The following is a 115,343-nucleotide window of genomic DNA, read 5'->3' as shown; positions in this document are numbered from 1 at the left end:
GCGACTGCCCAATCGCATCGTCGAGTGTGCGGTATCCCAGCTGTGCCAAGTACTTTCGGACGTCTTCGGCGACGAACCGGAAGAAGTTGACGATGTGTTCTGCCTGTCCGGTGAACCGCGACCGCAGCACCGGATTCTGCGTGGCCACGCCCACCGGGCAGGTGTCGAGATGGCACACCCGCATCATGATGCATCCGGACACGATCAGCGGTGCCGTCGAGAAACCGTATTCCTCCGCGCCGAGCAGCGCCGCCATGATGACGTCGCGGCCCGTACGGAGCGCACCGTCGCACTGGACGGTGATCCGGTCGCGCAGGCCGTTGAGCATGAGGGTCTGCTGGGCGTCGGCGAGACCGATCTCCCACGGGGTGCCCGCGTGCTTGAGCGACGTGAGCGGAGAGGCGCCCGTTCCGCCGTCGTAGCCCGAGATGAGGACGACGTCGGCGTGCGCCTTGGAGACACCGGTGGCGACGGTCCCGACACCGACAGCGCTGACGAGCTTGACGTGGACACGCGCGTCGGAGTTGGCGTTCTTCAGGTCGTGGATCAACTGGGCGAGATCCTCGATCGAATAGATGTCGTGGTGCGGAGGCGGCGAGATCAGCGCGACACCGGGCGTCGAGTGCCTGGTCTTGGCGATCCACGGGTACACCTTGTACGCGGGAAGCTGTCCGCCCTCACCGGGCTTGGCACCCTGGGCCATCTTGATCTGGATGTCGGTGGCGTTGATCAGGTAATCGCTCGTGACGCCGAACCGACCAGACGCGACCTGCTTGACGGCGCTGCGTCGCTCCGGATCGTAGAGGCGGTCGGTGTCCTCGCCTCCCTCACCGGAGTTGGAGCGCCCGCCGATGCGGTTCATCGCGATCGCGATCGTCTCGTGGGCTTCTGCGGAGATCGAGCCGTAACTCATGGCGCCGGTGTTGAAGCGGGTCATGATCGACTCCACCGACTCGACCTCGTCGAGCGGCACGGGATCGCGACCGGAGAAGTCGAGTTCGAACAGTCCGCGCAGCGTACCGCCCTTACGCGACTGCTCGTCGACCTTCTCCGAGTACGCGGCGAAGACCTCGTCGCGGCCCGTCTTGGTGGCGTGTTGCAACAGGAACACCGTCTCCGGGGTGAACATGTGCAGTTCGCCCTCACGGCGGTACTGGTACTCGCCGCCCACCTCGAGACGTCGATACACCTGCTCGGTCGGATTGTGCGGGAAGGCGCGATGATGCCGGAGGCGCACCTCCTCGGCGAGTTCATCGAGGCCGACGCCCTCGATCCGCGACACCGTCCGCGTGAAGTACTCCTTCACCACGGCCGACGACAGCCCGACCGCTTCGAAGGCCTGCGACGCGGTATACGAACTGATCGTCGAGATGCCCATCTTGCTCATCACCTTGAGCACGCCCTTGCCGAGCGCCTCGATGTAGTTGCGCTTGGCCTTCGACGGTGTGACACCCGTCAGCTCACCCTCGGCGATCAGATCCTCGATCGACTCGAGTGCGAGATACGGATTGACCGCCGCCGCACCGAAACCGATGAGCAGCGCTATGTGGTGCACTTCGCGTGCATCGCCGGACTCGACGATCAACGCGATCTTCGTGCGTTCCTTGGTGCGGACGAGGTGATGATGCACCGCGGACGCCGCCAACAGCGACGGGATGGGAGCGTGCTCGCGGTCGGAGTGTCGATCGGACACGACAAGTGTGCTGTGTCCCTCGGCGATCGCCTGGCTGGCGCGGCGTCGAAGATCTTCGAGTGCTTCTGCCAGGCCCTCACCCCCACGCGCGACCTCATAGAGACCATGCAGAACCTTCGCCGACAGTCCGGGATTGTCGCCGTCGTCGTTGATGTGGACGAGCTTGGCGAGGTCGTCGTTGTCGATGACGGGCCAGTGCAGCAGGATCTGCCTGCACGACGCCGCCGTCGGGGCGAGGAGATTCTGCTCGGGGCCCATCACACGCGCCATCGAGGTGACGATCTCCTCGCGGATGGCGTCGAGCGGCGGGTTGGTCACCTGCGCGAACAGTTCGACGAAGTAGTCGTAGAGCAACCGGGACCGCTGCGACATGACGGCGACCGGAGTGTCGGTACCCATCGAGCCGAGTGGCTCATAGCCGGAGGCAGCCATCGGGGTCAGCAGTACACGCAGGTCCTCTTCGGTGTAGCCGAAGGACACCTGCCTGCGGACGACTGTGTCGTGGTTCGGCTTGTACACCGGTCGCGGCGGAAGCGTAGCGATGTCGAGGAGTCCCGCGTGCAGCCACTCGTCGTAGGGCTCCGACCGCATGAGGTCGCCCTTGATCTCCTCGTCCGGGATGATCCGGCCCTGCGCGGTGTCGACGAGGAACATCCGTCCCGGCTCGAGTCTGCCCTTGGAGACCACGTCGTCGACCGGGACGTCGAGCACACCGGCCTCCGAGGCGAGGATCACTCGACCGTCGCGCGTCTGCCACCAGCGTCCCGGGCGTAGTCCGTTGCGGTCGAGAACAGCGCCGACGACGGTTCCGTCGGTGAACGTCACACAGGCCGGGCCGTCCCATGCCTCCATCAGCGAGCCGTTGAACTGTAAGAACGCGCGGCGTTTGGGATCCATAGACGGCACGTTCTCCCATGCCTCGGGAACCATCAGCATTACCGCGTGCGGCACACTGCGCCCACCGAGATGCAGGAGTTCGAGCACCTCGTCGAGGGAGGCCGAGTCGGAGGCCTCGGGAGTACAGATCGGGAAGGCCCGCTTGAGGTCCCCGGGGATCAGATCGGTCTCGAGGAGCGCCTCACGCGCACGCATACGGTTGCGGTTTCCGCGCACGGTGTTGATCTCGCCGTTGTGCGCGACGAACCGGAACGGATGCGCGAGCGGCCAGGACGGGAAAGTATTCGTCGAGAAGCGCGAGTGGACGATCGCGATCGCGCTCAGGCATCTGTCGTCACGCAGATCTGGATAGTAGAGCGGCAACTGCATCGTCGTGAGCATGCCCTTGTAGACCATGGTCCGACTCGACAGCGAGGCGAAATACAACCCCGTACCGCTCTCGTCGACCTCGGGAGTGATGCGTTCGGCCTGCTTGCGGAACGGATAGATGTAGCGATCGAGGTCGATGCCGCCGAGCCGAGCCGCGCCGTCGGACGGATCGACGGTGACGAACAGTTGAGCCATGAAGGGCATGCATCCCACCGCGGTCTCGCCGATGTCGGCACCCTCGACGTCGACCGGCAGATCCCGCCACCCGAGGATCGTGATGCCCTCGGCGTCCGCGAGGGTCGCGATCCGATCCATCGCCTCGCGTCGAGCCGCCTGGTCCATCGGCATGAAGCATGTGCCGGCCGCGTAGGTGTTCGCCCCGGAGTCCGACGGTGCGGGTAGTGCGAAATCGACTGTTTCACGCAGTAGCTCGTCCGGCAGCTGGATCAGGATTCCGGCGCCGTCGCCGCTGTTCTGTTCGGCGCCCGCCGCGCCGCGGTGTTCGAGATTCTCGAGCGCCAACAGACCGTCGGCGACGATCGCATGCGACCGGCGGCCGTAGATGTCGGAGACCATCGCGACGCCGCACGAGTCCACTTCGGTCTCGGGGTCATACAGGCCTTGCTTGGCCGGAAGTGCAGAAAACAACATCACGAGCCTCCACTCGATTCGCGCGAATCAAATGCTGAAGTCCTCAGGGACAACACTGGCCCGTGGAGCAGCTGTCAGGAGACGACGCCGCGCAGCGACGCGTGCTCCGCGTGAAGTCTCACTCTATCCGACCTGCTCGCGCAACGTGGTTTTCGACGCCGCGCGGACGGTCACTACCCCTTCGGTTTCCAGGGCTTCGCGTCGGCGGACTCGCCGGTGCCCGGGATGATCTTCTCGTCCATCTCGATGTAGTCGTCGTCGGCCACCACGGGGTCCGGGCCACCGGCGTTGTCCATCTGCCCGTCGGCGAGAACGCCCTCGTCCTCGTCGACGCCGTCCGCGTCTGTCGGACCGTCGTCGACCGCCGAGTCCTCCGCCTCTTCGGCGATGCCCTCTTCGATGTCCTCGGCGTCGACCTCTGCCGTATCCCCTGGTGTGGTGTCGGAGTCCGAGTCGGATTCCTCGAGGATCTCCGACTCTGTGGTGACACCGTCGGGCCGCGCCGGATCGTCCTCGGGATTCCACGGCTTCGCGTCAGCCGATTCGCCGGTCCCCGGAATGATCTTGGACACGATCTCCTCGTTCTCGTCGAGAACCGGGTCGGGTCCGCCCGCGTTGATCTCCTGGCCGTCGGCGAGTTCGGCCTCGTCCTCGTCGACGCCGGACGGGCTGGTGTCGCCTTCGTCGTCGGCCGCGTCCTCGAGGTCCTCCGACACTCCCTCAGCGATCTCCTCCGGGTCGATTCCCTCTGCGGCGCTGCTCATCGAAACCCCTTCGTCGGTGTGATCGCCCGCCGTTTCGGTGGACTCCCCTCCATCTTCCACGGGTTCGTCCTCGACGTGGGTGGCATCGCCGGGTTCGGCCGCGTCGTCGGAGCCGGTCGCAGTGTCGTCAGTGCCGGCTGCAGTGTCGTCGGTGCCGGCTGCAGTGTCGTCGGTGCCGTCTTCGTCGTCGACGGTCTCTTCGCTGGCAGGCTCCTCGGCAACGATCTCTTCGGCAACGATCTCTTCGTCGGCAGGCTCCTCGGCAACCGCCACTTCGTCGACGGCCTCTTCGTCGGCAGGCTCCTCGGCAACCGATTCTTCGTCGGCGAAGTCCTCGGCGTCGCCGTCCTCCCGGTCGCCCTTCTTGTGTGCCACGGCCACACCGGCAAGAGCGGCACCGGCGGCAGCGGCGCCCACTGCGGGAACGGTGGCGCCCGGGGTGCCGTCCGAGTCGTCGCTCTCGTCCGGTCTGAGGTCGGAGGACGAGTCCTCGGGTTCGTCGTCGAAGAAGTGCTCGCCATCGTCTGTGGCGTCGTCATCGTCGTCGTCGTAGAAGTAGGTGCCCGTGTGGCCGAGCGCCTCGAGTTCGGCTGCGCGTTCCGGCCAGTAGATCTCGAGGCCCTGTTCCCGCCCCTTCGGCGCGAGGATGAAGTAGATCGCGCCGCACACGATGCCCAGTGCCGCGGTGAACACGTTGATTCGTACACCGGCGATGTGGGTGAAGGCGGGGTCGGAGCGCATCAGCTCGACAGCGAAACGCCCGATGCAGTACCCGACGACGTAGAGCGCGAACAGACGCCCGTGTCCGATGCGGAAGTACCGATCGACGAGAACGAGGACGACGACGATGAGCAGATTCCACAGCAGTTCGTACAGGAACGTGGGATGCACGATCGCGACGACATGACCGTTGGAGACACCGGTGATCAACCCGGGGTCGGCCTGTCCCGATGAGTCGACTCTCTCGTAGATCTTCAGGCCCCAGGGGACGTCGGTTGGCCGGCCGTAGAGCTCCTGGTTGAAGTAGTTGCCGAGCCGCCCGATGGCCTGCGCGAGCAGGATCGGTGGCGCAATGGCGTCAGCGAACGGTGGCAGTCTGATGCCCATTCGCCTGGTGCCGATCCATGCGCCGAGACCGCCGAACAACACAGCGCCCCAGATACCGAGGCCGCCGTCCCAGATCTTGAGTGCGTCGATCGGGGTCTTGCCGCCGTCACCGAAGTAGATCTGCCAGTCGGTGAGTACGTGATAGACACGCCCGCCGACCAGGCCGAAGGGCACCGCCCAAATCGCGACGTCGAGGACTTCGCCCGAGACCCCGCCTCGAGCGATCCAGCGGCGATTGCCCCACCAGACGGCCACGATGATGCCGACGATGATGCACAACGCGTAGGCGCGGAGTGGGAACGAACCGATGTACCAGACACCCTGCGGTGGGCTGGGAATGTAGGCGAGCATCGTCGTCGTCGGCGCTGTCACGCTGCCACCCTAACGGACGAGGCGCCCGAGGCGGTCAGAGGTCTGCCCGTGGCTCGCTGACACCGGCAGCCAGCTCTGTGACCAGATCCGCCAGGTGGTCGCTGCCCGCTTTGGCGGCAGTGACCAGCGCCGAACCGACGATCACACCGTCGGCGTAGCTCGCGATCTGCGACGCCTGTTCGCGGTTACGCACTCCGAGGCCGACTCCGAGGGGGATGTCGGAGTAGGCGCGCACACGCGCGCACAGCTCCGGAGCCGCATCAGACACCGCGTCACGCGCACCGGTGACGCCCATCGTGGACGCGACGTAGACGAAGCCGCGCGACGCATCGACCGTCAGCGCAATACGTTCAGTCGTCGACGACGGGGCCACGAGGTAGATCCGGTCGAGTTCGTATTCGTCGGACGCCTCATGCCAGGCGGCGCCCTCCTCGGGGATCAGGTTGGGCGTGATCATGCCCGCACCACCCGCTGCGGAGAGGTCGCGGGCGAACGTGTCGACCCCGTACTGCAGGACGGGATTCCAGTAGCTCATGACCACGGCGTTGCCGCCTGCGGACGTGATCGCGTCGACGGCACGGAACACGTCACGCACGCGTACGCCGTTCGTGAGTGCGAGGTCTGCGGCCTCCTGGATGGTCGGGCCGTCCATGACGGGATCCGAGTACGGCACGCCGACTTCGATGATGTCGCAGCCGGCGCGGACCATCGTCTCGAACGACTCGATGGACTTCTCGACGGTCGGGAAACCGACGGGTAGGTACCCGATCAGTGCGGCACGCCCTTCCGCACGGCACTTCGCGAACACCGGACCGAGCTTCGACGGGCCCGCGTGCAGCGGCGCGGTAGCGCTGGATGCATCCGTGGTCATTGCGTCTCCTCGCCGTTGATGCCGGTACTGACGCCGACCTCGTTCTCCGAGGGGGGCGGGTCGAAGAGATGGAACCAGCGTGCCGCGGTGTCGACGTCCTTGTCACCCCGTCCGGACAGGCTGACGAGGACGATCGCGCCTTCACCCAACTCCTCGCCAAGGGTGAGAGCGCCGGCGACGGCGTGCGCCGACTCGATGGCGGGGATGATGCCCTCACGACGGCTGAGCAGCGCGAGCGCGTCCATGGCCTCGGTGTCGGTGACCGGCCGGTATTCCGCGCGACCGGTGTCCTTGAGCAGCGCATGCTCCGGACCGACGCCGGGATAGTCCAATCCGGCTGAGATGGAATGCGATTCGATTGTCTGGCCGTCCTCGTCCTGCAACAGATACGAGTACGCGCCCTGGAACGCGCCGGGTGTCCCTCCGGTGAAGGTCGCGGCGTGACGTCCGGTCTCCACGCCGTCTCCCGCTGCCTCGAATCCGACGAGACGTACCTGCGTGTCGTCGAGAAACGGATGGAAGATGCCGATGGCGTTCGACCCGCCGCCGACGCATGCGGCGACGGCGTCGGGCAGACGACCGGCCGCGGTGAGCATCTGCGCGCGCGCCTCGAGTCCGACGATGCGCTGCAGATCCCGCACCATCATCGGGAACGGGTGTGGGCCCGCCGCGGTGCCGAAACAGTAATAGGTGTTGTGCGCGTTGGTGACCCAGTCACGCAGCGCCTCGTTGATCGCGTCCTTCAGTGTCGCAGAGCCGTTGTCGACGGCAACCACCTCTGCACCGAGCAGACGCATCCGGGCGACGTTGAGTGCCTGCCGGTCGGTGTCGACGCGCCCCATGTAGATGATGCACTCCATGCCGAAGAGCGCACATCCTGTCGCGGTCGCGACACCGTGCTGGCCCGCGCCGGTTTCGGCGATGATGCGGGTCTTGCCCATCCGCTTCGCGAGCAACAATTGCCCGAGCACGTTGTTGATCTTGTGCGAACCGGTGTGATTGAGGTCCTCACGCTTGAGGAAGATCCTTGCGCCACCGGCGTATTCGCTCAGACGTGTCGCCTCGTACAGCGGTGAGGGTCGGCCGACGTAGTCACGCTGCAGCCGGTCGAGCTCCGACAGGAACTCGTCGTCGGTGCGCATCTTCTCGTAGGCGGCGGTGACATCGTCGATGACCGACATCAACGCCTCGGGCACGTGTCGGCCGCCGTAGACGCCGAAGTGTCCGCCTGCGTCCGGCTCCGAGGAGGTACGCGTGCTGACGCCGACACTCGCGGTCGGAAGCTCGGCGCGCAGGTGGTCGTCAGATCGGGATTCGGTGGTCACGGAGCTCTCACAGACATCTCGTCGTCCGTGACACGCAAGTCGACGCTAGATCGAAAGCGATTGTCAGCGAACGGGTTTCGGACAGGACGGGTGGGTACCGGCGGTCACCAGTTCTGAGACCGCGGTGCGGGGGTCGCCACTGGTCACGAGTCCCTCGCCAACCAGGACGGCGTCGGCGCCGGCCCCGGCGAACGCCAGCAGATCCGCTGTACCGCGCACGCCGGACTCGGCGACGCGGATGGTCTCGGTCGGCAGACCCGGAGCGATACGGGCGAATGTGTCGCGGTCGACCTCGAGGGTCTTGAGGTTGCGGTTGTTGACACCGATCACCGAGGCGCCTGCTTCGAGTGCACGGTCGGCCTCTTCTTCGGTGTGCACCTCGACGAGTGCGGTCATACCCAGACTCTCGGTGCGATCGAGCAACGCGGCGAGCACATTCTGCTCGAGTGCCGCGACGATCAACAGGATGACGTCGGCGCCGTGCGCTCGTGCCTCGTGGATCTGATACGGGCCGACGATGAAGTCCTTGCGCAGCACGGGGATGTCGACGCGCGCGCGGACGGCATCGAGATCGGCGAGCGAACCACGGAACCGGCGTTCCTCGGTCAGCACACTGATGATGCGTGCACCACCCGCCTCGTAGGCGGCAGCGAGGTCTGCGGGATCAGCGATGTCGGCGAGTTCGCCCTTGGACGGACTCGCACGCTTGACCTCTGCGATGACCCCGATTCCGGTCTTGCGCAGCGCAGCCAGCGCATCGCGAGGAGCAGGCGCTGCGGCGGACGCCTTCTTGACGGCCGCGTAGTCGACGACCGCTTCACGTGCGGCGACGTCGGCTTTCACTCCCTCGAGAATCGAGTCGAGGACGGTGGGCGTGCTCACGACAGCTGGCTCCCTTTCTGTTCGTGTTATCAGGGTAGACGGCTGCCGTGGCAGCGGCGGGAGCGGGTGCGACGCGAGTGTCTCGACGGTCTGGTCATCGTTGATCCGTCGGGTCGATTCCGGTGTCGAGAGCGTCCCAGAGCATGCGCTCGTTGGGGGTGTCGGGCTGATCGGCCGCGGCGTCCGAGGCTGGTCGACCATCCGCGTCGGCGGGCTGCCCCGACGCGGCGGTCGAGGTCGACGGGTGCTCGCCGTCGGCCGTGTGCGCCGCCGTGCGTCGTTTGTGCTCTGCGAAGATCTGACGTTCGAGTTCTTCACGTCGCGCTGCGGGGGTCTTGTACTTCGACGACATCCCTGCACCCGAAGCGACGCGCATCAGCAGAACTCCCGCTGCGACGGCACACAGCGAACCAAGCAGGACGACGGCAGCGACCCAGCTGTTCGTGGTCACCAACTGCACGACGTACCTGTCGTTGAGTCCGGCGGCGGTGGCCGCATAGGTGTCGTTGGTGCCGCCCATGAGGAGGGAGATCGCCGGGAACGCGGCGAGGACGCCGGCTGCCGCGACGAGGAGTGCCACGATGCGCAGCCCCCACCCGCGCAATGACATCGCCGCCAGGATCGCCGCGAGCAGCACCAAGGCGAGCGGAGTGAGCCATGGACTCCAGTCGCTGCCCTTGACGTCGAATGTGCGTGCAGGCGAGAGTCCGTCGGCGCCGAGCACGTGCGCCCACGTCAACCGCGACGCACTCCAGAAGGCCAGCGCTGCCAGCGCGAGCAACACGGCTCCGAGGACCTTGGTGCGACGCTGCACCCGAGCCCGTTGCTTCTCGATGTCGGCAGGACTCTGATCGAGCGCAGTCTGCTCGGCCGGAAGCTGATCGGCTGCAGTCTGATCGGCCGAAGCCTGCTCAGCGCTGTTCGAGTCGGGTTCTTGGGTCGTCATTCGTCACTCTCCACGCCGGCACCCTGCACGCCTTCGCCCTCCACGCCGACCCGACGCATCGTCGTGGCAGCCGCTATCGCGTTGAGCACCGCGGTCGCCTTGTTGCGGGCCTCGTTGTACTCGTAGTCGGATTCGCTATCGGCCACGACCCCGCCACCCGACTGCACGTACGCGATGCCCTTTCGCATCAACGCGGTGCGGATCGCGATGGCGGTATCGGCGTTTCCCGCGAAGTCGAGGTAGCCCACGATGCCGCCGTAGAGGCCGCGGCGCGTCTTCTCATTGGCCTCGATCAGTTCCATCGCACGCACCTTGGGCGCGCCGGTGAGCGTCCCCGCCGGGAAGCACGCAGTCACCGCGTCGAGCGCCTGCTTGTCGTCGCGAAGCGTCCCCGACACCGTCGACACCAGGTGCATGACGTGGCTGTAGCGCTCGATGTGCCGGTAGTCGCTCACCTTGACCGTGCCCGGTGCACAGACGCGTCCGAGGTCGTTTCGGCCGAGGTCGACGAGCATCAGATGCTCTGCGTTCTCCTTCTCGTCCTCGGTGAGTTCCTTGCCGAGGAGCTGGTCTTCCTCCTCGGTGGCTCCGCGCCATCGGGTACCCGCGATCGGATGTGTCGTCGCGACGCGGTCGGTGACCGTGACCAGCGCCTCGGGACTCGATCCGACGATCGTGAACGGCTTGCGCGGACTGCCACCGTCGTCGGTGCCGACGCCGGGCATCCGTAGGAGATACATGTAGGGACTCGGATTGGAGGCCCGCAGGATGCGGTACACGTCGAGCGGATCGGCGTCGGTGTCGATCTCGAATCGCATCGACGGCACCACCTGGAATGCCTCACCCGCCTCGATCTCACGCACGAGTCCGGTCACGATCTCGCCGTACTCCTCGCGGCTGCGCTGCACCCGGAAGTCGGGTGTCGGCCTGTCGAACCGTGACACGGTCGATGGTGCAGGCGCAGCGAGGGCGCGGGTCATCGTGTCGAGGCGGGCGACGGCGTCGGCGTAGGCCTCTTCGACGCGTTCGGCACTGCCGTCCCAGTTCACCGCGTTGGCGATGAGCGTGATGGTGCCCTCGTGGTGATCGACCGCGGCGAGGTCGGTGGCGAGCAGCATCATCAGGTCGGGCAGGCCGAGATCGTCGACGGTGCTCTCGGGGAGTCGCTCGAGTCTGCGCACCATGTCGTAGGCCATGAATCCCACGAAACCGCCGGTCAGCGGGGGCATGTCGGGCAGCGGATCTGTCGCGAGCAACCGGAGTGACTCGGCCAGGACGGTGAGTGGATCGCCGTCGACAGGTGCACCGGCGGGCACCGTGCCCCACCACGCGGCCTTGCCGTCGACAACCGTGAGTGCGGATGGCGCACCGACACCGATGAACGACCACCGCGACCACGACCTACCGTTCTCCGCGGACTCGAGCAGGAAGGTACCCTCACGCTCCGCTGCGAGTTTCCGGTACGCCGACAGTGGGGTCTCGGAATCGGCGAGCACCTTGCGGGTCACCGGGACGACGCGATGGTCGGAGGCGAGGTCGAGGAATTCCGCGAGCGTGGTGGTGTCGGCGCTCGTGTCCGACTGCGCGTGGTGGTGCGGGTCGGCGTCGGTCGTCGCCGGGAGCGTGTGTTCGCCGCTCATCCCAGCGGCTCGCCGCCGACGCCCCACTGCGAACGCGGCACCTCGGTGATCGTGACCCAGACCGAATCCGGGTTCTTCCCGGTGGCCTTGGCGTACGCCTCGGTCACCGCAGCAATGGTCTCGCGCTTGACCCGATCGGACAGGCCGGGGGTCTGGGAGATCTGAATCAGTGGCATGACTGCGTCACCGCCTTCGGTCGATCGAGCCGCACGGCGTCGGGGCTGCGCAGTGTCTCGGTCTGCGCACCGCGACGGTGCGGTTCTGTGTGCGAGTTCATTTCCCCGACGATTGTCCCAGGCATCAACTCGACGCCGCGCCCGCCCCGTCTACGGCTTCGTCGTGGTCGTGATCGTGGTCGTCGTCGACGGCGAAGGGCAGCGACGCCGTGTCGAAACAGCTGTGATTGCCCGTGTGACATGCAGCGCCGACCTGATCGACCACCAGCAGCACGGTGTCGCCGTCGCAGTCGAGGCGCGCGTCGTGCACGTACTGGGTGTGTCCGCTGGTGTCGCCCTTCACCCAGTACTCCTGCCGCGACCGCGAGTAGTAGGTGGCGCGTCGGGTGGCGAGGGTGCGCTCGAGGGCCGTGTCGTCCATCCACGCGACCATCAGGACCTGCCCGGTCGAGCGTTCCTGTGCGACCGCTGCGAAGAGTCCGTCGTCGTTGCGTTTGAGCTGTGCAGTCAGTTCCGGCGGGAGAGCCATGTGATCACACCTGTCCTTCCGTGTCCCGCTCGGTGCGGACGACGATGCCTTCGGCAGCCATCGCACCCTTGACCTCGGGGATCGTGAGTTCGCCGAAGTGGAAGACCGACGCGGCCAGGACCGCATCTGCTCCCGCTTTCACCGCGGGAGCGAAGTCGCCGACCGCTCCGGCGCCACCGCTGGCGATCACCGGAACGTCGACCACGGCGCGGACGGCAGCCAACATCCGCAGATCGAAGCCCTGCTTGGTGCCGTCGGCGTCCATGGAGTTGAGCAGGATCTCGCCGACGCCGAGTTCCTGTCCGCGACGTGCCCATTCGACGGCGTCGATGCCGGTGCCCTTGCGCCCGCCGTGCGTGGTCACCTCCCACCCCGATGGGGTCTGCTCGGCGTCGCGTGGCACGGTGCGTGCGTCAACGGACAGGACGATGCACTGCGATCCGAAACGTCGACTCATCTCGGCGAGTACGTCGGGGCGATTGATCGCGGCGGTGTTCACGCTCACCTTGTCGGCACCGGCCCGCAGCAGGGCGTCGACGTCGTCGACGGTGCGGATTCCACCTCCGACGGTCAGCGGGATGAAGATCGCGTCGGCGGTGCGGTGCACCACGTCGATCATCGTGGCGCGACCAGAGCTCGACGCTGTGACGTCGAGGAATGTGAGTTCGTCTGCGCCCTCGGCGTCGTAGCGCGCGGCGAGTTCGACGGGGTCGCCCGCGTCGCGGAGGTTCTGGAAGTTGACGCCCTTGACGACACGCCCGTCGTCCACATCGAGGCAGGGAATCACTCGGGTCGCGAGGGTCATCGGGAAGTCCTCTCGTCGCCGACGACCTCGTCGATCACGGCCATCAGTTCACGGTGCACGTCGGGCATGGCGGTCACCAACGACGGCGACGTCACCGTCCACGGGTTGCCTGCGAGGTCGGTCGCCACTCCCCCGGCGGCGCGGACGAGTGCGGCACCGGCCGCGTTGTCCCAGGCGTGCGCGCCGAAAGCTATTGCCGCACCGAATATTCCAGCAGCAACATAGGCCATGTCGACGCCCGTGCTGCCGGTCATGCGCAACCGTGCCGCGCGCACGCTCAGCGCTTCGAGCAACTGCGCACGGCGTGCACCCGGGTACCGTCCGCCGTGGCTGACGTTGAACGGCCCGAACGCTACGGCGGTCTGTGCGAGTGCGCTCGCCGGAGGTGGCCCCGTCGGCACCCCGTTGCAGTACAGCGGCCCTCCGACATGGCCCGCGTACCGGGTCCCGGTCAATGGCAGCCAGGTGAGTCCGAGAGTCGCCTCTCCGTCGATGAGCAACCCGAGAAGAATGCCTGTCAGTGGCATTCCGGTCGAATAGTTGTAGGTGCCGTCCACGGGGTCGAGCACCCAGATGGCCCCGTCGGTGACGGGTGGGCCGCCGAATTCCTCGCCGTGCACGGCGATTCCGGTGCGTTCGGTGAGCTCTCGGCGGATGCGCTGTTCGAGGTCGAGATCGACCTGGGTCGCGAAGTCGGTCCCGCCCTTCGCAACGGCGCTCGGAGCGCCGAGTCCTGTCACGAACTCCGCGGACACGCCGTCGAGAATGCTGCCCGCCACCTCGAGAAGTGAGGGCAGATCACGTCCGGACGGCGTTGTCACAGGTTACCGACCGCCGCCAGTGCATCGGGAAGTGTGAAGCGTTCCGCGTAGAGCGCCTTACCGACGATCGCACCCTCGACACCCTTGTCGACCAGGCTGGCAATCGCGATCAGGTCGCCGAGCGCCGACACTCCGCCCGAGGCGACGACGGGAGCGTCGGTGGCCTTGGTGACCTCGGAGAGCAGGTCGAGGTTCGGTCCGCCGAGAGTGCCGTCCTTGCTGACATCGGTGACGACGTAGCGTGCACATCCGTCCCCGTCGAGTCGAGCGAGGACCTCCCACAGGTCGCCACCGTCGGTGACCCAGCCCCGACCGCGCAGACGGTAGGAATCGCCCTCGGCGATGACGTCGAGTCCCACGGCGATGCGGTCGCCGTAGGTGGCGATCGCACGCCTGCACCATTCGGGGTTCTCGAGTGCCGCGGTGCCCAGATTGACGCGGGTGCACCCCGTCGACAGTGCCGCCTCGAGCGACTCGTCGTCACGGATACCACCCGACAACTCGACCTTCACGTCGAGTTCCCCGACCACCCCGGCGAGCAGCTCCCGATTGTTGCCGCGGCCGAAGGCGGCGTCGAGATCGACGAGGTGGATCCACTCCGCGCCGTCACCCTGCCAGGCCAGCGCGGCCTCACGTGGCGAGCCGTAGGCGGTCTCGGTACCTGCCGCGCCGCGGACGAGCCGGACGGCCTGCCCGTCGGCAACGTCGACCGCTGGGAGTAGTTCGAGCGTCTTCCCCATGCCGTGGTGTCTTCTTTCTCTCATCTGTCGTCGTCGTGTGTCGTGTCTTGTCGTCGGCGTGCGCGTTCTATCGTGCGCGTCGTGGTGTGCTCGCCTAGTGCGACCTCTCGCCCGACAGCGGGTCAAGGATTCGAGATGCCCTCGTCCAGATCACGGACCCTGCGCTCGTAGGAGCCGATGATCCGCCGTGCTATCCAGCCGATCACCGCGATCATGGCGATCACCACGATCAGCGCTGCGACGAGACCTGCCACCGGTGACCAGTGTGCCAGCGCCAGGATGATGGGCGTACCGACCACCAGCACCAACACACCCGACCCCAACACGAGCGTCACGAATCGCCCGTAGGAGAAGTGCGGCCGTTGCGGTGTCCCGCCTGATCCGGTCATCCGATACTCCCCACCCAGTTTCGGAGCAACTCGGCACCCGCGTCCCCGGATTTCTCCGGATGGAACTGGGTGGCACTGAGCGCGCCGTTCTCGACCGCCGCCAGAAACCGACTCCCGTGCTGCGCCCAGGTCAGCATCGGGGCGGCCAGGGGCGATCCGACGTTGTCCATCTCCCAGGACTGTGCCGCGTACGAGTGCACGAAGTAGAAGCGGGTGTCCGCGTCGATCCCGGTGAAAAGCGTGGAGTCGGCGGGTGCCTCGACGGTGTTCCATCCCATGTGCGGCAGGACGGGGGCGTCGAGTCGCGACACCGTGCCCGGCCACTCGCCGCAACCGTCGGCTTCCACACCGAACTCGACGCCGCGCTCGAACAGGATCTGCATGCCGACGCAGATGCCGAGAACCGGACGTCCACCCGCGAGACGCCTGCCGATGATCCGATCGCCCTTCACCGCGCGCAGCCCTTCCATACATGCGGCGAACGCACCGACACCGGGCACGACGAGCCCCTCGGCCTCGAGCGCGGTCGTGAAGTCGCTCGTCACGGTGACGTCGGCGCCCGTGCGTTCCAGCGCACGCTGCGCCGAGCGGAGATTGCCCGACCCGTAGTCGAGAACGACGACGTTCCGCGCGCTCACTGGGCCGCTCCCTGGTTCGCCGCGATCACAGTGCTCCCTTGGTGGACGGCACTCCACTCACTCTCGGGTCGGCTTCGGTGGCAGCGCGCAGTGCGCGGGCGACGGCCTTGAACTCCGCCTCGGTGATGTGGTGTTGGTCGCGGCCGTACAGCACCCGGACGTGCAGCGCGATACGCGCATTGAGCGCAATGGATTCGAAGACGTGTCGATTGATGACCGTCGAATACGGGACACCCGGGTAGCCCCCGATCACCGCCGTCAGCATGTGTTCGGGTTCGCCGGTGTGCACACAGTAGGGCCGGCCGGAGACGTCGACGACGGCGTGGGCAAGTGTCTCGTCCATCGGGATGTACGAGTCACCGAAGCGTCGAATGCCCTTCTTGTCGCCGAGTGCCTGACCGAGCGCCTGCCCGAGCACGATCGCGGTGTCCTCGATGGTGTGGTGTCCCTCGACCTCGATGTCCCCCTTCGCCTCGACCGTGAGATCGAAGCTGCCGTGCGCACCGAATGCCGTCAGCATGTGGTCGAAGAACGGGATGCCCGTCGAGATGGCGGTCGTGCCGGTGCCGTCGAGATTGAGTTCGACGACGATCGACGACTCCTTCGTCGTGCGTTCGACGCGCGCGATCCGCGGTGCCGGGGTGGTCACTGTGTGTTCTCCAGATCTGTGGTGGCAAGTCTTCTGCTGACGTCGAGGAACGCGTCGTTCTCCTCGACCAAACCGATCGTGACACGCAGGTGCCCGGGAATTCCGACATCGCGGATCAACACGCCGTCGTCGAGGTACCGCTGCCACGAGGCCGGGGCGTCGGCGAAGCGTCCGAAGAGCACGAAGTTCGCGTCGGAGTCCACGACGTCGAAACCGGCTTTCTCCAGTTCGGCGACAACACGTTTGCGCTCGGCGATGATCTCGGCGACCCCGCCGAGTGTTTCTTCACTGTGGCGGAGGGCCGCACGCGCCGCGGCTTGTGTCAGCACCGAGAGGTGATACGGCAGACGCACCAACTGCAGCGCGTCGACGATCGCGGGAGACGCCGCGAGATACCCCAGCCGCCCGCCCGCGAAGGCGAACGCCTTGCTCATGGTCCGGCTGACCACGACCTTCGCCGGAAACTCGTCGATCAGCTCCACCGCACTGGGCTGTTCGGAGAACTCTCCGTATGCCTCGTCGACGATCACGATGCCCGGAGCGGCGTCGACGATTGCACGCAGTCCCTCGTTCGGGATCGACGCGCCGGTCGGGTTGTTGGGCGACGTCACGAAGACGACGTCGGGGCGTCGCGCGGTGATCTCCCCAACCGCGTGGTCGATATCGAGGGAGAAGTCGGCGTTCCGTTTCGCCTCGAGCCAGGTGGTGTCGGTGCCGTCGGAGATGATCGGGTGCATCGAGTAGCTGGGCACGAAGCCGACCGCGCTACGGCCAGGACCGCCGAAGGCCATCAGGAGCTGCTGCAGGATCTCGTTGGAACCGTTTGCCGCCCAAAGGTTCTCGACGCCGAGATACGTACCGGTCGCTGCCGTCAGGTACGCGGCGAGATCGGTACGCAGGGCGACGGCGTCGCGGTCGGGGTAACGGTGCAGATCAGCTGCAGCCGCCCTGGCGGCTTCGGCGACGTCGGCGATCAGCTCGGCCGAGGGCGGGTGTGGGTTCTCGTTGGTGTTGAGAACGACCGGAACCTTCAGTTGCGGTGCACCGTAAGCGGTTTTGCCACGCAGATTGTCGCGGATCGGGAGATCATCGACCGTCACCGAGGTGCCCGGGATCGACGCGCTGGGGGCGTTCGTGGGCGTCACTTCGTTGCCTCGACGCCGCCTGCGGCGAATCGACGGGTGATTGCATCACCGTGCGCCGGGAGATCCTCGGCCTGGGCGAGGGTGACGACCTGTGCGGAGACGTCTCGAAGGGCGTCCTCGTCGTAGTCGATGACGTGCACGCCGCGAAGGAAGGTCTGCACCGACAGTCCCGATGCGAAGCGCGCCGAACCCGACGTCGGCAGAACGTGATTCGAGCCGGCGCAGTAGTCGCCGAGACTGACCGGCGCGAAATCACCGACGAAGATGGCACCGGCGTTGTGCACGCGGTCGGCCACACGCGCCGCATCGCGGGTCTGTATCTCGAGGTGTTCGGCCGCGTAGGCGTCGACCACGGCGAGACCTGCGTCGATGTCGTCGACCAACACGACGCCCGACTGCTTGCCGCTGAGTGCGGTGGTGACGCGTTCGCGGTGTTTGGTTTCGGACACCTGGCGATCGAGCTCTGCGTCGACGGCGTCGGCGAGTTCGACGCTGTCGGTCACCAGCACCGAGGCCGCGAGAACGTCGTGCTCGGCCTGACTGATGAGGTCGGCTGCGACGAAGGACGCGTTGGCAGTGTTGTCGGCGAGTATGGCGATCTCGGTGGGACCAGCCTCGGCGTCGATGCCGACGAGTCCGCGGCACAGGCGCTTGGCTGCCGTGACATAGATGTTTCCGGGACCGGTGATGAGGTCGACGGGGTCGAGAACGGCACCGTCTGTGTCGACGCCACCGTAGGTCAGCAGCGCCACACCCTGCGCGCCGCCGACCGCCCACACCTCGTCGACGCCGAGAAGAGCACACGCCGCAAGGATGGTCGGGTGTGGCCATCCCCCGAAGTCCTTCTGCGGAGGCGATGCGACGACGAGTGAGCCGACACCGGCTTCCTGGGCGGGCACGACGTTCATGATCACCGAGGACGGATAGACCGCGTTGCCGCCGGGGACATAAAGGCCGACACGACGAACAGGAATCCACTTCTCGCTGACCGCTCCCCCGTCGACGACCTGTGTGCGGGTCGTCGTGCGCCGCTGATCGGCGTGCACGAGGCGGGCGCGAGTGATCGATTCGCGGAGCGCGTCGGCGACGGCGGGATCGAGCTGTTCGAGGGCATCGGAGATCACGGCCGCGGGGACCCGAACGCTCGACGGACGCACGCCGTCGAACTTCTCGCCATACTCCAGTGCCGCCTCGACGCCGCGGTCGGCGATCGCATGCACCACCGGCGCCACCGTGTCCAGAACGGCGTTGACGTCGGTGCCCCCACGGGGCAACGCGCGACGCAGCTCAGCGAGCGTCGGCGAGCTACCGCGTAGGTCGGTTCGGGCGAGCATGGGTGTCTCCTGATCGGTCGGGTTTACCTGTCAAGGATATGTGTCGGCACCACTGCTTTCCGAATGCGGTCCGCCCGGCCTCGGGTGACGCGACCCTCGCAGGGCCACCGCGCAGTCCCTCTCACAGCGCTCGAATCCCGGAGGAGCAGCCGGGCTGCCGGTTTTCGAGCCTCCCCACTGGCGTGGATCCCCGAGCGACCCTACCGCTGCGGGCGGGCCGCATACGACAACAAAACGACTACTCAGGACTCCGCGCTCGAACGCGCCGACACCGCCGTGCACCACGCCGAAAGCCCACAGCGGACAACAGATTTCACGTCTGCTCAGCCAGCCACTGACCCACCGCCGCCATCACGCTGACGCATGAGGTCTTTTCAGCTGATGACCTACTCGACCGGCCGGCGTGCGGTCATGTCGGCAACTGTCGCACCGATGAGAACGAGACCGAATCCAGCCAACGCTACAACCAGCCACGTCGGAAGCGGTACGAGGAAAATGATCACGAGCACCGCGATGGCAACAAAGAGCAAACGAGCCGCGGCGCCGAGCGGATGCGTTCGCATACCCACCAGGCTAACGCCGAGATCGACGGGATGGAGAGATTGACGGGATGACGAACGCACGCCCGCCGGTCACACCAGGTCGGTTCCATCCAGCTCCTGGTAGCGCGTCACCGATGTCCGCACAGGTTGCGGCGGAACATGTCGGTGGCGTCGACTAGTGTCGAACACACATTCGATCAAGGCGATCCAGAGGGTGGGGGTGACACGACATGAGTAGCGCGCACGACAGCGGCAACGACGGTTCGGGCGTCGATGAAACGTCGTGTGCACCAGCCCTGTTGGATGCTGGCGGGTTGGTTCTGCGGTGGTGGGGTCGGCGGATGCTCGGGTGGCGGATGTGTTGTCGCGGTTGGCGTCGGTGGTTGATGAGTTGGCCGGCTGTGATGTGTCGCAGCTCTCGGATGCGGGTGTGGTGGAAGCGGCCGCGGTGGCCGAGCGGTTGGCGCGGCGGACGGCTGCGGCGGTGACTGATCGGCTGGTGGTGGAGGCGTCGGATCGCAATCTGCCGCGCTCGCTCGGGTACCGCGATGTGCGGGACTTTCTCGCCCACCGGCTGGGTGTCGGCGACCCGGCGGCGCGACATCGACTCATCGCAGCAACCGGCTCGTTCACCTCGATTGTGGGTGAGAAAGGCGATCCGCAGTGTCCGACGTTGGCGCGTCACTGGGGGCAGGGGCTGATCGCACCCGCTCGCGCGCGGGCGGTGCTCGAAGTACTCGATCAGATCCCGCATCAGATCCCGGCCGACGTGCGCGCGGCAGCGGAAGCGCAGATGGCTGGCTATGGCGTCGACTTCACGCCGAAGGAGATCACCAATCTGGGTACCCGGTTGATGGCGCATCTGGATCCCGATGGGACGGTCACCGACGACACCGACCGCAAACGGCGTCGCCGGTTGTGGGTGAACCGGCAGGGCGCGGACCTGATGTCGCGGTTGACTGCTGATCTCGATCCGGCGACCCGCGCCCGCCTGGATGTGGTGTTAGATGCGTGGGCGAAACCCGGCATGAACAATCCCGACGACGACACCTCCCCGGTCGGGCCGGTGGGAGATGCTGACGCCGAACTGGTGGCGCAGGCCGCCGCGCGTGATCAGCGGTCGCAAGCCCAACGCAACCATGACGCCGTATCAGCGTTGCTGTCGCAGGTTGTCGATGCCGGTGTGCTCGGCCGCTCGCATCGGGGACTGCCGATCCAGGTCATCGCCACCACCACACTGGCCGAATTGGAGGCGCACGCCGGGGTGGCGCGGACCGCGTCGGGCACCCTGCTACCGATCCCCGATCTGATCTCGATGGCCACCCACTCGACGAGCGGGGGGCAACCATTCCTGGCGGTATTCGCCGAGCACACCAGCGTGCCCTTGTATTTGGGGCGGTCGAAACGGTTAGCCTCGCCAGGTCAGCGGTTGGCGTTGTTCGCTGCCGAGGGTGGCGGCGTGTGTTCAGCACCCGGCTGTACCCAGCCGGCATCGCGGGTCGCGATCCACCACGCCGCCAAGGACTGGGCCCAGGGTGGGTGCACCGACATCGACCAACTGGCACCGGCCTGCGACATGCACAATTCACGGGTGGGTCCGCGCCCTGGTCAGTACACGACCCGCATCATCACCGACGGCCCCGATACCGGGCGTGTCGCGTGGCGGCTGAACGCCGCCCCCGGCATGCCGCCCAATCCCGAACACATCAACCGGGCTGCGGATGTGGCCGCCGACTTCCGCGATTATCTCGCCACCACGAGCACCGACCACGTGACAGACGACACGATGGCGTCAGTCACCCGACTCGTCCCCCGCGACACACGCGGCGCACCGCCAACCAGCGTGATCGACCACCGACTACACACCCTGCTGGGCGCCATGACTGCGCCGGATCACCACGACCGCGACATACGCGACCGTGACAAACGCGTCGACATCACCTGGCACCCGCCCGGCCACCCCGACCACGGCCACGAACCCGACCCACTCGCAGCCTGAGCGCCACCGGGCCGAGCAGGCGAGAACCACCAGCACCGGCTCACCCCGCCACCACACCAGGTCGCGGGGCAGGAGTCGTGGCAGTCCAGGAGCGGGGCGGGCCAGGAGCGGCGGGCCAGGAGCGGGGCAGGCCAGGAGCGGGGCAGGCCAGGAGCGGGGCAGGCCGGGAGCCGATTGTTGAGCAGGAGCGGATGGTGAGAAGGCGAGGCGCACCGACCGATCGCTTCGAATCCTGAGCCAGGAAGAGACGCGCGGTACTGTGTGCCGCATCATCCGCCGAACCACGAGGAACAGGACCATCCGCAGATGGGCGACGCTCGCTCCGATCACCCCGTGAACACCGATCACCCGCTGGACCCCGATTTCTCCGACGACCCGATCACCGCACTCGAGAACGGTTTCGCGGACCTCATGCGCCAGGGTCGCATCCGACTCCGTACGCGCGCTCGTGCGGTCGATCCCCGGCTCGACCCGTCGACATATCCGCTGATCGCGATGCTCGCGCATGCGAACGGATCGCTCCCCGTCTCCACCCTCGTCTCACAACTCGGCCTCGAGAAGTCGACGGTGAGCAGGCAGATCGACGCCATCGTCCGGCTCGGCCTCGCCGAGCGACATGCCGACCCGCACGACGCACGCGCACGCCAGGTGTCACTCACGCCCGCCGGTCGCCAGCGCGTCGAACGTGTCACCGCGGCCGCTGTCGCCGACTGGCGTGCGCGGCTGTCCGAATGGGACCCCGACGAGATCCGAACGCTGACCTCGCTACTCAACCGCCTGCTCGTCGAGGACGCAGAGTTCGACACCGATTCCGACTAGGACTCCTCTCCACGCCCACCGCACCCTGCCGGCAACCATCACCACAACGGCCGATCACCACACCGGCCAATCATTACAGCGGCACATCACCACGCGGGCATGTTCACTGCGGGCCGATCACCACAGCGAGCAGCGTCACAGCGAAGATCTTCGCGAACCCGGGAATACTCGAGATAGTTGCGCGTTACAACTATCGATGGCTATAGTTGCGATATTCAACTAACTGGTGTGGATGTCGCTTCTGTGCCAGCCGGTCGGTCGGCTATCTCAGCCCTATCCCGAACTCTTTCCCGCGCGGTGGACCGCGCGGGATCAGCCACTACCGCAGGAGGTTCTCCCATGTCGCGATCCGCTACGCGGAACTCGGCGCAGGCCGCTACGCGGGAGGTCACTCCCGCAGCGGATGCACCGATGACGCACCGACAGAAACTCGAAGCACTCATCGGTCTGCTCCTGGGCATGTTCGTCGCATTCCTCTCCTCGACGATCGTGTCCAACGCACTCCCCGTCATCATCACGGATCTGCACGGAACGCAGGGCCAGTACACCTGGGTGGTGACCGCCACACTGTTGGCGTCCACCGCCACAACACCCCTCTGGGGCAAACTCTCCGACCTGATCAGCAAGAAGATCCTGGTCCAGGCGTCGCTCACTCTGTTCACGCTCGGTTCGGTCCTCGCAGGACTCTCCCAGTCCGTGGGCATGCTCATCGGATTCCGTGTCATCCAGGGTCTTGGTCTCGGCGGACTGCAGGCGCTGGTCGTCATCGTGATCGCCTCGATGTTCAGCCCGCGTGAGCGCGGCCGCTACCAGGGCCCGATCGCCGCGGTGATGTCGATCGCGACCGTCGCGGGACCGCTGATCGGCGGCGTCATCGTCGACACCAGTTGGCTCGGCTGGCGCTGGACCTTCTACGTCTGCGTCCCGCTCGCTGTCATCGCGCTGCTCGTGATCCAGCGGACACTCAACCTCCCGACAGTCCGCAAGAACGTTCACATCGACTACCTCGGCGCCTTCCTGATCGCCGCGGGTGTGAGCACCTTGCTCATCTGGGTCACCCTCGCCGGCGACAGCTTCGGCTGGACCTCGGGAATGTCATTCGGCCTCGTCGCTCTCGGAGTGGTCCTGATCGCAGCCGCACTGTTCGTCGAGTCGCGTGCCAAGGACCCGATCATCCCGCTGCGCCTCTTCCGCGACCGCACCATCGCCTTGGCCACCCTGGCCAGCGTCTCGGTGGGTGTCGCACTCTTCGGCGGTGCAGTGTTCCTCGGTCAGTATTTCCAGATCGCGCGCGGCCACTCCCCGACGGCTGCCGGCCTGCTGATGCTGCCGATGATCCTGGGCTCGATGATCGCAGCCACCGTGTCCGGCGCCCTGATCACCCGCTTCGGTCGCTGGAAGGCATACCTGGTCGCCGGTGCGGCGATGATGACACTGGGCTTCGGCCTGCTGTCGACCATCGACGCCCACACCGACATGGTCGTCATCGGAGCGTTCCTGTTCATCCTCGGCCTCGGCATGGGTATGACGATGCAGAACCTCGTGTTGGCAGTTCAGAACAACGTTTCCCCCGACGATCTCGGATCGGCGACCTCGACGGTCACCTTCTTCCGATCACTCGGCGGCGCCGCAGGCGTGTCGGTACTCGGCGCAGTACTGGCAACCCACGTGACCGATCTGATCGCGAAGGGGCTCAACGCCCTCGGCATCAACCCGTCGCAGACCGGCGGCACGGCGGCCGGACTGTCGAACCTCAACGACCTGCCCAAGCCGATCGCCGACATCGTGCGCGGCGCATACGGCGACGGCACGGCACGCATCTTCCTCATCGCGGGGATCATGGCCGCCATCAGCTTCGTCGCGATCCTCTTCATCAAGGAGGTCGCACTCAAGACGCAGAGCTTCGACGACCAGCGCGCCGCAGCCGTCCGCGAGGAGATCGTTGAGACCGCCGCTCCGGCAGCCGCAGGCATCCAGTCGGTCGACCTCGACGAGGAGTTCGCCGATCTCGTCGAGCGCACCGATGTTGCGGAGCCGACCGTCGCCGTCCACGGAGACACCGGCGCCGGCCACGGTCGTCACGAACGATCCGAGTGATCCTGGCAGCGTGACCACGGCGCGGTACCGACCGAAGCCGTTGGCCGAAAACACAATTCAATAGCAGGCGTCGAACACGACGCGCTGAACACACTGTGGCCCACAGGCTTCGACCTGTGGGCCACAGTGCTGTGCGGGTGTCGGCTCAGAGCGGGATGTCGAGACCGAGATCGAGCGCGGTCACCGAATGCGTCAGCGCCCCAACAGCCAGATAGTCGACGCCGGTGCGGGCGTAGTCGGCGGCCTGGTCGATCGTGAGACCGCCGGATGATTCGAGCTTGGTCTGCGGCGATCGGTTGTTCCGTCGGGACACCGCCATCTGGGTGGCCCAGAGCTCGAAGTTGTCGAGTAGCACGAGTTGGGGTGCGAGTGCCAGCACTTCGTCGAGCTGTTCGAGCGAGTCCACTTCCACCTCGACCGGCAGGTCGGGGGCGGCCGCACGTACCGCGGTCAGTGCCGCGCTCACGGAGCCTGCCGCCGCGACGTGGTTGTCCTTGATCAACGCGGCGTCACCGAGTCCCATGCGGTGGTTCACACCGCCACCTGCGCGCACAGCGTATTTCTGCAGATACCGCATCCCGGGCAGTGTCTTGCGTGAATCGCGAATCCTCGCGTCGGTGCCTGCCACCGCGTCGACCCAGCGCGCTGTCGCGGTGGCGATCCCCGACAGGTGACACACCAGATTGAGCGCTGTCCGCTCGGCCGTGAGCAAGGCTGCAGTGGGCGCGCGCAGAGCGAGGACGACGTCGCCAGGGGCAATCCGCGTGCCGTCGGCCACCGATGCTGTCACCTCGTAGGCTCCCGCGCCGACCACCTCGTCGAGGACTGCCAGCACCGCAGGGAGTCCCGCGATCACGCCGTCGGCGCGGCTGACGATCGCGGCGTCGACCGTGGCGTTCGGCGCAACCGTTGCGGCGCTCGTGACGTCGGGGCCGTAGCGGAGATCCTCGTCGAGCGCGGTCCTGATCAGGGTGCGCACCTCGTCGGTGACGACGAGGTCGAGTTGCTCGGCCGCCTCCTGCTGGCCGACGAACGCGCTCACCGAGTCACTCACCCGACCCGGGATTGCCGATCGCGATCATCCGCTCGACACTCTGACGTGCACGCTCGGCGACGTCGTCGGCGACGAACACCTCATCGCGGCCCTCACGGAGCGCGCGCAGCAATGCCGCGGGCGTGATCATCTTCATGTAGGGGCACGACGCGCGGTCGTTGACGGCCTGGAAGTCGACCCCGGGCGCGGCCTTGCGCAGCTGGTGCAGCATGCCGATCTCGGTGGCGACGAGAACCTGCGCGGCCCCTGTCTGGCGTGCGGCGTCGATCATTCCGCCCGTCGACAGGATCTTGACGCGGTCGTTGGGGACCGCACCCTCGCCCGCGAGGTAGAGCGCCGATGTCGCACAACCACATTCAGGGTGGATGAACAGATCGGCGTCTGGGTGCGAGTTCGCCTGTTCGGTCAGCTCGTCACCGTTGATGCCGGCGTGCACGTGGCACTCGCCTGCCCAGATGTGGATGTTGTCGCGGCCGGTCTCACGCTTGACGTGCGCACCGAGGAACTGGTCCGGAAGGAACAGCACGTCGCGCTCGGGATCGATGGAGGCCACCACATCCACCGCATTCGACGACGTGCAGCAGATGTCGGTCAGGCCCTTCACCTCTGCTGTGGTGTTGACGTACGAGACCACGACCGCGTCGGGAAACTCCTGCTTCCACTCTCGCAGTTCGTCCGCGGTGATCGAGTCGGCGAGTGAGCACCCAGCCCTCGCGTCGGGGATCAACACCCGCTTCTCGGGACTCAGGATCTTGGCCGTTTCGGCCATGAAGTGGACACCGCAGAACACGATCTCGTCGGAGTCGACCTCGGCCGCGATCCGCGACAACGCAAGGGAGTCCCCGACATGGTCTGCAACATCTTGAATCGCCGGTAATTCATAGTTATGTGCGAGTAGTGTGGCGTTGCGCGCACGCGCTAGTCGACGAACCTCTTCTGCCCACGCCGCGGTCGGCTCCACGCCGGTGAACCCACTGGGGCCGTCTGTCCACACCGCGTCGAACAGACCAGGTTCGGGGACCGCTACCGGACGGTCGCTCGTGATGCTCATGGGGGTGACTCCTTCAAGCTGCGACCGGAGAACGCTGTTCGTACTCCGAGACAGGTTTTCGACTGTTGGTCGAAAACATCTGAATCGTAGCACTCCGTCCGGTGGGTACCGTCGGTACTCCGATTCGAGTAGCGCACTACGCGTTCCTGGGGTCGCCTGCGGCAATAGCGTCGAAGAGGTCAGCGACAACACCGCCACTGCTCGACAAGAATCACAGGAGATAGACCGATGACCTCCACGATTGGCCCCCGCGCCGGTGAAGACTCCGCCTCCGCATCCAACCTCCCACTCGCGATCGCACCGTCGATACCCGTGCGCAGATCATCGTTCTCCACCCCGCTTGAAGCAGTCCGACGGCGCCAGGAGGCACTCGAGCGTCTCGCCGCACGCCGCATCGTGACCGCGCCCCCCGCGACCGAACGCCCCGTCGTCCATCCCCACCTGCGCTCCGTCGCGCCCGCTCCGGCCCAGCCCGACAATGCGCCCGCTGGTACCGACAGCGGTCATCCGCGGGTGTTGCTCACCAGCCGGGAGGTCGAGGTGCTGCGTACCTGGCTGCTCACCGACTCCAAGTCGGTGGCCGCATCGAGATTGGTGATCTCCGTGGGGACGGTGAACACCCATCTGGCGCGCATCCGGGCGAAGTATGCAGACGCCGGTCGACCCGCACGCACGAAGGCGTCGTTGGTCGCCCGCGCGATCCAGGACGGACTGATCAGGCTCGACGAACTCTGATTCGTGTGCCCGGCTCGGCGCTCCGCCGTGGCAGAGCGGAGGGAGCCCTAGAATCGAGCGCATGCCCGCGCCGATGTCAGACCGCTCCGATGTCGCCGAGTCGGAGCAGCATCGCAAGGACGACGACACCGCGCGCGTGGAAGTGCTCAGCGCGGTCTTCCAGGTCCGACGTCCGACTCCCGATGCCGAGCCCGTGCTGTGCGTGCTGCTGTGGCGGCAGGACGAGAATCAGCCGTTAGCACTTCCGGGCGGCGGTGTGGTCACCGACGAATCCCTGTCGGAGACCGCCCGCCGTCAACTCGCCGAGACGATGGACATCCGCAAGGTCGCCCACCTCGAGCAGTTGTCGGTGTTCTCGGCGCCGGATCGGGTGCCCGGTGGTCGCACGATCGCCTCGACCTATCTCGGGCTGGTGCCCGCCGATGCCCCCGCACGGCTACCCGACTCCGCGTCGTGGCATCCGGTGGATTCGCTCGGCGAGCTGGCACACGATCACGCGGACATCATCGCGTCGGGGCGTCGACGACTGGCGGGAAAACTCTCGTACACGAATATCGCGTTCGCACTCGCCCCGGCCCGGTTCCCGATGTCGGAACTCTCCGAAATCTATTGCGCCGCATTGGGTTACCCTGTCGACACGACTAACCTACTGAGGATTCTGAGTCGACGTGGCGTCGTCGTCGCCACCGGAACCGTCGGACGGACCGGGCGCACGGGCGGCCGTCCACCTGCGCTGTACGCCTTCGCCGACAACGAGTTGCGGGTCACCGACGAGTTCGCGACCCTCAAACCCCCGCCGTGAGTGGCTGCTGCGGCAGGTCGTCGACTCCGTCACCGACGCCGAGATCGGCGTCGCTGGTGGCGAGCGCACACACCAGGTAGACAAGACTCAGGGCCAACGGTGCGCAGATGAGCAGAATCCACGGCGCCGAGAATCCGTTGCGCGTCGCACCGTCGAGTACGAGATCAGGAACCAGACGAAACGTCTGCCCCATCGACACCTCATGCGGGTCCGGGAAGTGCAGTTCGGCGACCCATGTGCCGATCGCGCCCGCGATTGCGGTGCCGACCACCGTCGTCACGAACGTGACCGCATAACCGATCAGTCCGCGCCAGTACCGGGACGCGAACCAGGCCAGCAAGGCCGCGATCGCCCCATACGCCAGCATCCAGGACGCGAAGGCCGCAACGCCCGCGAACTCCTCACCGAGCTGTTCGGCGGGCACCGCCGCACCGTCCGGCGTGACGGTCCCGGTCACAGCGGGGGTCGTGACCGCCCACACCGCGCCGAACACGGCACCGAGTAACAGCACGACGGCTCCGACGGCGACGAGCGGCGCGACCGAATGGCGGCGCGGACGTGACGTCCTAGCGAATCCCGGAGCAACCGATGCGCTGCTCGCCGTCATCGTCGTCCCACGTGTGACGAATCGACGTCGCCGTGGCGGGAGCAACGGGCGTCCCAGCCGTCGGGACGCACCTGTACGACCATTCGCCGACCGCACTGACCACAGAACCGCGGGGGCTCGAGACCGAGTCGAGCCGCCGCGGGCACCGCGTCGGACGACTGGAGGTCGAGCTCGATGCCCGTGTACACGCCGTACCGGCACGGTTCGTCGAGCGGACCGGGAATGTCGATGGCGTGTGCCACGTGGGGGTCGACCGTGGGTGTCGGGGTCATCGGCATCCTCTCACCGTGTGGTTCATCGAGTTCGAGTATGCACGCCACTCACCCGGGCGTACTCGAGTGTGGCCATCAGATGCTGTCGTTGAGCGCCTTGATGGGCATCGACAGATCGTGCAGGAGGTCGAGGTCGTCCTCGGCCGGCCTGCCGAGCGTGGTCAGGTAGTTGCCGACGATGACCGCGTTGATGCCACCGAGAATGCCCTGCTTGGCACCGAGGTCGCCGAGTGTGATCTCGCGCCCGCCCGCGAAACGCAGAATCGTCCTGGGCAACGCGAGCCGGAACGCAGCGACGGCCTTGAGCGCCTCACTCGCCGGCAGCACGTCGAGGTCACCGAACGGAGTCCCCGGGCGCGGGTTGAGGAAGTTGAGCGGGACCTCGTCGGGTTCGAGGGCTGCGAGGTCGGCAGCGAACTCAGCCCGTTGCTCCAGCGACTCGCCCATACCGAGAATTCCGCCACAGCAGACCTCCATACCCGCGTCGCGCACCATGCGCAGCGTGTCCCAACGCTCTTCCCACGTGTGCGTCGTGACGACGTTCGGAAAGTGGCTACGGGCGGTTTCGAGGTTGTGGTTGTAGCGGTGAACGCCCATGTCCCGCAACTGGTCCACCTGCTCCTGGGTGAGCATGCCGAGGCTGCACGCGATCTGGATGTCGACCTCGTTGCGAATGGCCTCGATTCCCGCGGCGACCTGGGACAGCAGCCGCTTGTCTGGGCCACGTACCGCCGCGACGATGCAGAACTCGGTCGCGCCGGTCTTCGCGGTCTGTTTCGCGGCCTCCACCAACGAGGGGATGTCGATCCACGCGCTGCGTACCGGCGACGCGAACAATCCCGACTGCGAGCAGAAGTGGCAGTCCTCCGGGCAGCCGCCGGTCTTGAGCGAGATGATCCCCTCGACCTCGACCTCCGGTCCGCACCATCGCATCCGGACATCGTGCGCGAGCTGCAGCAGCTCGGTGAGTCGATCGTCGGACAGTCGCAACACCTCGAGGACCTGGTCGCGGTCGAGTGGCTCACCGCGCTCGAGAACCCGGGTACGCGCAATCGCGAGGATGTCGGCGGTGGCAGCGGGTGCCTGGTCAGCAGTGGATGCCTGGTCGGCAGGGGGTGTGATCGTGGGATCGACGGGGGCCTGTGTCATGCGTGAACTCCTTCGATGGGCTGATCGGCCGTGCGGGTCTCGGCCGTGGGACGAGCGACGAGATTCGCGAGGAAGCCTGGGTCGAACCAGGTGGGTGCGGCGGTGCGGAACCGGTGAGCAGCGAGGCTCCCCACCCCTTGGGGGATGACTCCGACAAGCGGAACGCCCGTCAGACGGGGCAGGTCGTCCCGATTGCAGCGCATGGCGAGGTCGGGATCGTCGGGCCACGAACCGATGACGAGACCTGCCGGACGAATTCCCCTGGCGCGCAATGCCTCGACGGTCAGCTCCGCATGGTTGAGGGCACCCAGACCGGCAGGCGTGACCACGAGTGCAGCAGCGCCAAGGGCATCGGCGACGTCGAGTGCGGTCAGGTCGGTGCCCAGCCGCACCATGACACCTCCCGCACCCTCGACGAGGGTCAGGTCGTGTGTCCCGGTGAGCTCGGTCACGGAGTCGACGACGGTCGCGAGTTCGAGCTGCGCGAGTCCGGCTCGCGTCGCCGCGGTCTCCGGGGCGAGCGGCGCGGGATACCGGGCGCACTCGGTGACGTCGACCTCGCCGACCAAGGCGGCGATGGCCGCGAGGTCGCCCGGCTCTCCCGCGTCGACACCCGTCTGTGCGGGTTTGCACACCGCCACGCTCTTCCCGCCCGCACTGCAGGCCGCTGCGAGCGCCGCGGTGACGATCGTCTTGCCGACGTCCGTCGACGTTCCGGTGACCAGCAGTACATCGCCGCCCGTCGACGAGTTCATCGGACACCTCCCCCGTGCACGACGGAACGCGTCGCAAGTGCTTCTCCGACGACCTGCGCCGCATGGTCCACAGTGGCGTCGTCGAGATCGGCACGAACGGTCAGACGCAGTCGCGACGTGCCTGCCGGTACCGACGGCGGGCGGAAGCAGCCGACGAGTACACCCCGGTCCCGACACCGCGCAGCGGCCTCCACCGCGGGCTGCGGATCACCGACGATGCGCGAGATGACCGCGGCAGCCGGGACGGGCGCGTCGAGGCTGTGGGCCATCCGTATGGCGTTGTGGCGCAGCCGCTCCGGCAGTTCCGGCTGTGCGCGCAACACGCCGAGAGCCGCGCGAGCCGCGCCGACCGCCGCTGGATTGAGTCCGGTGTCGAAGATGAACGTGCGCGCGACGTCGACCAGGTGCTCACGGATCTCACCCGAGCCGAGCACGACGCCACCCTGCGCACCAAGGGATTTGGAGCACACCGCGGTCACCACCAGGTCGCGCGCCCCCGAGAGCTTCGATTCGGCGACGACACCGCGTCCGCCGGGGCCGCGCACCCCGAGCGCATGCGCTTCGTCGACGAGCAGCACAGCATTGTGCTCACGGGCCGTGCGATAGAGCTGCCCGACCGGCGCAGGCTCGCCATCGACGGAGTAGACGGAGTCGGTGACAACCAACGCACGCGATTCGGCGCGGTTACGTAACGCCGCCGCGACGGCGTCGACGTCGCCCCGATCGACCACGACCACCCGCGCCCGGGACAGTCGACAGCCGTCGATCAGCGAGGCGTGGGTGCCCGTGTCGGACACGATGAGGTCACCGCGCCCGGCAAGCGCGGTGATGGCACCGACATTCGCGAGATAACCGGAGGAAAAGCAGAGCGCAGCGTCGAAACCGAGGAAATCAGCGATCTCTTCCTCGAAATCGATGTGCAGGCGCGTGGTCCCCGCGACCAGGCGCGAGGCCGTCGAACCTGCACCGAAGGAGTCCAGAGCCGCGTGGGCGCCCGCGATCACCGCCGGATGTGTGGACAGTCCGAGGTAGTCGTTGGATGCGAGGTTGAGAAGGGGGGCGTCGACGTCGCGGACGTGCGGAACGCGATGCAGCCCTGCCGCATAGCGCGCGGCGGCGGCCTCGCCCAGCCAGTCCAGCGCCGAGGCGTCGTCTGCGACCGGGTGACGTGTCGCGCGCACCACGTCCCCGGCGCAGAATGCGCGAGGCCCGGCGACGGTCTCCCGGGTCATCGGCCGCCTCCCACGCCTGCCAGTTGCGGACACAGGGCTTCGACGGCCGCGACGATTCCCGCGCAGATGGTCTCGACGTCGGCGTCGGTACACACCAGCGGCGGCATGGTGTAGACGAGGTTGCGGAACGGACGCACCCAGACACCTGCGGCGACAGCGGCATCCGTGGCCACGGCGACGTCGACCTCGTCGTCGAGTTCGACGACGCCGATCGCACCGCACGTGCGGACGTCACGCACGCCTGCGACGTCGATCAGCGGAGCGAGACCTCGCGCCAGCGCATCGGAGATGTCGGCAACGCGACGTCGCCACGGGCTTTGGAGCAGTAGTTCCGTGGATGCGACCGCGACCGCGCATGCGAGCGGATTGGCCATGAACGTGGGGCCGTGAGCGAGGCCGCCCGCCTCCCCCACGCTGATCGTCTCCGCGATCGCGGTGGTGCACAGTGTCGCAGCCAGCGTCATGTATCCGCCGGTCAACGCCTTGCCGACGCACATGATGTCCGGCGAGACGGACGCGTGGTCGGCCGCGAAGAGTTCGCCGGTACGCCCGAAGCCGGTGGCGATCTCGTCGAAGATCAACAGCACGTTCTGTTCGTCGCAGATGCGACGGAGCTCGCCGAGATATGCGGGATCGTGGAATCGCATTCCGCCTGCACCCTGGACCAGCGGTTCGACGATGACGGCCGCCAATGCGTCGCGCTGCCCGACGACCGCGGCCTCGACGGCGTCGACGTACGCGGGATCGAAGTCGGCCGGTGGCCTCGGCACGAACACCTGGTCGGCGAGAACCCCTCGCCACATCGCGTGCATACCCCCGTCGGGGTCGCAGACGCTCATCGGGGTGAACGTGTCGCCGTGGTACCCGCCGCGCCAGGTCAACAGTCGGGTACGGCCGGGCTCACCGCGGCTGCGCCAGTACTGGAGTGCCATCTTGACCGCGACCTCGACGGAGACCGACCCCGAATCGCAGAAGAAGACCTTCTGTAATGGTTCCGGTGTGATGTCGGCGAGTAGTTGCGCGAGTCTGGCAGCCGGTTCATGGGTCAGGCCGCCGAACATGACGTGACTCATGGAGTCGAGTTGTTCGCGTACCGCCGCGTCGAGTACCGGATGACGATAGCCGTGGATGGCTGCCCACCATGAGCTCATACCGTCGACGACGGAGGTTCCGTCGCCCAGCGTCAGCCGCACCCCCTCGGCACCGCGGACGACTCGAGGCGTCGTCGACGACGGCATCGCACCGTAGGGATGCCAGATGTGCGCGGCGTCGATGCGGCTGATCTCGGCTGCGTCCATGTGGTGCGATCCTCCTCGCCGGGTCCGGAGCGTCCTGGACACCGTCCAGGATTTCCTGAACACTGTACAGGGTGCGGGGCGATGCCACGGAGCGGTTCCGCAGCCCCGATACCCTGTCGTCGTGAGCAACAACCGCGCCGACGTCCTGCGCGCCGCGCGCGGCATCCTGACCGAGCACAGCCTGGCCGACCTCTCGATGCGCAGACTGGCGAGCGAGGTCGGCGTCCGCCCCAACGCGCTGTACTGGCATTTCCCCAACAAGCAGTCGCTGCTCGCTGCGCTCGCCGACGACATTCTCGGCGACATCGGCCCGACGGATTCCGATCAGTCGTGGGATGGGCGACTCGGCGCCATCGCAGTCGGGATGCGGGCGGCACTGCTCGCCGTCCCCGACAGTGCCGAGGTCGTCTCGTCGGCCTGGGCGAGCGGACTGGCGACGCGCACGGTCGCCGACGACCTGACCGACGTCGCAATCTCCGGAGGTCTCACCGCACGCGATGCCCGCGGTGTCGCGACGGCGATCTGCCAGCTGATCATCGGACTCACCATCGAGGAGCAAACCCGCGCCCAGATGGAGCGGCTGGGGGTCATCGGACCGTCGGGACGCGACTTCGCAGCAGAATTCGACGACGCGCTCGGTGTGTTGCTCGACGGCGCCAGGCAGCGGGCGCACGTGGACGACGCCCGATGCAGCTGACTGGGCCCGGTGCAGTGCACCGTGTGTCGGACAGGTCGGAATGGGTTTTTCGCAGGCTGGGCGGGTAACCTCCTACCCGGAGTACGGCGTGCGCCGTCCACCTCGAAGTGTGGATCGGTCGGCGACGCCGACTCATCCAGCCCCCCGACACGGAAGCAAGCACGACCGACGTGGCAGCCCCAACCCAAGTGGTGACGACCCCTGCTCGGAACGAGCCCGTCCCGCCCCTCCCCGCGTACCGCACCGACCTCGACGGACTACGCGGGATCGCGATCATGCTGGTCGCCTGCTTCCACATCTGGTTCGGACGGGTCTCGGGCGGCGTCGACGTCTTCCTGGCACTCTCGGGCTACTTCTTCATCGGCTCGTTGTTGCGCCACGCGATCAACAGTCAGGCGTCACACGTCACCTTCATCGAGGCGCTAAATCCGTGGCCACGACTGAAGCGTCTGCTCCGTCGGCTGCTGCCGGCCCTGTTCACCGTTCTCGTGGCGGTTGCGGTGCTCACCGTCATCGTGTTGCCGCAGACCCGCTGGCTCAACATCGGCAGAGAGTTGCGCGCGTCGGCGCTGTACTACCAGAACTGGTACCTGGCGCTGAATTCACAGGACTATCTCGCGGCGAGTTCGGCGAACAGCCCGCTGCAGCACATCTGGTCGATGTCGGTCCAGGGACAGTTCTTCGTCGGCACCCTTTTCATGGCCGTGATCGCGACGGGGGTCATCAAACTCCTCTCGTCGATCATCAGGCCGATCGCACGGCCGCAGACGATCCGCGTCATCGTCGGGATCTCACTGCTGGCGATCGCCGCCGTGTCGTTCTACTGGGCGCACATGCGGATGGGCGTCAACCAACAGTGGAACTACTACGACACGCTTTCTCGTCTGTGGGAGCCGTTGGCCGGCGGCCTGCTGGCGATCTGGTTGCCACGCTGGCGCGTGCCGCGCTGGTTGCGCAACGGTGCGGCGCTGATCGCACTTGCCCTCATCGTGACGTGTGGGTGGTGGATCGACGGCGTCGATTCCTACCCGGGCCCGTGGGCGCTGGTGCCGGTCGGATCGACGCTCGTCATCATCTGGGCGGGCGCCACAGCACTCGAGCGGCCCCGCGCCCACGAGGTCATCGATCAATCGCAGCCCGCGGTCAGCCGTGCTCTCGCCGGCCGGGTCCCGGTGTGGCTCGGCACTATCGCCTACTCGTTGTACCTGTGGCACTGGCCGCTGCTGATCTTCTACCTGACGTGGCGCGACAAGAACCACGCCAATGTGATCGAGGGCATCGGTCTCCTCGCGGTGTCCATCGGTCTGGCGTGGCTGACCAAGCGCTACATCGAAGACCCGCTGCGCGGCGGCGACCGGTCGACACTCGCGCGCGGCGATCGACGAGGTCGCTCTCGACTGCTGAGTTACACGTCGGTCGTGGCCACCGTGTTGGTGGTGGCATCGATCGGGGTGGCCGTCGGCGTCAACCTCTGGGATCGCCATGTCGCCAACACCGTCGTCAACACCGCGAATCTCGATCCACACTCCTACCCCGGCGCGCGGGCACTGCTCAACGGCTGGCCGGTACCGGCACTCGACCCGCAGCCGACACCGCTCGCCGTGCTGGGCGACTTCCCCGAGACCTCGACGCAGGGATTCATGAGTTCGTTCGAGGATCCCGCGATCCACGTCGGCGTCTACGGCGACCCCAACGCCACCCGCACCATCGCCCTCGCGGGCGGCTCCCATGCCGAATTCTGGATCACCGCGCTCGACGAATTGGGCAAACGCAACCACTTCAAGGTCACCACCTACCTCAAGATGGGCTGTCCGCTCTCGACCGAACTCGTACCCAAGCAACGCGGCGTGCCCTATCCGCAATGCCACGACTGGGTGCAACGGGTAATGGCCAAGGTGATCGCGGACAAGCCCGATGCCGTGTTCACCAACTCGACCCGCCCGCGGGACTTCCAGGCGGGCGACTGGATGCCCGACGACTACAAGCCGATCTTCACCCAGTTCATGGACGCGGGCATCCCCGTGCTCGGAATGCGCGACACGCCGTGGCCGATGGGCCCGACGGGCGCGCTCGACACCCCGACGTGTCTGTCCAACGGTGGAACCGCCTCCGAGTGCGGCTCCGAACGAGCGCGCGTCCTCTCACCCACCGACCCCGCGCAGCCATTCGCCGCCGACAAGCCACTGTTCCACCCGCTCGACGTCTCGAACGGCATCTGCACACCGACGGAATGCCCAGCGATCGTCGGCAACATCATCGTGTACAAGGACTGGCATCATCTCAGCGCGACCTACGTGCGCAGCCTGACAGACGAGGTCGGACGCCAGCTCGCCGCCGCACTGCCCTGGACGGGAGCGTCACACCCCTAGGGCTCCGAGATGAAGACAGCCCGCATCGCCGCTAGGGTCAACACATGACTGCGAAAAGGTGGGCATGACGGTTCCGCCGAGCGACGACGCCAGCAACGAAACCGCGTCGCGCGACACATCTGCCACAGCGGCCACACCGCCTCACGAGCCCGCCCCCGGTGTCGATGCGCACAGTGTGGGACGAAGCGCCGATTCGACGACGGCGGCGCCGCCGAGCCAATCGTCCGGTCCGACAGCCGGGTCGCTGCCCCCCGATTCCGAGGAGCAGGCCGACGCTCTCGTGATTCCCGAACCGGAACCGATTCCCGTCTGGCCCGGCACCCCATACCCACTCGGCGCGACGTATGACGGTGTGGGAACCAACTTCTCACTGTTCTCCGAGGTGGCCGAGGCAGTGGACCTGTGCCTGATCGATCGTGACGGGCACGAACGCCGCATCCGCCTCGACGAGGTCGACGGTTATTGCTGGCATTGTTATCTGCCGAACATCGGGCCCGGGCAGTTCTACGGCTACCGCATCCACGGCCCCTACGAGCCGGTGAACGGGCTGCGCTGCGATCCGTCCAAGCTGCTGCTCGACCCGTACGGCAAAGCGTTCCACGGCGACTTCGACGGAGATCCGTCGCTGTTCTCGTACGCGATGGCAGCACCCGAATCGGAGGAGCCTGCGGACTCCGATGAGGCCGCACACGATGAGTCCCGTGCCGACACCCCCGCCGCCGACGCTCCCCCGGTCGTCCCGGCCGAACAGTCGTTGCGCGCCACCGGTGATCCGTCGTCGGACGATTACGAGACCTCCTCGACCACCGTCGCGCGCGCCCACAATCCCGCTTCGGCAGCGGCGGACCCACAGGCCGACGTCGACGCCTCGGCATCGAACGGTGCCGACACCGAATCCGAGGCCGGGGGCGCCGTCGGAGACGCGTCGGTCGACACCGAGGAAGCCGCCGAGGAAGCCGCAGAACCCGCGGTGGTGACAGAACCTGATGAGACGGCCGACGCCGTCGTCGAGGACGCCGACACCGAGACCCTCGAGAAGCCGGACGACGACGACACCGAATCGTCGCCGTCCATGCCGCAACTCGATTCACTCGGCCACACGATGCTCTCCGTGGTCATCAACCCGTACTTCGACTGGCAACACGATCGCTCTCCGCGACGGCCGTACCACCAGACGGTGATCTACGAGGCACATGTGAAGGGCATGACCGCCACCCACCCCGACATCCCGGAGTCGCTGCGCGGCACCTACGCGGGCCTCGCCCACCCGGTGATCATCGAACACCTCAAGGCGCTCGGCATCACCGCGATCGAACTCATGCCGGTGCACCAGTTCATGCAGGACTTCGTGTTGCGCGACAAAGGGTTACGCAACTACTGGGGTTACAACACGTTCGGGTTCTTCGCCCCTCATCTCGAGTATGCGTCGAACCCGGACCAACCGGCCGGCGCAGTGACCGAATTCAAGGCGATGGTCCGCGAGTTCCACAACGCAGGCATCGAGGTGATCCTCGACGTGGTGTACAACCACACCGCGGAGGGCAATCATCTCGGGCCGACCATCTGCTTCCGCGGTATCGACAACGGCGCCTACTACCGTCTCGTCGACGGGCAGCCCGAGATGTACATGGACTACACCGGAACCGGCAACAGCCTCAACGGACGCCACCCACACACGCTGCAGTTGATCATGGATTCACTGCGGTACTGGGTGCTCGAGATGCACGTCGACGGATTCCGGTTCGATCTCGCCTCGACGCTGGCCCGCGAACTCCACGACGTCGACCGGCTGTCCGCGTTCTTCGATCTGGTGCAGCAGGATCCGGTCGTGAGTCAGGTCAAACTCATCGCCGAGCCGTGGGACATCGGTGAGGGCGGATATCAGGTCGGCAACTTTCCTCCGCTGTGGACCGAGTGGAACGGCAAGTACCGCGACACCGTTCGCGACTACTGGCGCGGCGAGCCCGCGACACTCGGCGAGTTCGCCTCACGCCTGACCGGTTCGTCTGATCTGTACGAATCCACGGGCCGTCGACCGTCGGCGAGCATCAACTTCGTCATCGCACACGACGGTTTCACGTTGCGGGACCTGGTGTCCTACAACGAGAAACACAACATGGCCAACGGCGAGGACAACCGCGACGGCGAGAGCCACAACAGGTCGTGGAACTGCGGCGTGGAGGGTCCGACCGACGATCCCGAGGTCAACGAACTGCGCGCGCGCCAACAGCGCAACATCCTCGCCACGATGTTCCTGTCCCAGGGCACGCCGATGCTCGCGCATGGCGACGAGATCGGCCGCACCCAGCAGGGCAACAACAACGTGTACTGCCAGGATTCGCCGCTCTCGTGGATGGATTGGTCCCTGGCGGACAAGAACTCCGATCTGTTGGAGTTCACCCGCAAGGCCATCGAGCTGCGTGCCAAACATCCGGTGTTCCAGCGTCGACGCTTCTTCGCGGGAAAGCCGATCCGGTGGGGGCAGGACATGCTCGACATCGTCTGGCTGACCCCGTCCGGTGAGGCGATGACGACAGCCGACTGGGACAGCGGATTCGGCAAGAGCCTCGCGGTCTTCCTCAACGGCAACGGCATTGCCGAGAAGGACGAACGCGGCGAGGTGATCTCCGACGACAGTTTCATGATCTGTTTCAACGCCCACTACGAGGACATCGACTTCACGCTGGCGTCCGAGCGACTCGGCAACGAATGGGAGGGCGTGCTCGACACCAGACACCCGCAGGGCGACTCCGACATCGAGTCCGCGCCGTGCGGCAGCAGTGTCACGATCGGTGCGCGTTCACTCCTCGTCCTCCGTAAGTTGACATGACGACAAGCGATCGCCGTCACCCGATCGCGACCTACCGGGTACAACTGACACCGGATTTCGGCTTCGCCGACACTGTCGGCATTCTCGATCACCTCGTGGCGCTGGGCGTCAGCCACCTCTACCTGTCACCCATCGGCACCGCCATGCCGGGCTCGAGACACGGCTACGACTGGGTGCCGCCGCCTCAGGTGGCCCCGACGCTCGGCGGCATCGACGGCCTCCGTGCGCTGCGAGCCGCCGCGACCGAACGCGGACTGGGCATCGTCATCGACATCGTGCCCAATCACACGGGCGTGGCGGAGGTCCTGCGCAATCCGTGGTTCGCCGACCTCTTGCGACGCGGCCCCGGGTCGCGTCACGCCTCGTACTTCGACGTCGACTTCTCATCGGAGAACGGCTGTGCCGGGAAGATCGCCATTCCAGTCGTGGCCTCCGACGGCGATCTGTCGCCGCTGACCGTCGACTCGCACGGCATATTGCGCTACTACGACCACGAATTCCCCACGGCCCCGGGAACGCTCGGCGGTACTGCACAGGATGTGCATGCGCGCCAACACTATCGACTCGTGCCGTGGGACAGCGGACTCATCGGCTATCGTCGTTTCTTCACCGTCAACGAGCTCGCGGGGCTGCGACAGGAAGACGAGCAGGTCTACCGCGCGACGCACTCGTGGATCAACGAACTCCTCGACGAGGAACTCATCGACGGGGTGCGCGTCGACCACCCCGACGGGCTGTGGCAGCCGATGGCCTACCTCGACGACCTGCGGAACGACCTCGGGTCCGAGTCACTGCTCTACATCGAGAAGATCCTCGCCGCCGACGAACCGCTCGAACCGACACTCCCGGTCGACGGCACGACCGGCTATGACCAGATGCGGATCATCGACGCCGTCTTCACCGCACCGTCGGGTGTCGTCGAACTCGACGAAATCCATCTGCGGGTCACCGGGCAACCCGGGGATTCCCACTGGCTGCACGCACAGGAGCGTGAACGGAAGCTGGCGACGTTGCACGCGAAGTTCGCGGCCGAACACCGCCGACTCGTCCGCGCGATCACCCATTCGGACCCGAGCGCAGACGCCGCCGGGGTGGCCGAGGCGACGGCCGAACTGATCGCCGGACTGCCCGTCTACCGCGCCGACTACCCGTCGCTGCGCCCGCTCTTGATCGAGACCGCGGCCGAGATATCCCTTCGCCGGCCCGATCTGGCCGCGGCCGTCGACACGATCATCAGTGCGACCGCACACCCGGGAGCCGCGAGCTCACGTCTCGCCCAGACCGGCGGCGCCGTAACCGCGAAGAGCGTCGAGGACAGTCTCTTCTACCGGACGGCGCGGCTGGTCTCGTCGCTCGAGGTGGGCAGCGATCCGGCCGACCCCACGCTGAGCCTACAGAACTTCCACGCACACAACGAGATTCGCGCTGCGCAGTGGCCGCGGGCGATGACCGCGACGAGCACACACGACACGAAACGCAGCGAAGACGTGCGTGCTCGCGTCGCGCTGATCGCACAGGTGCCGGAACGGTGGTCGCTCCTCGTCGACGAACTGTGGTCGAACTGGCCCCCACCCGACGATCTGACCGGCTACTTCCTGTTGCAGAACATCGTCGGTGTCTGGCCGGTCGGCGACCCGCCCGGCACCGGTGTGGTGACCGATCAGCTCCGGCAACGCCTCTACGACTACGCACGCAAGGCCACGAGGGAGGCCGAGCTGCACACGTCGTGGACCGACGTGAACTCGGAGTTCGAGTCACAGGTCGATACCTGGATCGACGAGATCACCACCGGCGCCGCAGCCGAATCGATATCGCGTTTCGTGTCGAGGATCGCCTCGGCGTGGGAGCAGGAGGCCTTGGCGCGCAAGGCGATCGCGTTGCTCGGACCCGGTGTTCCCGACATCTACCAGGGCACCGAATGGTGGGACGACTCGCTCGTCGATCCCGACAACCGACGCCCCGTGGACTTCGACCGCTCGCTTGATCACCCCAAGGCCAGACTCGTCCGGGCCGCGCTCGGCGTGCGTGCGTCGCTGCCCACCGCGTTCGAGCCTGGTAGCAGCTATCTTCCGCTCTACGCCGACGGACCCGGAGCCGACCACGCCATCGCGTTCGGGCGCGGCGTCGGCGATGTCGCCGACGTGATCGTCGTGACCGCTCGCTTCACCCACAGCCTCATCGGGGACGCGGCGCTCACCTTCCTCGACCTGCCGACGGGGACGTGGCGTGACGTGCTGACGGGTGCCACCTACCGCGACGTCACCGACCTCGGTGAACTGCGCGCCACCAATCCGGTCGCGATACTCGTGCGCTCGACCGCCGACACCCCAACCACCCGGCCGACGAGAGCGTGATCGGCTGCTCGCGGCTCACCCGCCGGGCGCAGGGGTCGGGGCAGCGGGTGTCGGGGCAGCGGGAGTAGGGGCCGGAGCCGGGTTCGCAGCCCCGCCCTGCGTGTCGGCGGCGGGCCCGTTCGTACCCTGCTGCTGACCCAGTCCTGCTTGTGCGCCACTGAGTTTGGACACTTTCCAGGAACCGTCTTCCTTCATCAGGTCCAGCCAGACGAGCATCAGTTCCTTGCCGCCGCTCGGTGCGATCGTGCTCGTGCCTGACACCTCGACCAAAACGGCCGTCGAGGCGCGGTCAGTGTCGAAGGACTCGACGGACACGGATTTCACGGTCGGGGTGGCCTTGACGTTGAGGTCACGCAGCGCCTTGGTGCCGTCGGTCTGTTCGCGCTCGAGGTTCGTGCGGAATTCGCCGGTGCTCAGCGGGCCAAGCAGGGTCTTCATGTCGCCGACCGCGTCCGAGTTCATCGTGCTGACGAGCTTGACGGTGAACACCGACGACGCCGCCTTGGCGTCGTCGAACGCCGCCAACCGCTGCTGATCGCGGTGATAGCCCCACCCGAGCAACCCCACGGCGACGATCAGTGCCACGACCACCAGGCCCGCGAGCACCCTGAGGACTCCGCCGGTGCTGATCGTGAACGACACCTCACGAGATGCTCTGCGCTCCTTCGCGGCAGGGGCGCGGTCGGCCTCCTCCCGTGCCGCCGACGCCCCATCGGAGGTGGAGTCGTCACGCCCATCGTCGACGCCTTCGGATTTTCCGGTCCGATCCACATCCCCGGTCGAACGTGCGGCCGCGCGAGCGCTCTTCGTCCGGGGCTTGCGCGTCGAGGCATCCCTCGACGCCACCGTCTCGGTGCTGCCCGGACTCGAGCCGTCTGCAGTTACCCCTTCTGGAGTCGGGCTGCCGTCAGCGGCGGTGGCGGACGCTTCGGTGTTGTTGTCGGCTGTCATGTGTTCCCAGTTCATTGTGCTCACCTGCCATCGGCGGCAGGCGCGATGTGCGACGTCACGCACTGGCTCGACAGAGGATCGGGCCGGTGCGGATCGCCCTAACCCAGCGGTACCGTTCGCGCGTTGGGGTCTGCTCCGAGGGCGGGCCCCGCGGTGTCATCCCCGGGGGGTCGGGGCGCGTTGGCCGAGCCGCGGATCTGCTGGTTCTTGTCTTCGGTGACACAGTACAGATTGGTGGGAATCACCGTTTCGAGTACCTTCGTCGGCCTGATCGGGGTCACCGCGTAGTTGCAGTAAGGCCTCGGGAAGATGGCCGCCATCACCCACCACGCGCCGTCGTGGAACATGTCCTTACTGGTGTAGGAGGCGTCGCGGATCGACGGCAACGATGTCGCCAGTGCCGGTGCCCGCAGCGCACCCTGGCGCGCGATGTCTGCGACCTGTTGGAGCACGCCGGTCAGCGGATCCCGGATCTGGCTCAGCGAGCCGCTCAGGCTGGTGAACTGTGCGGGCGCTTTGCCGAGCAGGGTGTTGAGCTCGGCGTTCGCGGCGACCGCGGAATTGATCACCGCGCTCGCACCCGACACCGTGGTCCCGAAATCGGGTTGGATGTTCGCTGTGGTGGCGAGAATCGTCCCGGTCTGTTGGATGAGTTTCGTGGTCTCGGGCAGGACGCGACGCAGGTCCGCGAAGATCGTGCCCGCGGCGTCGAAGAACGTGCGGAGCTGATTGGCCTGACCCGCCTCGGGGGTGAGCGCGACGTCGAGACTCGACACGGTTGCACGCAACTTCACCGGGTCGATCTGGCTGATCACGTTCAGAGAGGACTCGAGCAGCGCCGGGAACGGAGCGGTGACGTGGGTCTGGTTCACCTCGATGGTGTCACCGTCGGTGAAATACGGCCCGCTGCTCGTCGACGGCGTGAAATCGACGTATTGTTCTCCAGCTGCCGACAATCCGAGCGCCGAGACCAGTGCGTTCCGGTTGATCCTGACGTCGTCGTCGATCGAGAGGTGCGCCTGCACCGACGTCGGTTGCACCTGTAGCGAATCGACCTCGCCGATCTTCACCCCTCGCAGGGTCACGCGCGAACTGTCCTGCAGTCCACCGGATATCGGGAAGTTGACGGTCAGGTGGTAGGTACCCTGCCACGGCCGCCAGCTGAGGGCCCCGAAACCGATGTAGGCCAACCCCAGCAACATCACGACCACGAGCCCGATGTTGCCGAACGTACTCGCGTGTTTGCGCAGCCAGCCCATCATCCGCAGCATCCCTTCGTACCGCTCAGTTGGGCGAGTATTCGTGTGAGCGTCTGCTGCAGCGATTGCCCACCGGACTCGAGATCTTGCAGTTCCGGCAGACGGCTCGCCGAGTCGAATCCGAATCCCGTTGTGAGCCAGTACAACTTGGCCGAACTCGCAACAGAGTTGCCCTGGATGGTCTTGGCGAACTTCGGTGTCAGCTCGTGCAGGTTGTCGGAGACGGGTCCGAGAATCGGTGGTACGTCACGTAGTTCGGCGGTGAGCGTTCTCAGATGCCCGATCAGCGACACGAGGCCGTCGGAATCGTTCCGGACGAAATCGTTGGTGGCATCGGTGACCTTGGTGGTCTTGTCGAGGGTCGACAGGATCAGACTCATCTGATCGTCCACCGTGTCGATGGCCGGCCCGAGCTTGTTGATCGCCGCCATGATCTGGGGGCGTCCCGCCGACAGGTCGGCGGTCAACCGGGACGTGTTTCGCAGTGAGCGGTCGACCTCGGCGGAATTGGTGTTCAGCCGTGTGATCGCCGTGGTGAACTCTTTGATCGCGCCCTGGAGATTGCCCGGGCTACTCGGGCCCCCTGCCACGGCCGCGCTGAGTTCGGTGACGATCTGTTGCAACGAACCGAGCGAGCCGCCGTCGACCACCGCCGCCGCGGAGACGAGGATGTCTTCGACCGTCGCCGCGGCCGACGTCGGTCCCGTCAACACCGCGCCGTCGGCAACCGACGGGCCCGATATGTTGGCGGGCGGCATGAGTGCCACGAAGACGTCGCCGAGTGGTGTCGCCTGGCGCAGTTCTGCTCCGGTCCCCACCGGGATCTGCGCGTCGCGGGCGACTTTCATCGTCACCACGGCGGTGTAGTCGTGCACGGTGATGTCGCTGACCTCGCCGACATCTGTTCCGTTCAGTTTGACCTTGGCCCTGCTCGGAAGATTCAGTGCGTTGTCGAAACGGGCGGTCAGCGTTTTGCCGTCACCCACGCCCCCGGGTGCGGGCAACGGCAGTTGTTCCACGGTCAGTCCGGGCATCGCGCCACAACCACAGAGGCCGACCGTCGCCGCGACCAGCAGAGCGAGGAGCGCGGGGACGGTACGCCTGCTGCCGCCGGCAACGCGTGGTCGGCGGATCGGCCCTGGGTACCGGGCGACGCGCGGACGCGGCGTCGGCAGTCGCGGAGGGCCCAACGTGATCGTGAACTGCCTCATTTGCTCATCTCCAGCAGACTCGAGAACACACCGAGATCCGGCCCGAAGTCCTTGAGTTGTCCCGTGCGACAACCGTTCTTCTGCAGGTTGATCGCCTGGCAGAACGCATTCAGCGCCTCACCGTCGAGCAGCGACTTGTCGAGCAGCACCTGGATCCGCCATGCGCGTTGCTCGGGCGACACGGTGTTGGCGAGGTTCTGGAACAGTAGCGGTGCCACGTCGATCGTCTCGACCACCTGTCGTGAATAGTCGTTCAGATTGTTCACCAGGGCGCTCAGCCTTCCGGTCGAGTCACTGATGGTCGTCGAGTTGTTCTTCAGGAACTCCGAGGTGTTGAGCAACGTCTGGTTGAGATCGTCGAGTGTGGCCGTCAGGCCCGGGGCCTGCTGGCCCAGCATCTGCGCCACCTGACTGATCGATGACGAGAACTGTGTCATCTTCGGGTAGTTGGCGGTCAGCGCACCCGTGATCTTCTGTGTGTTCTTGATGACCTGGGTCAGTTGATCGCCATTGCCCGCGAATACGTTGGTCGCGGAACCGAGTTGGTTGATGGCCTCTCGGATTCGTTCCCCGTTTCCCGTCGTCGTGCCCGAGGTGATGTCCACCAGGTCGGCGATCGGGCCCTGCCCGTCCTTGTCGGTACTCAACGACGTCACGAGTCGATCCACGGCGTCGAAGAGATCACCCACCGCCACCGGACTGCGGCCCTCGTTCTTCATAATCGCGCCGTCGGTGAGTTTCGGACCACCCGAATACGCCGGCGTGAGTTCGATGTGGCGGGTGGTGACGATGGAGGTGTTCACGATTGCAGGGGTCGCATCGACGGGAACTGGGACGTTCTTGTCGATCGTGAAGGTGACCTTGACGCGACTGCCCTGCTGCTGCACGGAGGTCACCTGTCCGACGGGCATTCCGAGGACGGCGACATCGTTGTCCTTGTACAGACCGGCGACGTTCGGGAAGAAGGCTGTCACCTCGATCTGGGAGCCGAAAGCCACCTTCCAACTCGCGGGAACGAGCGAGCATCCCGAGAGCAGTGCGACGACCATGATGGTCAGCGCGAGAACGATGGTCGGCCGACGCCACCGCGGGCCCGTGACCGTGTGTCGCCTGGTCCGCACGCTCAGCATCCGTCCACCACCCGGGCGGTGCACAACCAGTTGTCGGGGAACAGCCCCCACGGCAGGTAGCCCGTCGAATGCGGACCGTCGGCCATGATGTTGTTCAACATCCGCGAGGTGACCGGCAGGATCTGCAGGAGCTTGCGCAGGTTCTCCTGGTTCTTCTGCAAACCCTGGCTGATCGTGTCGAGATTGGCCATGATCGGCGCGAAGCTGTCCCGGTTCTCCGCGGCGACGGCTCGCGACTGATCGACCAGTGCCGCCACGCCGTCGAGGAGTTTGGTCACCAACGCCTCACGCGCGGCGATCTTCTGTGCGAGTTGACCACCCTGCCCGACGATGATCGCCAACTGTGTCTGCGTGTCGTTGACCACCGATGTCACGGTGTTCGTGTCGGCGAGCAACTGCGTGATCTGGTCCTTACGGTTGGTGACGATCTTCGACATCTCGACCAGCGAATCGATGGTCGGACGGGCAAGAGCCGGTGCGTCGGACAGCTGCGCGTTGAGTGAGGTGATGCTCTGCGCGAGCGCGGTGTCGTCGACGCCCGCGATCACGGGCGTCCCCACTTCGAGAGTCTTCTGCAGGTCGTAGGGCACGGCCGTCTTCGCAATCCGGCCGTCGGGCGCGGGCTGCGACGAATCACCCAGTGACACATCGACGTAGCGCTGTCCGAGTAACGTCGACATCTTGATCTCGGCGGCTCCGTTGGACGTGACGTCGACGTCGTTGTCGACCTTCATGGTGACCTTGACGTGATCACGCTGCAGCGACGTATCCGACACCTCACCGACATCGATGCCGGCGACGCGGACCTTGTCGCCCGGCCGGATACCACCTGCCTGCGCGAAATCGGCTGTGTAGGACTTCTTCCCGATGTGTGCCTGACCGATCCCGGTGACCACGAGAATGAGACCGACGATCACCACGGCACCGATCACGCCATACCACGTGCGTCGGTGACGGTTGAAGCCTCGCCGCATGCGCCCGCTCATCGGCATACCGGAGAGTGTTTGGTGCCGCCGATCTTGTTCAGAATCCCTGGCGGTAGGAGCACATTGCCGATCGAGATGTCGAGATCACACGCGTACACGTTCAGGTACGCCCCCTCCTGCATCGCCTTGGGTAGTAATGCGAGGAACTTCGGCAGATCGACCACTGTCCGATCGAGCGATGCTCCCGCAGCGATCAAGCCGTTCGTCGCGTATCTGGTGTTGTTCGCGGCGGCCGCGAGGTCGGTGCGCGACCGGCCGAGGACATCGGCGAATCCCGCCGCGGTACGCCCGACGTTGTCGACGGACCTGCCGAGGGCGGCCGAATTCGCGTTGAGCTTCTCGATGAGTGACGCGACGCTGGTGACCACACCGCTGAGCTGACGCTTCTGCACGGACAGGTCACGCATGACGCCGCTGAGGTTGTCGATGATGGCACCGATCACCACGTCGCGGTTGGCCATGTCCGAGGCGAGCTTGCCGATCTGGGCCACCGTCGTGTTCAGCGACACGGTGTCGCCCTGGAACGCCTGGACCAGCCCGTTCGACAGCGCGTTGACCTGTTCGGGCTGCAGGGTGTCGAATACCGGCTGGAAGCCGGCAAGCAACTTGGTCACGTCGAACGAATCCTGGGACGGCTGTTGCAGGGTCGAACCCGGCGCCAGCGGCGACTCCTTGGAATCGTCCTTGCGCGACAAGGCGAGATACCGCTGCCCGACCAGATTCTGATACCTGATCGCCGCCTGCGTCGTGGTGAACACCGGCTGATCCTGTTGCACCTCGAACGTCACCTTCGCGCGGCCATGGTCGAGGTCGATGGACTGCACGCGCCCGACGCGGACTCCTGCCATGCGGACGTCGTCACCTGCCAGGAGCCCCGACGCGTCGTTGAAATACGCCGAGAAGTCGCGTGTGGGACCGGACACGGAGCGTTCCAACGTCGAATAGATGACGTAGGTCAGCAGTAACGCGACGACCGCGAAAACGGTGAAGCCTATCAACGGCTTTCGGATCGAACCCTCGACAGCACTCATCGTCCTCCCCCCGTGCGGTTGTCCTGTGCGGGTTCGAGCGAGACCGACTGCACGAGCGGACCGAGCATCAGTGTGTCGGCGGCACGGGGCGCACGATCGAGCGCGGCTGTCAGTGTCGCGTTGTCGGCATCGGTGGTCACGGCCCCCGCGGCCGACGGCGTCGGATCAGTCTTCACATGAGTCGACGCCGGGGAGACGAGCAACGGACCCGAACTGGTCGGGCCGGTGCCGGTTCCCGGACCCACACACCCCGGTCCGCGCGCCTGTCCGTACGGCCCGCCGTTGTAGACCGGACAGTTGGCCCGCGTGTACTGGTTGAACGCCCCGAAGCTGAGTCCGATGTTGACCTGCACAAGCCCGTTGAGCCCGGTGAACACCGTCACGGCTCTGGCGGCCAGTTCATTCAGAGCGGTCAGGGCCTGCGGCAGTGCCTCGGGTTCGAGGGTTACCGCGCCGATAGTGGTGTCGAGGTCGGGAACCAGACGCTTGGCCACGTCTCCGTTACGCGCGAACAGCGCCTGTGCCTGGTCGACCGTGCTCGACGCCGCGGTCAGCAGGGCGGTCAAGTCGCGTTGGTGCGATGCGATGGTCATCGCCGGGATCACGCTGCGCCCCAACGTGTTCAACAGCTCCGGGGCCGATTGCGCCAGCCCGGTCACCGAATCGTTGAAGTTGTCGAACCCGGAAGGCGCACCGTCGGGGAACTGTGCGTTGATGCTCTCGAAATAGGTCTTGAGTTCGCCGGAGAACATCCCGAAGACGGCACCGCCGCCCCGGAGCGCATCCGCGATGGTGCCGAGCACCGTCGCCAGTTGCTCGGGAGGAACAGCGGTCAGCAGTGTCCTGAGATCGTTCTGCGCGTCCTGCAGTTTGATCGTGGCGAGGGATCTGTCGGCGGGAATGGTGGCTCCGTCGGAGATGTGTTCGGCTACGGGCTGACCGGGAGCGACGAGTTCGACCGAGTTCACGCCGAACAGATTCGACGGAACGGTCCGAGCGGTCACGTTCGCCGGAATACCCTCCGCCTGACCGGGATCGAGGTCGATGTCGACCACCTTGAGTTGTTTGCCGCCGGCTCCGGTCTCCGTCGACAACGCCATGGCCTTGACCTCACCCACGATCAGACCGTTGTAGCGCACGTCGGCACTGTCGACGAGACCATCGCCGATGTCCTCCATCTGCGCGCGCACCGGCACCACGGAATCGAACGCACCCTGATAGCGCATGAACAGCACGACGAACATGATGGCGAGGACGACGACGAAGATCAGGCCGCGCAGAACGTACTGGCGCAGTGAGGGATTGCGCCCATCGGTGGCGACGTTCATCGGTCCCCCCTCATCCGGATATCCGAACGCCGGACGACATGCCCCAGAAGACGAGCGTCATGATCAGGTTCGCGAACACGATGACGATGATCGCGAGGCGGATCGCGTGGCCTGCCGCGACCCCGACGCCCTCGGGTCCACCCGAGGCGAAGTAGCCGTAGTAGCACTGGATGAACGTGGTCAGCAGCACGAACACGATCACCTTGACGAAGGAGAACAGCACATCCTGCGAACGGATGAACGAGTCGAAATACGAGAGGTAGTCGCCTGCGCCCTTGCCGCTCTGAAGCTGGAACATGACCTGACAGGCAATGTAATTCGCGGCAAGCGATACCGCGTAGAGCGGAACGATCGCGATCACGGCGGCGAGCATGCGGGTGGTGACCAGATAGGGCATTGGCCGGATAGCGATCGATTCGAGCGCGTCGATCTCCTCGCTGATCCGCATCGATCCCAGCTGTGCGGTGAACCGGCAACCCGATTGCGCGGTGAAGGCAGTCGCTGCCAGCAGCGGGCCGATCTCGCGAGTGGTCGCGAACGCGGAGAGTCCGCCGGTCACAGGCGCCATACCCAGCAGATTCAACGCGGTGTAGCCCTCGATGCCCACCGTCGCCCCGCCCATGATGCCGAGGATCAGCATGACCCCGACCGTCCCGCCGCCGACGACGATCGCACCGTTACCCCAGGCGACGTCGGAGAGCAGGCGCCACACCTCCTTGCGGTAGTGGACGAATGTCAGCGGCACTGCGCCGATCGATCTGACCAGGAAGGTGACCAGATGTCCCATCTGCGCCAACGCATCACGTGGCGCGGTGACGATGACCTTGCCCGCGCCCAGCGGACGCAGGACGGGCGGCACATACCGGGATGCGGTCACCTCACACCACCTTCGTCGGAACGAGGAGAGTGAACATCTGCGTGAGGATGACGTTCACCGTGAACAACAGAAGCACCGAATTGACCACCGCCGCATTGACCGAATTGGCCACACCCGCCGGACCGCCTTTGGTCGACAGCCCTCGATCGCAGGCGACGATGGCGACGATGGCGCCGAAGATGACCGATTTGATCAGAGCGAACGACAGGTCGGAGACAGAGGCGAAGGAAGCGAACGTTCCCGTGTAGCTGCCCGGGGTCCCACCCTGGAAGTACACGTTGAACACGTAGCCGGTGATGAAGCCGACGAAGCACACGAAGCCGCACAGCAGGAAACTCACGACCATCGTCGCGAGGAGTCGGGGCGAGATCAGTCGTTCGATCGGATTGACACCCATCACCCGCATGGCGTCGATCTCGTCGCGGATGGTGCGCGAGCCCAGGTCGGCGGCGATGGCCGAACCGACGGCACCGGCGAGGAGCAGAGAGGTCACCAGTGGTGCGCCCTGCCGGATGACGCCGAGGCCGGTGGCCGCGCCGGAAAACGACGTGGCGCCGATCTGACCGGCGATGTTACTGACCTGGATCGAGACGATGACGCCGATCGGGATGGCCACGAGCAGCGTGGGCAACACGGACGTGCTGGCCATGAAGGCGCACTGTCGAATGAACTCGGCGAACGGGAACCGTCGCTTGACGATGTCGACGATCAGGGTTCGGAATACCTCGACGAACAGGCCGAGTTGGCGGCCGAACGTGTCGAACGACGCCACCACGTGCTCGCGGAACCACACGGCCAGCCCATTGTGCCGGGACCTGATCGTCACGTTCTGTTCTGGCGTCTCACTCGGCCGCGCCGTGGTCTCACTCATGACCGGCTCCCGATGACAACCACCCCTGCCCGTGTCGTACGCGCCCTTCCAGGCGCCAACCTGCCGACGGTCACGTCATCGTCGGCACAACGCCAACACACTTCCGTCTCGCTCCAGCCACTTATCTAACTGCGCGGTAATATACATCGCCGCATGCATCTCGTGTGCGATGGGTCACATGGTGGCGAGTCGGCGCCACATCGTGTCCCGTTCTACGGTTGGGCCATGCAGACCAGCCCCGGATCGCGCGGCCCGTGCAACGCAGACACCATAACGACAGGCGCGCGGGAGCCGGAGGAAAACGTTCACACCGGTGCACCATCGAGACGTTTCGAACCGCCCCGTCTCATGGCCGACGTCCGAGTGTGGGCTCCCACTGCGCGCTCGGTCATTCTCGTGACCGACTCCCCAGACGACCCCGACACAGAACACTCGGAAGCCACCGAGAAGACGGAAACCACTGACACCACTGAGACCACCGGCGGAATCCCGATGATCCGGGTCAACGACGCGCCAGGGTGGTGGATGGTCGACGCCACAACGATCGAGGAAGCACCGGAGACCACCGGGCTCGGCGGCGCCTCCGCGGCGACGCGCCGATACGGTTTCCGGATCCTCGCAGACGATGCCGGTACGCAGACGCAGTCCGGCGCGTTGTCGGACACCGCCGACGCGCCGGTGCGGCCGGACCCGCGTTCGGTTCGCCAGCCCGACGGGGTGCACGGTCTGTCGGCGCTCCACACCGTGGACGGCTCGGTCTGGACGGACGACGAGTGGCAGGGCCGTTCGGTATCGGGCGCGGTCATCTACGAACTGCACATCGGTACGTTCACCCCCGAGGGCACTCTCGACACCGCGATCACCAGACTCGACCACCTCGTCGAACTCGGAGTCGACTTCGTCGAACTGATGCCGGTCAATGCCTTCAACGGAGACGTCGGCTGGGGATACGACGGCGTCGACTGGTACGCGGTCCAGGAGTCCTACGGCGGCCCCGACGCGCTCGCCCGATTCGTCGACGCATGCCACTCCCGCGGGCTCGGTGTCGTTCTCGACGTCGTCTACAACCATCTCGGGCCGTCGGGAAACTACCTGCCAGATTTCGGTCCCTATCTCAGCGACGGCGCGACATCGTGGGGAGCGGGACTCAATCTCGCGGGCCCCGATTCGGACACCGTCCGCGACTACATCGTCGAGAACGCACTGCGCTGGTTTCGTGACTTCCACGTCGACGCACTACGCCTCGACGCGGTTCACGCCCTCAACGACCACCGCGCGGTACACATCCTCGAAGAGCTCGCGACCGAAACCGACGCACTCGCAGCCGAACTCGGCAGACCGCTCTCACTTATCGCCGAGAGCGACCTCAACGACCCGCGGCTGATCACCTCGCGCGATCGTGGCGGGTACGGACTGACCGCGCAGTGGGACGACGACATCCATCACGCCATCCACACGCTCGTGTCCGGCGAACGTCAGGGTTATTACGCCGACTTCGGCAGCTATGCCGCCCTGGCAAAGGTGCTGCGCGGTGGCTTCTTTCACGACGGCACGTATTCGTCATTCCGTCGCCGCCATCACGGTAGACCGATACCGACCGACGAGATCCCCGCCTCCGCCCTGCTCGCCTACACCTGTAACCACGATCAGATCGGCAACCGCGCCATCGGCGACCGCCCGTCGGCGTACCTCGACCCGGGACAACTGGCCATCAAGGCGGCCCTGGTGTTGCTGTCCCCCTTCACGCCGATGCTGTTCATGGGCGAGGAGTGGGCGGCGAGTACCCCGTTCCAGTTCTTCACCTCGCATCCCGAACCCGAACTCGGCCGCGCCACCGCCGAAGGGCGCAAGGCGGAGTTCGCCGAACACGGATGGGACAGCGCGGAGATCCCCGATCCGCAGTCGCCACAGACATTCGCCGACTCGAAGCTCGATTGGAGCGAACCCGCCAGCGGCACGCACGCACGGGTGCTCGAGTTCTACCGCGCTCTCGTCGCACTGCGGAAGTCGGTCGACGACTTCGCCGATCCGTCGTTCGACTCAGTCGACGTCACCTACGACGAGGAGGCAGGGTGGTTTGCGATGCATCGCGGCGACCACACCGTGCTGGTCATCATCGGAGCCGACGCCGTCGACGTGCCCATCCGGATCGATCCCGCGCTGAGCTGGACCGACGTCGCAGTAACAGAGTCGGGCGTGCGCAGCCCGGGCCACAACGTGGTGATCGGGCGGCGACTGCCGGGACCCGAGTGATGGTCGACCGCTACGGGCCCCGCCGGCTCAGGTCAGATAGTTGTACGCCGACGACCCCGGCTCGAGCCGTTCACAGTTGAGCCGTGTGTGCGACATCCGCTCCATGAGCTCACCGAGCCCCTCCGGCGCGCCGAGCTCGATACCGACGAGGGCGGCACCGGTCTCGCGGTTGTTGCGTTTGACGTATTCGAACAGCGTGATGTCGTCGTCGGGGCCGAGGACCTCGTCGAGGAAACGACGCAGCGCGCCCGGCTCCTGCGGAAAGTCGACGAGGAAGTAGTGCTTGAGTCCTTTGTGGACGAGTGATCGCTCGATGATCTCGTTGTACCGCGACACGTCGTTGTTGCCGCCCGAGATCAGGCAGACCACGTCGGCATCTGCGGGCAGCGCCAGTCGCGACAGGCCGGTGACCGCCAGCGCACCCGCAGGCTCGGCGATGATCCCCTCGTTCTGATAGAGATCGAGCATCGTCGAACAGATTGCGCCCTCGTCGACGTGCGTGATGTGCGTGGTACCCGGGGTCACGACGAGCGGATCGTCGACGGAGAGCACCGGTGCGTGCGACGATCCACCTTGCTTCGCGACCTGCCGGCGCACCTCGGGATGATCGGCAACGGTCGCCCCCATCGACGCGAGCACCCGGTGGCCGAGTGCGCCGATGCGCTTGACCGCGGCACCGTCGACGAAGGGATCGATCTGCTCGAGCGTGACCGGTCCGCCCGCCACCAGTGCCGCCGACAGCGACGCCGCGCCGTGTGGTTCGACGCCGATGATGGCGACGTCGTCGGATCTCGACCGGAGATAGGTCGCGATGCCCGCGAGACAACCGCCCCCGCCGACCGGGAGGACGACGACGTCGGGCACTCTGCCGAGTTGCTCGACGATCTCGACAGCGCTGGTGCCCTGTCCCGCTGCGGTACGCGGATCGTCGAAGGCGTGAATCCAGGCGGCACCGGTGCGCATCACATCGTCCTGCGCAGCGGCCGCGGCGGCGTCGTAGGTGTCGCCGACCGCGAGGAGCTCGACGAAATCACCGCCGTGCCAACGAATACGGTCACGTTTCTGCTTGGGTGTCGTGGTCGGGACGTAGATACGTCCCGGAACCCCCATCGTTCGGCAGGCATACGCGACGCCCTGGGCGTGGTTGCCGGCACTCGCGGCGACGACGCCTGCCGCGAGCTCGTCGTCGGAGAGCAGCGACATGGTGTTGTAGGCACCACGGATCTTGTAGGACCGAACCGTCTGCAGGTCTTCACGCTTGACGTGGACCCGGCTTCCGTACTCCGCGGAGATCCGCGGAACCGCTTCCAGCGGGGTGCGTGTCACCGCGGGCGAAATCCGCTCGACCGCCGCCTGGATCGCGTCGGCGGAGAGCTCCTGCTCCTGCGACGTGGCCTGCGAATTGTCGACTCCGAGGTGTTGCGTACTCACGCAGTCCATGGTCTCACCTCCCGAAATCCCTCGTCGGGCGACCCGACGCACGTAGCATCAGTGACGCCAACCCCATTTCGTCGCACCCCGTTCGAGCAACAGGTCGAGCAGCAGTGTCGGCAGTACCGTCGTCCAGCATCGAGGCGGCATCGGACACTCATGCGACGTCAGACACCGTAGGAGGTCGGCATGTTCCGACACCTCGTTCGAAGGACCACCGCACTCTCCGCCTGCGCCATCGCCGCCGCGTCGGTGATCGCGACCACCAGCGTGGGTTCCGGCCCAGCCGACGCCGCGCCTGCCTGCGCGGGCGGCGCCGCACCGGCACGGCTCGTCGGAACGGTACCCGGGGCCGCGTTGGAGGGGTTGACGGTCGATGCGAGCGGCCGGCTCTACACCACCGACCTGGTCAGCGGACGTGTGTTCCGCCTCGATCGACCCGGCGCGGGCGCTGTGCCGGTCGCGAAGGTGCCCTCCGGCGGTGCGGGCGCCCTGGCCTGGACGCCGGACGGCACACTGCTGGTCGGTTACGGCTCCGATCCCAGAGTTCTTCTCGGTGACGCCATCCGTCCAGGCGCGATCGCGCGCCTCGACGTCAACACTCTCGCGCTGCGTCCCTGGGTGAGCGGACTCTCGGCAGCCGACGGGATGGACGTGTCCGCTCGTGGGAATGTGTACGCCACCAACGACTTCGGAAACCTGGTCGGCAAGATCACACCCACCGGTACCGTGACGCCGGGCTGGGCGTCGATACGCAGTGCCAACGGTGCGGTCCTCGACCGCGACGACGGCTTCCTGTACGTGTCGCGCACGTTCACCGATCCAGGCGTCAGCCGCATCTCGACCAGCAACCCGCGCGTCGTGCAGAGTCTGCTCACGCTCGGCGGCGGCGATGCTCTCGCGGCACCGGACGGCTTGACGCTCGACGCCGCGGATCGTCCGGTGGTGCCGTTCAATGCGAGCGGACAAATCGTGCGGATCACCTCGCCGGGACGCTACTGCGTGCTCACGAGCGGGCTACCGCTGTCGAGCGTGGTGTCGTATGGCCGATCGGCCCGTGGTTTCTCGGCCGGACACCTCTACCGCGCGGGCTTCGACGGACGGATCTACGAGATCCCGAGCGGCTACTCCGCCGGGTCGGTTGCGGCGTTCCCCGGCCGCTGACCGCGTGTGAGACTCGCGGAGGCGAACCACACCGCAACGCCCGTCGCGGCCGACGACCATGCGGTGATCTCGGGTGACCGGGTCACGAGGAGGACGACGAGCGCCGCGACGGTGGCGGCCACCACCGCGTACACCTTGTGGACGGGCCAGTTGACCCCGGCGATCTCGATCGTGTGTGCGTCATCAGCCGCGCGTCCGCGACCCCGCTGGGAGCCGTCGGACTCGATCAGGACTGTCATCGGACACCTCATTCGCTCGACCTATGACACGAGTATAGACACATCGGTGAGAAAATGTTCGGCGGGCCGAAACTTTGGATTCGTGAGTGCTTCGACCAGGTATTTCTTCGGTGTTCGAGGTCAGCGGCCGTCGCGCAGGGTGTCGAAGAGTTCGTGGTAGGGGCCCACGAGATAGACCGTGTCGTCGGCGGCCAGCCGATCGTCGCGTCGGGGGTGAACGATGGTGGTTCCACCCCGCACGATCGCGATGATGCGGGTTCTCGTCGGTAGTTCCTCCATGGCCAGGCCATCGAGCGCGCTTCGCTCACGGATGAACAGCCCGCCGACCATGAACGATCGCTGGCCCACCGAGAACGTGGAGATCACCTGTAGTCCCAGTGCCGCGCCGATGAACCAGGGTGCGGCGAGCTCGACGGTCGAGCGGACGTTCTGAAAACCGAACCGATGGGCGACAGCAGAACCGAGCGCGTGGTCGTAGACACGCATCACCACAGGCACGCCGGGTCTACCCTGCGCGCGCGTCCACCGGCGGCCGAGCAGTTCGCGCAGGATGATGCCGGTCTCGATGTTGACCATGTCGTCGTGGGTCAGCACCGCGACTGCACGTGCTCGTTCGATACCGGCGTCGGAGAGTGTTCGACGCAACGTCGCGTCGCCGAAGACGACCGGGATGTCGAGTTCCGCGGCCGCATCGAGATAGCGGTTGTCGTCGTTGCGCTCGATCACGGCGACGTCGTATCCCAAAGCCGTGAGGTCGTTCGCCACGCGGATGCCGAACGAACCGAGTCCCACCACGACGACGTGCCCGGAGAACTCGCGAACCCTGCGACGGCCCGCTGAGGCCGAGAGTCGTTGCGAAAGCAGAAGATCGGCGATGAACGCCATGAGGATGGCGGTCGTCGTGATGCCGGCGAACATCAGCGCTATGGAGAACAGCCGTAACCAGGTCGGCTGCCCGACGAAACTGAAATCGCCATATCCGACCGTCGCGATCGTCTCGGTGGAGAAGTACAGGGCATCGACGAAGCTCATGCCCGGTCGGTGATAGGTGAAGCGCAACAGCACGGTCGCCCCGAGCAGCAGGGCGAGCGACACCCCGAGAGCCCGGAACAGGTTGGGGTTGACGTCGTCGCGAAAAGCCCGGAGCCCGCCGAGAACTCGCCGCGGTAACGGTCGATGGTGCCTGCGGCGCCCGCTCGGCGCGTCGCGATCGACGATGATGTGCTGCTCGGCGAGCTGGCCGGGTGTGCCGATCATCGTCACCCAATCGCCCTCGTCGACGTCGAGGTCGCGGCCGGGTGACGGGACGACCTCGCCCGGCGCGGAACTGTTCTCGCCACGCAACACTGCCACGGGGGCGAGATCGCCGTAGAGCTCGCGCAGGGTCGCGGCCCGTGGTGCATATGCGCCGGAGACCACGAACTCGTTGTCCGCGACAGCAATCGGATGCGTCGTCCTACCAAGGCACGCCTCGACCACGGACGGTGCCGCGAGTTCGGCGACGTCGAGGACGGCACCCGGACCGTTGCCGAGAGCCACCGCGTCGCGGAGCACCGCGTTCGAGAGGTTGGCCACCACGCGCACCGTTCCGCTGAGGCGCCTGGTGAGCAGAGCGATCTTCAGGTTGACCGCATCATCGGAACCCGGACACACCACGGCGGCGGCATCCTCGACGTCGAGATGGGCGAGCTCGGCCGGGTCGTGCAGCGGCACGATGATCGCCCCCGCGCTGCGGAGCTCGTCGCTGATGCGCTCGGTGAGGGCGTCATCGCCGTGCACGATGAAGTGGCCGGGCATTGATGGAGCGTACCCGCGCGGGTCAGCTCAGGCAGCTCGGTCCGAGCAGCGCCTTCAAGTCCCCCATGAGTGCCGAACTAGGTGTCACACGCAACGCCTCGGTCAACTTGAGCACCGTCGAGCGTTCGTCGCTGACCAGGGTCACGTGTACGTCTGCCGGACCCGGATGTCGGGTCAGTACCTGTTTGAGAGCCTGAACACGATCAGGGGTGCACGCCCGCGCCGCCAGGGTCAGCGCCACCGGCTTCGTCGCGCCGGCAGCGTTGAGGTCGGGAACGGCGAGATCGTTGGCGCTGATCATCATCGAATCGTCACGCATGTTGACCCGTGCCTTCACCAGGACGATGTTGTCGGCGACGATGTCCATCCCGTAGGTCTGGAACGCCCGGGGGAAGAAGTAGACCTCGACACCACCGACCATGTCCTCGAGCGTGACCGCCGCCCACGGCTCACCCTTCTTGTTCACCCTCCGCGTCACCGACGAGATGATGCCGCCGATGGTGATCTGCGCACCGTCGGAGATGTTGCCCTCGAGCAGCTGCGTGATCGAGGTGTCGGTCTGGGCCGCGATTGCGTGCTCGACGCCGCTGAGCGGGTGCCCGGAGACGTAGAGTCCCAGCATCTCTCGTTCGAGTGCGAGTTTGTGCTTGGAATCCCACTCCTGATCGGGCACCTTGACCGCGAACACCTCGGCCATCGTGTCGTCGGCTCCGCCGGCGTCGCCGAAGAGGTCGAACTGACCGATCGCCTCGGCCTTCTTGGTGCCGATGACCGACTCGACCGCCTCGACGTGGATCAGGAACAGTCCCTTGCGCGGATGGTCGAGCGAGTCGAAAGCGCCTGCCTTGACCAAAGATTCGGTGACCTTTTTGTTGCAGGCCGTGACGTCGATCTTGTTCAGGTAGTCGGAGAAGCTCGTGAACTTCCCCTTCTCCTCGCGCGCGGCGAGGATCGAGGACACCACGCCAGAACCGACGTTGCGGATTGCGGCGAGACCGAAGCGGATGTCGGCGCCGACCGCGGCGAAGTTGTGCTGCGACTCGTTGACGTCGGGTGGGAGGACGGTGATGCCGAGTTTGCGGCAGTCGGCGAGGTAGATGGCCGCCTTGTCCTTGTCGTCGCCGACGGAGGTGAGCAGACCTGCCATGTACTCGGCCGGATAGTTGGCCTTGAGGTAGGCGGTCCAGAAGGAGACGAGACCGTAGCCCGCCGCGTGCGACTTGTTGAACGCGTAGCCGGCGAACGGGAGCACCGTGTCCCACAACGCGGTGATCGCGCCTTGGGAGAACCCGTTGTTGCGCATCCCCTCGGCGAAACCGTCGTAGGCCTCGTCGAGGATCTCCTTCTTCTTCTTACCCATTGCGCGACGCAACAGATCTGCCTGTCCGAGGGAGTACCCGGCGACCTTCTGCGCGATCTGCATGATCTGCTCTTGGTAGACGATCAGACCGTAGGTCTCGGCGAGGATCTCCTTGAGTGGTTCCTCGAGTTCGGGGTGGATCGGCTTGATGTCCTGCAGGCCGTTCTTGCGCTTGGCGTAGTCGGTGTGCGCGTTGACACCCATCGGCCCGGGTCGGTAGAGCGCGAGCACCGCGACGATGTCCTCGAAACCGGTGGGCTGCATCATCTTCAGCAGTTCACGCATGGCCGCGCCGTCGAGCTGGAACACGCCGAGAGTGTCGCCCTTGGCGAGCAGCTCGTAGGTCTTCTCGTCTTCGAGAGGCAGGGTGTCGAGGTCGAGGTCGATGCCGCGGTTGAGGGTGATGTTCTCGAGCGCGTCGCCGATGACGGTCAGGTTGCGCAGACCGAGGAAGTCCATCTTCAACAGGCCGATGGCCTCACACGACGGGTAATCCCATCCGGTGATGATCGCGCCGTCCTGTGCGCGCTTCCACACCGGGATGGCGTCGGTCAGCGGCTCCGACGACATGATCACCGCGCAGGCATGCACGCCCGCATTGCGGATCAGTCCCTCGAGCCCGAGAGCGGTGTCGTAGATCTTCTTGACGTCGGGGTCGGTCTCGATCAGTGTGCGGACCTCGGTGGCCTCGCCGAACCGTTCGTGCTCGGGGTTGGTGATGCCCCAGACGGGGATGTCCTTCGCCATGATCGGCGGGGGCAGCGCCTTGGTGATCCGGTCGGCGATGGCGAACCCCGGCTGCCCGAACTGGACTCGCGCGGAGTCCTTGATGGCGGCCTTCGTCTTGATGGTGCCGAAGGTGATCACCTGGGCGACCTTGTCGCTCCCCCATCGTTCCGTGGCGTAGCGCACCATCTCACCGCGACGGCGGTCGTCGAAGTCGATGTCGATATCGGGCATCGACACACGCTCGGGGTTGAGGAATCGCTCGAACAGGAGTCCGTGCGGGATCGGGTCGATGTTGGTGATCCCGAGCGCCCACGCCACCAACGAGCCTGCGGCCGAACCACGACCGGGTCCGACGCGGATCCCCACCTCGTGTGCGTGCTTGATGAGGTCGCCGACCACGAGGAAGTACGCGGGGAAACCCATCTGGATGATGACGTCGAGTTCGTAGTTGGCCCGTCGCTGGTAGTCCTCGGGCACCTCGGTGCCGGGGAAACGCCGCTCGGACAAGCCCTTGGCGACCTCCTTACGGAGCCACGTCTGCTGCGATTCTCCCTCCGGGACGGGAAAGATCGGCATCCGGTCGCGATGGGTGAAGACATCGGCGTAGGACTGCACCCGCTCGCCGATCTCCAGAGTGTTGTCACAGGCGCCGGGGACGATCGAATCCCATTGGGCGCGCATCTCGTCGGCCGACTTCAGGTAGTAGCCGTCGCCGTCGAACTTGAAGCGGGTCGGGTCGGAGAGCGTCTTTCCGGTCTGCACACACAGCAGCGCCTCGTGGCTCGAGGCGTGGTCTTTGGTCACGTAGTGGCAGTCGTTGGTGACGATCGGCTTGATGCCGAGTCGACGGCCGATGTCGAGCAATCCGTCACGGACTCGACGCTCGATCTCGAGACCGTGCTCCATCAACTCGAGGTAGAAATTCTCCTTGCCGAAGATCTCCTGCCACTTGGCTGCGGCTTCGAGCGCCTCACGCTCGTGCCCGAGCCGCAGGCGGGTCTGCACCTCACCCGACGGGCAGCCGGTGGTCGCGATGATTCCTTCTGCGTGTTCGGCGATGACCTCGGCATCCATGCGGGCCCACTTGCCCAGCTGTCCCTCGATGGATGCGAGCGAGGAGAGCTTGAACAGATTGCGCAGCCCGGTGGCGTTCTCTGCCACCATCGTCATGTGCGTGTACGCGCCCGAACCCGAGACGTCGTCGTCCTTCTGGTCGCGGGTACCCCACTGGATGCGCTTGGTGTTGAACCGCGACTCCGGGGCGATGTACGCCTCGATGCCGATGATCGGCTTGATCTCGTTCTTGATCGCAGTGTTGTAGAACTCGCTGGCACCGAACATGTTGCCGTGGTCGGTCATACCGATCGCGGTCATCCCCAGCCGCTTGGCCTCCGCGAACAGAGGTGACACCTTGGCGGCACCGTCGAGCATCGAGTACTCGGTGTGGTTGTGCAGGTGGACAAACGAACCGGCCACGGATGCCTCTCACCTCGAACGAACGTCACGTGTCGACGTCGTGTGTGCTTGTGTGCTTGTGATCGCTGTGTGCGTGTGATCGCTGTGTGCGTTCACTGCGTCTTGATCGATCCCAACCACTGTAGGACTCTGCTCTGACACGGAGCCCGACGCCGCGCCAGGGTGTGACAGATGAGGCGCGGATCCCGACGTGTCGGCGGCGTGTCGCCGTTTCTCACGTCTCGCGTAGAACGTCGAGCGCGTGCTGGAGGTCGGCCGGATACGGACTCGTGAACTCCACCCACCGACCGTCGGCGGGGTGACTGAACCCGAGCGAACGTGCGTGCAACCACTGCCGCTCCAAGCCGAGTCGCGCGGCCAACACCGGGTCGGCGCCATAGGTCATGTCCCCGCAACAGGGATGGTGCAGGGCCGAGAAATGCACGCGGATCTGGTGCGTCCTGCCTGTCTCGAGATGGATGTCGAGCAGTGAGGCCGCCGCGAACATCTCGAGAGTGTCGTAGTGGGTGATGCTCGGCTTGCCGTTGGCGGTCACCGCGAACTTCCAGTCGGCACCGCGGTGTCGCCCGATGGCCGCGTCGATGGTTCCCGTCGGTGGATCGAGATGTCCCTGGACGAGCGCGTGGTAGCCCTTCTCGACCTCGCGATCACGGAACGCGCGCTTGAGCAGCGTGTAGCCGTGCTCGGACGCAGCGACCACCATCAAGCCAGATGTCCCCACGTCCAGGCGCGACACGATGCCCTGCCGTTCTGCGGCACCCGACGTCGAGATCCTGAATCCGGCTGCGTCCAGCGCGCCGACGACTGTCGGGCCGCTCCAACCAAGGGACGGATGAGCCGCCACCCCGACCGGTTTGTCCACCACGATGATGTCGGAGTCGTGGTAGATGACCGTGAGGTCCTCCACAGGCGTCGGTTCGACGCGCAACGGTTCGTCGGGTTCTGGCAGCAGTACGTCGAGCCAACTGCCTGCCGCGAGCTTGTGTGACTTGCCGACTGCGACGCCGTCGACGGTCACGTCGCCGGCGTCGGCCAGGTTCGCCACGACGGTTCGGGACAGCCCGAGGATGCGGGACACGCCCGCGTCGAGGCGCATGCCTGCGATCCCGTCGGGAACGGGCATGGATCGCGACTCACGCATCACGTTCCTCCGGGCTCGACGGGGCGCTGTCGGCGGCACCACGATCGCGCTCGTCGTGCGCCGTGTCGGCTCGTCGGGCTGCGAAACCCGAGCGCGAGCCGTCGTAGTCGAATCCGAGCAGCGACAAGACGACGAGCAACACCGCGCCGCAGACGACCGCCGAATCGGCGACGTTGAACACCGGCCACCAGCCGACCGAGATGAAGTCGACGACGTGACCACGCAGGGGTGCCGGATCGCGGAAGATCCTGTCGATCAGGTTGCCGATGGCTCCGCCGAGCACCAACCCCAGACCCAGCACCCACCATCCCGACCGGAGCCTGCCGCTGAACCGGATGATCACGACGACGACCGCGAGCGCGATCAGCGTCAACACCCAGGTGTAGCCGGACGCCATCGAGAAAGCCGCACCACTGTTGCGCACGAGCCGCAATGTGACGGCATCTCCGATGACATGCACGGGACGCTCCGGGTCCAACAATGCGACGACCAGCGATTTCGTTGCCACGTCGAGTGCGATCACACACAGGGCGATCGCGGCGAGTACACCGAGCACAGCGGAAGAGGTCTGCAGCTTTCCGCGGTGGCCGATGTCGCTGGTCTCCTCCGAGTCGGTCGGGTTGCGCTTCGGGTCGGGTCCGTCATCCACCTCACCATCATCCCTGACACGTGCAATACGCTGACTGGCGTGTCCGATCCGAGCCGTCGATCCACCGTTGCCCACCGTCCCGGTCACCGCCGGATCTCACTCGGATCGGCCGCCACCGCACTGGTGTGCGGCCTTGTGATCTCGGCATGTGGCGGCGACCCGGAGCCCGACGGCCCGTCGTCGGGCGCGGACTCCGGGTGCACCACCACGTCGACCTCCGGCCGACAGGACGCCAACCTGATCCCCATCCCGCCCGCCGCGGTCACCGTCACCTCGACGGGGGCACAACCCCATCGCGTCGTGGGCGGAGCCCCGGACCGGACACAGCCGCAGCATTCGACGCTGTCCACGACGTCGTCGGTCGCCTCTACCGAGACCACGACCGAGCAGACCGTCGACATCCCGATCACGGCCACGTTCCACTGCACCGACAACACCGACCTCGAGATGCGGCTCAACGCACCCACCTCGCCCGACCCGACGTTGAACGACCAGTTACGCGCGGCGAAAGGAGCGCAGGCAGGCCTCGCGCTCGGCCCAGGTGCCGCCCCGGTGTCGCTGCGGTTGATCCCGACCGAGGAGTCGGGCTCCGAGGCCCGCAGCGCCATCGAACAGTCCCTGATCCAGACGTTCCAGAACTCGATCCCACTGCCAACGGAGCCGATCGGCGTCGGCGCGACCTGGCGAACCGAACGAACCATCACCGCAGCGGCCACGCTCACCCAGACGATCACGGCGACGCTGAGGGCATGGGACGGCAATCGCGTGACGATCGATTTCACGACCGACGAGTCGCCGGTCAACTCGGTGTACGCGATCCCCGGTTCCGACACCACGCTCACGATCGCCCGCTACTCCTACACCGGCTCGGGCACTCTCGTCACGGACGCCACGCGCGGCCTGCCGGTCAGCGGTTCCGGCACCTACACCGGTGCCCGTGAACTCGTGGGCGCAGACCCCGCCACGCCACTGGTGCAGAAGATCGGGTTCTCGTTCACCTGGAAGTAGGAACCCCACACGCACGAACGCCCCGTCCGGTCGGACGGGGCGTTCGTGATGACGTGGGGACCACGGGCCGGTGCGGCCGCGGTCGTCAGGTCACTGGGTGCACATGGCGCTCTTGATGTTGTTGCCGGAGAGGATCGGGCACACCGAGTCGCTGGCGAGCTTCCACCGTCCGTCGTCGTAGACGATCTGGGCGTCGAGCTTGGTCGGCGGGTTGTCGGGCAACTTCACCTGGACCTTCACCGTCGCCTTGTTCGGTCCGGCCGGGATGACCGGCGGGAAGATCTGATAGGTGACGTCCTTGTTCTCCTGACGGGCCCGGACCAGCTTGTCGAAGAGCTGCGGGTCCTTCTCGGATCCCTGGACGAGTTCGGTCTTCTCCGAGTTGGGGACGTTCGGATCGAGTGCCTTGTTCAGCATGGCGTTCAGCGTTGCGACACTCGGGCGGACATTCGGGTTGGTGACGCCCGCGTCTGCGCCCGACGCGCCTGCCTCGGAGGTCGCGGCCGCGCTGGTCGTCGTCGCAACGGTGGGGGCGTCGTCGGAATCGTCGCTGCCACACGCCGCAACGGATGTGGCAACTGCCGCAGCCATGATGGCGGCACCTACGAACTTCGGGAACTTCAAGGATCTTCCTCACATTCAACGTCGACGATGAGCGTGCCCGGCGGGGAGTCGCGCTGTCCTGCGCGGTCCGCGGCAGCCGTGTCACCGGCCGCCCCAGCACCCCCGTGGCCAAAAGCTCACACCACTATGCCAAACACATCGACTCCGCCCAACGACCCACACCCTTAAGAATCGGTCCGGTCGCCGGCCATCCGTGCGACGCGCGAGCAGTGCCGACGGGTCAAACGGTTGACGTCCGACATCGGTTCCGGGGACGCTGTCTGCCATGACCGACTCCCGAATCGTGCTGATCACCACCGGCGGCACGGTCGCCGCGCGCCGAACAGAACATGGTGCGGTTCCCGTCCTGTCGGCGTCGGATCTCCTGGCCGACACGTCGCTCGTCGCCGCACCCGTGGTGGACGCGGTCGATCTGATGTCCGTCGACAGCTCGGCCATCACGGTCAGCCAACAGACGCAGGTGGTGCGCGCCGTGGCGGCAGCCCTGACCGACCCGGACGTCGACGGTGTGGTCGTGACGCACGGCACGGACACCATGGAGGAGACGGCGTTTCTCGTCGACGTGTCCGTCGACGACCCGCGGCCCATCGTGTTCACCGGCGCCCAGTTTCCCGCGGACACCCCCGAGGCGGACGGGCCTGCCAACATCGCGGCGGCCATCGACTATGCCGCTACTCCGTCGAACCGTGGCCTCGGTGTCGTGCTCGCGCTCGGAGGGCGCATCGTCGGGGTCCGTGGCGCGTTCAAGGCATCGACGACCGCGACGGAGGCCTTCGACACGGTGCACGAGGCGCTCGGACGTCCACTGATCTCCGGGCCGCTGCCCGAACGACTCGCCCGGGTCGATACGTTCGCCCTGTATCCCGGTGTCGCCGCGGGCATCATCGCCGCGGCCGTCGCGCAACGTGCCGCGGGCATCGTGTTGGCCGCGACCGGCTCGGGCAACACCCACCCCGACATCACCGCCGAAGTCGTCGCTGCACGACGCGCGGGGGTCGTCGTGGTCGTCACCACGCGCGTCCCGCACGGGCCGGTCGTCCCCACCTACGGGGGCGGGGGCGGAGCGGTCGACCTCGAACGCGCGGGCGCAGTCGTCTCCCAATGGCTGCGCGCCCCGCAGGCGCGAATGGCGCTCATCGCCCTGTTGTCGACAGGCCACGACGCCGACGACGTCGCCGAATTCTTCCGTCGCTCCGATCCGGCCGCCGCCTGAGGGCCGTCGATACGCTCGGTCGGTCCGCTTGGCCTGTCGGCGCCCAATCGGCTGGTCGCCCGGGCGATTGGTGCCCCCAGTCGATCGGTGTGCCCAGTCGATCAGTGCGCTCGGTCGCTCGGATCGGGCCAGGCGAGACTGTCCAACGGATCGCCGCGCCGTAACGAGGTGTCGGCGGCGGCGAAAGTGCGCGCGATGCCCGGGCCGGTTGCACGCGTCTCGAATCGCACGGTGACCACGCCGTGTCCGCTCCCCTGCACCCATCCGTGGCCGAACTCCCGGTGGATGACGTCGGCACCGGTGGTCCATCCCGTCGACGTCTGACCCGTGCCGGACTGCACCGAGTCGAGCCCGTCGGTCCCTGAGCCCGACTGCTCCTCCCCCGTCGGATCGAGCGTCGTCGCCCCCTGGGGGTCCGTGCCCTCCAAGGGGTCGCTGCCGGGGAGTGAATCGATCCGCTGAACCGGGTCCGTCTCGGCAGGCGGGCCCATATCCGGGTCGCCGAACAACGCGTACTGCTCGACGGCCGACAGGCCCGAGAAGCCCACTCCGACGAGGCGAATGGGGCCGACGCTCTGTGGATCGAGGGCGAGTCGCTGCGCTATCGATGTCAGGGTGTCGAGGTCGGTGGTCGCTGCGGGAAGCGTCGATGAACGCGTCAGGATCGACATGTCGGATCGTTTGAGTTTGAGGACGACGGTGCGTGCCCCGCGCCCGTCGGTGAGCAGTCTGCGGTGCGCGTCGGCGGCCGACCTGTCGATCGCGGGCCGCAGCCCCGATAGGTCGACGATGTCACGCGCGAAGGTCGACTCCGCACTGATCTGTTTGGCCGCGGCACGTTCGGTGACCGGTCGGTCGTCGTATCCCCGTGCGAGCTGGTGCAGGGCAGGACCGATGGCCGAACCGAGTACCGAGGCGACCTCGATGTCCGACATCGCGGCGAGATCTCCGATCGTGTCGATACCCAGCCGCGCCAGTCGCTCTCCCGATACCGGTCCTATCCCCCACAGCTTGCGTACCGGCAGTGCGTGGAGGAAGTCGAGTTCTCTGCTGGGCGGAATCACCATCACCCCATCGGGTTTGGCCATCCCGGAGGCGATCTTCGCGATTTGTTTGCCGCTGCCGAAGCCGACGGATGCCGCCAGGCCGACGCTCTGCGCGATCCGTGCGCGGATCTCTTCGGCGAAGGCCTCGGCGTCGGCAGCACTCGCGCCGACGAGGTCGGCGGGTTCGGCGAACGCCTCGTCGAACGAGAGCATTTCGATGACCGGCACCGCCTCGCGGACAATGGCGAAGATCCTGCCGCTCACCACCCGGTAGAGCGACCCGCGCGGCGGCAGGACAACGGCTCCCGCACCGACGAGACGACGCGTTTGATGCATGGGCATCGCCGAATGCGCTCCGAACCGCCGCGCTGCGTAGCTGGCTCCCGCCACGACCCCTCGCCCGCCGGTACCACCGACGAGCACCGGGCGCCCCGCGAGCGTCGGCCGCGTCAACTGCTCTACCGAGGCGAAGAACGCGTCCATGTCCAGGTGCATCACCCATCGGGTGCTGCGTTCCTCGCCTGGCGACGGGTTGGACACTGCTGGCACAGCACCTAGCCTATTGCTGGCACAGCACCAAGCCTATTGCCGGCACAGCATCAAAGCCTATCGCCGGCACGGCACCAAGCCCATCGCCGGCACGGCATCAAGCCCATTGCTGGATGCTGTGTCGTGTTCGACGGCTCATGAGACGGCGAACACAGGGATCGATGCGGCGTGCGTGCGCAGTTGGTCGTCGGACGGGTCGGTGGTCATGCCGTCGGGGAGGAATCGCCCGACCTCCCAGCCCCACCGATCCAGATATGCACGGATGATCGGAGCACGTTCGGCGACTGCGACCTCGGCCAGCGTGACGCTCCGGTCGTGACGACCGCGTCGCAGGTGTGCCGTTCCCGCGGCTTTCGCGTTACGGACCCACTGGGTGTTGCCGCGCACCGCGACGAGGTACTCACCTCCGTCGAGGCTGATCGGGTTGACCGGTATGCGTTGTGGCGTACCGGATGTGCGCCCCACGACGGTCAGAGTCTGTGCACCGGCAAGGTTGACCCCGCGGTCGGCGAGCCAGCGGACGACAGCGTTGAACAGTCGGTCGGACCGACCGGGCGCGACGTGATGCGATGTGGGTTCCATGGTTACTCCTCGGTGGACGCGATGAGGATCGCAGATTTCGAGAGCACCGCTCTCGAAAACGAGTATGCGCGCTGCTCGAGCGGAATTCAAGAGCGCTGCTCTCGAATCTGACACAATGGCCATGTGAAAACCGGAAAGACGCGCGCAGACAACCGCGCGGCCATGGAGTCGGAGATCGCACGGCTCGGCCGGGAGCACCTGCGCACCCACGGCGCCGCCGGACTGTCACTACGGGCCATCGCCCGCGACCTCGGCGTTGTCTCGTCGGCGGTCTATCGCTACGTTCCCAGCCGCGACGAGTTGCTGACACTGCTGCTCGTGCAGGGATATTCGGATCTAGCCGATTCCGTCGACTACGCCGCCGACGAACCGCTCGAGAGCGATACCGACCGGGTCGGAGGTGACCGGTTAGGAGGTGACCGGGGCGACCGGGGCGAGGGGCCAGAGCCCGCAGGCGACTCCCCTGTGCCATCACGACAGAGATTGCGGCGCATGGCATTGGCGATGCGCGCGTGGGCCATCGCCGATCCTGCCCGATGGGCACTGCTGTACGGCAGCCCCGTGCCCGGCTACGCGGCGCCCGCCGAACGCACGGTCGGGCCCGGGACGCGCGTCATCGCACGCCTGCTGACCGAGTTCGACGCCGCGTGGCGCCGTGGTGAGCTCCGCGAGGGCGCACCGGCGAGCGTCGATGCCGACGCGCAACTGACGGCGGACTTCGACGCCGTGCGCCGCGAATTCGGCTCCGCACTACCGGATTCGGTGATGGTAGGAGCCATCACGCTGTGGGCCACCATGATCGGCGGCATCAGCCTCGAGGTGTTCGGGCAGTACGGCGCCGACACGTTCGCTCGCCCCGACGTCCTGTTCGCGGCGCAGATCGACGCCGTGCTGTCGACGTTGTTCGTCGGGTAGCTCAGCCCGCCTTGCGGATGTCGGCCGTGACGCCGTCACCCAGTTCCGTCGCGCCCGGCGCGGCGTCGTCGGCGCATTCGACGACGAACGACGTGGCGAGCACTTCACCGGCGATCATGTCTGCGTGCAGTCGAGCCCACTCGAGTCGTCCACGGGGCACCACGAACCGCACCTCGATTCGATCGGAGACGTCGAGTCCCAGACCGCGCCGCGCCTCCTGGAGTTCGCGAACGCGGTCCTTGGCCCACCCCTCGGCTTCGAGATCCTCGGTCACATTCGTGTCGAGGACGACGAGCCCGCCGCCTCCGGGAAGTTCGGCGGTCGAGTCCGGCTCCTCTGCGACGAGTTTCCTGCTGTACTCGCCGGGCAGGAGGTCGATGCCGCCGACGGACACGACCTCGGTGCCGTCGTCGGTGGTCCGAACAGTCCAGTTGCCCGCTTTGACGGCCTTGATGACGCGCTGTACGTCCTTGCCCAGACGTGGACCGGCAGCACGCGCGTTGACCGCGAGCTCATAGTGGCCGTAGCGGTCTGCCGCGGTCGACAACTCCACCGACTTCACATTCATCTCGTCGGCGATCAGGTCCGTGTACGGCGCGAGTCGCTCAGCGTTCGGCGAGGCGACGGTCAACTGCGGCAACGGAAGACGCACGCGCAGCTTGTTGGCCTTGCGCACGCTCGACGCTGTGGAACAGACGGCCTGCACGTCGTCCATGGCGGCAACCAGGTCCGGATCGCCCGGCAACTCGTCGCTCGTCGGCCAGTCGGTCAGGTGCACAGATCGCCCTCCGGTCAATCCCCGCCAGATCGCCTCGGTCGCCAACGGGAGCAGGGGCGCGGCAAGACGACTCGCCACCTCGAGCACGGTGTAGAGAGTGTCGAAAGCGTCCGCATCCTCGTCCTGCCCAGCCCAGAAACGTGCGCGCGATCGACGCACGTACCAGTTGGTCAGCGACTCGACGAACTCACGGAATGCCTCACATGCCCCGGATACGTCGTAGACGTCGAGCGCCTCGGTCATCGCGTCGCGGGTGACCGCGAGCTTCGCGAGGATGTAGCGGTCGAGCACATTCGACGAATCGGTGCGCCACGTGGCGGGTCGATCCGCGTAGAGCTGCAGGAAGCTGTACGCGTTCCACAGCGGCAGAAGCGCCTGCCGCACACCTTCGCGGATTCCCTTCTCGGTGACCACGAGGTTGCCGCCACGCAGGATGGGCGATGCCATGAGGAACCATCGCATCGCATCGCTGCCGTCGCGGTCGAACACCTCGTTGACATCGGGATAGTTGCGCTTGGACTTCGACATCTTCTGCCCGTCGTCACCGAGCACGATGCCGTGTGCGGCAACTGTCTTGAACGCCGGACGGTCGAAGAGTGCTGTCGCGAGCACGTGCAGATTGTAGAACCACCCGCGGGTCTGGCCGTTGTACTCGACGATGAAGTCACCCGGATTGTGCGCGGACTCCGTGTCGGTTCCGTCGAACCAATCAGCGTTCTCGAACGGATAGTGGACCTGCGCATACGGCATCGATCCGGACTCGAACCAGCAATCGAGAACCTCCGGTACCCGACGCATCGTCGAATTGCCGGTCGGGTCATCGGGATTCGGCCGGGTCAGCTCGTCGATGTAGGGCCGGTGCAGGTTGTCCGGCCGCACCCCGAAATCGCGTTCGAGTTCGTCGAGCGAGCCGTACACGTCGGTGCGCGGGTGCTCCGGATCGTCGGATACCCAGACGGGTATCGGCGCGCCCCAGTAGCGGTTCCGGCTGATGTTCCAGTCACGTGCACCCTCGAGCCACTTGCCGAACTGCCCGTCGCGGATGTGCGCAGGCGACCAGGTGATCTGCTTGTTCAATTCGATCATGCGATCCTTGATCGGGTCGACCGCCACGAACCACGACGGAACCGCCATGTAGATCAAGGGTTTTCCCGATCGCCACGAGTGGGGATAGGAGTGTTCGATCGTCTCGTGCCGCAGTATGCGCCCGACCTCCTTGAGGTCCTTGATGATCACCGGATTGGCGTCGAAGACCATCAGCCCCTCATACGGCGGCACCATCGACGTGAATCGCCCACCGGCGTCGAGTGGCTGCACCACGTCGATGCCGTTGGCGGTTGCCAACTCCATGTCCTCCTCACCGAAAGCGGGTGCGAGATGGACGATTCCGGTTCCGCTGTCGGTCGTGACGTACTCGCCGAGCAACACGCGGTGCGCATTCGGGTGGCCGAGGAAGAAATCGAACGGAGGCGTGTAGGCGAGCCCCTCGAGCTGACGTCCGTGGTAGCTACCGAGCACCTGCGGGTCGACGATCTCCTTGGCGTAACCGGCCAGCAACGGCTCGGCGAGGAGATACTCCTGCCCGTCGGCGGCACGAACATGGACGTAGGTGACGTCCGGATTCACAGCGATCGCGAGGTTCGACGGCAGCGTCCACGGTGTCGTCGTCCAGATGAGCGCGTTGACGCCGTCGAGTTCGGACAATGGGCTGTCGGACCCCACGACGAGCGGCATCCGAACCGTGACCGCGGGATCCTGGCGCATGCGGTAGGCGTCGTCGAGCTTGGATTCCTGGTTGCTCAGCGGGGTCTGCTCGTACCAGGAATACGGCAACACGCGGTAGCCCTGGTAGATGAGCCCCTTGTCCCAGAGTCGCTTGAACGCCCACATGACCGACTCCATGAAGTCGATGTCGAGCGTCTTGTAATCGTTGTCGAAATCGACCCACCGGGCCTGTCGTGTGACGTAGTCGCGCCACTCGCCGGTATACCGCAGCACCGAATCACGGCAGAAGTCGTTGAACTTCTCGACGCCCATCTTCTCGATCTCCGACTTGTCGGTGATCCCGAGCTGACGTTCGGCTTCGAGTTCTGCGGGCAGACCGTGGGTGTCCCAACCGAAACGGCGCTCTACCTTCTTGCCCCGCATCGTCTGGTACCGGGGTACCAGATCTTTCACGTACCCGGTCAACAGGTGGCCGTAGTGCGGCAGACCGTTGGCGAACGGCGGACCGTCGTAGAACACGAACTCGGGTGCGTCGGCGCGGTTGGCGATCGATGCCGCGAACGTGTCGTCGTTCTTCCAGTAGTCGAGGACGTTGATCTCGACGTCGGGAAATGAGGGTGCGCCACTGCGCATGCCGTCGGTCATGTCGACCACGGGGTACACCCGTGTGCTGGATTCTGTCTGGTCGCTCACGCTGGCTCCTCGTGCCTGGCTCGCACGTCCACGCCTGGACGTATCCATCTGCTCGGCACGGGGACGCACGAATGGTGCGCGGTACCACCCCGCTTGCGTCGGTTCGACCGACGCCTCTCGTGGTCCTCTCGGATCGGTGGTCGTCTGACGACAACACACGTTTCAGAATCCGAATGGACCGGCGGCTGTCACGGGCCGCGCCCGCCCGGTTCTACTGAGAAACCAGCCCCGACGACGCGTCGGGTGGTGTCTGTTCTTCCAGGTGCTCCCCGGTGATGGCCGGATCGTCGCGACCTCAGTGTAGCGGTCGAACCGACTGTGTCGAAAGCCGAAGCGAACACCGAGGGCGTCATTCGAGGGAGGACGTCAGTCGAGTGGAGGACGCCAGTTGGGATCAAGAGGATCGAATCATGCCGTTCCGCTACCCGTTTCACGCTCGGGCGTGTCCCATTGGCGATCGGACGGCTGCTGCTCCTCGCGATTCACCTGCTGCCCCTCGGATGGTGCCTGCGGAGCCCTCCCCGGGTACTGGCCGGGCGACTGTTGGCCGCGGCCCTGATCCGTCGTTCCCGGGCCGGCTGGCCACTGCCGGGGTGGTTGCCCGCCGGCAGGCCCCTGCTGCGGGTAGGCCCGCTGCTGACCGGGAGGTACGTGCCGCGGCGCCTGCGGGGGCGGCATCTGCGGCGCGCCCGACTGGGACTGAGGGGATTGGGACTGGGGGGACTGGGACTGGGGTGGACGAGACCCCGGCGGCTGCGCACCGAATCCACCCGTCACGGGATCATTGCCGACTGCACGCAGGTAATCGGTGTAATCACCCTCCCGCGCACCGGGGGCCGGATCTGCCGAGGCGCCGCGTCCCGAGGCACCGTGTCCGCTGTCTCCGACAGCACCAGCACTACCGGGCGCGGAGTCGGGCCGCTCCCCCGGATGCTGCCCGCCGGGCTTGATCACGCCTTCCCACGACGACGGGGGGCCCTCGCGCCGCGCGGGAGGGGATTCGCGCCGCGCGGGGCCTGTGGGCACCGATCCGCCCGAATCGGGCCCTGAGGAAGGTCGGGAGCCACGGACTGCATCACCATCGCGATCACCGCCGACGTCTCGGTCGTGGGCCGGGTCGTCACGTTCGACTGCAGCAACACCGCCCTCGACCCCGGCGTCGGAGTCGTCGCCGACCGCCGGGCGCCCGTCGAACTCGGCGTCGACGCTCGAACTGTCGTCCCTGCGCCCTGAGCCGATGATGTCGACGATCAGAAAAGCCAAGCCGATCAAGCAGACGACGATGCACGCCACCGCCAGCCACACCGTGCCGGTGATCAACCCGACGATGAGCAGTACGAAGCCAACGAGGGTGGCTGCGAGCGCCAGACTCAGCACGTCATCTGCCTAATGACCGTCCGCCGGCACCGATCAGCTCTGCGAGTAGCTGCTGAAGCCGCCGTTACCGGGATCCGACGAGAACGACTGGTCGGAGCGCCCGTTCTCGACAGGTGCGGCACTGCCGCGCTGCTGCAGCTCTTCGAGCTGGGACTCGAGATAGGTCTTGAGGCGTGTGCGGTACTCACGCTCGAACGTCTTGAGCTGCTCGATACGTCCCTCGAGGACGCCGCGCTGCTGATTGATCGTGCCCATGATCTCGCTGTGCTTGCGCTCGGCGTCGCTCTGCAGCGCGTCGGCACGTTCCTGCGCCTGACGCAGCTGAGCCTCCGATCGCGTCTGCGAGTCGGCGAGGATCGCTTCGGACCGCTGACGCGAATCGTTCAGCAGGGCGTCGGACTTCGTCTGCGCCTCGGACACCATGGCGTCCGCACGCGAGCGGGCATCCGCGAGCAACGTGTCGGCTTCTTGTCGAGCCGAACCCGTCAGACGATCGGCGGTGTCCTGTGCGAGAGCGAGAACCCGAGCAGCTCGGATGTTCGCGTCGTCGTCGGACAGGGCATCATCGGTCGTCGGCGCCGACTCCGACGAGGAGGCTGCATCAGCAGTGCCGCTGCCGGCCTTCGCGTCGGCGAGCTCGCCCTCGAGCTCTTCGACGCGCTGCTTGAGGTCGCTGTTCTCTTCGATCAGGCGAGCGAGCTCAGCTTCGACGAAGTCGAGGAACTGATCGACCTCGTCCTCGTTGTAGCCGCGCTTACCGATCGGCGGTTTGCTGAACGCGACGTTGTGCACATCAGCTGGTGTCAGCCGCATGTCGGTTCCCCTCATTGTCGTTAGAGCGTTGGGTCGGCTCGAGCTTGGTGTCGTTCGAGCTTGGTCTTCAGTTGGGCGGATAAGTCACAGCCTAGGTGTACAGACTGTCACTCAATATTCATACCAGTCAAAATCCGTAACTGGCGTCTCATCCTGTCACATCTGAACCGCTTGTCGCATATGTTCGATGCCGTCCTGCAATGCAACAGTCACTCGATGATGACACTCAACGGTAGAACATCGGCTCGACGAGCGGCAGTCAGATCATGACGTCGGGTCATGTTCAAGCGACGTTCACCGAGCACCCGAGCCCCGATCGGCTGGTCAGAGGAGTGCGCTCGCCAGCGCCGACGCCGCGGCGTTGTTGGCCAGTCCGCGCATGACCGACATGAGGATGAGTACGACGATCATCACGATCATCAACGAGAGATCGAGTCGAACCGGACCGAGCGGAATCGGAGGCAGGATGCGCCGAAGGGCTTTGATCGGCGGGTCGGTGACGGTGAACACCGCTTCGATGATCACGACCGCGATCCCCGTCGGCCGCCACTCACGCGCGAAGGTGCGAACCAACTCGATGACAAGGCGCGCAAGCAGCAGCAGCCAGTAGATGAACAGCACGTAGTAGAGGACTTCGAACAGAATCGCCACGAGTCAAGAGTGCCTGATATGTCGGGCACGCCGCACATCCGGTCCGAAGTGACCGGGCTGCGAGCGCGCTGAATGGGTACCGACCGACATTCGGCGGGCGCACCGTGTGGGTCCGCCCGCCGAATGACACGGGTCAGCTGTGGTTGTAGAAACCTGTCGCGGCGATCTTCTTGCGGTCCTCCGCTGACACGTCGATGTCGGCGGGCGAGAGCAGGAACACCTTGGTCGCGACCTTGTCGAACGAGCCCCGCAGCGCGAACGCCAGGCCTGCCGCGAAATCCACGAGCCGCTTCGCATCGTCGTTGCTCATGTCGACGAGGTCCATGATGACCGGGTTACCGTCGCGGAACCGCTCGCCGATCGTCCGTGCCTCGCCGTAGTCGGCGGGACGCAGTGTGGTGATCTTGTGCAGCGGCCCGTCGGCGAACACCTGCTCGAGATCGGGCGCCGCGGACGCCGACGACGGAGCCGCGGAACGCAGCGGAACCGAACTCGAGCGCTGCAGCGGCTCGAGTCGGGGCACCACCCGCGGCCTCTCGACGGGGTCGGAGTGACGCGGACCCGCGTAGGTGTAGTCACCCTGGTAGCCCTGCTCGTACCCCGGAGCGGAATCGAAGCCGGGGCCGAAACGCCGCTCCTCGTAAGCCATGTCGGCGCCATCGCGGTAACCCGATTCGGCGTAGGGATCGCCGTAACCGTCACGCATCGGCGCGTCGCCGTAGTAGTCGTCGCGGTACGCGCGCTCTCGTGATGCCGAGCGGACCGGACCGGGTCCCGGCTCATCGAAATAGTCGTCCTCGTACTCGCTCGGAGGCACCATGCCGAAATATGCCTTGAACTTCTGCATCGTGGTCATTGGGGGCCTCTCTGTCATCCGACACCTGCGGCGGGTTCACGGGTGTTGTCAGTGTGGAGTTTGTTCTCGTTGGTTCGCGTGTGACCAATGTGATTAGTGAGAGACTATCGGCCGCGGGCCCATGATTGCGGTTCCGACACGCACGCATGTCGATCCGTGTGCCACAGCGCTCTCGAGGTCAGCGGACATACCTGCAGAGAGTCCCGTCGCCTGCGGATACCGCGACCGAAATCGTTCATGCGCCTGCGCGGTTCGCGCCATCCAGTCGTCGACCTCACCGTCGAGTGGCGCGATGACCATCAGGCCTCGCAACGCGAGCGCGTCGCTCGCCTCGACCCGATCGGCGAGTTCCGGTAGCTCGGATTCGAGCGCACCTCCCCGTGTCGGGTCACCGTCGAGGCTCAGTTGCAGGTAGACCCCGACGGGCGCGACCCGTTCACCGTCGTCGAGCGCGGCCGCACTCGACGATGCCAGGTGGTCGATCAGCTTGGCACGATCCACCGAGTGCACCGCGCGTGCCCACCGCGCGATCGATCGCGCTTTCTTGGTCTGCACAGAGCCGATCATGTCGAACGCGATGTCGTCGGTACCGCGACCTTCTGCTGCGCTCGTTGCGCGCACCTCGCCGACCTTGCGGCTCGCCTCAGGCTCGCGGGACTCGCCGAACTCCCTCTCCCCCAACGTGATCAGCCGCTGCACGTCGTCTGCCGGAAAGAACTTGGTCACGACGAGCAGTGTCACATCTCCTGCTGGTCGCGCGGCAGCCCGCACCGCGGCGTCGAGTCGCGCGCGGACGGCGGAGAGTGACTCGGCGAGTTGCGCCGTGCGTTCGTCGGTGGCGGAGCTCACGGCGCTGAGCTCCCTGTGGTTCCCGGATCCCCTGTCGGTCCCGGATCCCCTGTCGAGAACGGATCCCCCGATGCCGCCGAATCCGCTTGTGCGTCAGAGTCGTCGGACTCGGTGGGAGCATCCGGATCGATCCAGATGACGGACGCCAGTCGGCCGGTGGGCGCGCCTCGCCGATGGCTGAACAGATGCGGATCCTCGATCGTGCAGCGCGGGTCCTCCGCGACGGCAGCCACGCCTGCAGCCAGCAATTGACGCCGCAGACCAGCCCGCAGATCGAGTCCGGTGGTGCGTTTGTCGGTGAGGCATGCACTGCCCGGCAGATGCTCTTCGACGTCGCGCTGCATCTCGGGTGGGACCTCGTACTGTCGTCCGCACGCTGCCGGACCGAGGAAGGCGCCGATCCGCTCCGGGCGTGCGCCCAGCGACATCATCACCCGCAGCGTCTCCGGGATGATGCCGATGCGGGCACCGACCCGTCCCGCATGCACTCCGGCGATCACGCCCGCCTCGTCGTCACTGAGGAGAAGCGGTACGCAGTCGGCGCTGAGGACCGCGAGTGCCAGGCCCGGGGTTGTGGTCACCAACGCATCGGTGGCCTCCACGGGGTGGCCGACGGGACCATCGACCACGGCGACGTTGCGGCTGTGGATCTGTTCCATCCACACGAGGTGATCGGGCGCCACGCCGAGCTGCGAAGCGAGGCGAGCCCTGTTGGCCGCTACCGCGTCCGGATCGTCACCGACATGATCTCCCAGATTGAACGTGTCGTACGGCGCCCGGGAGACACCCCCGTCCCTGGTGGTCACCACACGGCGCACCCGGGGTCTGCTCGACCCGCTCACGTCGTCAGCGCTTCATGAAGGACGGCACGTCGACGTCGTCGTCGTCGAGCGTGACGCTGTTACGTCGCGGCGGAGACGCCGGACGATCGGCGAACGGGTCGCCACCCTCCTGGGGCATCTGTCCGAACAGCGGATCGTTCTTCTCCGCCGGATTCACTGCGCCCGCCTGCCCGGCACCGACGGCCGTCTTCCCGGTCGCCGCCGGTGCGTCGGTGCGCTTGCGCGGGGTTCCGCCGTCGAATCCGGCGGCGATCACCGTCACGCGCACCTCGTCGCCGAGGTTGTCGTCGATGACCGTGCCGAAGATGATGTTGGCGTCCTCGTGCGCGGCCTCCTGGACCTGGGTCGCGGCGTTGTGGATCTCGAACAGACCCAGATCACTGCCGCCGGCGATCGACATCAGCACACCGCGCGCACCCTCCATCGACGACTCGAGCAGCGGTGAGTTGATCGCCGCCTCGGCAGCCTTACGCGCACGCTCCTCGCCACGTGCGGAGCCGATACCCATCAACGCCGAGCCGGCATCGCTCATGACGCCCTTGACGTCGGCGAAGTCGACATTGATCAGACCGGGGGTGGTGATGAGATCGGTGATGCCCTGAACACCGTTGAGCAGCACCTCGTCGGCACTGCGGAACGCGTCCATGAGGCTGACCTGCGCGTCGCCCAGCTGCAGCAGACGGTCGTTGGGGATGACGATGAGCGTGTCGCACGACTCGCGCAGAGCCGTGATACCCGCCTCGGCCTGTCCCCCACGACGCTTGCCCTCGAAGCCGAAGGGCCGGGTCACGACACCGACGGTCAGCGCGCCCAACTTGCGCGCGATCGACGCCACCACCGGGGCGCCGCCCGTGCCGGTCCCGCCTCCCTCGCCCGCGGTCACGAACACCATGTCCGCACCCTTGAGCAGTTCTTCGATCTCGTCGCGGGCATCCTCGGCCGCGCGACGGCCGACCTCGGGATCGGCACCTGCGCCGAGTCCCCGCGTCGAGTCACGTCCGACATCGAGCTTGACGTCGGCATCGCTCATCAACAACGCCTGGGCGTCGGTGTTGATGGCGATGAACTCAACGCCTTTGAGTCCCTGCTCGATCATCCGGTTGACGGCATTGACGCCGCCGCCGCCGATGCCGACGACCTTGATCACGGCCAGGTAGTTGTGCGGTGGCGTCATGGCGCTCGCCTTCCTTGTCGATACAAAACCCTAAACCTGAACCATAGATTTAGAGTTATGTCAAGTGGTGTGTTGTCGAGAACGCTAGGCATCGCCGGGCCACTGGGCCAGCAAGCGGCGCGGCGTGTCGTGAAGTTGCGTGGAAATCACTCGATCACCGCGTCCTCGCAGGCGGACGCGCACACACCATTCAGCGGTAGGCCGGGAAGTCCGGGCTAGACACGTTGTATTCGGACGCCTTGCGCGGCAGCAGATACCCGAGCGTCCGGGCCTTCTCGTCGCCGCGGGTCGAATCGCCCCACACCACCTTGCGGTTGCCCTCGAGCGTGAACTCGATGTCGACGGGCGAGGACGCGTCGACCGCTCTCACCTGCTCGGAGATGTCGTCGGGCAGACCTGCGGTGGCCTTCATGGCGGCCACCGTCGTCGGATCGGACGGTCCGGGGTTGGGTGTGGTGAAGACCGGCAGCGCCGCGTACTCGCCCGGCAGTCCCTTGGTGGTGTAGGTCAGATACGAGACGCCGGTGCGGTCGAGGACGTGCACCTCGTCGCCGTCGACGACACGGGCCGTCGCCCGCCGCTCGACGACGGTGATCCGCAGCGACGACGGGTACTCGCGCTTGACCCGCGCGGATTCGATCGACGGTATGGCCGCGATCCGCTGCGCGACGACGCGCGTGTCGACCTGGAGCAGCGGCGTGCCTGACGCAACGCCCGCTGCGTGGAGTATCTCACCGGTCTGTACACCCTTGGCACCCTCGACCGTGGTCGTCCGCACCGACATCAGCGGGGTGAAGAACGCCACGAGCACGAGCCCGACGACAACGATCACGGCGACCGCCACCCCGAGGAGCATGCGCGCTCCCCGAGGTTCCGGCAGGAACCGGGTCACCGGGAGTCCTCGCCCCCGTCGGACGCATGTCGCCGCGTGCCCGGCCCCTCGAGCGCTGCGAGTATCTCGGGGCCCTGCATGGTGATGTCACCGGCGCCGAGGGTGAGCACGATGTCACCTCGTCGCGCGATGCCTGCGACGATGTCGGCGAGACTCGATAGATCGGGAACGAATCGATGGGGCCGGGTCAGCTGGTCGGTGATGCTTCGGCCGCTCACGCCGGGAATCGGCGCCTCTCGCGCCCCGTAGACGTCCGCGACTATCACCTCGTCCGCGGCGTCGAGCGCCGCTGCGAATTCGTCGGCGAATTCGGCTGTACGCGAATAGAGATGGGGCTGGAACACGGCGATCACCCGGCCATCACGGGCGCCGACCTCACGAGCATCGCCCTCACGAGCATCGCCGTCACCAGCGACCAGACCCCGGGCGGCCGCCAACACGGCCGCGACCTCGGTGGGGTGATGAGCGTAGTCGTCGTAGACGGCGACACCCGCAGCACGCCCCTTGTATTCGAAACGACGTCGGACCCCACCGAATGCCTCGACGCCTGCGATCACGTCCGCCAGTTCGCCGCCTGCGCGCACGGCACCGAGGACCGCGCCGAGACTGTTGCGCGCCATGTGGATTCCCGGAGTCGTCAGTGTCATGCCGACTTCGACGGGTGAGTCGACGATCGGCTCGGCGAACCGCACCGTCGCGGCCCCACCGCTACCGTGCGGCGTCCACGACACCAGTGTCGCGGCAGGTGTGACGCCGGGAATTGTGATCTTGTCCGCGTCGGTGCCGTAACCGAGCACCGTGACCCCCCGGGCAGTCAGTTCGGCCGCGCGCCGACGAGCGAGCGCGACTGTCCCCGGGTCGTCGAGACACACGATGAGGGTGCCGCCGGAACGGAGCTTCTCGGTGAACTCGTCGAAGACCGCGACGTAGGCCTCGACGCTGCCGAAGAAGTCGAGGTGGTCGACCTCGATGTTGGTGATCACGACGATGTCCGGCGCGTATTCGAGCAGCGACCCATCGCTCTCGTCGGCTTCGGCGACGAAGATGTCGTCGCTCCCGTGATGGGCGTTGGTTCCCGATTCGTTGAGTTCGCCGCCGATGGCGAACGACGGATCGAGCCCCGCGTGCTGCAGCGCGACGACGGACATCGAGGTCGTCGAGGTCTTCCCGTGTGTTCCGGCGACGAGCAGTGTTCGGTGGCCGGCCATCAGTCCCGCGAGAACATGCGGCCGCAACAGGACCGGGATACCGCGTTGACCCGCCGCGACGAGTTCTGGATTCGTCTTGGGTATGGCGGCATGCGTCGTGACCACGACGGTCGGACCGCCGGGCAGCAGGTCGAGTGCTGCGGCGTCGTGTCCGATCGTGATCTGAGCCCCCCGCGCGCGCAGAGCGATGATGCCGCGGCTGGTCTTGGCATCCGACCCGGACACCTGGCCGCCACGCGACAACAGGATGCGCGCGAGACCCGACATTCCGGCGCCGCCGATACCGACCATGTGGACTCGCTGGAGTTGTTCTGGCAGAGGTGCGGCTCCCGGCTCACCGTGTGCTGAGGTCACGTCCTCGATTGTCACCGCTTGGGCGCCGATCCCGTCGAACGAAACGCCGCCCCGCCGCCAACCTCACGGCCGTCGACCTCACTGCGGTCAGCCCCACCGCCGTCGACCCCGCTGGTCGCGACGGCGCCGCCGGCTGCATCGTCGCGGTCGGTGTTGTCAGCGGACTCGATGTCGGGGCCGGACTCGATGTCGGGATCGGCTGTGCGGTCGTCAGGTGAGGAAGTGGCGCGCGGCGTCTCGGCGCCTCGCGCGGTGCGTGCCCTGCGCCCGAGTCGATGCGACGAGGCCAAATCGAGAGCGGCGCGAGCCACGGCGTTGGCGGCGTCGCCATGTCCGGTCCCTGCCGCCGACACCGACATCGCGGCGAGCCGGGCCGGATCGCCGAGCAGTGCGGGGACCTCACTCGCGACCCAGTCGGCCGTGACCTCGTCGTCGGCCACGAGGACACCGCCGCCCGCCTCGACAACCGGCAACGCGTTGAGCCGCTGTTCGCCGTTCCCGTGTGGCAGCGGCACATAAATCGCGGGGAGACCCGTCGCGGACACCTCGGCCACGGTCATCGCGCCCGAGCGGCACATCACCAGATCCGCGGCCGCGTAGGCGAGATCCATCCGTTTGAGATAGCCGACCGCCCGGTACGGCGGGGCGTCGTCGGGTGAGACGGGGTCGATGGTGTTCTTGGGGCCGTACGCGTGCAGCACTCCTATACCGGCGCGTCCCAGCGCATCGGCCGCCCCGGCGACTGCGTCGTTGAGTCGTTGCGCACCCTGCGAACCGCCGAACACGAGCAGCGTCGGCGCATCCTCGTCGAGTCCGAAGTAGTGGCGCGCCTTGGCCCGCAGGCTCGTGCGATCGAGGTCGGCGATCACGCCTCGCACCGGGATACCGACGACCTCGGCGTCGTCGAGTCCCGATCCGTCGACCGCGGCCATCACGGTGTCGGCGAACCGCGCGCCGACCTTGTTCGCGATACCTGCGCTGGCGTTCGCCTCGTGGATCACGATCGGCAGCCGTCGACTCGGCCGCAGATACGCGCGCGCAGCGAGATAAGCGGGCATGGACACATACCCACCGAATCCGACGACGACATCGGCCTTCACGTCGGCCAGTACCTTGCGGGTTGCGAGCACCGACCTCAGCAGCCGTGCCGGGGTCTTCGCGAGTTCGAGTCCGGGCTTGCGCGGCAGCGGAACCGGCGGGATGAGGGCGAGGTCGTATCCGCGCTCGGGTACGAGCGTCGTCTCGAGACCGCGAGACGTGCCGAGAGCGGTGATCCGAGCCGTCGGGTCGAGTCGGTGGACCGCATCGGCGACGGCGAGCGCCGGTTCGATGTGCCCCGCGGTTCCTCCGCCGGCGACCACGACCGACAACCGTGGTGTGCTGCCGGCTGCAGAACGTTGGTCCGTCGGCGTAACCCGTTGTTCGTCCGGATCCATTCGGTCTGCACTCCATTCACATCTGTGTTGTCTCAGGACTGTTCCGGGTCGGGCACATCTGTCGTCGACCCGGTTCAGACCGGGCTCGCAGCGCGACACCTCGCCCCGTCGTCGCCGCGCAGCACTGCGCACGTCGTCGCCTCGGGACGGTTCCCGGGCGCCCGGGATCGTCTAGCGACCCCTGCCCGTCCACCGCGGCCCCCCCGACATCTTGTCAGCTCTGCCCGCGTAACCCGAATAGCGGCCCGAGGAGACGTGCGGTGTTCCGGCCCGCGCCGACGCCGGTTGCTTCGTACCGCGACGCTCAGCCCGGACGCCGCGAGCACCTGCCGATGGCCGCGGACCATCGGCGCGTGCATCGCGCGTATGCGCAGCGTTGGGGCGCTCCCCGCGTCCGGAATACCCGACACGGTAGTCGACGCGCACCTGACCCGATCGCGGCGCCCCGCGGCTGTCGGCCGCCGGACTCGGTTCGGGCGCGACACCGAAGAACCGCGCGCCGATCGCGCGCCGCCATGCGGGCACCTGGCGCTGACTTCTCGCACGTCCGGCCTGCGACGGCACGGGCCCACGACGTGCATCGAGTCGGTCCCGGGCGTTTTCCGCGCGAGTGGGCGTGTATGCCACCGGCGTCGGCAACCGGAACCATCGGCTGACGCGGCTTCGCTGACCCGTGGTGAGCGCCGCGACCGCCTCGGGCTCGTGCCGTGCCGCGTTGGCCAGTAGGCCGAGCATCGCCAGCACTGTCAGGGTCGACGTTCCGCCTGCCGACAGCAACGGCAACTGGATGCCCGTCACCGGTAGCAGTCCGATGACGTATCCGATGTTGATGAACGCCTGGGCGGTGACCAACACCGTGATGGTCGAGGTCATGAGTTTCAGGAAGGGATCGGTGCACCGGTGTGCGATCCGGAATCCCGTGAAGGCGAGGACGACGAACAGGAAGACCACCAAAAGTCCACCGATGAGACCGAGTTCCTCGCCGATGATCGCGAAGATGAAGTCGTTGTGCGCGTTGGGCAGATAGTTCCATTTCGCGCGGCTCTGTCCGAGTCCGACTCCGAACACTCCACCGTTGGCGAGGGCGAACGTCGCCTGTCGGGCCTGGTAGCCCGCGCCTTGCGGGTCGTCGATGCCGCCGAGGAAGCTCATCACGCGCTGCGATCGGTAGCTCTCCACGAGTGCCAGGACGACTGCGATGGCGACGCCGGTGACGACGAATGTGACGAACACCTTGATCGGCAGACCCGCGAACCACAGCAGCGCCCCGACGATGATCGCGATGGTGATCGTGGTCGAGAGATTGGGCTCGAGGATGATCAGCAGACAGATCAGCAGGCCGACCGGTACGAGCGGTACGAGCAGTTCACGTAGCGACGCGTTGTCGCGTCGACGCGATGCCAGCAGGTGCGCGCCCCACACGCACAAGGCCACCTTCACCAGTTCGGACGGCTGCACCGAGAGTCCGTTGATGTCGAACCACCGTCGTGCTCCCTGACTGAGCGTGCCGATACCGGGCACCAGGACCAAAGCCAGCATGATCGTCGTCACCGCGATCATCGGGACTGCCATCCGTCGGAAGAAGCGAACGGGCATACGCAGCGTGAGGTAGAAGACGATCGCGCCGAGTACCACGAAGATCACCTGGTTCGCGAACAGTCCGTAGGCGGATCCATCCGCCGAGTAGCCCTCCACCGACGAGGCCGAGAGCACCATGATGAGTCCGAACGACGTCATCAGGGCGGCCATGGTCAGGACCAGGTGGTAGGACGCCAGCGGTCGGCTGAGCAGGTTGCGCACGCCCTCGACCACCGTCGCCGGGAGCGCCGCGAGGTCGGTGCTGGTGCGGGCCGCGCCGCGCACGACGGACCCGCGGGACGTGCCGTGGTCGGCGGCCGTGGACTTCGCCGGGCGTCGCGTAGTCGACTCGCTCTTGCTCGTTGCACGCCTACCCGTCGACCGACCTGTCTTCTTCTTGCCGGCCCTCTTGCGGGTGGACGACGTCCGAGACCCCGAGTCCGGCTCGACCCCACCTGCCGTGTCATCGGCTGACTTGTCGGCGTCCACCGGGTCGGCGGCAGCTGCAGCGCCAGCCCCCGCGCTGCCGGCCCCCGTGCTGCCCGCCCCCGCGGCATCGGTTGTCGCCGTCACGGTTGTGTCGCCCGGGGAGCGTTCCCCGGCAACGAGCGCGCGGCGGCCGCGAAGGCGTCACCACGTCGTCCGTACCCGGCGAACATGTCCAGCGAGGCCGCCGCAGGCGCGAGGAGCACCGCGTCGGGACGCGGATCGGTGGCCGTGGCCAGCGTCCACGCCTCCGCGACGGCGCGGTTCATCACCGCGGTCGCGAGGTCGCCGGAGTTCCCGGGGTCGCCGTGCGGGTGAACCCCGCTCGGCGCTGAACCCGTTTCTGATCCGAGGGCGCGCTGTGCAATCACGCTGCCATCGTCTCCTGTGAATACTGTGACTGTTGGGACTTTTGGGGCGTGTCGCGAAATCGCGTCGACAATGATGTCGCGGTCTCGCCCGATCGCGACGACCCCAGCGAGCCGGTGCGCGGACGCGGCGATCATCTGATCGACCGACGCGCCCTTCAGCAATCCGCCCGCGATGAGCACCACCAGCGTGTGTGCGCCGATCGCGGCCTCAGCCGCGTGCGGGTTGGTGGCCTTCGAATCGTCGACGAAGTCGATTCCGTCGACGGTGGCGACCACCTCGCCGCGGTGGGCAGCGGGACGAAACGCGCTCAGCGCTCGACCGATCGCCGACGGGTCGATGTCGATCGCCAGTGCGAGAGCCGCTGCGGCCAGTGCGTCGGAGACACCCGACGGTCCCGCAGGGTGAACGGATTCCGCTGACACGAGCCGTGTATGGCCCCGCCGATCGTCGGCACGGTCGGTGGACGCACGGTCGGTGGACGCACGGACGGTGAACGCACGGTCCACCAGGTCGCCGTCGACGACGCCGAGTTCGCCGGGCGCGGGCTCGCCGAGGGTGAACCCCACGCGCCTGCCCGCAACGGGCAGACCGGATGCGACGGCGTCGTCGAGTCCGACGACACCGACCGCACCGCGCAGGGCGGTCTGCTTGTCCGCGGCATACGCGGCGAACGACCCGTGCCAGTCGAGGTGGTCGTCGGCGACGTTGAGCACCACCCCCGCGTCGGGGGTGATCGACGGCGCCCAGTGGAGTTGGAACGACGACAGTTCGGCACACAGGACGTCGACCCGCGGCTCGGACGTCATGGCATCGAGTACCGGCAGCCCGATGTTGCCGCACGCGGCGGCGCTGCGACCACCCTCGATGACGATGTCGGTCAGCATCGACGTCGTCGTGGTCTTGCCGTCGGTCCCCGTCACGACGAGCCAGGTGCGCGGTTCGCCCGCCAGTCCGCCACGGTCGACGCGCCACGCCAGCTCGACCTCACCCCAGACCGGGATCTCGTGCTCGGCAGCGGCGACCATCAGCGGGTTGCCCGGCGCGAAGCCCGGCGAGGCGATGACGAGGTCGGTGGTCGCGGCCCAGGCGTCGTCGACGAGGAGCGCGGCTACCGACGTGAGCCGTGCTCCGGCCGCCTTGACCGCGTCGGCCCCGACGACTCCTGTCGTCACCTCGGATCCCGCGACTCCCGTCGTCACGTCAGCCGATTTCCCCGTCCCCGGGTGCGGTGTGCTGTCGGCGAAGCGGTCGTCGGCGATCGTGACGACGGCACCGACACCGAGCAGGAATCGCGCCGCGGACATGCCCGCGGTGCCGCCGCCCGCGACGACGACGCGTCGACCATGGAGATGAAGTTCCGTCATCGAACTCATCCGGCTAGCCGTTGACTGTGAGGAACTCGCCGTAGAACAGCGAGAGACCGAGTGCGCAGGCGATGGCGGTCAGTAGCCAGAACCGGATGATCACCGTGGTCTCGGCCCAACCACCCAGTTCGAAGTGGTGGTGGAAGGGCGCCATGCGGAAGACCCGTCGACCTGTCGTCCGGAAGAACGCGATCTGGATGACCACCGACATGATCTCGGCGACGAACAGTGCGCCGATGACGACGGCGAGCAGTTCGGTGCGGGTGGTGATCGACAGACCCGCGAGCAGTCCGCCGAGTGCCAGCGATCCGGTGTCGCCCATGAAGATCTTGGCCGGTGCGGCATTCCACCACAGGAACCCGAGGCAGGCGCCACCGCCCGCGACCGCGATGAGCGCGAGATCGAGCGGATCGCGGACGTGGTAGCAGCCGCGCGGGATGTCCGCGGCGGGCTTCGCACCTCCCGAACAGGCGTTGACGAACTGGAAGAAGGTCACCAGTACATACGTGCCGAGGACCATGGCCATCGATCCCGCGGCGAGACCGTCGAGACCATCGGTGAAGTTGACCGCATTCGACCATGCCGCGACCACCAACCAACAGAACACGACGAAGGCGACGGAGACCATCGAGATCGCGTCGATGTCGCGGACGTAGGACAGGTGCGGACTCGCCGGCGTGTACCCCGAGTCGTTGCGGAAGCCGAGCACGAGGACACCGAACAGGATGGCGGCGATGAACTGACCGATCGACTTGGCCGTCTTGTTGAGTCCGAGGTTGCGGTGCTTGCGTATTTTGATGAAGTCGTCGAGGAATCCGACACCGCCCAGCGCGGTCGCCAAACCGAGTACGAGCAGGCCCGACGCCGTCGGTCCGTTGCCGTCGTGGGTGAACAAGCCGACGATGTGCGCTCCGAAGTAGCCCGCCCAGAGCGCGATCAGGATGGCGACGCCACCCATCGACGGCGTCCCACGCTTCGTCTGGTGACTCTGCGGCCCTTCGACGCGGATCTCCTGACCGAAACCCTGGCGCGAGAAGACGCGGATGAGTACCGGAGTGAGCAGGATCGACACCGCAACGGCGATCGCACCCGCAATGAGGATCTGGGTCACCGCAGCATCCCTCCCTCAGTTCGCCCGACCGTCACTCGCCGCTCTCCTCGTTCGTCGCTCGTCGTTCCCCCAACCCCGCTGCCACGTCGGCCAGCGCCGGGTCCGTGCCCGCTACGAGCACCATGTCGTCGGGGGCTGGGCGCCACTCGTCATCGGCGAGTGTCGCAGCCGCGTCGTCGACGGTCGCGACCAGCCTTGCCTCGTCACCCCAGGAGCCCTCCATCACTGCTCCCTGGTGCAACGCCCGGACGGCGCGCGACTGTCCGACACACAGTGTCTTGTCGACGGCGAGTCTGACCGCGAGTCGTCCCACCCTGTCGTGTTCGACGACGCTGTCGTTCTCGCTCAGACCGTCGCCGGTGGCCAGATCGCCGATGATCGCCCAGGTGCGCACCCGGGGTTCGGCGTCGCGCGCCCGGGTGACGAGGTCGCGGATGGCGCGCGAGACGGCGTCGATGTCGGCGGGTACGAGGATCACCTGACGTGCGGTCGCATCGGTGGCGACGTCGTCGGTACCGCGCTCACCCGCGCTCACCGACCCGCCCCCGAGGTGTTCTCGAGGACCCCTGCAAGCGCCTCGGCAACGACGACCCTGTCGTCGAATGGATGCTTCACGCCGTCGATCTCCTGACCCGCTTCGTGCCCCTTCCCCGCGACGAGCACGACGTCGCCGGGCTGCGCCCACGCGATCGCCGAGTCGATGGCGGCGCGGCGGTCGCCGATCTCCACGATCTCGACGCCGGGTCGCCGCGCGGCGTCGGGAACCGCGTGCGCGCCGGCGAGCACGGCGGCACGGATGGCTGCGGGATCCTCGGTACGCGGGTTGTCGTCGGTGACCACGACGAGATCGGCACGACGCGCGGCCACCTCCCCCATCAGGGGCCGCTTGGCACTGTCCCTATCCCCACCGGCACCGATGACCACCGCGATCCGGCCACGCGACTGCTCGTCGAGCGTCGCCAGCACGGCTTCGAGTGCGCCCGGTTTGTGCGCGTAGTCGACGATGGCGAGGAAGTCCTGACCCCGGTCGATGCGCTGCAGTCTGCCGGGGACCGACACCTCGGCAATCGCCGACGTCGCTGTCGTGACCGGCGCGCCGGCGGCCACGGCGACCGCGACGGCGAGTGTCGCGTTGGCGACGTTGTAGCGACCCGGGAGCCCGACGGTGAGCTCATGTGCGATGCCCGAGGCGTCGGTGACCTGCACCCGCTGAGAGCCGTCGGAACCGATGGTCGACGGCCCGGCGTGCCAGTCTGCGGGAACGTCGGTGGTGGAGACCGTCAGTGGCGCGATGGTGTCGCCTCGGCGGGCGACGTCGAGCATCCGCCTGCCCCACTCGTCGTCGACGCAGATGACCGACCGCACAGCGCGCGTCGACGACCCCTGCGCGAACAACTGCGCCTTGGCCTCGAAGTAGTCGTGCATGGTCGGGTGGAAGTCGAGGTGGTCCTGCGACAGGTTGGTGAATGCTCCGAGGGAGAAGTGGGCTCCGTCGACACGGCCGAGCGCCAGCGCGTGACTCGACACCTCCATGACGACGACGTCGACGCCCTGCTCGAGCATCACGGCCAGCAGCGCCTGCAGAGTCGGGGCCTCCGGTGTGGTCAGCGAACTCGCCCGTGCCACGCCGTCGACGCGGGTCTCGACCGTGCCGATGAGGCCGACGGTGTGGCCTGCGGCCATCATCGCCGCCTCGACCATGTAGGCGGTCGTCGTCTTGCCGGAGGTGCCGGTGATCCCGATGAGTTTGAGTCGTTGCGAGGGATTGCCGTAGATGCGGGCGCTGACGCCTCCGAGTACCGATCGGGGGTCGGCGTGGACGAGGACCGCGCACGCCGCATCGGGCGGGAGCACGCGCGTGAGTTCGGCGCGACCGGCCGCATCGGTGAGAATCGCCGTCGCCCCGCGCTCCACCGCCTCGGCCGCAAATCGAGCGCCGTGGGTGCGACCCCCAGGAAGCGCAGCAAACAGGTCACCCTCGGCGATGTCCTGCGCGCGCAGCGAGACACCGGAGACCGCGGCGTCGGCGCCCACAGTCCCGATGAGATCGAGCCGCGCCCCGGTGGCCGTCGAGAGAACGGCAACAGCGGTGGGCTCGACGTGTTCGGGTCTGTTCAGACCTGCGGACCGGCGAGTCGACGCCATGATGCGATCGCCTCCCTCAGCAGTGGTTTCGGTGTCGCGTGTTCGGGCCCGTGCGGCTCGAACCCGGGTGGGCGCGGATGTGCAGCGCCGGAACGCACTCACGATACCGTCAGGGCAATTCTCGACGGTCGGTGCCATTGACAAATCCGGCCAACAGAATATCGGTGCACGTCACCGCTGGCTCAGTGGGCCTCGAGCGTGATCCACGGTGTGGGCGTCGGCGACAGCGGAACCTGCTGACGCTGCAGTATCCACGAGGCGATCGAGGCGAACAACGGCGCCGCCGACTGCCCACCGCTGCCGTCGGAGCTGCGCTTGGGATTGTCGAGCATGATGCCCACCACGAACCGCGGATTGTCGGCGGGTGCGATCCCCGCGAAGGTGATGTTGTAGCTCGAATTCGAATAGCACCCACACGACGGGTCCACCTGCTGTGCGGTGCCGGTCTTACCGGAGAGTTGATAGCCGGAGACCGCTCCCTTGTAGCCGGTGCCCGACTGCACACCCATCGGGTCCTCCTGGAAGACTCCGCGGAACATGTCGCGCACCGTGTGCGCGGTCTGCGGGCTCACGACACGGACACCCGCGGGCCGATCGGCGTCCTCAACGTCGCCACCGTCGCGCTGTTCCGATTCCAGAATTCGCGGGGGGACACGGAGCCCGTCGTTGGCGATCGTCTGGTACATCGCCGTCATCTGCAGCAGCGACATCGACAGTCCCTGTCCGATGGGCAGGTTGGCGAACGAACCACCCGACCACTGACTCAACGCCGGCACCGCACCACCGCTCTCTGCGGGGAGGCCGACGCCGGTGCGCTGTCCGAGTCCGAATCGCTTGACCATGTCGGCGAATCGTTGTTCGCCGACGCGCTTGGCCAGCATCAGGGTTCCGACGTTCGACGACTTGCTGAAGATTCCGGCTGTCGTGTACGGCTCGACACCGTGCGACCAGGCGTCGTTGACGGTGACGCCGGCCATGTTGATGCTGCCCGGCACCTGAAGTACCTCGTCGGGCCTTGTCAGCCCGTACTCGACGGCGGCAGACGCTGTGATGATCTTGTTCACCGAGCCCGGCTCGAACGGCGAGGTGACCGCCGGATTGCCCAGGTCTGCCTTGGTCTGGTCCGACAGCGGCTTGGAGGCGTTGAAGGTGCCGTCGTTGGCCATGGCAAGGACCTCGCCGGACTTGGCGTCTAGTACCACAGCCGACGCCGACTTCGCGCCGGACGCCTGCTTGGCCTTGTTCACCTCGCTCTGCACGAACCACTGGATGTCGGAGTCGAGCGTCAGTTTCACGGTGGCGCCGTTGATCGCCGGATGCACGTTGCGCGTACTGCCCGGGATCACCGCGCCGTCGGAACCCCGGTCGTAGGTCTTCGAACCGTCGGTTCCGGCGAGTACCGAATCCATCGACGCCTCGAGGCCGATCAGTCCGTTGCCGTCGTAGTTGACGTCGCCGACGACGTTGGCGGCCAGGGAGCCGCCCGGGTAGAGCCGGATGGCCTGCGGATCGGCGCCGACCTCCGGATAGTCGGCGACGATCCGCGCCGCGACCTCCGGACTCACCGAGCGCGCGAGATAGACGAACCCGTCGTCGCTCGTCAGCTTCTTGTGGAGGTCGTCGGAGCTGATCGATCCGCCGAGCGCCGACGACACGCCGTCGGCGATCTCCTTGAGTCGCTTGTCGACGTCGGGATACTCGGGGTTCTTCTTGTGCTCGGCCTCGATCGACTTGCGAACGGCCTTGGGCAGGAACGTCAGGGAGCGCGCTTCGTCGGTGTAGGCGAGCGGGCGTCCGTTGCGGTCGAGGATCGCTCCGCGTTTCGCGGTGAGCACCTGGGTGTACTCGCGTTGCTGCGCAGCCTCCGCCGAAATCGACGACGCCTCGATGGTGTGCACGACGATCATTCGGACCGCGACGGCGAGCACGACCAGGATGATCACGAGTCCCACAGCACGACTACGGAATTCGAAGGTGCGCGGCCCGCGACCCCCACCGCCGCGACCCCAGCGACCACCGCCGCCGGAGCCGCCGTTCCCCGAGCCCCCGGAAGCCCCTGCGGGTGTGCCGCGTCGTCGGGACCGGGGCTGCGCAGCGGGCGGGTCGAAACGCTCACCGATCCGCTGGAAACTGGCGCGTGTCATGGTTGTCAATTGTCCACCGCCCTAACGGGCACCCGCGGAATTTGCGCTCGGCGGGTTGCCATTCGTCGGTGCCGATCGACCCGCGACCGACGGTGCGGAACCCGAGGGAGCCACGTTGGGATTCAACCCTGATGGCGCACCGGGCGCGTCGGCGTTCCGATCGGCAGTCGTGTTCTGGTTCGGCGCCGTGTTCTGGTTCGGCGCCGTATTCTCGCTCGGCGCTGGCGAATTCGGCGCAGGAGAACCCGGCGACGGGGAAGCCGAGGACTGATCGGCGGCACCCGAATCCGTCGCGTCGGGAGACTGTCCCGCCGAGTTCGAGTTCTGGCCTGTCGACGAGTCACCGCCCAGACCCATCGAGTCGCTGACCTTGCTCTTGTCGATCTTGCTGGTGGGGTCGGGCTTGTCGTCGGGATTGATCGTCCCGATCGGTTTGCCCGATGCGGGTTCGGGGTCGCCGAGTACCTTCGGTTTGCCGTTCGCGCCGATCACCATGCGTGCGGGGTTCTGCACCGGGATCATCCCCAGTTTTGCTGCCTTGTCGGACAATTCGGGTGCGGAGTCACCTGATTCGTAGCTGCGTTTGAGGCTGTCGCGTCGATCGAGCAACGCCTGGTTGGTCTTGCGCTCGATCCCGAGTCGATACGAATCCTGCGCGGCCCTCGTCGACAACCACAGACTCAACCCCAGCCCGACGACGAGCAGCGCGAGGACCGGAACCACGAAGGGCACCGACCGCGCGCGAGTGAACAACGAGCGCCGTGGCACCTGTCTGCGGGGGGCGCCACGGTCGGAGGCGACACTCTCTGCCGCAACACGATTGCGACGCCGCTCGATCGCGCGTTGGGCTGCTCGTGAGCGGTTGGGGCGCTGTGTCTCGAGGTTCTCCCGACGTGGACGCCGCGTCGACGTACTGGTGTCCGCGTGCGCACCGTCAACGACGGCGCGATCGTCGAGCACTGTCATGACCGATTCCTCTCGACACGTTCGATGGCGCGGACCCGTACGGGGGCGGACCGCGGGTTCTCGGCGAGTTCCGCCTCGCCCGCTTGCTCGGCACCACGCGTCACGAGCCTGAAAACGGGTGCGGTACCGGGTAATTCGACCGGCAGACCGGGCGGCGACGTCGACCGTGTGCGTGCGGCGAACTCGCGCTTGACGATCCGATCCTCGAGCGACTGATAGCTCATGACGACCACACGACCACCGACAGCGAGGGCGTCCAGAGCAGCGGGCAAGGCAAGTCGCAAGGCGTCGAGTTCGTGATTCACCTCGATGCGCAGGGCCTGAAAAGTGCGTTTCGCCGGATGTCCCCCGGTCCGTCGCGTGGCGGCAGGGATTGTGGCGTACAGCAATTCGACGAGTCGTCCACTTGTCGTGAACGGTTCACTCTCCCGTGCGCGCAGCACCGCAGAAGCGATCTTCCCGGCGAAGCGTTCCTCTCCGTATTCGGACAGCACGCGCGCGAGATCGCCGTGTGAGTAGGTGTTGAGTACGTCCGCTGCGGTTAGTTCGTCATCCGGATTCATCCGCATGTCGAGGGGGGCATCGACGGCGTATGCGAACCCGCGGTCGGCACGGTCGAGCTGCATCGACGAGACGCCGAGGTCGAACAGGGCCGCGTCGATGTGATCGACTCCTGCGGCGGCGAGCACCCCGTCGATGCCGTCGAACCTCGATTGGTGGAACGAGATCCGGTCGCCGAAGCGCGCCAACCTGTCGCGCGCGATGTCCAGCGCCGACTCGTCGCGGTCGATTCCGACGACCCGTGCATTGTTGAATTCGGTGAGCATCAGTTCGCTGTGTCCACCCGCACCGAGCGTGGCATCGACGACAACGGGGTTCTCGACGCCGGGCCGCGTCAGTGCCGGCGCGAGGAGTTCGGTGATACGGCGAGCCATGACGGGTACGTGGCCGAACTGTCCGGAACGACGGTCGTCGTCGTGCGACGCATTCACCGAATCACCTCCCGGACCGTGCTGTGTGCACACCCCTACCCGTAGCGGGCACGTGCACTCATCTCGAATTCCTGACACGGCTGCGGGTCGACGCATGCCGTGATGACCGTGGCGAGGAGGGAGTCGTCGGGTGAAGCGGGGTCCCGGTCCGGGGACGCACCTGGCGTTGGGGAAGTACGCCAGGGTCGTTCCGGACCGGGGCCTCGATCCACCCGAAGCCCTGTCCATCGTTCGCCAACCCCTCGGCTACAAGACCGCGTTCAGTGCGGCCGAGTTGGCTGCCGAGAAGTTCTCCTCGTGCTCACTCTGGTATTCACGCCACTTCTGTGCGTCCCAGATCTCGAGGTGATCGAAACTGCCGAACACCACACACTCCTTGGTCAGCTCCGCGTACTCCCGATGGTCGGGAGACAAGCTGATCCGACCCTGCCCATCCGGACGCTGCTCTTCGGTACTGGCGAAGAAGTAGCGCTGGAAGGCCCGCGCTTGTGGGTCGTTGCGGGATGCCTCCACGATTCTGGCGGCGATCTCGTCGAACTCCTCGGCACGGAACACCGACAGGCTGTGGTCCTGGCCTTTGGTGACCATCACGCCTCCTGCCAGTGCGTCGCGGAACTTGGCGGGCAACGTCAGTCGCCCCTTGTCATCCAGCTTCGGCGTGTAGGTGCCGACGAATCGCACAGACGACATGTCGACACCTCCTGCCCCTGAGCGATCCGTTCCGGTCCGTCTCACCCAGTGCTGCCACAGTACCCCACTTTCCACCACTTTCCACCAACATCGCCCTCTGATCGTCCTACCCGCAGCACTTTCCGCAGGTCAACGCCGAGAATTCCGTGGTTGGATGAATACAACCGACCGTGTCGCACGTGGCGATTCACGTGTCCAGAAGGGACGAAAAGACATCACTGTGACTGGTGAGGGAAGATTTCACGGTCAGGTGGGGCGATGTGGGGAGACACGGTGGGGCGATGTGGGGAGACACGGTGGGCGCGCACCGGGGAGACACGGTGGGCGCGCAGCGGGTGCGATGCGGCCACGCCCAGAAGTAACCAGACCGACCGGGAGGAGGACGAGCGCACAGACGACGGCAGGGCCGCACATCATGTGGATGTGCGGCCCTGCCGTGGTGAAGTGACCAGCGCTAGTGCGCTAGGGATGGTGACTCACTGGGGAATAGCGGGTATCGCTGGGACCTGGGCGCGGCGCCGCGGGGCTACGGCGCGGACTCGGGACGCGCGATCATCGCGCGCCCGGGGTCACTCCTGCTCGAAGCGGCGGTTGAACCGGTCTTCCATGCGCTCGGTGAACTTGCGCTTGTTTCCCGAGGGACGAGTGTTGCCACCCTTGCCTGACTGGGGTGCGGACTCGCTCGGCGTCGACCTACCTCCGCCCCAGAGCGCGAATAGTCCCGCCCCGAACATCACGAGGAAGCCGATGAGGCTGACGACGGGGAGCCCGGCGATACTCAGACCGACCAGGGGTCCGACGATGAGCAGCACCAGACCGACGACGAAAATGGCCGCCGCCTGCAAACGACGTCGACCCGACGACCGGCCCAGCCGACGACGCTCGACGCTGGACGCAAACTTCGGGTCCTCGGCGTACAGAGCACTTTCGATTTGTTCGAGCATGCGCTGCTCGTGCTCCGAGAGTGGCACCGACCCTCCTTACTACGTTGCCGATTCACACATCAACGAGATCGTGGCGACCGCGGACGCCAGTCTCGTGACATGTGTTCGCGGCTTACGGCTTCCATGATACGAGGTGATCGCGAGCGCGACCACCATAACCACCCGAAGGTGACATATCACGGCCGACAACAGCGCGCGACGCCTTGATCGGTGTGACGAAGGATTGCGTCGAGGCACGGTCTCAGGCGATGTGGTCGTAGCCGTAATCGGACCGAGCGGGTGCCTGATGTGCGAGCTTCCCCTGCTCATACGCCACGACGATGTCTTCGACAGCGTCGAGGAACACGAGCAGCCGCGACCGGAGACCTGTGACCACCGAGGCGTCGACGCGGCGTCGTAAACCGGATTCGATCTCCATACGAACGGTCGACATCCCGGCAAAGGCCGAAGCGAACTCGGCGAGCTCGGGAACCGCCGACGAGATTCGTGACCAGGCGTTCGGCGAGACACGTCGGGACGCTCTCCTGACCGGCGGTTCGTACACCGCGAGCGCCGCGCCTGCCGCACGGAGCGCTGCCAGGTAGTACTGACGGAAGCGTTCGGCGTCATCTGGCACGCCGTCGGCGTTCTCGGTGAGGATCTCGGCACGCTCGAGAAGGTCACGCGCACGGACCACGACGACCGGATCGATCTCGGGGCGCATCACTGCGCCATACGGCGCATGCCGGTTGCCGCGTCGCATCGGCTCCATACCTGCCATGTCGCGCTCCCTTCATCTCCACGGTCTCCACGGTCTTCATCTCCACGGTGCGGTCCGGCGATGCACGCTTCCCTCGTCCACCGCCGGACCACCCGAACTGTCGGGGGCGATGAGAACGGCTTGCGGAGGCACGTTCATCGAACACCCGTTCGACATATTCAATATAGCTAGTGGGGCGGCACTCTTCAAGAGAGATGTGGCCCATTTCCGACAACAGCAGCGTAGAAGTCGGTACCGACATTCCCCGGCTCGGCCGCGGCCGGCGCCCGGTGTGCCCGCGGGGTGCGGGAGGAAGGACGACGAGCCAGTTGGCGACCCGCCTCGTTCGACTGTCCGGGCAGGACTGCCCGGTCTGGCTCGACGCTGCCCTGAACGTCTATGTGACCGCGATGGACTACCCGCGCGGTACCGAGCACCACCGGGTCGCACTCTGGCGCGAGCACATCGCCCGACGCGGGTGGACGGCCTACGCCGCACTGACGGCCGTCGCCCCCGATCGACGCCTCGACCCCGAGGCGGAGCGTCGGAGGATCCGACCCCCGGTCTCCCCCACGGGCGACGAGATCATGGTCGGCATCGCCTACGGCTATCGCGGCGCCGACGATCAGTGGTGGAATCACCAACTCCGCACGGGTCTGCGGCTGTCCGGGTGTAACCGGGAGACGATCGACACCATCGCCACCGACTATTTCGAACTCACCGAACTACACGTTCATCCGACAGCGCAGGGCCACGGGATCGGCGAATGGTTGCTCTCCGCGTTGCTGACCGACCGACCCGAGGACCACGTCCTGCTCTCCACCCCGGAGATACCCGAGGAACGCAACCGTGCGTGGTCGCTCTACCGGAGAATGGGCTTCGACGACATCCTGCGCAATTTCACCTTCACAGGCGATCCCCGACCGTTCGCCTTCCTCGGGCGGAGCCTGCCCCTCGATGCCGCGCCGAGACCGATCGTCGACACGACCCTGCCGCCGGCCGCGCGGTGAGTCGGCGACGGCACGCAGGTCTCGGAGGCGGCGGCAACCATCCGCCCCGGCATGACGCCGTCGTCGTGGGGGCGGGACACAACGGACTGATCGCTGCTGCCTACCTCGCCCGAGCGGGACGTTCGGTTCTCGTCGTCGAACGCGACGAGGTACCGGGTGGTGCCGTGTCGACGGTGGAGCGTTTCCCCGGGTACCGCATCGATCGCGGGTCGTCGGCTCATCTGATGATCCGGCACTCCCCGATCATCGACGAACTCGAACTCGAGAACCACGGGTTGCGTTACATCGACTGCGACCCATGGGGTTTCGCACCTGCGACAGACTCGGGCCCGCCACTGGTGTTCCGCACCGACCTCGACGCGACCTGCGCGTCGATCGCCGCCGCGTGCTCGACCGCCGATGCCGATGCGTACCGGCGGTTCGTCGGCGAGTGGGGGCCGAGGTCGCGCGCGGTGCTCGACGCGTTCAACTCCCCGGCGACACTGCCACGATTCGGTCGAGCGTTCGCCGGCATCGGCCACACCGCGCACACCGCACGTACCGGGGTCCTCGGCCGGCGCGCCGGCGCGCTGATGGCTGCAACGCAGGAGCTGATGATGTCCGGCGACGCCCTGCTCGACCGTTGGTTCGTCTCCGAACGGCTCAAGGCCGCCCTCGCATGGTTCGGCGCACAATCGGGCCCACCGATGAATGCCCCCGGGACAGCGCCGATGGTCGGGTTCGCCGCCCTGATGCATCGGATTCCCCCCGGTAGGGCGGTCGGCGGAAGCGGAGCGCTGACCGAAGCTCTCCTGCACCGACTCGACGCCGACGGCGCGCGGGTGCTCACCGGATCACCGGCGACAGCGATCAGCCGATGCGGCGATCACTGGCGGGTACAGACCGCACACGAGGACCACTGCACAGAACAGGTGATCGCCGCCTGCCACATCATGGCGACACTCGACATGATCGACGCGGGGGCCAGTGTGGCGCCGTCTGTTGTCGCTCGCTGGCGTCGTGAGATCGACATCGGGACGGGCATCGGAATGGCCGTGAGACTGGGCACCAGCGCCCTGCCCGACTACCGCGACCTCCCCTCGGGGCTGCCCCCGCACGGCGTGCACTCGGCTCTCGGTCTCCTCGTCACCGACCGTGCGCAGCTCCGGCGCGCGTACGCAGCCGCCTCGGTCGGTGACCTGCCACCGCGGCCTGCCTGCGTGGTGATGAGCTACTCGGCGATCGATCCGACGCTCGCGCCGTCGAACCGGCACTCGATCACGGTGTGGGCCCAATGGCATCCGCGACACCCACGCGAGGGAGGGTGGTCGGGATCGACCGCGCACGCCGCCGCGGACGCGATCCTGACCGAAGTCGATCGTCACGCCCCCGGCCTGCGCGAGTCCGTCGAGCATCTCCATATCCAGACACCCGCCGACCTCGAATCGGAATTGGGGTTGATCGGGGGGAACATCATGCACGTCGAGATGACGATCGACCAGATGTTCACCTATCGACCGCACCCGGACCTCGCCGGACACCGCGTACCGGGGGCCGAAGGGCTGTTGCTCGCCGGAGCGTCGACGCATCCCGGCGGGGGTGTGACGGGTGCGAGCGGACGGATCGCAGGCCGACTCGCGATCGACGCAGGGCGTAGCCGACGCCGACCCTGAGCTGACACACGCCGTGACGTGTGCGAGGTCTCGGCACCCTTCTGGCACGATGAGCACGTGCAGCCGGCAACCATGCGACGACCACACGACCCGACGCGCGGATTCCCCTCGCGGACCCGCGGTGAGGCAGTCGGTCGAGAGAGGTCGCGATCTCCTCGGCGGTCCGGCATCACCACCGTGGCGTCGTTGCTGATCCTGTTGACGGCAATGCCGCTGCTGTCGGGCTGTCTGACACGTTCGACCACCGTCGGCGACCGCTACGCCGGCACGATCATCGTGGCGACGTCGCCGGACAATCCCAGCGGAGCGCCACGCCTCGATATTCCCGAGTCCATGAAGAACAACGTGTCGACGTCGGACTATCGGGAAGGGCCCCAGGGCAACGAGTCTGCGAGTCCCTCCCCCGGCGCTTCGGCACCGGCTACTCCGTCTGCGACGACGCAGCCGGGCACCACGGGCCAGGGCGCGACGCGGGTCGGCACCAGGGCGACCTTCTCCGATCTGACGTCGGGTCAGCTCAGTCAACTCGGGGACATCGTCGCCAACGCATTCGGCGACACGTCGATGACGATGGAACTCAACGCGAAGCGCAACGGCGACGTGGTGCGCTTCCGCGGGAGTGCCGATCTCAACGGGCTCGAGGAGCGCGACTACCTGAAGTTCACGCTGGCATTCGCAGGCCCCATCACCGCGAGCAACGTGCAGCAGCAGGATTCGGAGACGTCGGTCACGTGGACTCCCCAACCGGGCAAGGTCACCGAGTTCATCGCCGACGCGACCTATCCCGACCCCGCCACGGCCGCGTTCAAGGGATGGACGTGGCTCCTGGTGATCGTGTGCCTGTTGGTCGTTGCACTCATCATCTGGCTGGCCTACACACATCGGGACACGAGTCCGCGCCCCGGCAGGCCGCGCAGCACACGGCCCACGGCCCCCAAATCCTCGACCACCACCGGTCCCGCCGGTAGGAAAACAGGCGCCAACACCACAGCCGCCAAGACACAGGCCACGGCGACCGCGGGGACATCCGCGGCCTCGCCATCGGATGCTCCGGCATCGGCTGCCTCGTCATCCGTTGCGAGCGACGACGCCCCCCGACCAGGGCCCACAGCAGTGAGCACCGCACCGGGCGACGGAGAGCCGGGAACGACCGAACCCGGCGAGACGCACGAGCGCTAGGTCGACGACACCACTCGCTCGACGAGACCGCTAGGTCGACGAAACCGCTAGGTCGACGAAACCGCTAGGTCGACGACACCAGGGGCAGTGCGTCGGCGGTGTCGACACCGAGGCGGTCGAGGACCTCGCAGGTGGCCTTCGCGAAATTGAGGCTGATGAAGTGCAGCCCGGGAGCGCCTTCGGCGATCAGTCGCTGAGACATCTCGGTGGCGATGTCGATGCCGACGGCGCGCACGGCCGCGCGGTCCTCCTGATCGCCGGAACCCGCCGCGGCGATCAACCGTTGCTCGACGCTCGCCGGCAACACCGAACCCGAGAGCTCGACCATGCGCCGGACCGAGGCCAACGACGTGATCGGGAGAATCTCGGGGATGATCGGCTTCGCACCCTGCTCGGGGTCTGCGGCCGCGACCCGGTCGCGCAGGCGCAGATAGAAGTCGACGTCGAAGAACAGCTGGGTCACCGAGTACTCCGCGCCAGTGCGCAGCTTGCTCACCAGAACACGGGTGTCGTGGTCGAGGTCGGGAGCACGGTGATGACCCTCGGGGAATGACGCGACACCGACGTGGAACTGACCGAGCCCGCCGATGAGCTCGACGAGTTCTTCCGCGTAAGAAACCCCCTGGGGGTGCTTGACCCATTCGCCGAGCGGGTCGCCGGGCGGATCGCCACGCAGCGCGAGGATATTGGTGATCCCCTTGTCGGCATACGCTCCGACCAACGAACGCAGTTCCGAGATGGAGTGATTCACCGCGGTGAGGTGCGCCACAGGCACCAGCGTGGTCTCCGTCGCCAATTGTCCGGCGATCCGCACGGTGCGGTCGCGGGTGCTGCCACCCGCGCCGTAGGTCAACGAGACGAATGCGGGGTCGAGCCTCTCGAAGACGCGGACCGCACGCCACATGCGCGCCTCGGCGTCGGCATCCTTCGGCGGAAGGAACTCGACCGAGAAGGGCACGGGACCCGGCCGGGGTGCGGAGAGTCGCTCGACGACAGACGGCACCGGGGCGGATGAATTCACCGGACCAGTGTACGGGCTAGCCTGTGACACGTGACCTCGACCGCTCCCGTGCCAACGCGCCTCGCCGAGGTTCCCGACGCCGTCGAGGCAGTCCTGCGCGACTTTCTCGACACCGCGGTGTCCACATCGGCGGCAATCTCGCCTGTCGTCGGGTCGTCGGCGCAGGTCGTAGCCGATTTCGTACTCTCGGGCGGCAAGCGCATCCGCCCGGTCTTCGCCTTCGCCGGATGGCAGGCCGGCAACGGTGACCCCGCGCGGGTGCCGACCGGATCGACCGACTCGGATGCGTTGCGGATCTGCGCAGCACTCGAACTCGTGCAGGCATGTGCACTGATCCACGACGACATCATCGACGCCTCCGACACACGACGTGGCCGACCGACGGTGCATCGGGTGTTCGAGCGCGGCCACCGCGATTCCGGCTGGCGCGGCGACGCCGCCGACCACGGCATCGCGTCGGCGATCCTCGCAGGCGATTTCGCCCTCGCCTGGGCCGACGACCTCGTCCACGGCTACGCGCCCGCGACCCTCTCCCCCGCGGGACGGCCCATCGCCGGAGCCGACGTGACCCCCCTGCCGCCGGGGGTGATCGCCACCTGGGCCGCCATGCGCACGGAGGTGCTCGGCGGCCAGGTCCTCGACATCGTCAACGAGGTCAGCGGCGAGGAGTCGGCCGAGGCGGCATACCGCGTGATGGAGTTCAAGACGGCGGCATACACGGTCGCACGGCCGCTGGAACTCGGCGCACGTGTCGCAGGTGCGTCCGAGGAGCTCATCGACCAATTACGGTCGGTCGGACACGATCTCGGAATCGCCTTTCAGTTACAAGACGATCTGCTCGGCGTGTTCGGAGACCCCGAACGCACCGGAAAACCGTCGGGCGACGATCTCGCGGCAGGCAAGCGGACCGCGCTGCTGGCGTTGGGACTCGCCCGCGCCGACGAACGCGACCCCGCCCTCGGCGACGCACTGCGGTCGGTACTCGGAACCGAGCTGTCACCCGACGAATTGACCACTGCGCGCGGCATTCTGACCGATGTCGGCGCTGTCGCCGACATCGAGCGCACGATCGACACGTTGCTCGACTCCGCCATCACGACCCTCGAGAACACCGACATCGACGACGCCGTGTACACCGATCTCGTCGACGTCGCGCGACGCATGGCGCATCGCAGCGCCTGAGTGGGCACCCGGGGTGGGCATGAGGTGAGTTCGGATTCGCAATCGATGACGCGAGCGAGGTTGATGCGCGCATTGTGGGCAGGCCTGATCGGCTCGATCCTGGTGTGCCTCGGAGGTTTCGGCGTCGCCGACATTCCCCGTAACCACCCGATACTGACCGAGACCGGCCTCAGTTGGCTCACCTATGGGCACGGGAAATCTCTGTGCGGCATCACGTTCTGGGTGGGCGTCGCACTGATGGTGGTCGCCTGGATACGGTTGGGGCGAGTCCTGTGCGACACGGCGACCGATCACAGCAGGCTGCACCTACGCAGGTGGGTGCTCGCGTGGGCGGCACCCCTGATGGTGACCGTGCCGCTCTACAGCCGCGACGTCTACGCCTACCTCGGCCAGGGTGCACTGTTCCGAGCAGGCTTCTCGCCGTACGCCGACGGGCCCGCCCACAACCCCGGCCCGCTCGTCGACAGCATGGCGCAGGTCTGGGCGTCGACGACCGCGCCCTACGGCCCGCTATTCGTGTGGGTGACACGGATGGTGGTCGCTGTGACCGGCGATCACGTCATCCTCGGCGTGCTCGTGATGCGCCTCGTTCTCGTGCCGGGACTCCTGTTGTCGCTCTGGGCGATTCCACGTCTCGCGCGTCACTTCGGGGCGTCGCCCGCCGCCGGTCTGTGGCTGGCACTGTTCAATCCGCTCGTACTGATCCATCTCGTCGGCGGTCCGCATGTCGAACTGCTCATGATGGGTGTCCTGGCCGCGGGGATGACGCTGGTCGTCACCGGACGACATGTCGGCGGCCTCGTGCTCCTCGGATGTGCGGTCTCGATCAAGGTCACCGCGGGTGTCGCGATCCCGTTCGTGTTGTGGATCTGGTTGGCGCACATACGGCAACGCCGCCGGGTGGGCGCGCGCGACGTGGCCGCGGTGTCGGCTGCGATCGCGGGTGTCACCGTCGCGGTGTTCGCGGCGTGGACGGCGCTCGTCGGTCTCGGACTCGGCTGGCTCACCGGTTTGGGCTGGGCGGACCGCATCGTGAACTGGTTCACGCTGCCGACGGTGATCGCACATCTGGTGACCCTGGTCGCGGCTCCGTTCACCGCGCTCAATCTCCAATCGGTGCTTCCCGTGACGCGCGTCGTCGGCGAGGCTCTGCTCGCGGTCGTACTCGTCGTGTTGTGGTGGCGTCAACGGCATTCCGAGCGCGAGGCCATGGCGGGGATCGTGCTCGCGATGCTCGCCGTGGTCCTGCTCGAGCCGTCGACGCTGCCCTGGTACTACACGTGGGTGCTGTGCCTGGCCGTGGCCTTCACCCTGCCGCGTTGGGTGCGGGCGGTGGTCGTCGGTGTCTCGACCTTCATGCTGATCGTCTTCCAGCCCGACGACTCGATCCTGTTCTACAAGCTGCCCGAAACGCTGTTGGCGTTGGCCCTCGCCGGCCTCGCCGGGGCGTCGGTGATGCGCACCGATCCCCTGCGGATCGGTGCGCTCGCGCGTCGGGTCTGGGGGGTCAGAACGCCTGTGCCTGCGCGCGACGGATGACTTCCCGGGCCGAGTGGGTGTGCAGGGCGTCGGCGGGGGTAAGTCCGAGGTCGTCCTGTTCGGTGAACAGCCACGACATCACCTCGTCGCGCGTGTAGCCGCCGTCGAGCAGCACGTCGACGAGGCCGATGAAATGCTTGGTGATGCCCTCGTCGTCGAAGAACACGCGCGGCACCGCGGGTTGGCCGTCGCGCGAGACGGCGAGTAGGTGATGATCACGGATCAGGTTGCGCACTTTGTTCGCCGAGACGTGCAGCCGAGCTGCGACCTCGTCGAGGGAATAGGTGGCGGTGTCGGTGGGAAGAACGTCACTCGAGAGGGGCAGAGAACTCACGCGCCTGAGATTACCGTTTCACCTCGACCACCGAGAAGGTTCTCCCGCTGTGCACAGTCGGAGCGCCGTCACGCGCGCCACGACAGTATGTGTGCGGGCTTCGCGACGGTGACGCCGGGTAGATTCGACGACGTGAACAGCCCGGTCGACGTCTTGCTCGGTACGGTCCTCGAGGGCCGCTACCGTCTCGATGCACCGATCGCGCGCGGGGGGATGTCGGCGGTGTATCTCGGCATCGACCTGCGGCTCGGGCGCGATGTGGCGGTCAAGGTGATGGATCGACGCTATTCGGGCGACCCACAGTTCCTGCAGCGCTTCGAGTTCGAGGCTCGAGCGGTCGCGGGGCTCAAGCACCCGGGGCTGGTCTCGGTGTACGACCAGGGAATCGACGACGGCATCGCATTTCTCGTGATGGAACTCGTCGAGGGCGGAAGCCTGCGCGAGCTACTCCGCGAGCGCGGCCCGATGCCGCCGCACGCGGTCGTGGCGGTCGCCGATCCCGTGCTCGGTGGACTCGGCACCGCGCACCGGGCCGGCCTGGTCCACCGTGACGTCAAACCCGAGAACGTCCTCATCTCCGACGCCGGTGAGGTCAAGGTCGCCGACTTCGGTCTGGTACGCGCGGTCGCGGAGGCAGGTGTCACGTCGGCGAGTGTCATCCTGGGCACCGCAGCTTATCTGTCACCCGAGCAGGTCGAGTCGACCGACGCCGACGCCAGAAGCGACGTCTACTCCATTGGCGTCATGATGTTCGAATTACTCACCGGCAGAACACCTTTCCACGGCGACTCGCCGCTGGCCCTCGCTTATCAGCGACTCAGCTACGACGTTCCGGCGCCCGGCGACGTGATCGACGGCGTCCCGGAGGAGATCGACGAGGTGATCCTGCGCGCCACCGAGCGTCGGCCATCCGACCGGTACAACGATGCATTCGAGATGCGCGAGGCCCTGCTGGCAGCGGCCGACGATCTCGACCTCCCGCCGTTCACCGTTCCCGCGCCGCGACGATCGGCGGAACGGGAGACGATGACGCGGATCCGCGCGGCACATGCGGCCGCTGTCGCCCCGCAACGACCCCGCTCGGTACCGGCAACCGTCCAGCAATCCGTCGCGCCCTCGGTGGTGGCACGTGGACACGAGCCCGACGCGCCTCCCTCGACCACCAAGCGCCCCACGGTGATTCCCGAGCCGAGAGTCGACGACGGGCCGCCAGCCCACGACCCGGGACGAGGGCGGTTGCAAGCACTGATCTGGCTGACCGTCGTCCTGCTGGTGGCCGCGGGAGTCGGTTCGGTCGGTTGGTGGGCAGGGGCGCTGCTCGTCGGCTGATCGCGGACTACCCGCGCAGCATCTCCGCGACGAGGAACGCCAGTTCGAGGGACTGCTGGGTGTTGAGCCGTGGATCGCATGCGGTCTCGTACCGGCCGGACAGATCGAGATCCGAGATGTCCTGGGCGCCACCGAGACACTCGGTCACGTCCTCACCGGTCAGTTCGACGTGAATCCCGCCCGGATGGGTACCGAGTGCACGGTGGACCTCGAAGAATCCCTGCACCTCGTCGACGACGCGATCGAAATGGCGGGTCTTGTATCCGGTCGGCGACGTGTGGGTGTTGCCGTGCATCGGATCGGACTGCCAGATCACCTTGTGCCCTGTTGCCTCGACCGCGCTGACGATCGGTGGGAGCACTTCCCGGATCTTCGAGTTGCCCATGCGCGCCACGATGGTCAGTCTGCCCGGACGGTTGTGCGGGTCGAGTCGCTCGACGTACTCGACGGCCTGTTCCGGCGTGGTCGTCGGGCCGATCTTGACTCCGATCGGATTACGGATGAGCTCGGCGAACGCGACGTGCGCACCGTCGAGCTGGCGGGTGCGCTCACCGATCCAGAGGAAGTGCGCGGACAGGTCGTAGAGCACCTTCTCGTCGACCCTGTGGTCGTCGCCTGCCGTGTCGGGATCCGCGGCGTCGGGGTTGTCGGCGAGCCGGAGCATCCCGCGTTCGTAGTCGAGTACGAGCGCCTCGTGGGAGGCGAAGATCGCGGCGGACTTCAGACTCGAGTCGGTGACGCCACAGGCGTCCATGAACTTCAGCCCGCGGTCGATCTCTCCCGCCAGGGCCTCGTACCGCGCACCCGCGGGTGATGTCCGGACGAACTCCCGATTCCAGTCGTGCACGCGCCGCAGATCGGCCTCCGCGCCGGTCAGTGCGCGCACCAGATTCATCGCCGCCGAGGCGTTGGCGTAGGCGCGGACAAGCCTGGAGGGGTCGTGTGCGCGCGCAGTCTCGACCGGCGGGAAACCGTTGACCATGTCGCCGCGATACGACTTCAGTCCGAGCGCGTCGACATCGGCCGAACGCGGCTTGGCATACTGGCCCGCGATCCGGGCGACCTTCACGACGGGCAGGCTTGCACCGTAGGTCAGCACGACGGCCATCTGCAGCAACGTACGGATGTTGCCCTTGATGTGCGGTTCGGTGTTGTCTGCGAACGTCTCAGCGCAGTCGCCGCCCTGGAGCAGAAACGCCCGCCCCTCGGCGACGTCGGCCAATTGCGACGAGAGCGCCTCGACCTCGGCGGGCATACAGATCGGCGGGACACTCTCGAGTACCGTGCGCATCCGGTGGGCATCCTCGGGGTCCCAGCTCGGTTGCTGTAGCGCGGGTCTGCTCATCGCGTCTGCGAAACGCGCCTGCAGGTCGCCGGGCAGCGGGGGCAGTTCGGGGAGTTCGTCGATCGGAACGTCTACGGTCCAGTTCACCACCCCTCCAGCGTAATGGGCTGCACCGTCGGCCCTTCAGGTCGGTCCCGTGCAGCCCGGGCGCCGCCGCGCGGCGTCCTCACGATCGCGCTCGCTCGATGGCCTCCCATTTCCGCGCATTGTGTCGAGCATCACTGAGTGCGTCGTGAGCATCGTCGGGCGCGGGCGGTAGCGATGGGCGTCCGGCTGCCTCCCAGTGCTGCTTGAGTTCACGCGTGAAGCGCGGAATCGCGCGCGGCAACTCGGTCATCGGCCCCCAGAGCTGGCACAAGACGACGTGATCGTAGGCACCGACCCATGCCCAGAGTTCGACGTCGTTGCCCTCCTCGGTGAGGAACTGCAGCAACTCCTCACGGATTCGGGCGCGCGACTTCCACAGCGGCGACGACGGCGACGGGAGCTTCGGAAGGACGTTCGCACGTACCCATGCACCGGCGCGCCCGGGGTCGAACTCGGTCGACACCGCATAATATTCACGACCGTCCTCTGCGACGACACCGATGGATATGAGATCGATCGTGCGGCCGTCCTCGATAAACTCCGAGTCGTAGAAGAATCGCATACCGGCAAGTATTCGCCACCGACCGCGCACACCGACACCCGACCGACCCGAACACCCCCGACGCGGGACCGACACAAAGGCCACCGATGCCCACACTCTGCAGCGCCGCCGACACCCGGCTGGGTCGATGGGTTCCCTCGCGGTCGGCGCGCGCGTCCATCGTCGTCACATTTGTCGTGTCGTCGCTGTTCCAGATGATCGGTGTGCCGTTCACCAGCAGTTTCGGCACCAGAACACGTATCGACCTCGACGTCTACCGACTCGGCGCACAGATCTGGCAGCAGGGTCAGAGTCTCTATGCCGACGGCTCGATGCCGTTCACCAGCGACGGCATCTGGCTCCCGTTCACCTACCCGCCGTTCGCCGCGATGACGTTCGTCCCGCTCGGTGCGATGACGCTCACGGTCGCGGGCGTACTCATGTCGCTGATCACGATCGGGCTGCTCGTCGTCGTCATACACATCGTGCTGAGAGTGCTGTCCGTCGGCAGCAGCGGCAACCGGTGGTGGCTCGCGTTGGTCGTCTCGACGGGGGCCGTCTGGCTCAACCCGATGTGGATGACACTCGGTTTCGGTCAGATCAACGTGATCCTCATGGCGATGATCATCGTCGACGTCTTCCTCGTCGGCCGGGGCCGACGTCGCACGCTGGGCTCTTTGCAGGGTGTTTTGGTCGGTCTGGCGTCGGCGATCAAGCTCACGCCACTGGTCTTCATCGTGCTCTTCGCCTCTGCCCGCCGCTGGCGTGCCGTCGCCACGGCGATCGGAACTTTCGTCGCCGCGGGCGCGCTGGCCTGGATCTGGATGCCGTCGGACTCGTGGGGGTACTGGACACACACCCTGTTCCACACCACCCGGATAGGCGATCCGGCAGGCCGCATCAACCAGAACCTCAACGCCATGTGGATACGGCTGATCCCGGAACCGAGCGCTGCGCAACTCGCCTGGGTGCTGAGTTCACTGGCGGTTACCGCTCTGGCGGGCGCCGCACTGTTCGCCTGCAGGCCGGCGACGGCGTTCGCGCCGGGCGCCGGGCGATCGGGGCGCGTCAACGCCTTGCTGGCCACCTGCGCCGTCGCCGTCTGGGGCCTGCTCGTCTCGCCGACCTCGTGGGCGCATCACTGGGTGTGGTCGATCCCGCTGATCCTGACGAGCCTGGTCGTGGCCGCACGGACCGGGTCGCGGCGTGCGTACGTCGCCTACACCGCCGTCGCGGTGAGCGGTGTGCTGATCTTCGCCATCGGTCCGTATCAGTTCCTGCCGATGGTCGCCAAGCAGTGGACCGCCGTCGACCACCTCGTCGGCAACGCATTCTCGCTCTGGGGCATCGCGGCACTCTTCGTGATCTGGTTGCTGCCGTACTCCCCGGCCGGAAGCTCCGCGCGCGAGACAGACAAGCCCCTCGCCGAGATCCGCTCGGCCTGAGCGCAGTTCCGACGATAGAGCCGATCAGGCAGCCGACGCCTCACCCGCCGACGCCTGCGACTGCTGGTCGGGCTTCGGGTCCTTGAGCGTGGCGGCGTAGATGTCGACGTATTGCTGACCCGACAGCTGCATCAGTTCGTACATGATCTCGTCGGTCACCGCTCGCTCGATGAACCGATTGCCCTGCATGCCTTCGTAGCGGGCGAAGTTGAGAGGTTTGCCGATCCGCACCTTGACCTTGGTCGGCCGCGGCAGGATGGTCCCGGGCGGGTTGAAGGTGTTCGTGCCAATCATCGCGACCGGGATCACGGGAACGCCGGTGTCGAGCGCGACGCGAGCGAGACCGGTCTTGCCCTTGTAGAGGTTGCCGTCCGGCGACCTCGTGCCCTCCGGGTACATACCCATCAATTCGCCGCCCTCGAGTTGGCGTCGCGCCGCTTCGAGCGCACCCGCGGCCGCCTCGGCTCCCGACCTGTCGATCGGGATCTGGCCCACCGCGGTGTAGAACCACGCCTGGAGACGGCCCTTGAGTCCGGTGCCGGTGAAATACTCGGCCTTGGCGAGGAAGTAGATCCGACGCGGCACCATCAGCGGCAAAAAGAAGCTGTCCATCACGGCCAGGTGGTTACTGGCGAGAATGGCGGGGCCCCGTTCCGGCAGGTTCTCGAGCCCTTCGATCTCGGGACGCCCGAGTACTCGGAGGAGTGGTCCGAGGAGAACGAACTTGAACAGGTAGTACCACATTGAGATTCACTCCATCATTCGCCGCGTCGCCACTCGTGAAGCCGTCACCGGAAGTGTCGCGCGAGGGCTGCGTGAGCGAGCCCGTCGGTCGACGTCCGGGACGTCGTGAGATGACTCTACTCAAGCGCCCCGGGGTGTGCGGCGCATCGGTCGTGTGCACGTCGATCGCGCGCTCGACGAGCGATTGTGACGTCAGTTCGCACGTGACCAACCCGCGCCGCCGACCGCGGCGTCGTCGGATCGCAAGCTCGCGCGGGCCACCTCGGCTGCGCCGATGACCCCGGCGCTCTCGCCGAGTTGGGTGCCCCTGATACGGGCGAGTTGGCGGTGCCCCGCGCCGGTGATCAACCGCGCGTAGTGCTCACGGGCTTCGTCGAGGAACAGCCCGGATGCCGCGCCGACTCCGCCCGCGAGAACGATCAGGTCGGGGTCGAAGATGTCGGCGATCATCGCCAACCCCTGACCCAGCGACGCCGCGAAGGCGGCGAACGCCGCGATCGCGACGGCGTCACCGTCCGCGGCAGCACCTGCGACGCGACGACCCGTCAACGAACCCGGATCCGCCGCGACGTCGGCGGCGAGTTGGCTTCTCCCCCAGTCGCCGTCGGCGAGCAACTCGACCACAGTGTCCACCAGAGCCGTTCCGCTGCAATACCTTTCCCAACAGCCCCGCTTGCCGCACGAGCACGGCCTGCCGTCCGGGACGACCGTCAGATGGCCGAGCTCCGGCGCGACACCGAAGCTTCCGCGGTAGATCTCGCCCTCGATGAGCAGTCCCGCACCGATGCCCGTACCGATGGCCAACACGAGCGAGTTGTGCCCACGCGCTGCCGCACCGAATCGGAACTCGGCGACGGCCGCGGCGTTGGCGTCGTGCTCGGTGACGACGGGCAACCCGATCCGCGAACTCATCTCCTCGGCGACGCGCGCCTCACGCCAGGGCAGATGCGGAGCGAATCGGACGACCTGGCGGTCGGGGGTCAGAAACCCTGCCACCGCGAGTCCGACGGCACGCGCCGCCCAGCGCGAGGTCAATTCGGCGACGAGCCGATCGAGGCAGTGTTCGAGTGCGAGCGCCGTACCCGGGGTTGCCGCCCGCAGGGTGTCGAGCATCCGTCCACGGTCGTCGACCACGGACGCGCGGACACTGGTTCCTCCGATGTCGATGCCGATCGTCAACTCGCCCATCACTTCTCGGTCTCCGTGTCGAGGTGTCTGCGGCGATCAGGGGCACCGAACGGCGTGTGGGGTGCCGGCGTGCGGGGCGGTGGTGTGCGGGGCGGTGGTGTGCGGGGCGGTGGTGTGTTGGACGGTGGCCGATGCGGCGCCGTCGCGATGCGGACCGAGATCGGCTGGTACTGCGCCGTCGCCGGTGCATGTGCCGCAGGTGTGGATCGGAGGGCGGTCGCGATGGCCTCCAACACGGCGATGAGGGTGGCGATCAGCCGGGAGATCAGATCCCCGATCTCGGCGATGAGCGAACTGATCTCTCCGGCGACGTCGCCGAATGCCTGATGGCGAGAACCGGGGGCAGAACCTGCACCCATGCCGCTCCCCGCGCCGGAACCCGACGTCTGACCGCCCCCGCCGATGATCGCGGCCAGATGGTCGATCTGGGTCGCGATGCCGAGCACGAACTCCCGTACCGGATCGCCGACGGGGTCGCCGCTGAACGCGTTGTCACCCTCGCCAGACGCGTCCCGTCCCCCCGACGGGTTGCCACGGTCGTCGCTGCTCATCTCGGGCGGCTGCTCCTGTACTGGTGGCGGGTCCCGATTCTCGACCGGGGACGTGTGCACGGAAACGGTACCCGCATCCTCACCGTCGAGGCCATACCGCCGGGTCCGGGCGGAATCGGATGTGTATCGACTCCCCGTCCCACTCGGCGTCGTCGACGACGCACCGCCGCAGCACCGACGGTAGGGGCACGCAGTGCCGCAACCCGTCGACGGTGACGAGCAGATCGTCCCCGGAACGTCCGAGCATCAGGCGGTCCGGGTCGGGAAGTGTTTGCGGCCAGGACAATTCGTAGGTGACGTCCAGTCCTTCCGCTCCGTCGTCGACTACGGTGAGCGCTGCCGAGCCGTGCGGGCGTCCCGACGGTGCCGGCAGCGCAACCCCCAGCTTCCTGAGCCGTGCGGGGCGGTCGAGCGGTACGTCGAGGGCCGGTACGCGACGGATCTCGATCCCCGACGCAACGTCGATGTCGTCGACACCCAACTCGTGACGCCCCGATTCGGCGAGGGCTTCGTCGAGCTGGATCGAGCGCAGCGGCAGTCCGAGCAGGTCGATCGACGCGCGATGGTGCGGCAGGGCGCGGGCCGCGCGATGACCGGTCCCGAGTACCAGATGCGCCGCTGTGGCGTGCGGGTCGGACAGCAGTTCGGCGACGTCGGCGCAGTCGCGATCGATCGCGTCGATCGCGGTCGTCAGCTGCGCGACCGCGGGCCGCTCGGCGGCAGCCGCCAGTCGACGGTGTCGCGGCCACAACCGGTCGAGAGCCTGACGCAGCATCGACGGGGCGTCGAGTATCGCGTACGGGTCACCGAGCCCGGACAGATCGACGACGATGCGCTGCCACTGCCCGCTGACCGCCTCGTCGCGGATCCTGCGCATCAGCAGAGCGTCCTCGATGCCGGGCAGCGAGGTCACCTCGGCCTGGTCGATCCCCGCGAGAGTGTCGACGAACGGCAGCGACATCTTGGAACGCCGCACGGTGTCGGTGAGCAGTTCGGCGAACAGTCCCCACGACGCCGTGGCCGACGTCAGTCGTTCCAGACACAGCAGATGCAACTGCGCAGACACGGTGACGATCTCGTTCGGTGACCGGAACACGCCGAGTATGTCGGGAACCGGTGAACACCGATCGACGGTCACCAGGAGCGTGTGCCTGTCGGCGCCCAGTGGCGCACGCCCGCGGGTGCGCGGCCGACTCACCGCGCCCGCGGCCGCGATCACGGTCACCCCGGAACCCCCGGGACCGAAGACGATGTGGATGGGCGTCAGATCGATCAGTCTTCGACCCTCTTCTTGAGGTCGTTGAGCGCAGCGTCGGTGATCGCCTTCTCAGCACGCCGCTTGAGCTGGCCGATCATCGGGACCTGCAGGTCGACCATCAACTGGTAGGTCACCTTGGTCGATCCGGGCACCTGGCGGGTGAGGACATAGCGTCCGCGCTGGTCCTTCTGCAGGTCGCTCGACACGAGAACCCACGACACCTCATCGCCGCCGGACCCCCACGTGTAGCGCAGCACGTAGGTGTCCTGCAGTACCCCGGCGTCGAGGACGAAGCGCACCTGCACCGCCCTGCCGTCGGCGTCGCGTTCGATGACCTCGACCTCTCGCGCCGCGGTGACCCACTCCGGATAGTGTTCGAAATCGGAGATGACCGCCATGACCTCGTCGGCGTCGGCGTTGATGATCACGGAACGCTCGGTGTGGTCGGCCATCAGCTCGCCACGCTTTCGCCGATCGCCGGTTCGCCTGGGGCACGCCCTGATTCGAGCAGGTCCTTGATCTCGAACGACACCCGCTTGCCGGTCACCCGGTAGCGGTGGTTGAGCCCGGCCGTATCGGTCACCGCCGAGTCGCCGACGGGCTCCGCGTGCAGGAAATAGTGCAGGACGAAGCCGTCGAGCACCGGTTCGCACCAGAATTCCATCGTTCCCGTCACCGGGCCGCCGACCCGCCAACGCATGCCCGCGGCGCCTCGGTCCTCGGCGACCTCGATGCGCAGATCCGGCCACCAAGCGCGCCATCGCCCGCGATCACCCACCACAGCCGCCACCAGCTGCGGCGCCGCAGCGACGAATGTCTCATCCGCCACCTGAATGCTCGTCACGCCTCTTAGCTTCACACACTCGCCGTCCGAGCGGACAGAGACCTCACACGTCGGCCCCGGACGTCGCCGAAACCCGGCGCCGTTTTGGGCAGTGAAAAGGCCGGGATACGATTGACGGCGAGTATCTGATGCCAACGATGGCGAAAGGTCGTCGATAACGAATGAGTGCCGTCATGAACGAGTACAGCGTCCCCGCCGATTTCACGATCGAGGAGGACGAGAACTGTACTGACATCTTGTTCGGCCTCGCCGAGCGCACTCCCGCTGCGACGACCTTCCGCCGCGAGGAACGCGGCGAATGGGTGCCCGTACGAGCCGACGAGGCGGTCGCGCAGATCACGGCGCTCGCCAAGGGCCTGATCGCGTCCGGGGTCGCTCCCGGCGACCGCGTCGCGCTCCTGTCACGCACCCGTCTCGAGTGGATATTCTTCGACTTCGCCATCTGGTGCGCGGGCGCGACGACCGTGCCGATCTACGATTCGTCGTCGTCGGGCCAGATCGACTGGATCATGCGCGATTCCGGCGCCACCGCCATCATCGTCGAGGACGACGGGCATCGCAGCGAGTTCGAAGCTGTCGGCGATCTACCCACCCCGGTGAAGGTATTCCAGATCGACACCGACAACGGCCCTGGGGCCGTCGAATTGCTCACCGATGCCGGCCGCGAGATCCAGGACGAGGAGATCGCGAAGCGTCGCGCAGCATTGAAGTCGACCGACCCGTCGACACTCATCTACACCTCGGGCACCACCGGGCGACCCAAGGGCTGCGAACTGACGCACGCCAACATGCTCTCCGAGGTGCGTGGGGTCTTGCAGGGCAACCTGAGCACTCTCCTCGGCCCCGGCAAGCGGCTGCTGATGTTCCTGCCCCTCGCACATGTTCTCGCACACGCGATCACACTCGTCGCGATCGAAGCGGGTGTCGAGGTCGGCTTCACCGGTGACACCAAGAACATCGTCACCACGTTCGGACAGTTCAAGCCGTCGCTCATCCTCTCGGTGCCACGCGTCTTCGAGAAGGTCTACAACTCGGCACGCCAGTCGGCCGCCGATGGCGGTAAGGGCAAGATCTTCGACGCCGCGAGCGCGACCGCGATCGAGTACTCGAAGAAGTCGGAGCAGGGCAACGTGCCCCTGCTCCTGAAGGTCAAGCACGCCGTGTTCGACCGCCTCGTCTACAGCAAGTTGCGTGCGGCACTCGGCGGCCGGTGCGAACTCGCGATCTCCGGAGGCGCACCACTCGGCCCGATGCTCGGCCACTTCTTCAACGGCGTCGGGATCCCGGTGTACGAGGGCTACGGCCTCACCGAGACCACCGCGGCGTTCAGTGTCAACACCCCCGGCGAGTCCAAGATCGGTACGGTCGGAAAACCCGTGGCCGGCAACACCGTTCGAATCGCAGAAGATGGCGAGGTCATGGTCTCCGGCGGTGTGGTGTTCGAGGGCTACTGGAACAACCCCGACGCCACCGATCAGGCACTCGAAGACGGCTGGTTCCACACCGGCGATCTCGGCAAGATCGACGGCGATGGTTTCATCTCGATCACGGGACGCAAGAAGGAACTCATCGTGACCGCAGGCGGCAAGAACGTGTCGCCGTCAGGCCTCGAGGACGTACTGCGCTCGGCGCCGTTGGTGTCGCAAGCGGTCGTCGTCGGCGATCAGAAGCCGTTCATCTCGGCGCTCAT

The 115,343-nt window shown here is 66.6% G+C and carries 97 protein-coding genes and 1 pseudogene (2 of these 98 running past the window's edge); 22 read left to right on the top strand and 76 right to left on the bottom strand.

Annotation, left to right across the window (positions count from 1 at the left end):
- The 18 genes from gltB to LK459_RS19685 form a co-directional block, all read right to left on the bottom strand.
- On the bottom strand, window positions 1-3,610 hold the 5' portion of the coding sequence (gene gltB, locus LK459_RS19770; RefSeq protein WP_007240036.1) for a glutamate synthase large subunit. 962 nt of this gene lie to the left of the window's left edge; only the first 3,610 of its 4,572 coding nucleotides appear in the window; the start codon lies at window positions 3,608-3,610; its stop codon lies beyond the left edge, outside the window.
- A gap of 173 nt (window positions 3,611-3,783) precedes the next feature.
- Window positions 3,784-5,832 carry a prolipoprotein diacylglyceryl transferase gene (lgt, locus tag LK459_RS19765; RefSeq protein WP_227923897.1) on the bottom strand — a complete coding sequence of 683 codons (2,049 nt, stop codon included), beginning with the start codon at window positions 5,830-5,832 and terminating at the stop codon, window positions 3,784-3,786.
- Window positions 5,833-5,887: 55 nt separating this feature from the next.
- Window positions 5,888-6,724 (bottom strand): tryptophan synthase subunit alpha, encoded by an 837-nt coding sequence (gene trpA / locus LK459_RS19760; RefSeq protein WP_007240038.1) that lies wholly within the window; start codon window positions 6,722-6,724, stop codon window positions 5,888-5,890.
- Window positions 6,721-8,049 (bottom strand): tryptophan synthase subunit beta, encoded by a 1,329-nt coding sequence (gene trpB, locus LK459_RS19755; protein WP_227920214.1) that lies wholly within the window; start codon window positions 8,047-8,049, stop codon window positions 6,721-6,723. Before trpB ends, trpA begins: the two co-directional genes overlap by 4 nt.
- A 63-nt stretch (window positions 8,050-8,112) precedes the next feature.
- A complete protein-coding gene (gene trpC / locus LK459_RS19750; protein ID WP_039994307.1) occupies window positions 8,113-8,931 on the bottom strand; it encodes an indole-3-glycerol phosphate synthase TrpC in 819 nt (272 codons plus the stop codon).
- 94 nt (window positions 8,932-9,025) lie between these two features.
- Window positions 9,026-9,877 (bottom strand): TIGR02234 family membrane protein, encoded by an 852-nt coding sequence (locus LK459_RS19745; protein WP_227920208.1) that lies wholly within the window; start codon window positions 9,875-9,877, stop codon window positions 9,026-9,028.
- On the bottom strand, window positions 9,874-11,517 hold the full coding sequence (locus LK459_RS19740) for an anthranilate synthase component I (RefSeq protein WP_227920206.1): 1,644 nt from the start codon (window positions 11,515-11,517) through the stop codon (window positions 9,874-9,876). Before LK459_RS19740 ends, LK459_RS19745 begins: the two co-directional genes overlap by 4 nt.
- Window positions 11,514-11,693, bottom strand: a complete 180-nt coding sequence (locus LK459_RS19735; RefSeq protein ID WP_005179191.1) for a tautomerase family protein — start codon at window positions 11,691-11,693, stop codon at window positions 11,514-11,516. Before LK459_RS19735 ends, LK459_RS19740 begins: the two co-directional genes overlap by 4 nt.
- Window positions 11,694-11,817: 124 nt before the next feature.
- The gene (gene hisI / locus LK459_RS19730; RefSeq protein ID WP_007240043.1) at window positions 11,818-12,222 is read right to left on the bottom strand and encodes a phosphoribosyl-AMP cyclohydrolase; all 405 of its coding nucleotides are present in this window, start codon (window positions 12,220-12,222) and stop codon (window positions 11,818-11,820) included.
- 4 nt (window positions 12,223-12,226) lie between these two features.
- Window positions 12,227-13,027 carry an imidazole glycerol phosphate synthase subunit HisF gene (gene hisF / locus LK459_RS19725; RefSeq protein ID WP_007240044.1) on the bottom strand — a complete coding sequence of 267 codons (801 nt, stop codon included), beginning with the start codon at window positions 13,025-13,027 and terminating at the stop codon, window positions 12,227-12,229.
- On the bottom strand, window positions 13,024-13,848 hold the full coding sequence (locus tag LK459_RS19720) for an inositol monophosphatase family protein (RefSeq protein ID WP_007240045.1): 825 nt from the start codon (window positions 13,846-13,848) through the stop codon (window positions 13,024-13,026). Before LK459_RS19720 ends, hisF begins: the two co-directional genes overlap by 4 nt.
- On the bottom strand, window positions 13,845-14,588 hold the full coding sequence (gene priA / locus LK459_RS19715; protein WP_007240046.1) for a bifunctional 1-(5-phosphoribosyl)-5-((5-phosphoribosylamino)methylideneamino)imidazole-4-carboxamide isomerase/phosphoribosylanthranilate isomerase PriA: 744 nt from the start codon (window positions 14,586-14,588) through the stop codon (window positions 13,845-13,847). The genes LK459_RS19720 and priA overlap by 4 nt, the downstream gene beginning before the upstream one ends.
- A gap of 122 nt (window positions 14,589-14,710) precedes the next feature.
- Window positions 14,711-14,977 carry a hypothetical protein gene (locus tag LK459_RS19710; protein ID WP_007240047.1) on the bottom strand — a complete coding sequence of 89 codons (267 nt, stop codon included), beginning with the start codon at window positions 14,975-14,977 and terminating at the stop codon, window positions 14,711-14,713.
- Window positions 14,974-15,615, bottom strand: a complete 642-nt coding sequence (gene hisH, locus LK459_RS19705) for an imidazole glycerol phosphate synthase subunit HisH (protein ID WP_227920205.1) — start codon at window positions 15,613-15,615, stop codon at window positions 14,974-14,976. Before hisH ends, LK459_RS19710 begins: the two co-directional genes overlap by 4 nt.
- 25 nt (window positions 15,616-15,640) lie before the next feature.
- Complete coding sequence (hisB, locus tag LK459_RS19700; protein ID WP_007240049.1) at window positions 15,641-16,264, bottom strand: imidazoleglycerol-phosphate dehydratase HisB; 624 nt, start codon at window positions 16,262-16,264, stop codon at window positions 15,641-15,643.
- Window positions 16,261-17,409 (bottom strand): histidinol-phosphate transaminase, encoded by a 1,149-nt coding sequence (locus LK459_RS19695; RefSeq protein ID WP_007240050.1) that lies wholly within the window; start codon window positions 17,407-17,409, stop codon window positions 16,261-16,263. The genes hisB and LK459_RS19695 overlap by 4 nt, the downstream gene beginning before the upstream one ends.
- Entirely contained in the window at window positions 17,406-18,743 is a 1,338-nt protein-coding gene (hisD, locus tag LK459_RS19690; protein WP_007240051.1) for a histidinol dehydrogenase, read from the bottom strand. Before hisD ends, LK459_RS19695 begins: the two co-directional genes overlap by 4 nt.
- Before the next feature lie 386 nt (window positions 18,744-19,129).
- On the bottom strand, window positions 19,130-19,306 hold the full coding sequence (locus LK459_RS19685; protein ID WP_169315825.1) for a hypothetical protein: 177 nt from the start codon (window positions 19,304-19,306) through the stop codon (window positions 19,130-19,132).
- Window positions 19,307-19,634: 328 nt separating this feature from the next.
- On the opposite strand from LK459_RS19685, the gene LK459_RS19680 reads away from it, so the two are divergent.
- The 3 genes from LK459_RS19680 (at window position 19,635) to LK459_RS19670 (ending at window position 24,200) form a co-directional block, all read left to right on the top strand.
- A complete protein-coding gene (locus LK459_RS19680) occupies window positions 19,635-21,284 on the top strand; it encodes an HNH endonuclease signature motif containing protein (protein WP_227920203.1) in 1,650 nt (549 codons plus the stop codon).
- Window positions 21,285-21,590: 306 nt separating this feature from the next.
- Window positions 21,591-22,103 (top strand): MarR family winged helix-turn-helix transcriptional regulator, encoded by a 513-nt coding sequence (locus tag LK459_RS19675; RefSeq protein ID WP_227920202.1) that lies wholly within the window; start codon window positions 21,591-21,593, stop codon window positions 22,101-22,103.
- A gap of 411 nt (window positions 22,104-22,514) precedes the next feature.
- Window positions 22,515-24,200, top strand: coding sequence for an MDR family MFS transporter (locus LK459_RS19670; RefSeq protein WP_227923895.1), 1,686 nt, complete (start codon window positions 22,515-22,517; stop codon window positions 24,198-24,200).
- 145 nt (window positions 24,201-24,345) lie between these two features.
- Here the strand turns inward: LK459_RS19670 and nadC are convergent, their stop codons facing one another.
- Together nadC and nadA are read right to left on the bottom strand one after the other, a co-directional pair.
- Window positions 24,346-25,242 (bottom strand): carboxylating nicotinate-nucleotide diphosphorylase, encoded by an 897-nt coding sequence (nadC, locus tag LK459_RS19665; RefSeq protein ID WP_227920201.1) that lies wholly within the window; start codon window positions 25,240-25,242, stop codon window positions 24,346-24,348.
- Window positions 25,243-25,246: 4 nt separating this feature from the next.
- Window positions 25,247-26,305, bottom strand: coding sequence for a quinolinate synthase NadA (gene nadA, locus LK459_RS19660; RefSeq protein ID WP_227920200.1), 1,059 nt, complete (start codon window positions 26,303-26,305; stop codon window positions 25,247-25,249).
- Between the two features lie 228 nt (window positions 26,306-26,533).
- Between nadA and LK459_RS19655 the strand changes: the two genes are divergently transcribed.
- Complete coding sequence (locus LK459_RS19655) at window positions 26,534-27,040, top strand: response regulator transcription factor (RefSeq protein WP_227920199.1); 507 nt, start codon at window positions 26,534-26,536, stop codon at window positions 27,038-27,040.
- Window positions 27,041-27,101: 61 nt separating this feature from the next.
- A complete protein-coding gene (locus LK459_RS19650) occupies window positions 27,102-27,842 on the top strand; it encodes an NUDIX hydrolase (protein ID WP_227920198.1) in 741 nt (246 codons plus the stop codon).
- Here the strand turns inward: LK459_RS19650 and LK459_RS19645 are convergent.
- From LK459_RS19645 to LK459_RS19620, 6 genes are all read right to left on the bottom strand, one after another.
- Window positions 27,826-28,449 carry a DUF2567 domain-containing protein gene (locus LK459_RS19645; protein ID WP_227920197.1) on the bottom strand — a complete coding sequence of 208 codons (624 nt, stop codon included), beginning with the start codon at window positions 28,447-28,449 and terminating at the stop codon, window positions 27,826-27,828. The genes LK459_RS19650 and LK459_RS19645 overlap by 17 nt on opposite strands.
- Window positions 28,446-28,721 carry a biotin synthase auxiliary protein BsaP gene (gene bsaP, locus LK459_RS19640; protein ID WP_227920196.1) on the bottom strand — a complete coding sequence of 92 codons (276 nt, stop codon included), beginning with the start codon at window positions 28,719-28,721 and terminating at the stop codon, window positions 28,446-28,448. The genes LK459_RS19645 and bsaP overlap by 4 nt, the downstream gene beginning before the upstream one ends.
- A 75-nt stretch (window positions 28,722-28,796) precedes the next feature.
- Complete coding sequence (bioB, locus tag LK459_RS19635; protein ID WP_227920195.1) at window positions 28,797-29,870, bottom strand: biotin synthase BioB; 1,074 nt, start codon at window positions 29,868-29,870, stop codon at window positions 28,797-28,799.
- Window positions 29,867-30,625, bottom strand: a complete 759-nt coding sequence (gene bioD / locus LK459_RS19630; protein WP_227920194.1) for a dethiobiotin synthase — start codon at window positions 30,623-30,625, stop codon at window positions 29,867-29,869. Before bioD ends, bioB begins: the two co-directional genes overlap by 4 nt.
- Window positions 30,622-31,857: an 8-amino-7-oxononanoate synthase gene (locus tag LK459_RS19625; protein WP_227920193.1), complete on the bottom strand. Its 1,236-nt coding sequence runs from the start codon at window positions 31,855-31,857 to the stop codon at window positions 30,622-30,624. The genes bioD and LK459_RS19625 overlap by 4 nt, the downstream gene beginning before the upstream one ends.
- Window positions 31,854-33,155, bottom strand: a complete 1,302-nt coding sequence (locus LK459_RS19620) for an adenosylmethionine--8-amino-7-oxononanoate transaminase (RefSeq protein ID WP_227920191.1) — start codon at window positions 33,153-33,155, stop codon at window positions 31,854-31,856. The genes LK459_RS19625 and LK459_RS19620 overlap by 4 nt, the downstream gene beginning before the upstream one ends.
- Before the next feature lie 121 nt (window positions 33,156-33,276).
- Between LK459_RS19620 and LK459_RS19615 the strand changes: the two genes are divergently transcribed.
- The 4 genes from LK459_RS19615 (at window position 33,277) to treY (ending at window position 41,405) form a co-directional block, all read left to right on the top strand.
- Window positions 33,277-33,852, top strand: coding sequence for a TetR family transcriptional regulator (locus LK459_RS19615; RefSeq protein ID WP_227920190.1), 576 nt, complete (start codon window positions 33,277-33,279; stop codon window positions 33,850-33,852).
- A gap of 170 nt (window positions 33,853-34,022) precedes the next feature.
- The gene (locus tag LK459_RS19610) at window positions 34,023-36,221 is read left to right on the top strand and encodes an acyltransferase family protein (RefSeq protein ID WP_227920188.1); all 2,199 of its coding nucleotides are present in this window, start codon (window positions 34,023-34,025) and stop codon (window positions 36,219-36,221) included.
- 64 nt (window positions 36,222-36,285) lie between these two features.
- A complete protein-coding gene (glgX, locus tag LK459_RS19605) occupies window positions 36,286-39,051 on the top strand; it encodes a glycogen debranching protein GlgX (RefSeq protein ID WP_227920186.1) in 2,766 nt (921 codons plus the stop codon).
- Complete coding sequence (gene treY / locus LK459_RS19600; RefSeq protein WP_227920184.1) at window positions 39,048-41,405, top strand: malto-oligosyltrehalose synthase; 2,358 nt, start codon at window positions 39,048-39,050, stop codon at window positions 41,403-41,405. Before glgX ends, treY begins: the two co-directional genes overlap by 4 nt.
- Before the next feature lie 15 nt (window positions 41,406-41,420).
- Here treY and LK459_RS19595 read toward each other — a convergent pair whose 3' ends face one another.
- From LK459_RS19595 to LK459_RS19555, 9 genes are all read right to left on the bottom strand, one after another.
- Window positions 41,421-42,371 (bottom strand): hypothetical protein, encoded by a 951-nt coding sequence (locus tag LK459_RS19595; protein ID WP_227920182.1) that lies wholly within the window; start codon window positions 42,369-42,371, stop codon window positions 41,421-41,423.
- Window positions 42,372-42,454: 83 nt separating this feature from the next.
- Complete coding sequence (locus tag LK459_RS19590; RefSeq protein WP_227920181.1) at window positions 42,455-43,627, bottom strand: MCE family protein; 1,173 nt, start codon at window positions 43,625-43,627, stop codon at window positions 42,455-42,457.
- On the bottom strand, window positions 43,615-44,826 hold the full coding sequence (locus LK459_RS19585) for an MlaD family protein (RefSeq protein WP_227920179.1): 1,212 nt from the start codon (window positions 44,824-44,826) through the stop codon (window positions 43,615-43,617). The genes LK459_RS19590 and LK459_RS19585 overlap by 13 nt, the downstream gene beginning before the upstream one ends.
- On the bottom strand, window positions 44,823-45,956 hold the full coding sequence (locus LK459_RS19580) for an MCE family protein (RefSeq protein ID WP_227920177.1): 1,134 nt from the start codon (window positions 45,954-45,956) through the stop codon (window positions 44,823-44,825). Before LK459_RS19580 ends, LK459_RS19585 begins: the two co-directional genes overlap by 4 nt.
- Window positions 45,950-46,930, bottom strand: a complete 981-nt coding sequence (locus tag LK459_RS19575; RefSeq protein ID WP_227923893.1) for an MCE family protein — start codon at window positions 46,928-46,930, stop codon at window positions 45,950-45,952. Before LK459_RS19575 ends, LK459_RS19580 begins: the two co-directional genes overlap by 7 nt.
- Window positions 46,931-46,938: 8 nt before the next feature.
- Window positions 46,939-47,973, bottom strand: a complete 1,035-nt coding sequence (locus LK459_RS19570; protein ID WP_227920175.1) for an MCE family protein — start codon at window positions 47,971-47,973, stop codon at window positions 46,939-46,941.
- The gene (locus LK459_RS19565) at window positions 47,970-49,301 is read right to left on the bottom strand and encodes an MlaD family protein (RefSeq protein ID WP_227920174.1); all 1,332 of its coding nucleotides are present in this window, start codon (window positions 49,299-49,301) and stop codon (window positions 47,970-47,972) included. The genes LK459_RS19570 and LK459_RS19565 overlap by 4 nt, the downstream gene beginning before the upstream one ends.
- Window positions 49,302-49,311: 10 nt before the next feature.
- Complete coding sequence (locus tag LK459_RS19560) at window positions 49,312-50,178, bottom strand: MlaE family ABC transporter permease (protein WP_007238502.1); 867 nt, start codon at window positions 50,176-50,178, stop codon at window positions 49,312-49,314.
- Window position 50,179: 1 nt separating this feature from the next.
- Window positions 50,180-51,049, bottom strand: coding sequence for an MlaE family ABC transporter permease (locus tag LK459_RS19555; RefSeq protein WP_227920172.1), 870 nt, complete (start codon window positions 51,047-51,049; stop codon window positions 50,180-50,182).
- A gap of 348 nt (window positions 51,050-51,397) precedes the next feature.
- Between LK459_RS19555 and treZ the strand changes: the two genes are divergently transcribed.
- Window positions 51,398-53,302: a malto-oligosyltrehalose trehalohydrolase gene (gene treZ / locus LK459_RS19550; protein WP_322590795.1), complete on the top strand. Its 1,905-nt coding sequence runs from the start codon at window positions 51,398-51,400 to the stop codon at window positions 53,300-53,302.
- Window positions 53,303-53,329: 27 nt separating this feature from the next.
- Here the strand turns inward: treZ and ilvA are convergent, their stop codons facing one another.
- Window positions 53,330-54,742, bottom strand: a complete 1,413-nt coding sequence (ilvA, locus tag LK459_RS19545) for a threonine ammonia-lyase IlvA (RefSeq protein ID WP_227920170.1) — start codon at window positions 54,740-54,742, stop codon at window positions 53,330-53,332.
- Window positions 54,743-54,922: 180 nt separating this feature from the next.
- Between ilvA and LK459_RS19540 the strand changes: the two genes are divergently transcribed.
- Window positions 54,923-55,897, top strand: a complete 975-nt coding sequence (locus tag LK459_RS19540) for an SMP-30/gluconolactonase/LRE family protein (RefSeq protein WP_227920169.1) — start codon at window positions 54,923-54,925, stop codon at window positions 55,895-55,897.
- Here LK459_RS19540 and LK459_RS19535 read toward each other — a convergent pair.
- From LK459_RS19535 to lspA, 5 genes are all read right to left on the bottom strand, one after another.
- Window positions 55,858-56,136 (bottom strand): hypothetical protein, encoded by a 279-nt coding sequence (locus LK459_RS19535; RefSeq protein ID WP_227920167.1) that lies wholly within the window; start codon window positions 56,134-56,136, stop codon window positions 55,858-55,860. The genes LK459_RS19540 and LK459_RS19535 overlap by 40 nt on opposite strands.
- Before the next feature lie 120 nt (window positions 56,137-56,256).
- Window positions 56,257-57,933 carry an NAD-binding protein gene (locus LK459_RS19530; RefSeq protein ID WP_227920165.1) on the bottom strand — a complete coding sequence of 559 codons (1,677 nt, stop codon included), beginning with the start codon at window positions 57,931-57,933 and terminating at the stop codon, window positions 56,257-56,259.
- A gap of 22 nt (window positions 57,934-57,955) precedes the next feature.
- Window positions 57,956-61,498, bottom strand: a complete 3,543-nt coding sequence (gene dnaE, locus LK459_RS19525) for a DNA polymerase III subunit alpha (RefSeq protein ID WP_007238509.1) — start codon at window positions 61,496-61,498, stop codon at window positions 57,956-57,958.
- 214 nt (window positions 61,499-61,712) lie between these two features.
- Window positions 61,713-62,639 carry an RluA family pseudouridine synthase gene (locus LK459_RS19520; protein ID WP_227920164.1) on the bottom strand — a complete coding sequence of 309 codons (927 nt, stop codon included), beginning with the start codon at window positions 62,637-62,639 and terminating at the stop codon, window positions 61,713-61,715.
- Window positions 62,632-63,288: a signal peptidase II gene (gene lspA, locus LK459_RS19515; protein WP_227920162.1), complete on the bottom strand. Its 657-nt coding sequence runs from the start codon at window positions 63,286-63,288 to the stop codon at window positions 62,632-62,634. Before lspA ends, LK459_RS19520 begins: the two co-directional genes overlap by 8 nt.
- A 39-nt stretch (window positions 63,289-63,327) precedes the next feature.
- Between lspA and LK459_RS19510 the strand changes: the two genes are divergently transcribed.
- Complete coding sequence (locus tag LK459_RS19510) at window positions 63,328-64,296, top strand: hypothetical protein (protein ID WP_227920161.1); 969 nt, start codon at window positions 63,328-63,330, stop codon at window positions 64,294-64,296.
- A gap of 90 nt (window positions 64,297-64,386) precedes the next feature.
- Here the strand turns inward: LK459_RS19510 and LK459_RS19505 are convergent, their stop codons facing one another.
- Complete coding sequence (locus LK459_RS19505) at window positions 64,387-64,920, bottom strand: hypothetical protein (protein WP_227920160.1); 534 nt, start codon at window positions 64,918-64,920, stop codon at window positions 64,387-64,389.
- Window positions 64,921-65,185: 265 nt separating this feature from the next.
- Between LK459_RS19505 and LK459_RS19500 the strand changes: the two genes are divergently transcribed.
- The gene (locus LK459_RS19500; RefSeq protein ID WP_227920158.1) at window positions 65,186-66,133 is read left to right on the top strand and encodes an asparaginase domain-containing protein; all 948 of its coding nucleotides are present in this window, start codon (window positions 65,186-65,188) and stop codon (window positions 66,131-66,133) included.
- A 101-nt stretch (window positions 66,134-66,234) separates the two neighbouring features.
- On the opposite strand, the gene LK459_RS19495 is transcribed toward LK459_RS19500, so the two are convergent.
- Both LK459_RS19495 and LK459_RS19490 read right to left on the bottom strand, forming a co-directional pair.
- Window positions 66,235-67,674 (bottom strand): DNA polymerase IV, encoded by a 1,440-nt coding sequence (locus tag LK459_RS19495; RefSeq protein WP_407648821.1) that lies wholly within the window; start codon window positions 67,672-67,674, stop codon window positions 66,235-66,237.
- 189 nt (window positions 67,675-67,863) lie between these two features.
- The gene (locus LK459_RS19490) at window positions 67,864-68,310 is read right to left on the bottom strand and encodes a nitroreductase/quinone reductase family protein (RefSeq protein WP_227920155.1); all 447 of its coding nucleotides are present in this window, start codon (window positions 68,308-68,310) and stop codon (window positions 67,864-67,866) included.
- 162 nt (window positions 68,311-68,472) lie between these two features.
- Here LK459_RS19490 and LK459_RS19485 point away from each other — a divergent pair, with 162 nt between their 5' ends.
- Window positions 68,473-69,225 (top strand): TetR/AcrR family transcriptional regulator, encoded by a 753-nt coding sequence (locus LK459_RS19485; protein WP_407648820.1) that lies wholly within the window; start codon window positions 68,473-68,475, stop codon window positions 69,223-69,225.
- 1 nt (window position 69,226) lies between these two features.
- Here the strand turns inward: LK459_RS19485 and ileS are convergent, their stop codons facing one another.
- From ileS to LK459_RS19375, 22 genes and pseudogenes are all read right to left on the bottom strand, one after another.
- Window positions 69,227-72,373 (bottom strand): isoleucine--tRNA ligase, encoded by a 3,147-nt coding sequence (ileS, locus tag LK459_RS19480; protein ID WP_227923890.1) that lies wholly within the window; start codon window positions 72,371-72,373, stop codon window positions 69,227-69,229.
- 456 nt (window positions 72,374-72,829) lie between these two features.
- Complete coding sequence (locus LK459_RS19475) at window positions 72,830-73,798, bottom strand: hypothetical protein (RefSeq protein ID WP_227920148.1); 969 nt, start codon at window positions 73,796-73,798, stop codon at window positions 72,830-72,832.
- A 33-nt stretch (window positions 73,799-73,831) separates the two neighbouring features.
- Window positions 73,832-74,611, bottom strand: coding sequence for a DivIVA-like cell division protein Wag31 (gene wag31 / locus LK459_RS19470; protein ID WP_227920147.1), 780 nt, complete (start codon window positions 74,609-74,611; stop codon window positions 73,832-73,834).
- Window positions 74,612-74,935: 324 nt separating this feature from the next.
- Window positions 74,936-75,262, bottom strand: a complete 327-nt coding sequence (locus tag LK459_RS19465) for a YggT family protein (protein ID WP_007237359.1) — start codon at window positions 75,260-75,262, stop codon at window positions 74,936-74,938.
- A 133-nt stretch (window positions 75,263-75,395) separates the two neighbouring features.
- Window positions 75,396-76,118: a cell division protein SepF gene (locus tag LK459_RS19460; RefSeq protein ID WP_227920145.1), complete on the bottom strand. Its 723-nt coding sequence runs from the start codon at window positions 76,116-76,118 to the stop codon at window positions 75,396-75,398.
- 93 nt (window positions 76,119-76,211) lie between these two features.
- Window positions 76,212-76,967 carry a YggS family pyridoxal phosphate-dependent enzyme gene (locus LK459_RS19455; protein ID WP_227920144.1) on the bottom strand — a complete coding sequence of 252 codons (756 nt, stop codon included), beginning with the start codon at window positions 76,965-76,967 and terminating at the stop codon, window positions 76,212-76,214.
- A complete protein-coding gene (gene pgeF / locus LK459_RS19450; protein WP_227920143.1) occupies window positions 76,964-77,785 on the bottom strand; it encodes a peptidoglycan editing factor PgeF in 822 nt (273 codons plus the stop codon). The genes LK459_RS19455 and pgeF overlap by 4 nt, the downstream gene beginning before the upstream one ends.
- A 28-nt stretch (window positions 77,786-77,813) precedes the next feature.
- On the bottom strand, window positions 77,814-78,983 hold the full coding sequence (gene ftsZ, locus LK459_RS19445; RefSeq protein WP_007237363.1) for a cell division protein FtsZ: 1,170 nt from the start codon (window positions 78,981-78,983) through the stop codon (window positions 77,814-77,816).
- Window positions 78,984-79,173: 190 nt separating this feature from the next.
- Window positions 79,174-79,839 carry a cell division protein FtsQ/DivIB gene (locus tag LK459_RS19440; RefSeq protein WP_407648819.1) on the bottom strand — a complete coding sequence of 222 codons (666 nt, stop codon included), beginning with the start codon at window positions 79,837-79,839 and terminating at the stop codon, window positions 79,174-79,176.
- A 32-nt stretch (window positions 79,840-79,871) separates the two neighbouring features.
- A complete protein-coding gene (gene murC / locus LK459_RS19435) occupies window positions 79,872-81,437 on the bottom strand; it encodes a UDP-N-acetylmuramate--L-alanine ligase (RefSeq protein WP_407648653.1) in 1,566 nt (521 codons plus the stop codon).
- A gap of 239 nt (window positions 81,438-81,676) precedes the next feature.
- A pseudogene (gene murG / locus LK459_RS19430) lies at window positions 81,677-82,873 on the bottom strand (undecaprenyldiphospho-muramoylpentapeptide beta-N-acetylglucosaminyltransferase); the annotation flags it as partial.
- Between the two features lie 171 nt (window positions 82,874-83,044).
- Window positions 83,045-85,024, bottom strand: coding sequence for a putative lipid II flippase FtsW (ftsW, locus tag LK459_RS19425; protein ID WP_407648652.1), 1,980 nt, complete (start codon window positions 85,022-85,024; stop codon window positions 83,045-83,047).
- Entirely contained in the window at window positions 85,021-86,673 is a 1,653-nt protein-coding gene (murD, locus tag LK459_RS19420) for a UDP-N-acetylmuramoyl-L-alanine--D-glutamate ligase (RefSeq protein ID WP_407648651.1), read from the bottom strand. Before murD ends, ftsW begins: the two co-directional genes overlap by 4 nt.
- Window positions 86,674-86,686: 13 nt before the next feature.
- Complete coding sequence (gene mraY, locus LK459_RS19415; protein WP_007237369.1) at window positions 86,687-87,784, bottom strand: phospho-N-acetylmuramoyl-pentapeptide-transferase; 1,098 nt, start codon at window positions 87,782-87,784, stop codon at window positions 86,687-86,689.
- A gap of 31 nt (window positions 87,785-87,815) precedes the next feature.
- On the bottom strand, window positions 87,816-88,319 hold the full coding sequence (locus LK459_RS19410; RefSeq protein ID WP_227920139.1) for a UDP-N-acetylmuramoyl-tripeptide--D-alanyl-D-alanine ligase: 504 nt from the start codon (window positions 88,317-88,319) through the stop codon (window positions 87,816-87,818).
- Window positions 88,316-89,929, bottom strand: a complete 1,614-nt coding sequence (locus LK459_RS19405) for a UDP-N-acetylmuramoyl-L-alanyl-D-glutamate--2,6-diaminopimelate ligase (RefSeq protein ID WP_227920138.1) — start codon at window positions 89,927-89,929, stop codon at window positions 88,316-88,318. Before LK459_RS19405 ends, LK459_RS19410 begins: the two co-directional genes overlap by 4 nt.
- A 182-nt stretch (window positions 89,930-90,111) precedes the next feature.
- Window positions 90,112-92,073: a peptidoglycan D,D-transpeptidase FtsI family protein gene (locus LK459_RS19400; RefSeq protein WP_227920137.1), complete on the bottom strand. Its 1,962-nt coding sequence runs from the start codon at window positions 92,071-92,073 to the stop codon at window positions 90,112-90,114.
- Window positions 92,074-92,094: 21 nt separating this feature from the next.
- The gene (locus LK459_RS19395) at window positions 92,095-93,039 is read right to left on the bottom strand and encodes a RodZ family helix-turn-helix domain-containing protein (RefSeq protein ID WP_227920136.1); all 945 of its coding nucleotides are present in this window, start codon (window positions 93,037-93,039) and stop codon (window positions 92,095-92,097) included.
- Window positions 93,036-93,974, bottom strand: a complete 939-nt coding sequence (rsmH, locus tag LK459_RS19390; RefSeq protein WP_407648818.1) for a 16S rRNA (cytosine(1402)-N(4))-methyltransferase RsmH — start codon at window positions 93,972-93,974, stop codon at window positions 93,036-93,038. The genes LK459_RS19395 and rsmH overlap by 4 nt, the downstream gene beginning before the upstream one ends.
- A gap of 303 nt (window positions 93,975-94,277) precedes the next feature.
- Entirely contained in the window at window positions 94,278-94,721 is a 444-nt protein-coding gene (gene mraZ, locus LK459_RS19385) for a division/cell wall cluster transcriptional repressor MraZ (protein ID WP_007237375.1), read from the bottom strand.
- Window positions 94,722-95,290: 569 nt separating this feature from the next.
- Window positions 95,291-95,692 carry a DUF3040 domain-containing protein gene (locus tag LK459_RS19380; RefSeq protein ID WP_007237376.1) on the bottom strand — a complete coding sequence of 134 codons (402 nt, stop codon included), beginning with the start codon at window positions 95,690-95,692 and terminating at the stop codon, window positions 95,291-95,293.
- 214 nt (window positions 95,693-95,906) lie between these two features.
- A complete protein-coding gene (locus LK459_RS19375) occupies window positions 95,907-96,416 on the bottom strand; it encodes an SAV_6107 family HEPN domain-containing protein (protein WP_227923881.1) in 510 nt (169 codons plus the stop codon).
- Between the two features lie 317 nt (window positions 96,417-96,733).
- On the opposite strand from LK459_RS19375, the gene LK459_RS19370 reads away from it, so the two are divergent.
- From LK459_RS19370 to LK459_RS19360, 3 genes are all read left to right on the top strand, one after another.
- Window positions 96,734-97,414, top strand: a complete 681-nt coding sequence (locus tag LK459_RS19370; protein WP_227920132.1) for a GNAT family N-acetyltransferase — start codon at window positions 96,734-96,736, stop codon at window positions 97,412-97,414.
- Window positions 97,411-99,066: a phytoene desaturase family protein gene (locus LK459_RS19365; protein ID WP_407648650.1), complete on the top strand. Its 1,656-nt coding sequence runs from the start codon at window positions 97,411-97,413 to the stop codon at window positions 99,064-99,066. The genes LK459_RS19370 and LK459_RS19365 overlap by 4 nt, the downstream gene beginning before the upstream one ends.
- 177 nt (window positions 99,067-99,243) lie before the next feature.
- Window positions 99,244-100,245, top strand: coding sequence for an LppM family (lipo)protein (locus tag LK459_RS19360; RefSeq protein WP_227920130.1), 1,002 nt, complete (start codon window positions 99,244-99,246; stop codon window positions 100,243-100,245).
- A gap of 64 nt (window positions 100,246-100,309) precedes the next feature.
- On the opposite strand, the gene LK459_RS19355 is transcribed toward LK459_RS19360, so the two are convergent.
- Window positions 100,310-101,296: a methylenetetrahydrofolate reductase gene (locus LK459_RS19355; protein ID WP_407648649.1), complete on the bottom strand. Its 987-nt coding sequence runs from the start codon at window positions 101,294-101,296 to the stop codon at window positions 100,310-100,312.
- On the opposite strand from LK459_RS19355, the gene LK459_RS19350 reads away from it, so the two are divergent.
- Both LK459_RS19350 and LK459_RS19345 read left to right on the top strand, forming a co-directional pair.
- Window positions 101,297-102,448 (top strand): polyprenyl synthetase family protein, encoded by a 1,152-nt coding sequence (locus LK459_RS19350; RefSeq protein WP_227920126.1) that lies wholly within the window; start codon window positions 101,297-101,299, stop codon window positions 102,446-102,448.
- A gap of 63 nt (window positions 102,449-102,511) precedes the next feature.
- Complete coding sequence (locus LK459_RS19345; protein ID WP_265416880.1) at window positions 102,512-103,987, top strand: alpha-(1->6)-mannopyranosyltransferase A; 1,476 nt, start codon at window positions 102,512-102,514, stop codon at window positions 103,985-103,987.
- Here LK459_RS19345 and LK459_RS19340 read toward each other — a convergent pair.
- Window positions 103,956-104,321, bottom strand: coding sequence for an Rv2175c family DNA-binding protein (locus tag LK459_RS19340; protein ID WP_007237785.1), 366 nt, complete (start codon window positions 104,319-104,321; stop codon window positions 103,956-103,958). The genes LK459_RS19345 and LK459_RS19340 overlap by 32 nt on opposite strands.
- A gap of 132 nt (window positions 104,322-104,453) precedes the next feature.
- Here LK459_RS19340 and LK459_RS19335 point away from each other — a divergent pair, with 132 nt between their 5' ends.
- Window positions 104,454-105,650: a protein kinase domain-containing protein gene (locus LK459_RS19335; RefSeq protein ID WP_227920124.1), complete on the top strand. Its 1,197-nt coding sequence runs from the start codon at window positions 104,454-104,456 to the stop codon at window positions 105,648-105,650.
- Window positions 105,651-105,657: 7 nt separating this feature from the next.
- Here LK459_RS19335 and LK459_RS19330 read toward each other — a convergent pair whose 3' ends face one another.
- Both LK459_RS19330 and LK459_RS19325 read right to left on the bottom strand, forming a co-directional pair.
- Entirely contained in the window at window positions 105,658-107,085 is a 1,428-nt protein-coding gene (locus tag LK459_RS19330; protein WP_227920122.1) for a class II 3-deoxy-7-phosphoheptulonate synthase, read from the bottom strand.
- 76 nt (window positions 107,086-107,161) lie between these two features.
- Entirely contained in the window at window positions 107,162-107,644 is a 483-nt protein-coding gene (locus LK459_RS19325) for a polyadenylate-specific 3'-exoribonuclease AS (protein WP_227920121.1), read from the bottom strand.
- An 86-nt stretch (window positions 107,645-107,730) separates the two neighbouring features.
- On the opposite strand from LK459_RS19325, the gene LK459_RS19320 reads away from it, so the two are divergent.
- On the top strand, window positions 107,731-109,068 hold the full coding sequence (locus tag LK459_RS19320) for a glycosyltransferase 87 family protein (protein WP_227920119.1): 1,338 nt from the start codon (window positions 107,731-107,733) through the stop codon (window positions 109,066-109,068).
- A gap of 24 nt (window positions 109,069-109,092) precedes the next feature.
- Here the strand turns inward: LK459_RS19320 and LK459_RS19315 are convergent, their stop codons facing one another.
- The 6 genes from LK459_RS19315 to LK459_RS19290 form a co-directional block, all read right to left on the bottom strand.
- The gene (locus LK459_RS19315; RefSeq protein WP_227920117.1) at window positions 109,093-109,812 is read right to left on the bottom strand and encodes a lysophospholipid acyltransferase family protein; all 720 of its coding nucleotides are present in this window, start codon (window positions 109,810-109,812) and stop codon (window positions 109,093-109,095) included.
- 192 nt (window positions 109,813-110,004) lie between these two features.
- Complete coding sequence (locus tag LK459_RS19310) at window positions 110,005-111,000, bottom strand: ROK family protein (RefSeq protein WP_007237779.1); 996 nt, start codon at window positions 110,998-111,000, stop codon at window positions 110,005-110,007.
- Window positions 111,000-111,551: a hypothetical protein gene (locus LK459_RS19305; RefSeq protein WP_227920116.1), complete on the bottom strand. Its 552-nt coding sequence runs from the start codon at window positions 111,549-111,551 to the stop codon at window positions 111,000-111,002. The genes LK459_RS19310 and LK459_RS19305 overlap by 1 nt, the downstream gene beginning before the upstream one ends.
- A 79-nt stretch (window positions 111,552-111,630) precedes the next feature.
- Complete coding sequence (locus LK459_RS19300; protein ID WP_227923877.1) at window positions 111,631-112,803, bottom strand: ArsA family ATPase; 1,173 nt, start codon at window positions 112,801-112,803, stop codon at window positions 111,631-111,633.
- 20 nt (window positions 112,804-112,823) lie between these two features.
- On the bottom strand, window positions 112,824-113,261 hold the full coding sequence (locus LK459_RS19295) for an SRPBCC family protein (RefSeq protein WP_007237776.1): 438 nt from the start codon (window positions 113,259-113,261) through the stop codon (window positions 112,824-112,826).
- Window positions 113,261-113,668, bottom strand: a complete 408-nt coding sequence (locus LK459_RS19290; protein WP_227920114.1) for a hypothetical protein — start codon at window positions 113,666-113,668, stop codon at window positions 113,261-113,263. Before LK459_RS19290 ends, LK459_RS19295 begins: the two co-directional genes overlap by 1 nt.
- A 158-nt stretch (window positions 113,669-113,826) precedes the next feature.
- Between LK459_RS19290 and LK459_RS19285 the strand changes: the two genes are divergently transcribed.
- Window positions 113,827-115,343, top strand: partial view of an AMP-dependent synthetase/ligase gene (locus LK459_RS19285; protein ID WP_227920113.1) — the 5' portion only. It continues 286 nt past the right edge of the window; 1,517 of the gene's 1,803 nt are visible here — the first part of the coding sequence; its start codon is at window positions 113,827-113,829; its stop codon lies beyond the right edge, outside the window.

The organism is Gordonia otitidis, assembly GCF_020735545.1.
GTDB lineage: Bacteria > Actinomycetota > Actinomycetes > Mycobacteriales > Mycobacteriaceae > Gordonia > Gordonia otitidis.
The sequence above is the reverse complement of the archived record's forward strand: the minus strand, read 5'-3'. Positions and strand labels throughout refer to the sequence as shown.

Bases quoted from the DNA above. Each gene is read 5' to 3' on its own strand.
- LK459_RS19530 (WP_227920165.1), bottom strand. From the start codon at position 57,933: ATGCCCGGCCACTTCATCGTGCACGGCGATGACGCCCTCACCGAGCGC.
- nadA (WP_227920200.1), bottom strand. From the start codon at position 26,305: ATGAGCATCACGAGCGACCGTCCGGTAGCGGTCCCCGAACCTGGTCTG.
- LK459_RS19395 (WP_227920136.1), bottom strand. From the start codon at position 93,039: ATGACAGTGCTCGACGATCGCGCCGTCGTTGACGGTGCGCACGCGGAC.
- LK459_RS19490 (WP_227920155.1), bottom strand. From the start codon at position 68,310: ATGGAACCCACATCGCATCACGTCGCGCCCGGTCGGTCCGACCGACTG.
- LK459_RS19565 (WP_227920174.1), bottom strand. From the start codon at position 49,301: ATGAACGTCGCCACCGATGGGCGCAATCCCTCACTGCGCCAGTACGTT.
- LK459_RS19620 (WP_227920191.1), bottom strand. From the start codon at position 33,155: ATGGACGCAGCCGAGATCAGCCGCATCGACGCCGCGCACATCTGGCAT.
- LK459_RS19305 (WP_227920116.1), bottom strand. From the start codon at position 111,551: ATGAGCAGCGACGACCGTGGCAACCCGTCGGGGGGACGGGACGCGTCT.
- LK459_RS19650 (WP_227920198.1), top strand. From the start codon at position 27,102: ATGCCCGCGCCGATGTCAGACCGCTCCGATGTCGCCGAGTCGGAGCAG.
- LK459_RS19540 (WP_227920169.1), top strand. From the start codon at position 54,923: ATGTTCCGACACCTCGTTCGAAGGACCACCGCACTCTCCGCCTGCGCC.
- LK459_RS19345 (WP_265416880.1), top strand. From the start codon at position 102,512: ATGCGCGCATTGTGGGCAGGCCTGATCGGCTCGATCCTGGTGTGCCTC.
- mraZ (WP_007237375.1), bottom strand. From the start codon at position 94,721: ATGTCGTCTGTGCGATTCGTCGGCACCTACACGCCGAAGCTGGATGAC.
- LK459_RS19585 (WP_227920179.1), bottom strand. From the start codon at position 44,826: ATGAGGCAGTTCACGATCACGTTGGGCCCTCCGCGACTGCCGACGCCG.
- LK459_RS19325 (WP_227920121.1), bottom strand. From the start codon at position 107,644: ATGCGATTCTTCTACGACTCGGAGTTTATCGAGGACGGCCGCACGATC.
- LK459_RS19740 (WP_227920206.1), bottom strand. From the start codon at position 11,517: ATGAGCGGCGAACACACGCTCCCGGCGACGACCGACGCCGACCCGCAC.
- LK459_RS19485 (WP_407648820.1), top strand. From the start codon at position 68,473: ATGGAGTCGGAGATCGCACGGCTCGGCCGGGAGCACCTGCGCACCCAC.
- LK459_RS19495 (WP_407648821.1), bottom strand. From the start codon at position 67,674: ATGCACCTGGACATGGACGCGTTCTTCGCCTCGGTAGAGCAGTTGACG.
- LK459_RS19555 (WP_227920172.1), bottom strand. From the start codon at position 51,049: ATGAGTGAGACCACGGCGCGGCCGAGTGAGACGCCAGAACAGAACGTG.
- bsaP (WP_227920196.1), bottom strand. From the start codon at position 28,721: ATGACCCCGACACCCACGGTCGACCCCCACGTGGCACACGCCATCGAC.
- LK459_RS19745 (WP_227920208.1), bottom strand. From the start codon at position 9,877: ATGACGACCCAAGAACCCGACTCGAACAGCGCTGAGCAGGCTTCGGCC.
- LK459_RS19570 (WP_227920175.1), bottom strand. From the start codon at position 47,973: ATGAGTGCTGTCGAGGGTTCGATCCGAAAGCCGTTGATAGGCTTCACC.
- trpA (WP_007240038.1), bottom strand. From the start codon at position 6,724: ATGACCACGGATGCATCCAGCGCTACCGCGCCGCTGCACGCGGGCCCG.
- LK459_RS19405 (WP_227920138.1), bottom strand. From the start codon at position 89,929: ATGGCGTCGACTCGCCGGTCCGCAGGTCTGAACAGACCCGAACACGTC.
- LK459_RS19520 (WP_227920164.1), bottom strand. From the start codon at position 62,639: ATGCGTGAGTCGCGATCCATGCCCGTTCCCGACGGGATCGCAGGCATG.
- bioB (WP_227920195.1), bottom strand. From the start codon at position 29,870: ATGACACAGGCCCCCGTCGATCCCACGATCACACCCCCTGCCGACCAG.
- LK459_RS19670 (WP_227923895.1), top strand. From the start codon at position 22,515: ATGACGCACCGACAGAAACTCGAAGCACTCATCGGTCTGCTCCTGGGC.
- LK459_RS19440 (WP_407648819.1), bottom strand. From the start codon at position 79,839: ATGCTCCTCGGGGTGGCGGTCGCCGTGATCGTTGTCGTCGGGCTCGTG.
- LK459_RS19375 (WP_227923881.1), bottom strand. From the start codon at position 96,416: ATGGAGCCGATGCGACGCGGCAACCGGCATGCGCCGTATGGCGCAGTG.
- treY (WP_227920184.1), top strand. From the start codon at position 39,048: ATGACGACAAGCGATCGCCGTCACCCGATCGCGACCTACCGGGTACAA.
- LK459_RS19310 (WP_007237779.1), bottom strand. From the start codon at position 111,000: ATGGGCGAGTTGACGATCGGCATCGACATCGGAGGAACCAGTGTCCGC.
- LK459_RS19710 (WP_007240047.1), bottom strand. From the start codon at position 14,977: ATGACCGGATCAGGCGGGACACCGCAACGGCCGCACTTCTCCTACGGG.
- rsmH (WP_407648818.1), bottom strand. From the start codon at position 93,974: ATGGCTCGCCGTATCACCGAACTCCTCGCGCCGGCACTGACGCGGCCC.
- LK459_RS19535 (WP_227920167.1), bottom strand. From the start codon at position 56,136: ATGACAGTCCTGATCGAGTCCGACGGCTCCCAGCGGGGTCGCGGACGC.
- murD (WP_407648651.1), bottom strand. From the start codon at position 86,673: ATGACGGAACTTCATCTCCATGGTCGACGCGTCGTCGTCGCGGGCGGC.
- LK459_RS19625 (WP_227920193.1), bottom strand. From the start codon at position 31,857: ATGACCCGGGAGACCGTCGCCGGGCCTCGCGCATTCTGCGCCGGGGAC.
- ilvA (WP_227920170.1), bottom strand. From the start codon at position 54,742: ATGGACTGCGTGAGTACGCAACACCTCGGAGTCGACAATTCGCAGGCC.
- lgt (WP_227923897.1), bottom strand. From the start codon at position 5,832: ATGCTCGCCTACATTCCCAGCCCACCGCAGGGTGTCTGGTACATCGGT.
- LK459_RS19675 (WP_227920202.1), top strand. From the start codon at position 21,591: ATGGGCGACGCTCGCTCCGATCACCCCGTGAACACCGATCACCCGCTG.
- hisD (WP_007240051.1), bottom strand. From the start codon at position 18,743: ATGCTCGCCCGAACCGACCTACGCGGTAGCTCGCCGACGCTCGCTGAG.
- LK459_RS19645 (WP_227920197.1), bottom strand. From the start codon at position 28,449: ATGACGGCGAGCAGCGCATCGGTTGCTCCGGGATTCGCTAGGACGTCA.
- glgX (WP_227920186.1), top strand. From the start codon at position 36,286: ATGACGGTTCCGCCGAGCGACGACGCCAGCAACGAAACCGCGTCGCGC.
- treZ (WP_322590795.1), top strand. From the start codon at position 51,398: ATGGCCGACGTCCGAGTGTGGGCTCCCACTGCGCGCTCGGTCATTCTC.
- LK459_RS19460 (WP_227920145.1), bottom strand. From the start codon at position 76,118: ATGACCACGATGCAGAAGTTCAAGGCATATTTCGGCATGGTGCCTCCG.
- LK459_RS19575 (WP_227923893.1), bottom strand. From the start codon at position 46,930: ATGCGGCGAGGCTTCAACCGTCACCGACGCACGTGGTATGGCGTGATC.
- LK459_RS19595 (WP_227920182.1), bottom strand. From the start codon at position 42,371: ATGAACTGGGAACACATGACAGCCGACAACAACACCGAAGCGTCCGCC.
- priA (WP_007240046.1), bottom strand. From the start codon at position 14,588: ATGGGGAAGACGCTCGAACTACTCCCAGCGGTCGACGTTGCCGACGGG.
- LK459_RS19320 (WP_227920119.1), top strand. From the start codon at position 107,731: ATGCCCACACTCTGCAGCGCCGCCGACACCCGGCTGGGTCGATGGGTT.
- bioD (WP_227920194.1), bottom strand. From the start codon at position 30,625: ATGAACTCGTCGACGGGCGGCGATGTACTGCTGGTCACCGGAACGTCG.
- LK459_RS19400 (WP_227920137.1), bottom strand. From the start codon at position 92,073: ATGACACGCGCCAGTTTCCAGCGGATCGGTGAGCGTTTCGACCCGCCC.
- wag31 (WP_227920147.1), bottom strand. From the start codon at position 74,611: ATGCGGCTGACACCAGCTGATGTGCACAACGTCGCGTTCAGCAAACCG.
- hisI (WP_007240043.1), bottom strand. From the start codon at position 12,222: ATGGCTCTCCCGCCGGAACTGACTGCACAGCTCAAACGCAACGACGAC.
- hisF (WP_007240044.1), bottom strand. From the start codon at position 13,027: ATGACCCTCGCGACCCGAGTGATTCCCTGCCTCGATGTGGACGACGGG.
- LK459_RS19685 (WP_169315825.1), bottom strand. From the start codon at position 19,306: ATGCGAACGCATCCGCTCGGCGCCGCGGCTCGTTTGCTCTTTGTTGCC.
- ileS (WP_227923890.1), bottom strand. From the start codon at position 72,373: ATGACCGACGGCATGCGCAGTGGCGCACCCTCATTTCCCGACGTCGAG.
- LK459_RS19735 (WP_005179191.1), bottom strand. From the start codon at position 11,693: ATGCCACTGATTCAGATCTCCCAGACCCCCGGCCTGTCCGATCGGGTC.
- ftsZ (WP_007237363.1), bottom strand. From the start codon at position 78,983: ATGACGCCACCGCACAACTACCTGGCCGTGATCAAGGTCGTCGGCATC.
- LK459_RS19590 (WP_227920181.1), bottom strand. From the start codon at position 43,627: ATGCTGCGGATGATGGGCTGGCTGCGCAAACACGCGAGTACGTTCGGC.
- LK459_RS19655 (WP_227920199.1), top strand. From the start codon at position 26,534: ATGACCTCCACGATTGGCCCCCGCGCCGGTGAAGACTCCGCCTCCGCA.
- LK459_RS19580 (WP_227920177.1), bottom strand. From the start codon at position 45,956: ATGCTGAGCGTGCGGACCAGGCGACACACGGTCACGGGCCCGCGGTGG.
- LK459_RS19500 (WP_227920158.1), top strand. From the start codon at position 65,186: ATGACCGACTCCCGAATCGTGCTGATCACCACCGGCGGCACGGTCGCC.
- LK459_RS19315 (WP_227920117.1), bottom strand. From the start codon at position 109,812: ATGTGGTACTACCTGTTCAAGTTCGTTCTCCTCGGACCACTCCTCCGA.
- LK459_RS19295 (WP_007237776.1), bottom strand. From the start codon at position 113,261: ATGGCCGACCACACCGAGCGTTCCGTGATCATCAACGCCGACGCCGAC.